Raw genomic sequence first — 115,343 nt, 5'->3', positions numbered from 1 at the left:
GCTTGTCCAGATCCGCGTTGAATATCCAAACCAGAAACTCGTCCTTGAAGCGCTTCCATTGGACTTAAAACTGGACTCAAAACAATATCTGTTGATTTTACTGTTGCTACGGCTCCTGTCAAATCTTTTTTCTTCACGGCTCCGTAACCCACAATTACCACTTCATTTAGTGCCGAATTTTGCTCGTTTAAAATCACATTCAAAGACTTGCTTTGACCAACCGTTACTTCTTTATTTTCAAATCCGATAAAAGAAAAAACGAGAACACTATTTGTTCCATTTACTCGAATGGTAAACTTTCCGTCTAAGTCGGTTTGTACTCCATTATTAGTTCCCTTTTCAATAACATTTGCTCCTGGTACTGGCATATTTTTCGAATCGGTTACAACTCCTGTAATTTCAATACCTTGCTCCATTACAACCTTTGGTACTGTACTCTTTTGCAGAAGATGTACTTGCTGTTTTTTCTTTACCAAAATAATCTGACGATCATTTATGCTATAAGAAATATCGGTTCCTTTAAATACCTCTTCCAGTATTTCGTTAATTCCTGTTTTCTTTACATTAACTGTCACTTTTCTGTTTAAGTCAATTATACTGCTTTCAAAAAGAAATCTGTATTCTGAGATAGACTCTACCTTATTAAACAGTTTCTCGACTGGAGCATTCTTTATGTTTAATGTCAACTTTGTATTTTGTGAATAGACACTTGCTTGAATTCTCATCAAAGAAAGCATCAGTAATAATGTGGTTAATTTCATTCTTAGACTAATTTTAGGCAAATAAGGACTAAGCCAATTCCTCTTAATTATTTTTTTCATAATTTTGGATTGATTTTAAATGATTTAATTTCGATACGTCGTTTGAAACACTTAAATCGGGAAATATTGGTAGTATTTTCCGATTTTACTTTTTTGTATTTCTTCAAAAAATTACATCCTCTTCATAATTTGTTTTCTTTTTGGTTGGTTAATAAATAGTTAGTTTATTTTTATTAGCTTTCCTTCTTTCTTATAAGTAAAGCCTTGAATTTTACTCATTGTCTCCAATACCTTTTCTATACTTTCGATATTCTTATTAAAACTGGCATTAAATTTTTTATCTAAAATATCCGTTCTATTATTCTCAATTGTAACGTTGTAAGTACGTTCTAACTTTACTATGATATCCTTAAAAGCTGTTTTTCTAAAAACTATTTCTCCGTTTATCCATTCTGTGTAAAAACGAGTATCGACTTTCTCTACAGCTATCTCCGTTTTTTCATTACTCCAAGATCCTTTTTCGCCAGGTACTAGTATTGTGTTACTTTTTGCATTATGAGAGTCAGCTAAATTAACCGAACCTTCAACCAATACTGTATTAATATCTTTATCTTCTTTGTATGAACTCACATTAAATTTTGTTCCTAAAACTTTTACATTAACTCCTCTTGTTTTCACAATAAATGGATGCGCTTTGTCTTTTGCAACATCAAAAAAAGCTTCTCCATCCAGAACAACTTCTCTATTATGTCCTTTTATAAACTGAACTGGATATTTCAAAGAAGAACCTGCGTTCATATTTATCGACGTTCCATCTGACAACTCTATTTTAAAGGTTTTACCATAAGGAATTTTAATTTCATTGTAAACCAATTTATTAATTGATTTAGCCGAACGATAATTGATTTCATTCTCTTTTTGAGAAGCAACCACTTCTCCATTTTTCTTAATGATCTGCTGTTCTCCATTAGGATTTAAAACCTGAATATCTCCATTTTCTAAAACCAGCTGGACGGCATCTGAAGGGATAGTGTTTTTTTGCTTATCATTTTTATATTGAAAAACATAAACTAAACCTATCAGACAAATGAAAACTGCGGCATATTGAAAAATTTTTCTCCAATTAATTACAAATATCTTTTTGTCAACATCTAATTTTTCCTTTAATTCTTCCCAACTTTTATCTGTATCTATCGATTCTGCATACATTAATGCTTCTTCTAGTAACCCATTACTTTGAAGATTTTCTATCAACTCCCGTTCTTCAGGAGATAAAGATGCTATTTTAGAAGCATCATAGTTTCCTTCAGACTTTATTTGTCTTAGGACATTAATCAATTTTGGATTTAAAGTCATTGTTTTTTATATAGTGGTTTTTATCATGTTAGAGAAAAAGATTTTTAGGGTGACAACAAATCAATATTTTTTGATTTTTTTTACATATTATTAAAAATAAATAACTTTTTATTTTACATTTGGCATTATGTAATCCATTACAAACAAATAAATGACATTTGGAGATGCTGAATTATAAAGATTTTAAAACATTTGAAGCCTTATACAAAGACCATTTTATCTTTTTTTCATTGGTTTCGTTTAACATTGTAAAGGATAAAGATGCAGCAAAAGACATTGTTCAGGATTTTTTTACCTATCTCTGGGAAAAAGAGGAGACTCTTAATTTTACTATTTCATTTAAAGCCTACGGGACAAAAGCTATAAAAAATTTAAGCCTGCAATATTTAGAAAAGAACAAAACAATTAGCCTGCAAAACACCAAAATAGCAACACCGAAATCTGAAGAGCCAACAGCATTTGAAAATATAGAAGAGGACAAGAAACCAAAAATTCAAACCCTAATCGACAAGATTCCACAATCTAGAAGAGAAATTTTCATATCACATGTTGTTGAGGGATTAAGCTATCAGGAAATTGCTGAGGACAACAACATTTCAGTAAATACTGTAAAAACACAAATGAAAAGAGCTTATGCCTCTTTAAGAGAATCCCAAAATATCTCTCAGTTAAAATTTATTCTGTATTTCATATGGCTAATAAAATAGCGTATTTTTGCTATTTAAAATTTCCATTTTGAGTTATACTTTATACAAAAACACAAAAATATCTTTTTCTGACACTGGAAAAGGAAACACAATTATCTTACTTCATGGCTTTCTGGAAAACAAAAAAATGTGGAAAGATTATGTTGATTTTTTCTCAGAAAAATATCGTGTGGTCACAATCGATCTATTGGGTCACGGTGAATCTGAACCATTAGGTTATGTTCACGAAATGGAAGATAATGCAAATGCAGTAAACGAAGTCTTAGAACAATTAAAAATTGAAAAAGCAACAATTCTTGGACATTCAATGGGTGGTTATGTTGGTTTGGCTTTCGCCGAATTGTATCCGCAGAAAATCCAGAAATTAGTTTTATTAAATTCAACTTCAAAAGAAGACAGTGCAGAGAAAAAACTAAACAGAACTCGTGCAATTAAAGCCGTAAAACAAAACTATGTGAGCTTTGTAAGCTTAGCAATAGCAAATTTATTTAGCGAAAATAATAGGACACGATTGGCTGAAGAAATCGAAGAAGTAAAAACAGAAGCCTTAAAAACTCCTTTACAAGGAATTATAGCCTCTCAAGAAGGAATGAAGATTAGAAAAGACAGAGAGTGGCTTTTAAAAGAAAACCGTTTTCCAGTTTTATTAATTTTAGGAAAAAAAGATCCTGTTTTGAACTACGAAGAAAGTCTTTTGCAAATTGAAGACACAACTGCAGAATTAGTTTCTTTTGAGGATGGACACATGAGTCAGATTGAAAACAAGACAGAATTAAAATCTGTACTACAACATTTCTTTGAATAAAAACTAAGTATTAAAATCGAAAAAGGCCATTTCTAACCTAGGGTTGAAACAGCCTTTTTCTCATTCTTGGGGGCAAAATATCGTTATAACTTTGAAGTAATATCTTTTTTGTATTTAGATAAAGTCGCTCTTGTTAAACCAAGATTTGCTTTAGTCGAATCTACCGCTAAGTAGATAAAGTATCTTCCATCTTCAGAAACATCAATAATATGAATCTGATCGGTAAGGGTAATTAAAATATCATTAATTTTTTGATTTAATCCTAAAGCTTTAATAGCATTTAATTTAGCTTTTACTACTTCTAAATTATAAGCAGAAGCCAATTCTGGATCAAAATCCGATTTTACGGTCAACGAACAGTAAGACATTCCTGTTTCTACTTCTGTAACAGAAACAGCAATAAATCCGTTAATATTCTCTTTTAAATCGTTTTGAAAATTTTGTAAAAAATCTGACATGTTTATTAAAATATTTGGTTTTTAAATTAGTTGTTAAAAATAGAATCCATTCTTCTCAGCAATAACCCCATTTTACTTAAATCTTTAGAAAGCAACGCAATACAATTATCATCTTGATTTTTGCTTGCTACGACAATTCCGTCGTTATTCTTGATCATTACTTGTTTAAGATCTCCATTGTTAACGTCTTCCGACATTTCAAGGCACATCTTTAAAATCATTCCGATCATTGCAGCAACGTTACCGTCGTATTCTAAATTAACAGACTCGTTTAAAATTCCATCAATATTAAAACTTAGCCCAGACTCTGCGCCAGTCTCTTCTACTAGTGTTTGCAAATCAATCATATTCTTTTATTGTCATGTTTTTGGAGCGTCAAAGATATTTTAATATTGGTAATTGTGCGATAAACACTTGTTAAAAAAAGTTGCTATATAACGTCTTGAGTCACTTTTATTTATCACTTAATCAAACCTATTTTTTTGCAAAAAAAATGCAAAAAAAATTAACATTAAAAGCAAATAACATCAAAAACGTAACATTTTACTTTATAAAATTCATTTCTAAAATTAACATTTGCAGATTGTTGCATTTGGCAAAAGTTTTTCTATAGCTTTGCAAAAAAATTTATAAAAATGAAAACTGTTGACGAATTACGCTTTGACTTAAATGTAAAACTAGAAAGGTTTAGAAGATTTCGTATTGAAAACGGACACATTAACACTTCGGTTTCTGGAGAAAAATCTAAAAAAGGTTTTTTCAAAAAAATATTCAGCTAAAAGAGTTTAAAGGTCAGCCGAACTTAAGAAATAACCTTCGTTTACAAGTTCGGTTTTTACATTGATTTTATGCAACTTAGCATTAATGTTTTTTTTTTAGCAAGACAATTTTTACTAAAACTAACAATTCTAATTCCCAATCGACAATTCTTTTTCTTAGGAATTCTTCTTAATCATTTAAACCGCTTTTTCAATTATTTTTAAAAACAGATTAGCCCCACTTTTACTTTAAACACAAAAAATGATTTGGCTCCAAATATCAATTTAACTTGAAAATCTTGTAAAACTTAAAAAGACAAATCTTTAATTTTTGACCTCTAAAAAGTCTTTCCTAAAATCATCTTTATAAGAAACAACATATTTTGTTTAGCATATAGAAATAAAATATTTTCAACTGAAAAACAATTCAGAATAAATTGATCTTGATGCAAATAGCAAGTTTTGTTTAATTCTAGAAGATACCCTACAAGTAATTTTATATTTTTTCTTCGAATGGAATATTGCTGTCAAAAATTTCACTCAGCAAATTAGCAATTTCTTCTAAGTAAGAATTCAGTATCTGTGGCGTTACTATCACATCCAACTCTTTTTCTTCTTTGAATCCAAAAGGTAAAAAACCAGATTTTAAGTTTTTGAATGAAATAATACCAACTTCAATTGGAAGTTCGCCTGCTTCTTTTTCAAACATATAGGCATACGCTAGAACTTGAATTATTTTATCGTTTTTAAGCTCTTGAGTTAATCCGTTCCATGTTTTCAAGACAACATTGGCTTTCTCGACTTTTCCTGTCTTATAATCAATAATTCTAATTTTTCCGTCTCGGCGTTCAATACGATCGACATTTCCTTTAATCAAAACAGGAAACGGTAGTTTAGGATGAACAAACTCACGCTCAAAAGTTTGTTCTAATGCAACAATCTGAATTGCTTCATTATTCTTTATAGACTCTAATTCCATTTTCAAAAAATTAGAAACATTTCTTTTCGCTACTTCAAAAGCCAGAAGATTTCGTCCTTTTTTGATTTCTCCTTCCTTGTAAACTAGTTTAAATTGCTTCAAAACTTCGTCATCCAATAATTTGAAACAATTAAGAAGATCTGTCTCCGAAATAAATTTCCCTATAAAAGGTTCGTAAAGCACTTTTAAGGTTTCATGAATAATCGTCCCCAAAGTATTCAAGGCTATATTTTCTTCAACCTCTTCCACTTCACGAATTCTTAATATTTTTTGAAAATAAAACTCAATCGGATTTCTAATATAACTGGTCAATGCAGACGGCGAAAAGCCATTAACGGCAATTTCTTTCAACCGTTCCATTACCATATCAGATTTAGGAACAGAGATTGGTTCGTATGCTGTATTTGGCAATTCTGGATTATAGATATCGAAAGTAAGATTATGACGTGATTTTTTTTCTACTTCTAACTGCGTAATAAAACGGCTTCTTTCACCAGCATCCAATCCGTCATTTTCTGTATTATAAATCAAATAAATATTTTTCGCTCTTTGAAGCAAATGATAAAAATGATACGTATAAATCGCATCTTTTTCTTTAAATGTTGGAAGTCCTAACTCTCTTTTGACATCATAGGGAATAAATGAATTCTGAGATTTTCCAGCAGGAAATTTTCCTTCGTTCATAGAAGTTATAATCACCGTTTCAAAATCTAAAACACGACTCTCTAAAACCCCCATAATCTGCAAACCCCTTAACGGTTCACCCTCAAAAGACACTTCTGCCAAATCTATAATTTGCTTGTAAATTGAATGCAGTGTATCAATATTATCAATATGATGATGTTTTGAATAATAATTTATTAGCTTATTAATTACCTTAAAAACGCCATAAACAAAAGTTTTGGCAATTTTTTCTTCTTCATTATCATTACTAAAATGTTCCTTGATCACAATTAGTAAAGCCGAAATATTCTTTAAAACCGCAACAGAACCACTGTCCCATTTTTCAAATAACAAACTAAAAAAACTTGAAGTTTCTGGATGAAGTTCCAGAATTTTATGATGCGTAATAAACGTATAATTATTCTCTTTAATAATTCTTACCAACCTTTGTGCATTTGCATAAGGCTCAACCAAGGGATGTGTTAAAATATCAAGTACATCTTTATAGTAAAAAACATAACTTCCGCCTTTTCTGGAAAGTGCATTGGTATGCATTTTAAACAATTTAGCAACAAAAATCTGCGAAGGATTATTCTTTCCCGAATATCCCATTGTAATATTTAGCGCTCCAACTGAAGCAGGAAGCGAATACAAAACCGGAACTAATAAGTTTTCCTCACCGAGCACAACTGCAACTTTATCTAAAGCAGCATCAGGATTTTGATCGATTAAATTTTCAATTACACTTCCTGCCAATTTGGCTTGCCCAATTGTTTTAGGAGTTCCAATAACCTGAATGTTTTTTGGTTCTGAAAAATCATCAACGATCCACTCAAAAACATTTGACTTATAATGTTTCCAGCTTTCTTTAAAACGCCTTAAAAAGAGCCCCGCATCGTGATACGGATCATTTAGAAATGACTGATCTGCATCCCAATAAATTTTGGCTTGATCTAGCGCCAATAAATGTTGCACAATTTTTTCTTCAGCAGCATTCAAAGCATTGAATCCAGCAAAAATAAAAGTGCGATTTCCGATTGTATTCGAAAAATGATTCAGGTTATTTACCGCTTCTCGATAAATCAGCCCTTGATATCCAATCGATTTAAACAGCAAATGATTATATAAAGACTCATAATAAACCGTGAGTAATTTCCAGAAATCAATATAATTCTCTAAAAGTTTTGTTTTTTGATCAACTTCAAGACCCCATCTTTTTATGTCTTCAATATCTTTTAGATAAGATAATACATGTGAAGGATCTAAAAGATATCGGTCAATTTCATTAAAATCCTGCAAAAGGGTTTTAGCCCAATTTGCAAACAACTCAAATGACTGCTGGTTATTTTTTTCTGTAATGGATAAATATACCTCATAAAATTCGAACAGAAGCTCGATCGAATCAATAGAACGAATTGACGCGACATCTTGAACAAAATCTTCTATACTAGTAATCTGCGGTGCAATTATCGTTTTTGAAGTTGCATTTTTAAGCGCTTCAATCAAGAAAACTTTTGCCCTTTTATTAGGAAGAATTATAGTTGTTTCTGAAAGTTTCCCTATATAATCCTGAATTACGATAGAGGCAATTTTTTGAAGAAAAGAATCATTTACCATAGTATAAAAATAAAAAAAGCCATTCAATTAAGAATGGCTTTTCCTTTTTATTTAGAAACTAAAATTATAGTTTTCCTTGGTATTTAGAACCAATGTGTCTAATTTCAGTTCTTCTGTTTTGTGCTTTACCTGCAGCAGTTTTGTTACTTGCAACTGGTTTAGAAGATCCAAATCCTTTAGCTTCTAAGTTTTCTGGATTAACACCTCTTTCGATTAAAGCATTTTTCACAGCGTCAGCTCTTTCTTGAGAAAGTTTGTCGTTCACTTTAGCAGAACCTGTACTATCTGTGTGTCCTTCGATAGAGAATTTCGCGTTTGGATAGTTTTTAAGGATTTCTTTAATTGCATCTAATCTAGCTGGAGTTTCTTTGTCACCAGTTTTGAAAGTAGCTTTTCCTGAGTTGAAGTAGATTGCTCTAGCTTGAACTTTAAGATCTTCTAACGCCTCAGAAGTTACTTCTGGACATCCTCTGTTACTAGCAGGACCTGCAACTGTAGGACAGTCGTCATCTTTGTCAGCAACACCATCTTTATCAGCATCTAAGAATGGGCAACCACCATTTTCTTTAGGACCAGCAACTGTAGGACATTTATCGTCTTTATCAGCGATTCCGTCACCGTCAGTATCAGGACAACCTTTTAAAGCAGCTAAACCAGCAACATCTGGACAAGCATCATCTTTATCAGCAATTCCGTCTCCGTCAGTATCAGGACATCCGTTTAATGCAGCTAAACCAAATACATCTGGACAAGCGTCAGAAGCATCAACGATTCCGTCACCATCAGTATCAGGACATCCGTTGAATTGTTTTAAACCAGCAACATCTGGACAAGCATCATCTTTATCGTAGATTCCGTCTCCGTCAGTATCTTTACCTCCGAATTTGAAAACTAAACCAGCTGTGTGTTGAAAAACAGATCTGTCATAAGTTTTATCTTCATTAGCAGCAACAGCCCATTTGTACTTTGTAGCTAACTCTAAACCAATAGCATCTGTAAACCAAAATGTAATACCAGCACCTGGGTTAACAGTTCCAAAACTGTTATCTCCAAAGAAAGTATAACCTCCACCAACAGATAACGAAGGATCAACCACTTTAGATTTGATTAATTCTTGGAAGCTGTATTTGATAGTAGCATCAATTCCATAATACATTAAATCCCCAGGATTAGTTACTACGTTACCTCTACCATCATGAGCAGGATTACTTGGATCAAAAGTAACAAATTTATCAATTTTGTTCACAGAACCTTGTAAACCAACTGAGAAACCATGACCAACATATCTATTTACTCCAATGTAAGATAGAGAAGGAAGAATATTCCAGTTGTCTTTTACAGCGAATGGTTGAGAGAAGTGCTGATCGAAAAATCCACTTCCTGAACCTGAACTTGTTCTAGTATCCACAGCATTAACCCCGAAAGAGATCGCCCATGGATTGTTACTGTCTTGCGCGTGAGAACTTAAACCCATCGCCATCAATACAGCAACTAAAAGTTTGTTAAGATGTTTCATACTTAATTTTTTTAATTACAATTTAGTTAATTACAAGCAAAAGTAACACCAAATTTTTTAAATACAAAATGAAATGTTAAAAAAAACCTACAAAAATTTAACGGAAGTGGTAATTATATAACTTTTAACATTTTACCGACAACTGTAAAGGCATTTATAGCTTTATCCAAGTGCTCTTTTTCATGGGCCGCAGATAGCTGTACACGTATTCTCGCTTTATCTTTTGGAACCACAGGAAAGAAAAACCCAATAACGTAAATTCCTTGTTTCAAAAGTTCGTTGGCCATTGTCTGAGATAATTTTGCATCATACAGCATAACAGGAACAATTGCAGAATCTCCATCAATAATATCAAAACCTGCTTTTTTCATACCTTCTTTAAAGTAGTTGGTATTCCACTCTAATTTATCACGAAGCGCTGTATCTTTTTCCAATAATTCGAATACTTTAATTGAAGCGCCAACAATTGCTGGTGCCAATGAATTTGAAAATAAATAAGGCCTTGATCTTTGGCGCAACAATTCGATTATTTCTTTTTTCGCAGTAGTATATCCACCCATAGCTCCACCTAAAGCTTTTCCAAGAGTTCCTGTAATGATATCCACTCTTCCCATTACTCCTTTTGCTTCAAGAGTTCCTTTTCCAGTCGCTCCGATAAAACCAGCCGCATGACACTCGTCTACCATTACCATCGCATCATATTTATCAGCCAAGTCGCAAATTTTATCTAATGGCGCAACTAATCCATCCATAGAGAAAACTCCATCAGTTACAATCAATTTAAAACGAGCTCCCGCTTCATTTGCTTTTATCAACTGCTGCTCTAGATCTTCCATATTATTATTTTCATAACGATATCGAGCCGCTTTACACAAACGCACCCCGTCAATAATAGAAGCGTGATTTAAACTGTCTGAAATAATTGCATCATTTTCACCTAACAAAGGCTCAAACACACCTCCATTAGCATCAAATGCAGCCGCATACAAAATAGTATCTTCTGTGCCGTAAAAATCAGCAATCTTTTTTTCTAATGTTTTATGAATATCCTGTGTTCCGCAGATAAAACGTACAGACGACATTCCAAAACCATGCGTATCCATTGCGTCTTTTGCCGCTTGGACCACTTCTGGATGCGAAGAAAGCCCTAAATAATTATTCGCACAAAAGTTCAACACTGTTTCTCCCGTCGAAATTGTAATTTCAGCACCTTGTGGAGAAGTGATAATTCTTTCCTTTTTGAAAATTCCATTTTCTTCAATTGTCTGCAATTCTTTTTGCAAATGTTCTTTTATTTTACCGTACATTTTTTTATTTGTTTAAAACGTTAAAAATTAACAACTTAACCAAAATTAAGCTTCGTTTTTTCTTTAACATCTGATTAATTTTTTCACAAATTTACTACTTCAATTTCTTCGCCAATATACACAAGAGCCTTTTTTAACACCTTGTACCCCAAATCTTCAATTGCATCCTGATAGTCTTGAATTTGCTGCTGATACTTAGCATTAGATACCCCTGTTTTATAATCCAGCAGATAAGCTTCTTTACTATCTAAAAACACAACACGATCAGGCTTTAAAATCCTTCCTTCTTTCTGAACAATCGTTTGCTCATTCAATACAGTATGATTCCCATCAAAACACACACTAAGTTCCGGATGATTTACAATTTCTTTCAAGGTCTGCAACACTTTATCAACTTGATCATAAGTTATCAAACCGTTTTCAAGTGATTTTGCAACCGCCAAATCAATATCTGATTTATCTCTAACAAAAGCCAAAATTTCATGCACTATGTTTCCATACGAAATCGCTTCTTGTTGATGCGTTCCCCACATTAGAGCTTCACGTTGGGCAATTTTAATGTTTTTAGGATTCAAAACCTCTCTTACGATCGGAATTGATTTAACAACATCGACAGTTTTAGAAGATTTCGACAGCCTAGTCTTAATTCCAAAATCGTAATCCAACTTTTCTTCATCATAAACCCCTTCATGAATCAAGAATTTAATAAAAAAGGAAGCCATATTATTTGGATACTCACCATCAGTTTTAGCTTTCAACGATTGAGAAATAACATACAACTGCTCTTCGGCGCGAGTTAGAGCAACATAAAGTACATTTACATTATCTAAAAGCTCTTCTTGCTTTTTTAAATTGAAAACTGCCGATGCACTTTCTCCAAAACTTTCAACCGCACTGCTATTATCAACCAATGCTTTCGGAATTCCTAAATCTATTTCTTCGGCATCAAGCCATAGTTTGTCTTTTGGTTTTCGATTATAATCTTCATCTGCAAAAGGCATGATTACAACCGGGAATTCTAAACCTTTTGATTTATGAATGGTCATGATTCGAACAGCATTATTCCCTTCTGGAGACGGAATACTAAATTTCTCTGCATTCTTATCCCAAAAGATTAAAAAATCTGCAACTCCGGCTTGGTTTCTAATATCTCTTTCTAAAACAATATCCAGAAAAAACTGCACATAGGCATTTCCTTCTGACGGAAGAATAAATTTAGAAATAATAATTTCAACCGCTTCATACAAAGATTTTTTGCGAACATCTTCAAAAGAAAAAGAAACATCAAACGTTAGCAGCCATTCTTCAAAATCTTTTTCAAATCGATGATTCATTCCCATCGCAATAAAATCATGGATAGGCATAGACAGATCTTTGGTTGAAGCTAAGAAATGTAAAAAGTTAGCTTTTGACTCTAAATCTGAGCTATTATTTAAATATCTAAGAAGATGAATTATAAGACGAACTTCCGACGCATTTTGAATCATCAAAGTTTCTGAAGACAGCAAAGGAACTCCCTGTTCTGTCAAATAGTTTGCAATTGCAATTCCCTGATCTCTTTTTCTGGTCAGAATTACAATATCTTTATATTCAAAACCTTGCTTCACAACTTCTTGAATTGTATTTAAAGTAGCCAGAACATACAAATCTGATTTCTCCACCACATCGTCTTCATCAGCAAAATCATTTTTATCGATAATTGGAAGAAACGAAATATTTACATAACCGCCTTTCTTCGAATTGGTATTTTGAAAACTATGATTCTCATAAAGATTCTTATAATCTTCATTTGAAAATTCACTAGAAATCAATTTAAAAAAAGCGTTATTAAACTCAATAACTTCGCTATAACTTCTGTAGTTTGTATCTAGATGCTTTACTACTTTTTCATGATGAAAAAAAGGTATCTCTTCTTTACTCAGCTCGATAAACTGCTCTGCTTTTCCTCCACGCCAGCGATAAATAGATTGTTTCGGATCTCCAACAATCATAAGAGTCCCTTTTTTTCCAAAATCATCCAAACCAGAAAGCGAATTATCAATTAGCGGAATCAAGTTCTGCCACTGCATTTCTGAAGTGTCTTGAAACTCGTCAATAAAGAAATTGCGATAACGCTCACCTAAACGTTCATAAATAAATGGCGCTGGCTGATTTTGAATCTCACGGTGAATTATCGCATTGAATTCCGAAATAGACAAAACGTTCTGTTCTGATTGAATTTTTGCAAGTTCATTACTTACTGTATTCAACAAAGAAAGTGGAGTAATATTTTTTAGAAAAGCTTTATAGAAATCTCTTTTTTCAAAGTTCTGATAAACCTCTTTTAGTATCTGAAGTAATTCTGGAATAATATTTTCGATTAAAGCTCGATCCTTTGCCGTTTTATTAATGGCAATATCTTCAAACTCATGAAAGGTTTTATTCTTTGGATTAAACTTTCCGTCTCGAATACTTTGCAAATGATTTGGAAAAGTTCCTCTCGAAAATGATTTTTGATCGATTCCGTTTTTATCGATTAACTCAATTGCTTTCGTTGCAAGACCTTCATTAGTTTCTTCAAGTTCTTTACAAAGCACCTGCATTTTCTTTTTAATTTCAACAAACTCTCCAATTGTTTTGTTTTGAAAATGCAGAATCTCATTTCGATTATTTTCATTCAAAACCAATCTTCCTGTATCGAGAATTTCTCGCGAGATATCCCAGCTTTTGTCATCATCGGTTTTTTCCATTGTAAAATCGATGAGCAATTTGGTCAATGTTTCGTCTTCACCCGCTTGTGCAATAATGGCATCAACAGCTTCAACCAATAAATTTTCGGTATCCAATGTAACCTCAAAAGTCATTGGAAGATTTAAGTCATGCGCAAAAGCACGGATAACTTTATGGGTAAATTTATCAATGGTAGAAATATCAAAAGCAGCATAATTATGAATTAAGTGCTTAATAATTTGCTGCGACTTGGTTTTAATTTTAATAATCGAAAGTCCAGTATCGCGAGAAAGATCCTCCATCAAATCAGCCGCTTTTGGCGACGGATCGTCTTTTGCAAATTCGGACAGGTTTCCAACAATACGGCTTTTCATTTCATGAACCGCTTTATTGGTAAAAGTTATGGCTAGAATATTTCTATATGCATCGTTTTTTGGAGAAGAAAGAATAATTTTTAAATATTCTTTTACCAATGTATACGTCTTTCCTGATCCCGCAGAAGCATCATAAATGGAAAAAGACGGACTTTGCATAGTTTGATTTTTTTGTATTGTAAAAATAATACAATAATATTAAATGCCAATAATGAAAAATTCCAAATTCCAATATCTATTTATTGCGAATGCCTTAAATATTGGAATTTGGAATTTTGAGAATTTTGGAATTTATGCGTGTTTTGGGAAAGCTCTCCTATTGAAAACCAAAAGTATGCCTACACCTGTAGAAATTGCAACATCAGCTACATTAAAAATAGCATTAAAGAATGCAAAATGTTTTCCTCCAAATAAAGGAAGCCATTCAGGAAGATTTCCTTCCCAAATAGGAAAATAGAACATATCTACTACCAAACCATGAAACCAAGTTCCGTATGGGGCTGGAGAAAAAATTGTTGCGAGATTATGAGTACTATCATCAAAAATAACTCCGTAGAAAACAGAATCGATAATATTTCCTGCTGCTCCAGCAAAGATTAATGCAATGGCAACAACTAAATATGTAGAGTGACGTTTTTTTATTGAATCAGAAAGCCACCAGCCAATTCCGAAAACAGCAAAAATCCTAAAAACCGTTAGAATTAACTTTCCATATTCTCCAGGTATTTTTGTTCCCCAAGCCATTCCTTCGTTTTCAATAAAATGAATTCTAAACCAATCTGCAATTACAACTTCTTCGCCCAAAACAAAATTTGTTTTGACATAAATTTTAGAAAGCTGATCAACAATTAAAACTAGAAATATAAGGAAATACGCTTTTCGTAATGACATTTTATGATTTTTTGATGGGCAAAAATAACAATTAAATCAAAAAAAACGCTCCTAATGGAGCGTTAATTCTTTTCAAACAAATCAAACAAGTTTATCTGCTAATCTAAACCTTGTAAAGTTTACTTTTTCACAGCAGCTTTTGCTGGCGTTTTCGGGCTGTCGGAGAAAAATTCTGAAATCGACTTAAAAATCCCTTTGCTTTCTTTTCCGGCAGCCAGTTTCTTAGCTTCGCCCTTTTTTACATCTGCTTTAAATTTAACACGCAGTTTTTCAAATTCTTTAATTCTGCGTTCTACATCAGAGTTTACTTCTTTGAATTTCAATACTTTAGCCATAATGTAAGTTTTTCGTCGTAAATAATTAAAATTATTACTGATTTGGTACTACAATGATACATAATTTAATTTATATTTGTTAATAAAAATTAACACTTGTTTAGGATAGCATGAATTAATTTTTAAAAACGAATACCAACACAAACTAAATTTAACATTCCTCCCAAAATCCTACAAATCATGAATGAAATCACAACTACACTAAATGACTTCCTTGTCAGCACCAAATCTACTGCAGCATTAATTTTAAACGGAAAAGGAAAACTCATTACCTCCTTAAATCTTGACTATGGCGACAGTATTGCCGCAATGAGTGCAGCAATTTTATCTATGAGTGAAAAATTCTTAATTGATTTAGAAAAAGGCTCTTTAAAACAATTGTACCTAAAAAGCGCCGAAGGCGTTATTGTTGGAAACAAAATAAGTGGTTCTAACTTTATCGTTGCTTTTTCTAAAGAGGGAAGCAATCTAGCATTATTAATGCGTTCTACAGAAGAAGTTTCTGCTGAATTAAGCAAAAATTCACTATTGAAATAACATAAAATTCTATTAACAAATAACCCAAATGAACTATGAGCAATGATTTTTTAAACGTGTTTTTAAACGAAATGAAAACTAACGTAAACGGCTTTATCGCTGTAGCAGTAACAGAAATTGAATCTGGATTAAGCTTTGGAAATTTAACTATCGATCCGGGCTTTGATCCTGAATTAGCTGCTGCCTATAACTTAGAAGTTGTAAAAGCTAAATTGAGTGCCGTAAAAGCACTAAACTTAAACCAGGACATCGAAGATATTTTGATTACGCTATCGAATCAAATTCACATTATCGATATTTCTCCGAACAAAAAATTCATGATCTATCTTGCTGCAGATGCTTCAAAAGCAAATTTAGGTATGACAAGAGCTATTCTAAGAAAACACAAAGCAGACGTTGAAAAAAATCTAGCATAATGATGTAACAATTTTACTTTTAAAAACCGCCATTCATTAAGGCGGTTTTTTTTGTGCTTACTCCTAGGTAATTCTACTTGTTTTATTCTTACAAAAAAAATCAATATTAAAATTAATTAATTTTGACTAGTTATAAATAATTTCTTTCAATAACAGCTTATAGCTTCAAAACAAAGATTCATCAAACATTAAACAAAAAAAAACGCTCCTAAAATTAGGAGCGTTTATTCTATTTGATAAGATATTTTTATAATTATCTCTGCAAATTTTTAGCTTCGATACTCATTGTTGCATGAGGAACGATTTTAAGCCTTTCTTTGCTGATTAATTTACCTGTTACTTTACAGATTCCGTAAGTTTTGTTTTCAACACGGAAAAGTGCGTTTTTTAAGTCACGAATGAATTTCTCTTGTCTGATAGCCAACTGAGAGTTCGCTTCTTTTGACATGGTCTCACTTCCTTCTTCAAAAGCTTTAAAAGTTGGAGAAGTATCGTCAGTTCCGTTATTCAAATCGTTCATATAGGCACTTTTGATCAAATCAAGATCTTCTTGTGCTTTTTTAATTTTTGCTTGGATTATTTCTTTGAACTCCGCTAAGTCAGCGTCTGAGTATCTTGTAATTTCATCTATCATGGTATTATACTTATTTTGAAATTAATATCATTGTTCTAATATCATCAAACTCAATTTCTGTGCCGTTTTCTAAAGCGTCAACAAAAACCAAATCATCTGTTAATGTCTCAGACTTAATATAGTCTTCATTTTTGGAAACTGCATCTTCTAAAATGCCATCTCTCTTTATCTGTACTTTGATCTTATCAGTAACTTCAAATCCTGAATCTTTACGGATATTCTGAATTCTGTTTACTAATTCTCTCGCGATACCTTCATTTTTCAATTCTTCAGATATTGTGATGTCAAGTGCAACGGTTATTCCGTTTGAATTTGCAACCAGCCAACCTTCAATATCTTGTGATGTTATCTCGACGTCTTCTAATGATAAAGTTACATTATTTCCAGAAATAACAATATCTAGCGTTCCCTGCTTGTCCAGCTGGTTGATCTGCTCTGGCGAAAAACCCTGTATCTCCTTAGAAATCAGACCCATATCTTTCCCAAAACGTGGCCCAAGAGCTTTAAAATTAGGTTTGATTTGTTTTACCAAAATACCTGAAGCGTCGTCTAAAAGCTCAATTTCTTTCACGTTTACTTCGGCTTTTACTAGGTCAGAAATCGCTTCAATTTCAGCTCTCTGATTCTCGTCAAGTACTGGAATCATTACCTTTTGCAAAGGTTGACGTACCTTGATCATTTCCTTTTTTCTAAGTGATAAAACCAAAGAAGAGATTGTTTGCGCCTTCTGCATTTTGCTCTCTAACGTTTTATTAACAAAGTTTTCGACAAATTTCGGGAATTCAGCCAAGTGAACACTAGCAAAATCCTCGGTTCCCGTCGAAGCAGTCAAATCTCTGTACAATTTATCCATAAAAAATGGAGCTACTGGAGCGCTTAATTTACTGATTGTTAATAAGCAAGTGTAAAGCGTTTGGTAAGCTGCAATTTTATCTTTAGCATATTCCCCTTTCCAGAAACGACGACGACACAAACGAACATACCAGTTACTTAAGTTTTCCTGTACGAATTCAGAAATAGCTCTTGTCGCTTTTGTTGGCTCGTAATCTTCATAACATTCGTCAACAAATTTCACTAACGTATTTAATTCAGAAATAATCCATTGATCGATTTCTGGTCTTTCGTTTAACGGAATCTCAGCTTCTTCATATTTAAATCCGTCGATGTTAGCATATAACGAAAAGAAAGAGTATGTGTTGTATAAAGTTCCGAAGAATTTACGGCGAACCTCAGCAATTCCTTCAAGGTCAAACTTTAAGTTATCCCACGGATTTGCATTCATAATCATGTACCAACGTGTGGCATCAGGACCGAATTCTTCAATGGTTTTAAACGGGTCTATGGTATTTCCTTTACTCTTAGACATTTTAATTCCGTTTTTATCTAAAACCAAACCGTTTGAAACTACGTTTTTATACGCTACTTTATCAAAAACCAAAGTTCCGATTGCGTGTAATGTATAAAACCATCCACGTGTTTGATCTACTCCTTCTGCAATGAAATTCGCAGGAAAATCTTTGTTTCCATCAATTTTATCTTGATTTTCAAAAGGATAATGCCATTGTGCATAAGGCATTGCTCCAGAATCGAACCACACGTCGATCAAATCGCTTTCGCGTTTCATTGGTTGGCCTGAAGCCGAAACCAACGTAATTTGATCTACAACATTTTTATGCAAATCAATTAAATCATAATTTGATTCAGACATATTTCCGATTTCAAAACCTTTAAACGGATTTTCTTTTTGAAAACCAGCTTCTATAGATTTTTCAATCGCATTGTACAATTCTTCAACAGAACCGATAATAATTTCTTCTTTTTTATCTTCTGTTCTCCAAATTGGCAACGGAATTCCCCAATATCTAGAACGAGATAAGTTCCAGTCGTTAGCATTTTTAAGCCAGTTTCCAAAACGTCCTTCACCAGTAGATTTAGGTTTCCAATTGATAGTTTCGTTCAGGTCGAACATTCTATCTTTTACATCGGTTACTTTGATGAACCATGAATCTAGGGGATAATATAACAACGGCTCGTCAGTTCTCCAGCTGTGCGGGTAACTGTGCACGTATTTTTCAACTTTAAAAGCTTTGTTTTCTTCTTTAAGACGAATAGCGATTTCAACATCTACCGATTTCTCTGGCGCTTGTCCTGCATCATAATATTCGTTTTTCACATATTTACCAGCAAGTTCACCAACATGAGAAGTAAATTTTCCTTGTAAATCAACTAATGGCACTGCATTCCCTTCTTCATCTAAAACCAACATTGGCGGCACTTCCGGTTTTGCTTCTTTTGCTACTTTAGCATCATCTGCACCAAAAGTTGGCGCTGTATGCACAATTCCTGTTCCATCTTCTGTTGTAACGAAATCTCCAGAAATTACTCTAAATGCGTTTTCAGCATTTTGATATGGCAATACGTAAGGCAATAATTGCTCGTAACGGATTTCTACTAAATCTGCTCCTTTTGCCTCAGTTAAGATTTTGTACGGAAGTTTTTTGTCACCGTTTTTAACATTGTCAAAATCAGCATCATCTTCACTTACGAAATATCCTTTTCCGAATTGTTTCCCAACTAAGTTTTTAGCCAAAACAACATTGATTGGCTCAAAAGTATATTGATTGAAAGTTTTAACTAAAACATAATCGATTTTTGGTCCAACTGTCAAAGCTGTGTTCGACGGAAGTGTCCAAGGAGTTGTCGTCCAAGCCAAAATGTGAATATCTCCAAAACCTTGTAAAAAGCTTGGAAGTGTTTCTGGTAAAGTTTTGAATTGCGCTACAATTGTAGTATCTGTAACATCTCTATAAGCCCCAGGCTGATTTACTTCGTGAGAAGACAATCCAGTTCCTGCTTTTGGAGAGTATGGCTGAATTGTGTATCCTTTGTACAACAAACCTTTATCGTAGATTTGCTTCAAAAGCCACCAAACCGATTCCATGTATTTTGGCTTATAAGTCACATACGGATCTTCCATATCAACCCAATACCCCATTTTTTCGGTCAAGTCATTCCATACGTCGGTATAACGCATAACGGTTTTTTTACACGCTTCGTTATATTCTTCAATAGAAATCGTTTTGCCAATATCTTCTTTAGTAATTCCTAATTCTTTTTCGGTACCCAATTCTACAGGCAAACCGTGAGTATCCCATCCAGCTTTTCTTTTTACTTGAAAACCTTTTTGAGTTTTATATCTGCAAAAAATATCTTTAATCGCACGTGCCATTACGTGGTGAATTCCAGGTAATCCGTTTGCTGAAGGCGGACCTTCAAAAAATACGAAAGGCTCAGCACCTTCGCGAGTTGTTACACTCTTTTCAAATATATTTTCTTTCTTCCAAAAATCAAGAACTTCAGACGCTACAGTTGGCAAGTCAAGTCCTTTGTATTCAGTAAATTTTGTACTCATTTTATCCTTTTCTTAAACGAGGTGCGAAAGTAAGAAATTTTGAACTATTGACCGCCAATTTCCTTAAATTTCACAAACTTTTGTTGAGATAATAGATACAAAAACATAAGAATTGGTTACTTTCTGACATTATTCTCATTTTTTTGAGTGTAATAAATCAAAAAATAACCAATTCTTAAAGCAGCTTCTAATAAGCTAAAATATTATTTAAATCCTCCGAAATAGACTTCTTTCATAAAAATTCGATTTCCGAAAACTGGATTTATCTCTACCTTTTCTCTGATTTCCTGATAAAAAGTTTCGCCATTAAAATCTTCAATTTCATAGTTAATCTTATGAGGAATTTTTCCAGAATTTAATGCCGTTACAGGGCGATAATCACCAAATAGCTTTTTCTCGAAGAAACTTTTGTTACCATTATCAAACTCTGTTTTTTCTGTAGAAACTATATTGAAATTTTCTTTATCGATAAAAACATGATAATCTGTTTTAGGAATTGTTCTGTTTCCAGAACTTAATGTTTTTTCAAAATAATTTAAATGATAACATAATTTCCCTTCATACATTTCCTCGCCCAAAACCTCAAAATTATTCCATAAATCAAGTCTTAAATCGGTTAAGAAGTTTACCAAGTCAACATTCTTAGACAAATTGCTGTAATCATATGCTGTTAACTTTGCCCATTTAGCATTTATACCTGTTTCACGATCATCATGACTCCATGCTTCTGCCCCATTAACTATTTCATAATAAGATTCAGGCATTTTTTTCTTAAGAAGATAATGAGATGTTGTTGCCCATTTTTCTTCTGTTTGAGGAATATTTGTTCCTTCTATCGAAATCTTAGAAAACAAATGCGCTTTTTCTACTTTTTTCAATGCTTGGCTTCCTCCTAGATTATCGACTACTTTTGCCAAAAGATTTGCATTTAACTGATACGGTATAGAATCAAGTAAATTATGTCTTTGGGTTTTAATCTTTTCTAAATAAGCTTCACGATTCGATTTTTCGATTTCCCATTCTGCATCTTGTTGCTGAATCTTTTCAAAAAAGGCCAGTCTTTTTTCTTCTTTTTCTTCTTCTATTTTAAGGCCTAACTTTTTAAGTTCGGCAAAACGATTGGTATGACTTCTGATTTTTTTATCTACAAAATTGGCGTTATTTACTCTTTCAATAATGGAAGAACCTCTTGAATCCAATTTGTCATTTTCGACTAATAAATTGGCATATAAAAGCGCTTTTTCTTTATTTTCAAGCAACAAATAGGTTTCAGCTAAGTTGTTTGTAACAATGAATCGAATGTTTACGTTTTGTGGCGAAGGCGGATATTTAACCAATAGACTTTCCAAATATTGCAAATGAGGCATCAGCAATTTCTCATCTAAGCCTTTTTCGAGTGTTATCTTTTGCATCTGAGCCGTAATCTCATTTTCGAAATCCAGCATTTGCTTGTATTCTGAATGTCCTTTAGAGGTTACAAATTCAAATCTTACTTTTGATTCACCTACAGTATATCCAAATTTATAATTTAAAAAATCCTGAATTCTGTTTGCTGTTTTATAAACAACATTATCAAATCCGAGCCCTACGTCACTGTAATCAGAATCTCTAACTGCAGCACGTATTTTTTTATCATGTTCTGAAGCAGCAACTTTTGCAACGCCCAAACTACTCCCCGCAGACATTGAGTAAGATTCTGAGCCTCCAAAATCCTTTGTTAGCAAAATTTTATCTCCAAGCTTAACATCCAGTTTTACGTTTGAAATATAATTAGAGTGCGCGCCATAAGTCCATCTATTTTCTTTCTTATCATACACACTATCTATTTGCGTGCTGGTATATCTAGGCATGGCAAAGGTTAAATAGATTTTAAGTTTACCATTTACCGGATCTTTTATATATCCATTAATATTAAAAAAACTCTTTTTCAAATTAGATTCCTCTTCTTGCAATGATTGATCCATCTGATAAAAAGCAGTCTGGGTCAATACATTGTCTAAAGCAGGATATTCTGAATATTTAATTACTGGTATGTAGAATTTCTTTTTTTTAGAGCTTATTTTTTCTTGTGCCTGAATTGAACCAATTACAAGCAAAGCTATAAGGAGTAATATTTTTTTCATAGGCAAAAAAAAAGCCATCAGAATCAGATCCTGATGGCCGTATCTTTTTTTTATTTTTCTTTCTTATTGAAGATTTGGATTGACTTATCAGAAACATAAAAAATATTCTGAGTCGCAGGATCTACTTCATAGATTGGTTTATTGTTGTTAAAAATGATTTTATCAACTTCAACTCCATCAACTTTACTCACTTTCACTAAAATTTTTTCTCCAGAATCTGCTTTTGCAAAAATATAAGAGAAGTCTCTGTTTTGTTTCATTGCATTAAAACGAGAGTTAAATTTAGCCGCTACAACACCTAAAGCCGCAGAACCAGCTGCATAAGCTTTTGCCTGATCTTGATTCGTTTTATCTTCTTTCTTCAAAACAGAAGTTCTCAAGTTTCCGCTTTCATCACGATAAGTCATTGTCACTTCAGCACCTTTGATATCACTTGCCACAGAACCAACACCTAAACCAATGCTTCCCACAATAGCAGCACTTTTTATAAGACGTCTTGTTCCTTCTCCTGGCTGTGAATAAGTAAGGTGATATTTAACAGTACCATCCATATTAACACCCATTACTTCAAGTGGTCCAGAAAGCACAACTCCCCAAGGAAATTGCTCGATACTGTTTAATTCTTTTTCTCTTTTGATATTTACTTTAGCAAACGGCTCTGGTTTATCGCTAATGCTTGGATCAAATTTGTATAATTTCTCATCATTATACACTAAGTAAGAATTTGTAGATTCGTCATAAGTTGGTAAAACTGGACGGCTTTTTTCAAACTTAATATTACGTTTCCAAAGTTTAACTCCAGTTTTATAATCTACCATGTTTCCGTAAGTTCCTGTAAGATACATTACTTTTTCGCCCACTTTTCCTAAGTAGTAGATTGGATCTTCTTTATCGTCAGAAATTTCGATAAATTTTTTCCAAAGCTTTTCTCCGTCTTTGTTGATCAACATCATTTCATTTTCTGCAACATATAAGAAATCTTGATCAATTGGAATTACTCTTTTCAAACCGCCTCCACGAGCATCTTTTTTCCAGATTTTTTCTCCAGTTTTTAAGTCAAAAAAGTTGAAACCGCTATCATGAGCAATTAATAATTTTGTCCCCCAATCTTCTAAATAAACAACATATTTAGTTTTAATAGATTCTTTCCAGATACTTTTTCCATCTTCTGTACTCAAAACATTAATATATTCTTTAGTTGAAAGTAGTCCAGCAGAATTAACTACCACAATATTTTTGTCATTTTGTGTTTCGTAAAATCTTGTATAATCTTCGTCTGCTTTCCAGTTTAATTTTCCATTTTCTTTATTAAAAGAGTACAATTTTCCGTAAAGCAAATAATAAACTGTGTTACCATTTATCTTTGCTTTATTTGTTAAACTTGAAGCTTTAGTTGAAAAACTTATTAAAGATTTTGCTTTATCAACTGTTGTATTCCATTTGATTTCTCCAGAAGCCATATCTAGCAATGCAACTGCCATTTCTCCATCTTTTTTAAGAGTAAGAAGATATTCGTTTGTTTCAGGAATAAAATCTGATTGGAAAACCCAAAATGATTCTTTTGAAGAGTTGTAAACGATTTTACCTGAATCGGTATTGATAATCAAATATTTTGAATTGATGTATGCCTCAACATACGGGCTTCCTGGAACTGTAGACAAATCTCTTTTTTCTTTAAAAAGATTTCCAAAATCAGGATCACTTAAGACATCTTTTGAAGTAAGAGTTCCAAAATCATCTTTTGTTAAAGTCCAAATAACTTTTTTTGTTTCGGGATCTAAACCCTTTACTGTTCCGCCTTCTTTAAAGACAATAACTCCTGTGATTTCATTTTGAACCAAGTCTTGTACAGCGTTTTCTGTAGTAACTATTTCATCATACTTTCTTTGGGCAATTGATGAAACTGCTACCGACAGAAGCAAAATAATCGAAAACGTAATTTTCTTCATGGTAGATTTTTTTTTAAAATTAGTTGGTATTAGATATTTATGAGAATTTGTTTTTACTAAAAAATGGGATTTTTTTAGTAAAAATTTACTGAGCAAATATATAAAAATAGAAAAGCTATTATGAAAAAATTTCTTTCAAAATATCAAGTGATTTTGGACGCTTAAAACCTTCTAAATGAGAAGAATAAAAATCAATCAAAATCTTTAACAATATTTGTCTCTCAATTACATTAAAGATTTTTTGACTGTTATCAAACTTTAGATCAATAAGCTTTTTTAACAAATTGGTTTCATGCTCAGAAAGAGCACTTGAATTGTGGAAAACCGTAAAAACCCCTTCATTCATTTCAAAAAAAGGAAGATCAATATCGGACAGATCAGGATAAAATCCGAGGTATTTTGTAATTTCTAAAAGAAGAATCAAATGAAAGTTAGAAATTTCGTCATGATGATCTAGCCAAGTCAGTGCAGTTTCTAAAAACAAGAAAAGCTGTTCGTTTTTCTCTTCTTCCTGAATAGAATAATGAAGCATTTCTGAAAGAAACATCACCATGGTACTTTTCACAATATCAGTATGAATACTCTGAAACGGAACGGCAGTTTTTATTTCTTTAAAATTTTCAAGCGTGCCTTTATTTTTATGAACAGCTTCAATTTCTAAAATCGAAAAAGGCTGAAAATAAGCAATTTTCTGACTTGCTTTTCGGCTTGAAAAAGCATCGCGCACAAAATACGATTTCAGTCCGCTTGAAAGTGTAAAGCATTTTACGATCAAGCTTTTTTCCTGAAATTTTAAAGAAGAAATTACTATGGCTTTTGTTTTGACGAGCACGAATTGATTTTAGATTCTTTTGACTTCTGACTTTTGACTTTTGACTTTCAGACTACCGTATAATCATTACTTTTTTAACCTTAGTTTCTCCTCCGTCTTCTGCAGAAATAAAAACCATATAAACGCCAGAGGCAACTTTATATTTACCAAATGCAGTTGTATCCCATTCAATTGTTCCGCCTGAAGATGTGATTTCATAAACCAAATTTCCTTCAATATCAGTAATTTTCACATTCGCTTTATCAATTAATCCAGCAACTTTTACTGTTCCGCTATAGTTAGGTCGAACTGGATTTGGATAAACATATACATTGCTCAAATCATCGTTGGCTTCTGTAGCAATTCCGTTAAACGAAACTAAGCCTTTATTGGTAGCTATAAAGACTTCGCCTGTTTTAGCATTTATTTTGATATCATTTATATAATTGCTTGGCAATGGTGAATTATTTATAGTAAAATGATATTTGGTTTCCTGACCATTTGGCGAAACCATAAAAACTCCAGAATCTGCCGTCCCAATCCATTTATTATTTGCCCCATCAACAACGATTGAAGTAATAAATTGCTCGTACATTAATTCCTGTGCCAAATTATCTTCTGTAATAATAATTGGATTTGCTTTTAACTGACTTTCCGACTGAAAACTTCCTATATTCGACAAAACTCTCAACCCTTTTGTTGTTCCTATCCAAAGCTGATTTTTTGTATCTAAAGCTAAAGTTCTAACATCGGCTATTGGCAAATTTCCAGCATCGGTTCCAAAAGTCATTTTTTTGAAAACATTCGTGGTTTCGTTAAAACCAATCACCCCATCTTTATCTGTTCCAATCCATTTTACATTGTTACGATCAATAGCTAGGCTTGAATAATTACTCTCTTCTGCATTATCCAGAATCGAAGTCATAGCATAACTTCCCCATTGTCCATTTGTTTTTAAAACTTTCAGACCATTTTTTATTCGGCTGTTTGTAACCCAAAGATTTGCAGATTTATCAAATGATGCTGCATTAATACGAACATCAATATAATTTGGACCTTCTGTAGTTATAGACTCTAAACCGCTATTTTTTTCATTGTATAAAAAACTCGGCACATCGTTTTCAACTTTTACTAAACCTGAAAAGAAAGAACTTGCATAAACTTGTTTTTCATTATTTGGATTAACAAGAACTCTAGTAATTGATTTTGCATCATACATTTCAGAGTATGGAATGTTTAACCATCCTGAGGCATTATATCTACTAATTCCATAATTATCTAAAGGATAAGGATTATATGAAACATCATAATCTCCATATACAGCCCATAAAACACTTGAGCCGGCATCTATAGCAAAAATATTGTTGCGGACTGGCCCAGCTGGAGTATTATTTTCGAAAACTCCACCGCTATTAAGAGAAGAAGCAAACAGACCTTTTTCTTTTGTTCCGATAAAAATCTGATCTCCAACCGCCGTTGCACAGCTAAAATTTAAAGTATTGTCTAAAACCTGAGTATTTGTAATTTGACGATTCAAAGTCATCTGATTATTGTATACATAAACTGTATTGGCAGTTGTAACAAATAAATAATGATTTTTTGCTCTTGTATCGACCGCTGCTTGAGGCAATTGTGAAAAACCTATAAATGTATTTGAATTGAATCTGTGAATATATCCAGAATCGTTTACCGCAATAAGCTCCGTATCCAAAGTTTCTACGCTCGACCAAATTCCCGTATTTACAACCGACCATTGATTGTAATCTATCAGATTGGCATTTGTCTTATCTGCTTTTCTAATGCCACTCGATGTTGCAGCAAAAATAAATCCATTAAATATCGTGGTTTGCTTAACATTTATTTCAGCTCCATTATCGCCAATAAAATATGTATCGCCAAACTGAGAAGTTTTCAAATTAAATTGTACAATTCCAAAATCGCAAGAAACATAAACTAGCCCATTATCTTCCATAAAATGGTTGATCTTCTTTTTGTTTGCTGGAAGCTGTTTATTAATTATGTCAACCACTTTTAAAATACTTCCATCAACTTCATTAACCAAAATCATCAAACCGTTTTCGTAGCCAATCAACGTTTTTTTGAATGTTTCACTATAATAAACTGCAGAAATTGTCTGACCTGATAGTCCGTCAACAGTAGTTGTTGTTTTAAGAATATTAGTTGTGATATTTTTAGAAAAGAATGCATTTTCGGAAGCTGCAAATACCCCCGTAGTCGACTCAGAAATATCTTTTATTTCATTAAATGAAAAATATCCCTGCCAAGACAATTTGCTTTGTGCTCCGCAAAACTGAATTAGAAGTAAAAACAAACCGCAGAAAAATATTTTTTTCATCATTTAAAGTATTCTATTAGGACAAATATACTACAAACGACATTTTATTTATTTTTTAGCACAAATAAAATACCCCCGATATCTTATAAAGATAATCGAGGGTATTTTTTATAGCAGTAAGTAAATTTTAAACAACACCTTGTGCAAGCATTGCATCAGCTACTTTTACAAATCCAGCAATGTTTGCTCCTTTTACATAGTTTACATATCCGTCTTCTTCAGCGCCATATTTTTTACATTGGTTATGAATTCCGACCATGATTTCTTTCAATCTCAAGTCTACCTCTTCACTAGTCCAGTTCAAACGGATTGAGTTTTGAGTCATTTCTAATCCAGAAGCAGCAACACCACCAGCGTTTGCAGCTTTTCCTGGAGCAAATAATACTTTATTATCTAAGAAAAGTTTAATAGCATCTAATGTAGAAGGCATGTTTGCAGCCTCAGTAACACATAAAACGCCATTATCGATTAATTTCTTAGCATCATCACCATTTAATTCGTTTTGAGTAGCACATGGAATTGCAATATCTACTTTTACTTCCCAAGGACTTTTTCCTTTATGGAATATTGCGTTTGGATATTTCTCTAAATATCTTTCTGCTCTATTATCTCCAGTAGCTCTCATTTCAACCATATGGTCAATTTTTTCTCCAGAGATTCCTTCTTCATCATAAATGTATCCGTCAGGTCCAGAGATTGTAACTACTTTACCTCCTAATTCATTTACTTTTAAAGCTACTCCCCAAGCTACGTTTCCGAATCCAGAAATAGCTACCCTTTTACCTTTAATCTCATGCCCGATAGTACGAAGCATTTGATCTGTAAAATAAACTACTCCATATCCTGTAGCCTCAGGTCTGATTAATGAACCTCCGTAAGCCAAACCTTTTCCAGTTAAAACTCCAGTAAATTCATTTCTAATTCTTTTATATTGGCCAAACAAGTAACCAATTTCTCTTGCTCCAACACCAATATCTCCAGCTGGAACGTCAAGATCCGGACCAATATGACGGCATAATTCTGTCATGAATGACTGGCAGAAACGCATAATTTCTCCGTCTGATTTTCCTTCTGGATCAAAATCAGAACCACCTTTACCTCCACCCATTGGAAGAGTTGTCAAACTGTTTTTGAAAACCTGTTCGAAAGCTAGGAATTTTAAAACTGATAAATTTACTGTGTGGTGAAATCTAATTCCTCCTTTATAAGGCCCAATTGCAGAGTTCATTTGAATTCTGAAACCTCTATTTACAATAATTTCTCCTTTATCATCTACCCACGGAACTCTGAATATTATAGATCTTTCCGGTTCAGCGATTCTTAAAAGGATATTCTTTCCATCATACTTTTTACGTTCAGATATAAACGGAATTACAGTTTCTGCAAATTCTCTAACAGCTTGAAGAAATTCTGGCTCGTTTGGATTTTTTGACTCAACAAGAGCCATAAATTCATTTATTTTTTGTTCCATCTTTGAAATAAATTTTCAGATAATTTAGATTTAATTTTCACTCTTATAAAATAAGAAACTACGTTTAAGAAAACGTTTTCGTTTTAACAGACAAAGATATAGCAAATAATGATTCGCTGTTATATTTTTCGCTTTTTTGAATCGATTTGTGTTTTTTTCAAACATTCCAAAAAAAAGACATTTTTCATGTAGGTGTTTACATGCAAATTACCCCTTAAAAATTAGTAAATTAAGTATTTTGTTACTTATTTTTCAATACAGGTATTTAATATTTTGAATCGATTAGGTTTTTTATATATTTGCCCAGATTTGTAAGCCCCCTAAAAATGCGTAAAGCCCTATTTATCACATTATTTGCCTTGTTAGGCATGTCAACTACAGTATCAGCACAAGGATTAGCCCAAGAAATCGGAATATACGGAGGACCAGTTACTTTACAGTCTGATTTTGGAGAAAGAAACAACTTCGATAATAATGTTGGAAACACAGGTTTTGGCATTGGAATTATGCACTTTATAAACTTCTCTGCAAATAACAATAGAGAGAATTATTTCACAGAACATTTCAAAGTAAGATCTGATCTTTCTTATAGCAAAACTAATTTAAAGCATCATGGCCAGTGGGTTGATTACAAGCCTAACGGATTATTTGCAAGACAATTAAGAAACATGCATGCAAGTTCTAGCATAGTAAGCCTAGGTGCACAAATGGAATTTTCTCCTTTTATGAAAATTCATGATTATGAAAACACAGTTGGTAGCTTCAGTCCGTATGGAGCTTTAGGATTTCAGGTAAGCTATTATTCAACAAAAGTTGGATCTCATTTAGGAGACATTACACTTCCAGCTAATACTCCAGGAAAATACTTAACTCCATCTGATGGCCGTGCGCATGGGTTCTCTACTGAAACTGGTGTAGCTTTATCTGCAACAGCATCAGTTGGTGTTCATTATAAATTATCAGAAATGAGCGATTTAATGTTCGAAACTCGTTTCCAAACGTATAACTCAGACTGGATTGACGGATTAAACCCAAATAAAGATATTTACAAAGAAAACAAATCTAATGATTGGCAGGTTTGGTTTAACTTTGGATACATCTACTATTTAGAATTCTAAAAAAATTAAGTCTCAAAATATAAAAATCCCAAATTCCAAAATTATAAAAATTGGAATTTGGGATTTTTTATTGGAATTTATTTATCTTAAGCTAAAGCCTGCTCTAAATCTGCGATTAAATCCTCTGCATCTTCAATACCAACACTCAATCGAACTAAATCATCAGTAATACCAACTTCTGCTCTTTTATCTGCAGGAATAGAAGCATGCGTCATTAATGCTGGATGATTGGCCAATGATTCTACTCCACCTAGAGATTCTGCTAGAGTAAATACTTTCAGTTTTTCTAAAAATGCAATCGAATCTTCTTTCTTTCCCGATTTAAAATCAAAAGAAACCATTCCGCCAAAAGCTTTCATTTGTTTCTTAGCAATTTCGTGAAACGGATGATTCTTCAAACCTGGATAATAAACTGTTTTAATCTTTGGGTGATTACTCAAGTATTCAACTACTTTTTCTCCATTTTCACAATGTCTCTGAACTCTTAAAGCCAAAGTTTTAATTCCTCTTAAAACTAAGAAACTATCCATTGGCCCAAGTGTAGCCCCAGTAGCAAACTGTTGAAAATGCAACTGATCTCCTAAAGCTGCATCTTTTACAATTAAAGCACCAGCAATAACATCAGAGTGCCCGCCTAAATATTTTGTCGCTGAGTGCATTACAATATCAGCGCCTAAATCTAATGGTTTTTGTAAATAAGGCGTTGCAAAAGTATTATCTACCGCAAGAAGAATTTTTTTCTCCTGAGTAATTTTTGCTATTTCTTGAATATCTGCCAATTTCATCAACGGGTTTGTCGGTGTTTCAACCCAGATTAGCTTCGTATTTTCGTTGATTAAACTTTTCAGTTTTTCGATATTCGTCATATCAACAAAATGAAACTTAATACCTGAATCTTTGTAAACACGAGAAAACATTCTGTATGTTCCGCCATATAAATCATCCATCGCAATAATTTCCTCTCCGGCTTTAAAAGATCTTAAAACACAGTCTGTCGCAGCAAGACCAGACGAAAATGCTAATCCGCGAGTTCCGTTTTCAATACTAGCCAAAGCGTCTTCTAGAGCAGTACGAGTAGGATTCGAAGCTCTACTGTATTCGTAATCTGCCAAAGGTTTTCCTGGACTTGTTTGTACAAATGTTGAAGTCTGATACACTGGTGGCATAACGGCTCCTGTACTTGGATCATGATGCTGTCCTCCGTGAATTACTTTTGTATTGAATTTCATATAGTTATAAATTTTAATTCCTTAATTCTTTTACAAATTTACCGCTTAATTTATTTTATCGCGACACAACTTCTTACCTTTGTAGATAATTAACACTTTTTGATATGAAAAATTACTTATTTATACTCTTTTTGTGTTTGATTTTTACAAGTTGCAAAAAAGAGCTTTCATTTGAAAATGAAACGTTTGAAGAGAAATCTACTGTACCGTGCGCAAATGACTGCCCAAAAATCACCATAGAAGTTCCAATTGCTAAAAATATTAAAGTAACATCAGACAGCATCAATAAAAAAGTCTTTGCTGTTATTAAGGAGATTGTTTTTTTTGAAGAAGATTCAGTAAAAGTCAATGATTATAAAGCGTTGTCAAAATCTTTTATTACTTCATACGAAGAAATGCATCAAAAATTTCCGAACGATACTTTTGGATGGGAAGCAAAAATAATCGGGAATGTAGAATTTCAATCAGACCAAATTCTGAATTTAAAAATTGATCATTACACTTTTACTGGTGGCGCACATGGTTATCAAGGTTACCGATCGTTACTATTCGATAAAAAAACAGGAAAAACCATTTTTAATAAACAGTTGTTTAAAAACGAAAATGAGTTTAAAAAGTTTGCTGAGAAAACATTCAGATCAAAATATAAAATTCCAGAAAAAGCCAATATTAATGCTACAGGTTTGATGTTTGAAAATGACAAATTTCAACTGCCGCAGAATATATTTTATACTTCTGAAGGTTTACTTTTATATTATAACTCATACGAAGCCGCATCTTACGCAGATGGGCCAAAAGAGCTTATATTTCCTTATGATGAAGTAAAAAAATATTTGAATTTTCAGTAGATAATTTCAGCATGAATTAGGCGCCTGCAGCGCATGTCTACAGAAAAACCTTAGAACCTTAGTATCTCAGCAACTCAAAACCTTTTTTACTGAACATCATATTTCATTTTACGCAAAACTCGTAAAGCTTCTTTAAAAGAAGAATAGATATTTTTATAAGGTTTCAAAAGCAATTTTGCATCAATTAGCTTCTGTCTGGCATCTTCGAAACCATTCAAATGACAAATCATAAAAGTAGAAGGAAGGTTTTCTAAATCTTTCATTTCACGTTCAGATAATGACATCTCTTTTTCCAATTTTCTAAGCAGCGCTATATTAGAATTATAAATATGGTGCAACATTTTTCGGTTAAACTCTGGTGGCTGAAAAAGCATTTGGCGATCAATTTTATAATAACCGTTGTCAAAAAAATAAATCGTTTGTTCTTCTAACGGATAATAACTCGTTTTGTCATTTAAGCCAAGTGGCACGTATTCTGTGATGGTAAAAGTATCATCATTATATTCGATTGTAACAACGTCTTGTGCTGAATAAAAAAGCTTAATTTGTTCGTTTATCAGTTCAATATCAACACGTGATAAATACGTTTTATCACGCAGCTTTTTTGGAACTCCAGCCCAGCAAATCACGAATAATTCTTTAAAAACACGATATTTTGGAGACATATCTTTATGTCTAAAATTCATAAAATCGATAACACCGTCTAAAGTATATTGAATACTATTTCGAGAACTGTTTTCTATTCCGATTACGGTTTCTGTATTTTGATTGCTTTTTTCGATTTCCTCGTGTTCTTCTAGAGGAATCGAATTACTGCCTCTCCTTATAAAAACACTATTAGCAAGAATGGTGTGGATTCCTTTTTTAAAGTAAGAGATTTTACTTTTGGGTTTTATAGTAACCAGGCCGATTACTTTGTCTTTTGGAAGGTTTGGAAAAGGGACATTTTCGTATTGAATTTTCGGTGGATTTTCTAAGAAAGCATTGACCAGATTCTGAATTCTGCTATCATCGAAGAAGTCATCGCCGACAATTTCGTTATCTTGATCTTCTACTCCAACTACGATATAAGAATTATTATTTGGGTTAGAATTGGACAATGCACAAATATGCTTTAAGAACTTTCCTTTTCCTTCTCTAGAATGAAGATTCAATTGCCTTTTCTTATCATAAAAACTGCTTTCGTCATTATGAGCGAGGAGATTTTTAATTAAAAGGCGCTTATTAATCATTATTCCGGATCTTTAGACTGACTTAGATTTTAGACTTCTTAGATTGGTTTTCAGTTTCCTAAGTTAAACTAAAGATCTGATTTTCTAAGAAGTCTAATCATCTAGTTTTAAATATTCTTTTTAACAATCGTCGAAGATGCTTGTGCTGTACTCATGACAACCAAATCAGCAATGTTTACATGATAAGGTCTCGAAACCACAAAATGAATAATATCGGCGATGTCTTCTGCCTGCAGCGGATCAAATCCTTTATAAACATTCGCTGCTCTTTCAACATCTCCTTTAAAACGAACTTCGCTGAATTCTGTTGCTACCATTCCTGGATGAATGCCTCCAACTCGAATTCCAAACGGATTCAAATCGATTCGCATTCCAGCAGTTATAGCATCAACCGCATGTTTAGAACCGCAGTATACATTTCCGTTCGGATAAACTTCTTTTGCCGCTGTTGAACCAATATTAATAATATGCCCCGATTGTCTTTCAACCATTTGCGGAATTATCGCTTTTGAAACATACAAAAGACCTTTCACATTAATATCAATCATAGCATCCCAATCGTCCAAATTTCCGTTCTGAATCGGATCTAAACCGTGGGCATTTCCAGCATTATTAATTAAAACGTCGATTGTAGAAAAATCGTTTGGCAAAGCTCCTATTTTTTCTAAAACTTCTTCTTTGTTTCGGACATCAAATGCTAAAGAATGAACTTCTGTAAAAGCCGAAAGTTCTTTTTGAAGTTCTTCCAAACGATCTGTACGTCTTCCGCAAAGGATCACTTTAAAATTGTTTTTTGCTAGGATCTGAGCGGTTGCTTTTCCAATTCCACTTGTTGCACCAGTAATTAAAACTGTTTTTTTCATTGTTTTTTCTTTAAAAAAGATTTTTTGCCACAGATTAAAGGATTAAAATGATTCTTTAATCTGTGGTAAAATATTTCTAATTCTTATTTTTCCACTCCTCCAAATTCAACACCATATTGAGCGCTGTCCAAGTTTCCCCATCTACTTCTCTTAAGTATTTTTTATCGGGATTTAAAGTAAACCCAACTTTTTCATAACACTTTTGAGCTCCGATATTAAAATCAAAAACATTCAATTCAATATTTTTTTCTTTTCTGTTTTCAGAAATATATTGCAGCAATAAAGTTACCATTTGTTCGCCAATTCCTTTTCCTCTTTGGTTTTTATCCATAATTAAGATTCGACCTAATTTTGCAAAACCGTCGTAAAAATAAATTTCGCAATGTCCAATAGTATTTCCATTAGAAACATCTACAACTCTAAAAGCAATTCTGTTTTCATCAGAAAGTGTTTTATCGATCTGCTGTTCTGTTAAAGGAAAAGTAAACTCTGGCCCGCCAAATTGCATCAAATCTTTGGCACTTTTGACAGAATCGATCAATTCAAAGTAATCTTTTCTCTCAAATTTTTCTAGGTATATCATTTTCAGAATAGTACAAAATTAAGGCACATCGTCACCCATACTTTCTGTCCAGATAGCAAACCAATCTTGGGTATCCATTTCCAGTTCTACTGCTTTCATTAAAGACTGAATTCTGGCAATATTTACAGTTCCCGCAATAGGAATTATTTTGGCAGGGTGTTTTAAAATCCAAGCTAATAATAAAGTATCAGACCCTAAATGGTATTTTTCTACTAATTCAGAAAACAGTTTTTTCAAACGACGTGTTTTTTTGGTATCTTCTCTAAAAACAGTTCCAAGCGGATTCCAAGATAACGGACGAATTCCATGTGTTTGCATATAATCTAAACTCCCGTCTGTCATTGCTTCGTAATGAGTTGCAGAAAACTGTACCTGATTATAACTCACTTCAGTTTTACTGCGAATTAATTCGGTTTGAGAGCTCGTAAAGTTAGAAAGTCCAAAATCGATAATTTTTCCTTCTCCTTTTAACTTTTCAATTGCTTCGGCAATTTCATCAGCCTGCATTAACGGACTTGGTCTATGAAGTAAAAAAACATCTACATAATCTGTTTTTAAATTCTTCAAAGATGTTTCTACAGACTTAATAATATAGTCTTTAGAATAATCATAATGTTTGATTTTGTTTTCAGGGCGTTTTTCAGCAATCATCTGAATTCCGCACTTGGTAATTAATTGTAATTTTTCACGATCAATTTTACTTGTGTGAAAGGCTTTTCCAAAATCGGCTTCGGTCGTATACGAACCGTAAATATCCGCGTGATCAAAAGTCGTAATTTTGTTTTCGATACTTACCTGTATCATGTTTTCCATTTCTTTGGTTGTAAGGTTTTTATCCCAAACTCCCCAATTCATAGTGCCCGAAATTATAGGCGATAAGACTGTTTTGCTCATAATAATTATGCATTATTTTTGGTAATAATTATGCTTTAATAAAACATAATCATCAAAGTTCTTAAAAATATAAAAATAGATTCACAATTAGTCCTTAAAATTAAGTCATTGGTCGAAGTTTTAACCATTCTTTAACATCTTACTTCTCAAAAAATATTCAATTTGCACTCTCAAAAATTAGGCGTAAAAATCAAGGTTTTAAAAATATTTATATGGAAGAAAATACAACGACTTTAGACATTAGAGCGATAAATGAAAAAATTGAAAGAGAAAGTGCTTTTATAGACCTTCTTACAATGGAAATGAACAAAGTTATTGTGGGTCAGAAACATATGGTCGAGCGTCTATTGATCGGATTACTTGGACAAGGGCATATTTTATTGGAAGGAGTTCCAGGTCTGGCAAAAACTTTAGCCATTAATACGCTTTCTCAAGCGGTTCAGGGTTCTTTCAGCCGTATCCAGTTTACGCCAGATTTACTGCCTGCCGATGTTATCGGAACCATGATTTACAACATTAAAGCAAACGAGTTCTCAATTAAAAAAGGACCAATTTTCGCCAATTTCGTACTTGCTGATGAGATTAACCGTGCTCCTGCTAAGGTTCAGTCAGCACTTTTGGAGGCAATGCAGGAAAAACAAGTTACTATTGGTGACACTACTTTCAAATTAGATCGTCCGTTTTTAGTATTAGCAACACAAAACCCTGTTGAACAAGAAGGAACATATGCACTTCCTGAAGCACAGGTTGACCGTTTTATGCTAAAAACTGTAATTGATTACCCAAAAATTGATGAAGAGCGTTTTGTAATTCGCCAAAACTTAAAAGGATCTTACGAAAAAGTAAATCCGGTAGTTTCTGTAGATCAGATTTTACGTGCGCAAGAAGCTGTTCGTGAAGTTTACATGGACGAAAAAATTGAGAAATATATCTTGGATATCATTTTTGCTACTCGTTATCCAGAAAAATACAAATTAGCCGATTTAAAACCGCTTATCAGTTTTGGAGCTTCTCCTCGTGGAAGTATCAACTTGGCTAATGCTGCAAAATGCTATGCTTTCATCAAACGTCGTGGTTATGTAATTCCAGAAGACGTTCGTGCAGTTGTTCACGATGTATTGCGTCACAGAGTAGGAATCACTTACGAAGCAGAAGCAGAAAACATCACTTCTGTAGACATTATCAACAAAATCGTTAACGAGATTGAGGTACCTTAAAAATTTGTTTCAAGTTTCAGGTTTCAAGTTGTTGCAAAGCAAACTTGAAACTTTTAAACTTTAAACTTTAAACAAATCAAATGGATACAAAAGAGCTTTTAAAAAAAGTACGGAAAATAGAAATCAAAACGAAAAGACTGAGTAATCACATCTTTTCGGGAGAATACCACTCTTCATTTAAAGGACGAGGAATGACGTTTAGCGAGGTGCGTCAATACCAATACGGAGATGATATTCGTAACATCGATTGGAATGTAACCGCACGCTACAACGAAGCTCACGTTAAAGTATTTGAAGAAGAACGCGAATTAACCATGGTTTTAATGGTCGATATTTCGGGTTCGGAATCTTTTGGTTCTAAAAATCAATTCAAGAAAGACATCGTAACCGAAATTGCGGCAACGATGGCTTTTTCGGCTACACAGAATAATGACAAAATTGGTTTAATATTATTTTCTGATACTGTAGAATTATATATTCCGCCAAAAAAAGGACGTTCGCACGTGCTTCGCATCATTCGAGAATTGATCGAATTTGAACCAAAAAGTCATAAAACAGACATTGCTCAAGCCTTGAAATTTTTATCTGGAACCCAGAAAAAGAAAGCTATTATTTTTATGATTTCCGATTTTATGTCTGACTCTTATGAGCATACTTTAAAAATCGCGTCTAAGAAGCATGACATCACTGGTGTTCGTGTGTACGATATCCGTGAAGAAAGAATTCCCAATTTAGGAATGGTAAACATGCTAGATGCCGAAACTGGAAAAATCCAATTGGTTGATACAAGTTCAAAAGCTGTTCGTATGAATTATGAGAAGCATTACCAGGAGAAATTAAATTACTTTAAAGATACTTTCCGTAAATCTGGAGCAGGAATTGTAAATACCAGAGTAGACGAAAATTACGTTACTAAACTATTAGGCTATTTCAAATCACGATAAAATTTTGGCAATTTTGATTAACCAATCAAAAATCGTTAATCTAAAATCAACAATCGTCAATCAAATGAAATTTAAACTTTATATATTTTTATTGCTTTTTTCTACTATGATTTTTGCGCAGCAGAAACCAGTAGAAACAAGTATTGATACTACAAAAAACAAAATTGGTGCAGAGTTCAAACTGACACTAAAAACGGTCGTAAACTCAAAATCAAAAGTTGAATTTCCAAAGCTTAAAAACATTGGGCCATTAGAAGTTATTCAATCTTATCCAGTTGATACGGTTAAGAAAGATGATACTTATGAGTTAATCAAAAAATATGGTTTAACACAGTTTGATTCTGGTCGTTATACAATTCCAAGCGTTAAGATTTTAATAGATAAAAAGCCTTTTTATAGCGATTCTATTAAGGTTGAAGTAGCCAATGTAAAAGTGGACACACTACAGCAAAAAATGTATGATATTAAAGATATTTCCACTGTTGACGAAGGCATCGGCAATTGGTGGATTTATGTTTTAATAGCTTTAGTAATTATCGGAATCGGAGCCTTTGTTTATTGGTACGTTAAAAAACGTCAGCTAAAAAAAATCGAAGAAGAAGTTTACAAAACACCTATCGAAAAAGCTACAAGCTTATTAAACAACTTAGAACAAAAAGAGCTGGTTCAAAAAGGCGAAATTAAAGAATACTATAGTGAATTAACTGATATTGCACGTAATTATATCGAAGAAGCGATTCATATTCCAGCAATGGAAAGTACTACTTCTGAGTTAATTTCCGCAATTAGAGATGCTTCTACCAAAAAGAAAATGACGCTTACGCCAGAAACAGTTGAAAATCTGGAACGCGTTTTACGTCAGGCCGATTTAGTAAAATTTGCGAAATCTAAACCGCTTGAATTTGAAATTAAAGAAGATAAAAATAAAATCCAGAAAGTAATTTTAACGCTTGATAATGCTATTCCGACAGAAGTTCCTGAGGATATAGAAGATCAATTGTTAAACGAAGCGCAAAGACAAAAACAAATTCAGGCACAGCTTAAGAAACAGCGCAATGCAAGAATCGGTTATGCTGTTGCCGCTATCATACTTTTATTGTTTGCTACAACAACTTTCTTTGTGGTTACCAAAGGATTCAATTACGTAAAAGACAATATAATTGGCCATCCTTCTAAAGAATTATTAGAAGGCGAATGGGTAAAAAGTGCTTACGGAAATCCAGCCGTTATTATTGAAACTCCAAAGGTTTTAAAAAGATTGGACGCGCAAAAAGCACTTCCAAAAGAAGCAATGGCTCTTATTAAAGAAATGCAGCTTTTTGCATACGGCAGCTTGATTGACAATTTCTATGTAACCGTTTCAACATCTAAATTTAAACAGCCAACAGATATTGATTTAAGCAAAACTCTTGAAGGAACGCTAAAAATTATTGAAGCTCAAGGCGGACAAAATATTATTGTAAAACAAGAAGATTTTCAAACAAACGAAGGTATTCAGGGAATAAAAGGTTACGGAACAATGACTGTTTTGAATCCAGCAACCAAAACAAGTACAAAGGCGTATTATGAATTGCTGCTTTTCAAACAAGATCAAGGTTTACAGCAAATTTTGATTTTACATGAAGAAGGCGATACTTATGCAAATGAAATCACTACCCGAATACTAAATTCTGTTGAACTTCAAAGAGCAAACAACTAATGAGCAAGATCACTTTTTTAAATCCAGAGTTTCTTTGGTTGTTTCTATTAATTCCGATTGCGATAATCTGGTTTTTCTGGAAACGCAACCAGCAGTCGGCTACCTTAAAAATGAGTTCGACAGCAGGATTCCAAAATAATGAATCGTTTTGGACCAAGTTCAAACCTGCTTTATACGTTTTCAGAATTCTTGCTTTATGTTCATTGATTATAGCATTGGCTCGACCAAGAACAGTAGACATTAGCAACCAGACTAAAACGACAAAAGGAATTGATATTGTAATGGCAATTGACGTTTCTGGCTCTATGCTGGCAAAAGATTTAAAGCCGAACCGTATGGAAGCTTTAAAAAGAGTGGCAGCAGATTTCGTTGAAGAAAGACCAAATGATAGAATCGGATTGGTTTTGTACGCTTCTGAAGCTTATACCAAAACTCCTGTAACTAGTGACAAAGCAATCATTCTTGAAGCTATAAAAGGTATTAAATACGATACGGTTTTACAAGACGGAACTGGAATTGGAATGGGATTGGCAACGGCTGTAAATCGTCTAAAAGACAGTAAAGCAAAAAGCCGTGTTATCATTTTGCTTACAGATGGTGTAAATAATGCTGGATTTATCGAACCAGAAACTGCCGCTGATATTGCAAAACAATACGGAATAAAAGTTTACACCATTGGTCTTGGAACAAACGGAATGGCAGAATCTCCATACGCATACGCACCAAACGGAGGTTTCTTATTCAAAATGCAAAAAGTTGAAATCGATGAAAGGCTGATGAAAAGTATTGCCCAAAAAACAGACGGAACATACTTTAGAGCTACAAGTAACGATAAATTAGCAGAAATATACAACTCAATCAATAAACTGGAAACAACAGAAATTCAAGAATTAAAATTCTATGATTATGATGAAAAGTACAGAGCTTTTGTTTTATTTGCAGGCTTTTTGCTGTTACTAGAAGTTGGATTAAGAAATACGGTTTATAGAAGCTTTATTTAATATTTTAGTCGCAGTCACAGCTTACAGTAAACAACTGAAAATTGCGACCGAAAATTGCGACTGAAAACTAGAATTAAAAAATGGAATTAGACGAAAAAAAATATTTATATCTCTTATTACTTATCCCAATTGTGGTCTGTATTTTTCTTTTCAATATGTATTGGAAGAGAAGAACACAACGAGAATTTGGTGACTTGGAAATGGTAAAAAGATTAAGCCCAGAGAAATCGGTTTTTAAACCAGTTTTAAAAATTGTAGTTATTCTTCTGGCACTTACCTGTTTGATTATGGGTTTGGTAAATCCGAAGATTGGAACCAAGATGGAGACCGTAAAACGAGAAGGTATTGACATCGTTTTTGCTGTCGACGTTTCTAAAAGTATGTTGGCAGAAGATGTCGTTCCTAGCCGTCTAGACAAAAGTAAACAGCTGGTTTCTCAGATCATTAATAATTTAGGAAGCGATAGAATTGGAATCGTAGCTTACGCAGGTAGCGCTTTCCCAGTTTTACCAATTACATCAGATTACAGCGTTGCAAAAATGTTTTTACAGAGTATGAGTCCAGGAATGGTTTCGTCTCAAGGAACATCTTTAGATGAAGCGATTAAATTGTCTTCGACTTACTTTGATGAAAAAAGCAAAACTAGCAAATTATTAATCCTGATTTCTGATGGTGAAGATCATTCTGAAGGCGCGGCTGCCGCGGCAGAAGAAGCCAATAAACTAGGAATGAAAATCATTACAATTGGAGTTGGTACAGAAAAAGGAGGAACAATTCCGCTAAAAGAAAATGGTGTTGTAAGAGGTTATCAAAAAGATCAAAACGGAGAAACCGTAATTACCAAATTAAATCAGGAAGGTTTAAAAACAATTGCAAAAGCAACAAAAGGTGGTTATGTTTACGGCGGAAGCACAAAAGAAGTGTTAGAATATGTCAAAAATGCTTTAAACAATATTCAGAAAACAGAATTTGAGGCAACACAAATGGCCGAGTTTCAATCGCAGTTTCAGTGGTTTATCGGATTTGCATTTTTATTGCTTTTCCTAGACATTTTCTTATTAGAAAGAAAAACAAGCTGGATCAAAGAGTTGGATTTATTTAATGAAAAGAAATAAAAAAGTTAGCCACTAATTACTCGAATTTACACGAAAGACAATTATTTAATTTGTTAAATTCAAAAATAATGATAAAAAAATTAGTGCCAATTAGTGAAATTCGTGGCGAAAAAAAATAAAATTAGAATGAAAAATTTACTCCTTTATATTTTACTAACCGTTTCTTTTGCAGTTTCTGCTCAAGAAAAAGACAAAACGTTGCCTACTGGTAATGAAGAATATAAGCAGAATAAATTTACTGATGCTGAGGCAAACTATAGAATTTCGGAATCAAAATTTCCTAAAAAATCAGCAGCGCCTTATAATTTAGGAAATACCATTTACAGACAAAATCAGATTTCGGAAGCTAAATTTGCTTACGCGAAAGCAATAAAAAATGCCAAAACAAGACCTGAAAAACACAAGGCTTATCATAACCTTGGAAATACTTTCATGAAAGAGAAAGATTATACTCAGGCAGTTGAAGCTTACAAACAAGCACTTCGTAACGATCCAACCGATGAGGAAACACGTTACAATTATGCTTATGCCAAACAAAAGCTAAAAGAAAATCCTCCTAAAAACGATCAGAAAGATAAAAATAAGGACAAAGACAAGGATAAGGATAAAAACAAAGACAAGGACAAGGACAAGGATAAAAATAAAGATAAAGACAAGGATAAAAAAGACGATAAAGGCGATCCAGACAAAGACAAAAAAGATGGCCAAAATGATCCTAAGAAAGACGACAAATCAGACAATCAAGGCCAGCCAAAACCACAGCCTGGAGGAATATCAAAAGAACGTGTTCAGAATTTATTAGATGCGGTTAATAATGAAGAAAAGAAAATTCAGGACAAAGTAAACGCTCAAAAAGTAAAAGGTAGTCCTAAGAAAACAGAAAAAGACTGGTAAAATAAGTTGAATCGTTTAATCGTTTATTTGTTATTACAAAACGATTAAACGGTTTAACAGTTAAACAAACAACGACTAAAACAAGTAATGAAAAGATATTTAATTCTATTTCTAATCACTTTTCAAGGACTTATGGCTCAAGTACAATTTGAAGCCAGAGTCAGCAAAAACTCGCTTGGAATAAATGAAAGACTTCGCATAGACTTCATCATGAATGTGGACGGAGATAATTTCGAGCAACCTTCTTTTGACGGATTTAAAATGGTTGCGGGACCAAGCCAACAGATTAGCCAGTCTTGGATAAACGGACGCAGTTCTTTTCAAAAAATATACTCCTATATCTTACAACCTGAAAGAAAAGGTGCCTTAACAATAAAACAGGCCGCTATAGAATTCAATGGACAGGTTTACAAAACCAATCCGATAAAGGTTACAGTAACCAATGCTGTGGCTCAGGAAAGAGATCCAAATGACAGACCTCAAGGATCTGGAAATGAATTATTGGAACTTGTTGCCGAAATCTCAAAAACAAATCCGTACTTAAACGAACCTATTACAGTCGTTTACAAACTGTATTTCAATAATATTGGTGTTACTGGTTTTAAAGAATTGGCAAAACCTAAATACAATGATTTTTGGAATCAGAACATTGATGTTAAGCAGCTTTCTGTACAGCAAGGTTCTTACCAAGGTCAGCAAGCTTATTATGTAATCTTAAAAAAGACTATTCTATATCCTCAAAAATCAGGAAGACTTACAATTGAACCTCTTTCACTAGATATTGGTGTACAGTTACCAACAAATCGTCGTGACATGTTTGGCCAAATGATTATTGCAGAAGACAATAAAGTGGTTTCTGCTGGAGCAAAAACAATCAATGTGCGACCGCTTCCAGAAACAAACAAACCAGAAGGATTTACGGGTGCTGTCGGAAGATTTAATTTTACCGTAACTCCGTCAAAAACAACGCTTAAAAATGGTGAAGGACTTGACTTAATCGTAAGCGCACAAGGTAGCGGAAATATGAAGTTATTTACACTTCCAAAACCAGTTGTACCGAATGCGTTAGAAATGTATGATCCTGTTCATGATGAAAACGTGACGACTTCTCTGACGGGTATGTCTGGAAGAATTACAGATAAATATACGATTGTACCGCAATACAGAGGAAAATATGCGATCAAACCAATGCAGTTTTCTTATTTTGATTTGAGTACTGGCACATATAAAACCATTACTTCAAAAGAAATTATGGTTGATGTTTTAGACGGACCAACGCCAGCGGAAGCAAATACAGGAGCAGCATCTAAAAATGTTGTTGCAAAAGCTGATCAATTTAAAAACATAAAACCTAAAACAATATTAATTCCTATTGCGAAAAAAGATTTTTATGATTCAAATCTATATTTAGGATTATTGTTAGCTCCATTTATCATTATTCCAATAATCATTTTAGCTAGAAAGAAAAAAGAGGCTATGGATAGTGATGTTACTGGAAACAGAATTAGAATGAACAATAAGCTGGCTAAAAAATATTTATCGCAAGCCAAGAAACATCTTAACAACAAAGAGCCTTTCTATATCGCATTAGAAAAAGCAATGCATAACTTCTTGAAAGCAAAACTGCATATTGAAACTTCAGAAATGAGTAAAGACAATATTAGAGAATTGCTATTGTCTAGAAATGCAAATGCAGAAACGGTTCAGAATTTTATTGCTTTGACTGAAAACTGCGAATTTGCACGTTATGCACCAGCATCGAGCGCTTCAATTCAGCAGGATTATGATAAAGCGGTTATGATTATTTCTGAATTAGAAAAACAGATTGTTTAAACGTAATAAAACAAACCTGACAGGTTTTGAAAACCTGTCAGGTTTAAACAAAATAAGATGAAAAACATACGATATCTCTTTTTATTCATCTCGCAGGTTTTCTTTGCGCAAGGTCGTTTTGAATCGGCCAATGCATTGTACCAAAAAGGGCAATATAAAGAAGCAGCACAGGTTTATGAGAACATTATAAAAGAAGATAAATTACAGTCTGCCGAATTGTATTTTAATCTTGGAAACTGTTATTACAAACTAAATCAGGTTGCGCCTTCGATTTATAATTATGAAAAAGCTTTGGTTCTTAAACCAAATGATCCAGAGACTTTAAATAATTTAAAGTTTGCCAAAAAACTAACCATTGACGAAATCAAAGAAGTTCCTAAAGTAGGTTTTGCAAAACTGATTCAGAACTTTACTTCCATTTTTGATTATAATACTTGGGCTAAAATTTCTGTTGTGCTTGGTTTTGTGTTTTTATTGAGTTTTATTGGGTATTATTTTTCGAGCGCTACAATTGCAAAAAGGATTTATTTCGTCGGAATGTTTATCATTTTGGTAGCCTTTGCTTTAAGCATTTCGGCTGGAATGTCTGAAAAAAGTCATTTTGAAAACGATCGTGTTGCCATTGTTTTTTCGGAATTAAGTCAAGTGAGACATGAGCCTCAAAAATCTTCAAACGGAATTATTTTATTGCACGAAGGAGCAAAAGTTTATGTCTTGGAAAGTGTTGCTGGCTGGAAAAAAATCGAATTGACAGACGGAACTCAAGGTTGGATAGAATCGGCAACAATCAAAGAAGTAAAATAGATTTTAAAAATATTCAAATAAAAAATTCCAAATTCCAATTTTAAGTTGGAGTTTGGAATTTTTCTTTTTTGAAATTTAATGATTAATTCACAGCATCCACCAATCTAACAAATTCAGATCTGTAACCATCTTCGTCATTTGACAAACCAGATTTTGCTAATCTTTTGATGTCCGAACTTGAACTGTTGGCTATATATTTTGATTCACGCAATTTTAATCCGAACCAAGAAACTGCAGTTGTAAATTTAAAATCAGGAGAACTATTTTCTAAATCTGTTTTCTGATCTGCTATAACATTTACAATTTCAATACTTTTGTTGCCATCAGGTTTTTTATATCTAAATTTTACTGTAGCCAATTCATCACTGTAATTTCCCTCAGTTTGTTTTGTTTTAGTGTATTTCAGATCTGACGGAACATAGTCACTTTCTACACCTATTGGAACGATTTCATACAAAGCTGTAACTGAATGTCCGCTTCCCAATTCGCCCGCATCAATTTTATCATTTTTAAAATCTTCTGCATTCAGTTTTCGGTTTTCATAACCAATCAATCGGTATGCTTGAACATGTTTTGGGTTAAACTCAATTTGAATTTTTACATCTTTCGCAATAGCAAACATAGATCCTTTAAATTCTTTTCCAAGAAAACGATTTGCTTCCTGAATATTATCGATATAAGCATAATTTCCATTTCCTTTGTCGGCCAAAATTTCCATTTTACTGTCTTTATAATTCCCCATTCCAAATCCTAAAACGGTTAAGAAAACTCCAGACTCTCTTTTCTGCTCTATCAATTTCAACATATCATCATCTGAAGAAGCGCCAACATTAAAATCTCCATCTGTAGCTATTACCACTCTATTATTTCCCTCTTTAATGAAATTTTGTTGTGCAAGTTTGTAAGCCAATTCAATTCCTTCTCCCCCAGCTGTACTTCCTCCAGCATGCAAATCGTCAAAAGCATCCATAATTTCGTCTTTATTATCTCCAGAAGTTGGCTCTAAAACGACTCCTGCAGATCCTGCATAAACTACAATCGAAACTTTATCAATGCTTCGAAGTTCTTTTACCAAGATTTTCATGGATTCTTTTAGCAACGGTAGTTTGTTTGGTTCATCCATAGAACCAGAAACATCTACTAAAAAAACCAGATTAGTAGCCGGCAAATTTGCCATTGGAATATTTTTTCCCTGTAAACCAATTTTTAGTAATCGGCTGTTTTTATTCCACGGACAATCACTGTATTCTGTATTAATCGCAAATGGATGCTGTCCATCTGGCTGTGGATATTTGTATTTAAAGAAGTTGATCATTTCTTCCACTCGAACAGCATCTTTTGGAACTTTTTGCCCTTCGTTTATAAATCGACGGATATTGGTGTAGGACGCATTATCAACATCGATGGAAAAAGTAGAAAGTGGTTCTTTTAGTGGAGATTCAAACGGATTTTCTTCTAATCCTGCGTAGCTTTCTGTATTCGGTTCAATGTACATTTCCTCTGGAATTGCATCGGTCACAGCCGCAGCAGAATCAACTGCCTCGTAACTTTGGTCTGGTGCATACGCTTTCTTACAGCTAAAAATAGTAAGTACGAGGAATGCCATCATAAAGAAATTAAGATTTCTCATAAAGTAAGTTTTTAAAAAAATTAATAAAAGGTTATAGGCTTCAAATAAGGACTAGCATTCCGGATTTACTAGAGGCGATTATTTGCATTTTGTCGAGTATCAAAATCGTGCCAATTTTTTTACAAATATTTTTCTTACGTGAAAATAAAATGAGAAACCCTTATTTTTAAAGGGATTTTTAGCTGAAAATATTTTTTTGTTTTTTGTAAAATGAGAAATGTGAGAAGTGAAATGTAATTCTATCTTTTGTCCATACAGAATTGTAGAGACGCACTGCAGTGCGTCTACGTCAAGCATATCGACAAACATTGTGTCGGATGCACTGGAATGAATATTTATTTTTTGCCACAGATTAAATGATTTTAAAAGATTAATCCTTTCTAATCTTGTAATCTGTGGCAGTAATTTATATTCTATATGTTAGACGCACTGCGGTGCGTCTCTACAGAATACCGGAATGTAAAATTAAAACTGATAAATTCTCTCAGGCGTAACGCAATAATCCAATTTAATATCCGATTCAAAAACATCATCAATTTGGTTTACGGCTTCAAAAAATGAAAGTCCGATTTTGATGGTTTCTGGTTTGCATTCGGCGAGGAATTTATCGTAGAAACCTTTTCCGTAACCAATTCGGTTTCCAAAAATATCAAAAGCCAAAAGCGGTACAAAAACCACTTCCACTTTAGACGAAGGAACTTCAATTCCGTCAACTGGTTCCGGAATATTGTATTCGTTCTTTTTAATTTTGGTATTATCTGTTAATAGAAAATGAGTCATTTTTCTAGATTCAAAATCGCTTTTAGAAATCAAGATTTCTTTGTCTTTTCCAGAAAGCAAATGCAAAACATATTCGGTATTGACTTCCTTATGCTCTTCAATCGGAAGAAAAACATGATAATAACTTTTATCCCAAATTGGCATTTGAATTAATTGATTGGCAATTGCCAAACTTTTTTCTTCTATTTCGTCAAAAGAAAGCGTTTTGCGGAGATTTTTATATTCTAATCGGAGTTCTTTTTTACTCGTCGGCATTGTCTGGAATTTTAGATAAATGATAGATTGCGTCGCCTTCATAAACAATTGGCGAATGATTGGCATTAATTACATAACCATCATGGGGTGCTTTGACTTTTTGCTCAAATTTACCAAACGGATCTGTAATGATGGCTAAGATAGTGCCTTTGGTTACAAATTTTCCAACCAAATTAAAATCATGAAGTAAGCCAGAACATTTTGCGCGAAGCCAAACCGATTGCTTGATATAAATGGAAGGAGTTAAAGCTGGCTCAGCAATTTGTTTCGAATCGAGCATTCCTAAATAATGAAGCAAACGTTTGGTTCCCAAAACACCTTGATTTGCAATTTCGTTATTGATGTCTAATGATTTTCCGCCTTCAAAAAGCAACATTTTCACATTGGCATTTTCAGAAGTTTTTCTAAAAGATCCATTTATGTTTTTAGAATACAATGTAAAGGGCGCATTAAAAATGTCGGCCAAAACTTTTAATTCGGGATTATTCTCGGTAATTCTAATCTGCGGAGCATTAAAACGGCTTGCACCACCTGCATGAAAATCGACGGCATAATCTAAAATCGGCAGAATTTCTTCGACAATATGATACGCAAATCGACTGGCAAGTGAACCTTTTTTGCTTCCTGGAAAAACACGATTCAAATCACGCCCGTCTGGAAACTCGCGTGATTTATTTACAAAACCGTACATATTGATTACCGGAATGCAGATAATAGTCCCTCGCGACGGTCTGTTGATTTTTTTACTGATAATCTGACGAACAATTTCGACACCATTAATTTCGTCGCCATGAATTCCTGCAGAAAATAAAACAGTCGGCCCTTCATGTTTGGAACGACGTACAATAACAGGAATATTTAGTTTTGTTGTAGTATGAAGCCGAGCAATTTCGACATTTATTGTTCTATGTTCTCCCGGCAAAATCGATTCGCCGAAAATAACCAATGGAGCACTATTTTTCATGTAGAATTATAAAATCTAAATATAGAAATTATTCTTTTGATTTTGTAAATTTGAAACTAATTCAATGTTAAGCTTCTTTTAGAAACAGGAATGTTTTTTGAAAAGCTTATCAAACATCTTCAGAAACACAATAGAATGCAAAAACCGTCCTTAGATCTTCAAATTTTAACGTTGCCTGATAATCCAGGCGTGTATCAATATTATGATAAAGACGGGAAAATCTTGTATGTCGGAAAAGCCAAAAATTTAAAAAAAAGGGTTTCATCCTATTTCAATAAAATTCACGATACTGCCAAAACGAATGTTTTGGTAAAAAAAATCGTGACCATAAAACACATTGTAGTTCCAACCGAAACCGATGCGCTTTTATTAGAAAACAATTTAATTAAAACACTTCAGCCGAGATACAATGTTTTGCTTCGTGACGACAAAACATATCCTTGGATCTGTATTAAAAAAGAACCTTTTTCGAGAATATTTTCAACTCGAAACATGGTCAAAGATGGCTCTGAATATTTTGGCCCATATACCAGTTTCAAAACAGTACATACTATTTTGGATCTTATTAAAGAATTGTATCCGCTTAGAACCTGCAATTATGACTTGAGCCAATCAAACATTAATTCAGGAAAATTTAAAGTTTGTTTGGAATATCACATTGGCAATTGTAAAGGCCCTTGCGAAGGTTTGGAACCTTTGGAAGAATACCAAAGACAAGTCAATGCTATTCGCGAAATCCTGAAAGGAAATTTCAAAGAAAGTTTAAAGGATTTCAAGAAATTGATGAATAATTATGCGCAAAATTTACAATTTGAAGAAGCGCAGAAAATAAAAGAAAAGATTGAAGTACTAGAAAACTATCAATCTAGATCTACCATTATCAATCCGAAGATTACCAACATTGATGTTTTCTCCATTGTTTCTGACGAAAGTGCGGCTTATGTCAACTTTCTACAAATTTCACATGGTTCAATTATTCGTTCGCATACTTTAGAAATGAAGAAAAAACTAGACGAAAGTGATGAAGAATTATTAGAATTGGCCATTGTAGAACTTCGTGAGCGTTTTCAATTATTATCTAAAGAAATTATTGTTCCTTTTGAAATGGATTTGGGCGAAAACATTAAAGTAACTGTTCCGCAACTTGGAGACAAAAAGCAAATTCTAGATTTATCTATTCGAAATGCGAAATTCTACAGAATCGAACAATTGAAACAGTTGCAAATTGTAGATCCCGATCGACATGTGAATAGAATTATGGCTCAGATGCAGAAAGATTTACGTCTTCCTTCTGAACCTCGACATATTGAATGTTTTGATAACTCGAATATTCAAGGAACAAATCCTGTTGCGGCTTGCGTAGTTTTTAAAGACGGAAAACCAAGTAAAAAAGATTACCGCCATTTTAATGTCAAAACGGTTGAAGGTCCGAACGATTTTGCTTCTATGACCGAAATCGTGTACCGCCGTTACAAAAGATTGTTGGATGAAAACGAACCTCTACCGCAATTGATTATTATCGATGGTGGAAAAGGACAGCTTTCGGCAGCATTAAAAAGTATTGACGATTTAGGATTAAGAGGAAAAGTTGCTATTATTGGAATTGCAAAACGTCTGGAAGAACTTTTCTATCCTGGAGATTCGATTCCGTTATATTTAGATAAAAAATCAGAAACTTTAAAAGTGATTCAGCATTTAAGAAACGAGGCGCATCGATTTGGAATCACTTTCCATAGAGACAAACGAAGTAAATCTGCACTTAATTCTTCTGTAGAAAGCATTCCGGGAATTGGAGAAAAAACCATGCTTGCATTAATACAACATTTCAAAAGTGTTAAAAGATTAAAATTAGCTACAGAAAAAGAAATTTCAGAAGTTATAGGTGCTTCCAAAGCAAAAAAAATTGTCGACTTTTACAAAACCAACTAAACATTATATGCGTCCATCCCAATTATACATTTCAAATATTTGGTCAAAAGAAATTTTAACTAAATTCGAAAAAAGAGTTTCTTGGCGCGTATTTATATTCGTTTTTTTAACGGCATTTTTCTTTTCGTCAAAATCATTTTCTCAAGAAATAAAAAAAGACAGTGTCAAAAGACCCAAAATAGGATTGGTTTTAAGTGGTGGTGGCGCCAAAGGTTTTGCGCATATTGGAGTTTTGAAAGTTTTGGAAGAAGCTGGAATCAAAATTGACTATATTGGCGGAACCAGTATGGGATCTGTAATTGGCGGGCTTTATGCTTCTGGTTACAACGCTTCTCAAATCGACTCTATTTTCAAACAAACCAATTTTGACGAATTAATAAACGACTATATTCCGCGTTCTTCTAAGAATTTTTACGGTAAGAAGAATGACGAATTGTATGCTGTTGTTTTGCCTTTCAGCAATTTTAGAGTCGGCATTCCAGAAGCACTTTCAAAAGGAATGTACAATTACAATTTATTGAGCAGTTTAACTAGAAACGTTCGTCATGTTCGCGATTTTAATCAACTGCCGACTCCTTTTTTATGTATTGGAACCAATATCGAAACAGGTGAAGAAGTTTTATTAAATAAAGGAAATCTCGTTCAAGCCATGATGGCTAGTTCGGCTTTTCCTTCCTTATTTACGCCAGTTGAAATTGACGGAAATTTGTTGGTTGATGGGGGAGTTGTAAATAATTATCCTATTCAAGAAGTTCGAAAACTTGGTGCCGATATTATTATTGGCGTTGATGTTCAGGATGATTTGCTGAAAAGAAAAAATCTGAAAAATGCGACCAGAATCTTAGTTCAGATTACCAATCTACAGTCTATTGACAAAATGAAAAGCAAAATAAAAGACACCGATATTTATATCAGACCCGATATTCGTGATTTTGGTGTTATTTCGTTTGACCGAGGAGAAGAAATTATCAGAAAAGGAGAAGAAGCTGCTTTTGCCGTTTACGAAAAAATCAAAGCATTAAGCGATGAAAATAACTTTTATAAAAAACCAAAACTGAAAGTTGCAACTGATACACTTCATATTCAAAAAATAAATACAGATAAATTAGAAAATTATACTAAAGAATATATTCGTGGTAAACTTCGTTTCAAACCTGAAAGCACCATAACTTACGATGGTCTTAAAACAGGAATAAACAACTTGAATGCGACACAAAACTTTAGCACAATCTCCTATTGTCTTCAGCCAAATGGAGATAAAGACGATCTTGATTTGGTTTTAAAGGAAAACCCAACTCAAACTTATCTAAAACTTGGGCTTCATTATGATGGTCTTTACAAAAGTGCAGTTTTATTAAATCTAACCCATAAAAAGACTTTTTTAAAAAACGATGTTACTTCTTTAGATATCATTTTGGGTGATAATTTCAGATATGATTTTAATTATTATGTCGAAAATGGTTTTAATATCAGTTTTGGATTCCGTTCTAGATTGAATCAATTTAATCGAAATGTAACTACGAGTTTAAGTGGCGTTCTAAAAGAGAATCCCAATGTCAACCTTATTAATGTTGACTTCATGGATATAACCAATCAGGCCTATTTTCAGACCATTTTTGTCCAGAAGTTTTTAATGGGCGGCGGCTTAGAATATAAATATCTAAAAATTAGCTCACCGACCCTTACCAATGAAGACAACATAATAGAAAAAAGCAATTATTTTAGTGCCTTTGCCTATTTAAAATACGATTCGCTAGACGAAAAATATTACCCAAGTTCTGGATTATATTTTTCTACAGATTTGCAAACTTATATGGCATCATCAGATTATACGAAGCAATTCAAACCTTTCTCGATTGCCAAAGCTGAAATAGCAGTTGTTAGACCACTATTTAAAAAAGCAACTATAAAATTTGGAGCCGATGCTGGATTTAATATTGGCAGCGACAGCGTTCCGTTTTTTGATTTTATATTTGGCGGTTATGGCTACAATAAAATAAACAATTTCAATTATTTCTACGGATACGATTTTCTAAGCATTGCCGGCAACAGTTATATTAAAACGGATATTAATATTGATTATGAAATCTTCAAAAAAAATCACATCAATATATCTGCTAATTTTGCCAACTTAGGAGATGATATTTTTTCATCTGTCGATTGGATTTCTATGCCAAAATATACAGGATATGCGATTGGTTATGGTTTAGAAACTATTATTGGTCCTATAGAAGTAAAACAATCTTGGTCTCCAGAAATGTCAAAAAGTTTTACCTGGTTTAGTATCGGGTTTCAATTTTAGTAGTATAACAGAGAATACTTCAATAATTTCTGCCTATTTTTTTACATCCTAAAAATTATATCAAAAAAACTAAGTTATTTTATAGTTATAAATAATATAATTTTTATTTTTACTCCGAAAAAATTACGACATTTGTTATAATGAAAACAAATTGGACAGGTTTATTAGAGTATCTTCAATTCCTCATCAAGAGAAATCCTGAGTAATGGCTCTATCGAATTGAAATAATCAGTCAATTGCAAAAATTGAACTGATTATTATCTCTGCAATTCAAATTTTCGAATTATCTAATTTACTAATTATCTAATTGAAAAAGCCATGCCACTATATCATAAACTTGGGGATTTTCCTCAAAAGCGACACACCCAATTTGAAAAACCAAATGGAGGTTTTTACTACGAACAATTGTTTGGAACTGAAGGTTTTCATGGACATTCGTCGCTATCTTATCACGTACATAGACCAACACAGGTTAAAGAGATTTTAAATTCTTATTCGGTTGAACCAAAAATTGCAATCGGTAAAAATATAAAATCACTTCTTTTTAAAGGTTTTGAATTAAAACCTGAAAATGATTTTCTAGACAGCAGAAAAGCGATGTTAGTCAACAAAGACTGTATCATTGGTTTAGCTGCGCCAAAAGAATCGCTTCGAAATTACTTCTACAAAAATGCCGATGCCGATGAAATGCTTTTCATTCACAGAGGAAAAGGAAAATTAAGAACCATGTTAGGAAATATTCCATTTGAATATGGCGATTACTTGATTATTCCACGTGGTATTATTTATCAGATCGATTTCGAAACAGAAGACAACCGACTATTTTACGTAGAATCGTATTCTCCTTTTTACACTCCAAAACGTTATAAAAATCAGTCAGGGCAGCATTTAGAACATTCTCCATTTTGCGAGCGTGATTTTATTCTGCCAAATGAATTAGAAACGTATGACGAAAAAGGCGATTTTTTAATCAAAATCAAAAAAGAAGGAATGATTCATGAAGTGGTTTATGCCACACATCCGTTTGACGTTGTAGGCTGGGACGGCTACAATTTCCCTTACGGATTTTCAATTCATAATTTCGAACCTATAACTGGACGCGTTCACCAACCGCCACCAGTCCATCAAACTTTTGAAACAGCTGCTTTTGTAGTTTGTTCATTCTGCCCAAGACTTTACGATTATCACCCAAAAGCTATTCCAGCACCATACAATCATAGCAACATAGATTCTGACGAAGTACTATATTATGTTGATGGTGATTTTATGAGCCGTAATAATATCGAGCAAGGTCATATCACTTTACACCCAAAAGGAATTCCGCACGGACCAGCGCCAGGCGCAATGGAACGCAGTATTGGCCACAAAGAAACCCAGGAATTAGCCGTGATGGTGGATACTTTCAGACCATTAATGGTTACTGAAGAAGCTATGGGCCTTGACGATGGTCAGTACTATAAATCTTGGACGGAATAGTTTTTTAATGTGGCAATGTGTCAATTCGCCAATTAGAGAATGTGACAATTAGAAAATGAGAAAACTAATTATTAATTTGTAATTTTAAACCTACAAAAAATTATCTCATTATCAAATTCTCTAATTAACTAATTCAAGAAATGACTTTTAACGAAAAATATAAAGACAACGCTCTTTTAATAAAAACCTTCAACTTTGCATTAAATATAATTGATTATACAACCGAACTTCAAGATCAAAAGAAATTCGTAATTGCAAACCAATTATTAAAAAGCGGAACATCAATTGGAGCTAATTCAAAAGAGTCACAAAACGCAGAAAGCAAGTCAGATTTTATTCATAAATTAAAAATTGCAATTAAAGGCAGATGAAACAGAGTATTGGTTGTTTTTATGTGATGCCCATAAGGAATATCCAAATTGCAAGCGTCTAATAAATGATCTTTCAGAAATTTTAAACAAAATAATATCAACATCTAAGAGGAATTAGAAAATTAGAAAATGTGTCAATTACAAAATTGATAAATTAAAGCATTTCAAAAATTATCTCATTTTCTCATTATCAAATTATCTAATTATGAGTAAAGAAGTAAAATCAGTAGAATACGGATTAGAAAAAATATTTGAAGGAGCACAAGATTTCCTTCCATTATTAGGAACAGATTATGTAGAATTTTATGTAGGTAATGCAAAACAAGCAGCACATTATTATAAATCTGCATTTGGATATCAATCTTTGGCTTATGCCGGATTGGAAACAGGAGTAAAAGACAGAGCATCTTATGTTTTAAAACAAGATAAAATTAGAATTGTTTTAACAACGCCATTAACAGCTGATTCTCCAATAAACGAACATTTGAAAAAACACGGTGACGGAGTAAAAGTTGCAGCACTTTGGGTTGAAGATGCTACAAAATCTTACGAAGAAACCATGAAACGTGGCGCTCGTTCTTTTATGGAGCCAACTGTTGAAGAAGATGAATTTGGACAGGTAGTTCGTTCTGGAATTTACACTTACGGAGAAACGGTTCACATTTTTGTAGAAAGAAAAAACTATAATGGTGTTTTCTTGCCAGGTTACAGAGAATGGAAATCTGATTTTAACCCAGAATCAACTGGTTTAAAATATATCGACCACATGGTTGGAAATGTGGGTTGGAACGAAATGAATACTTGGGTAAAATTTTACGAAGACGTTATGGGATTCGTGAATTTCTTATCTTTTGATGACAAACAAATTACTACAGAGTATTCTGCTTTGATGAGTAAAGTAATGTCTAACGGAAACGGAAGAATTAAATTCCCAATCAACGAACCAGCAGAAGGAAAGAAAAAATCTCAGATTGAAGAATATTTGGATTTCTACGGCGGACCTGGAATTCAGCATATTGCCATTGCGACAGATGACATTATTAAAACAGTATCTCAATTGAGAGCGCGCGGTGTTGAATTTTTATCTGCTCCTCCTCATACGTATTACCAAGCAATTCCAGAAAGACTAGGTGTTCACATGGACATGATGAAAGAAGATTTAAACGAAATCGAGAAACTTGCCATCATGGTAGATGCTGACGAAGATGGATACTTATTACAAATTTTTACTAAGCCAGTTCAGGATAGACCGACGCTTTTCTTCGAAATTATTCAAAGAATGGGTGCAAAAGGATTCGGTGCAGGCAACTTTAAAGCCCTTTTTGAGTCAATCGAAAGAGAGCAAGAATTGCGAGGAACACTGTAAAACATTAATTTTCATGCATAAAACAGCATAATTCTCCAAAAAACGATGATTTTTTTGCAAATGTTATGTTAAACTTGACTTTAGCTATTTGTTTTTTGAACTTTCTATCTATCTTTGCACTCGCAAATAAGGAAGGGGTGGTTTCCTTCCGAATTGATATAAATTTCATAATTTATAGTTTTTTGGTTAGTTAATAGCATAAAAACTCAGTCATCTTTGACTGAGTTTTTTTGTTTTGGTACATTTGGAATAAAATTTGCATTTGTCTACCTTTATAAATAAATGTAAAGATTGTACTATGAAAAAGCTCATCCTCATTATATTAGCACTAACACTACTTGCTTTCAGCCCTCAAAAAGAAGATGCTTTCGACACAGGAGAATATTTCAAATTTAGAATACATTACGGAATTGTAAATGCTGGATATGCAACACTTGAAGTAAAAGATGCTACCATAAACAACAAAAAGGCATATCACTCTGTTGGAAAAGGTTACACAACCGGAATGTCCAAATTTTTCTTTAAAGTAGAAGATTTGTATGAGAGTTATTTTGACAAAGAGACAGGAAAACCGTACCGCTATGTCCGAAAAATTGATGAAGGCGGCTACACCAAAAATCAAGAAGGTTTTTTTAATCAAGCGGAAAATAAAGTTTTAGTAAAAGACTATAAACGCAAAACAGAAAAAACAATCATTGTTACAGAAGGCGTACAAGATATAGTTTCAGCTTTTTATTATCTGAGAAACCACCCAAACATTGACAAACTTAAATCGGGTGAAGCCATTACAATTGACATGTTTTTTGATGATGAAATCACAAAATTTAAGTTAAAATATGTAGGTCGTCAAGATATTACGACTAAATTTGGAACCGTTTCTACGATGGTCTTCAAGCCATTGGTACAAACGGGAAGAGTATTTAAAGAAAAAGAGAGTTTAACGCTCTGGATAACAGACGATGTAAACAAAGTTCCAATTAGAATTAAAGCAGATTTGGCTGTAGGATCTCTTAAAGCCGATCTCGACGAATATAAAGGATTAAAAAGTCCACTAAAAGCAAAAAAATAATGAACCCTACAGATCATTCTGAAGCAATTTTAAAAGAAATTGACCTAAAATTTCAAGCCATAAATCAAAAAACTGATGTTCAATTAGAAGGATTGCTTTGGGCTAAACCAATCACTTATTGGGATTATATTCAAACTGATGCTCTATTAAATTTACAAATTCAGCGCACCACACTTCCTGACGAAATGGTTTTTATCATGTATCATCAGGTTAATGAATTAATCTTTAAAATGATTTTGTGGGAAATTGACCAGATTGCAGACACAGAAAACATTCAGGTTGATTTTTTTAGCGAAAGATTATCAAGAATCACTAGATATTTTGACATGCTTACCAATTCGTTCAGCATTATGGAAAACGGAATGGAAGTAGATCAATACATGAAATTTAGAAACACTCTTACTCCAGCAAGCGGATTCCAGAGTGCTCAATATAGAATGATTGAATTTGCCTCTACAGATGTTATCAATTTAACAGATCGCAGATACAAAGCAAACTTTGATGAAAACACCGATTTAGAAACCAGTTTTGAACACCTTTATTGGCAAGCTGCCGGAAAAGACTATCACACAGGCGAAAAATCGTATTTACTAAATGAATTTGAAAAAAAATACAAAGAGCAATTTTTAAGACAAATGGCTTCGTTTAAAACGAAAAACATTTGGCAAAAATTCACGCAATTACCAATTGAAGATCAGCAAAATGCAGCGTTGATAGATGCAATGCGCCATTATGACAAAACGGTAAATATTACGTGGGTAATGCAGCACTTAAATACTGCAAGAAAATACATCTTGGAAAGCGGAAAAGGCAACGGAGAAGCAACAGGAGGAAGTGACTGGCAAAAATATATGCATCCAAAATACCAAAGACGCATCTTTTTTCCTAAATTGTGGACCGAAGAAGAATTGTCCAATTGGGGAAATGAAACCGAAGTCTAATTTCACCACAAAAAAATTTATAAAGTTTGAAAAGAGCAGTCGTAATTTTAATTATCTTGTTTTCTATTTTTTCATGTAAAAAAGCAGAAGAAAAAGTAGAAGCAAAAATTACTAAACCAGCAACCAAAAAAATAGAATTCGGTTTTAATTACGCAGACTTTAATGTTGTTAATGATACTATTTCAAAAGGAGATTCTTTTGGCTCCATTCTTCAAAGCCAAAATATTGGAGACAAAAAAGTCCATGATATTGTTGAGCAAGTAAAAGATTCTTTTAATGTTAGAAGCATTCGTTACGGCAAACCTTTCACTTTACTTCGCGCCAAAAACAAAACCAATAATTTAGAGGTTTTTATTTATCAGCCAGATGCATTAAGTTATTATGTTATCGATTTAAGAGACAGTATTGCTAAAGCTTATAAAAAAGTAAAACCTGTTACTTTAAAAAGAAAAATTATTGGTGGCGTTTTAAAAAGTTCATTATCTGAAACTTTAGGAAACGAAAGTGTCGAAACCGCTTTGGCCAGCCGAATTACAAAAGTCTTTTCTTGGTCTATTGACTTCTTCAAACTAAAAAAAGGAGATCGTTACGGATTAATTTTCACAGAGCGATTCATCAACGGGAAAACTTACGATGGTGTTGAAGAACTAGAAGCAGCATTTTTTGAATATAAAGGTAAAATTGTTTATGCCTTTCCATTTGAAAGAGATACTACTTCTGGAAAGATTGAATATTATGACGACCAAGGAAGAACACTTAAAAATTTCTTCCTAAAAACCCCAATCAAATTCAGCCGAATCACATCAAGATTTACTATGAATAGATTTCATCCGGTGCAGCACACTTGGAAAGCCCACAAGGGAACCGATTATGCAGCGCCAACCGGAACACCAATTTCTACCACAGCATCTGGAGTTGTAGAAACTACAGGGTATACGGCAGGTAACGGAAACTTTGTCAAAGTAAAACATAACGGAACCTACTCTACTCAATATTTACACATGTCTAAAATCTTAGTTCGTCGCGGACAACGCGTAACACAAGGTCAGACAATTGGTTTGGTAGGAAGCACAGGTTTGGCTTCTGGCCCGCACGTTTGTTATCGTTTCTGGAAAAACGGCGTTCAAGTTGATGCGCTTCGATTAAATCTTCCAACGGGAGAATCTTTAACAGGAAATGACAGAACTCGTTTTATGACACAGATTGAACCTTTGAAAAGAGAATTGGACAGCATTGGGAATCTGTAAATAATCTATTTTGCAATCTTTTTTGAATCAAAAGTCATGAAAAATGAACGCCTCAAAACCATTTACCATGAAACTTTTTCTGGTTTAAAACTATTTTACAGAGATACGAATCTTTCCGAGAATTTGATTTCAAATTACAAAGTCGGCCAAATCATTCAAGAAAAAGGATTTACTGACATGAGTTCGATTGGCGGAGGACTTTCTGGAAATTTCAGGTATTTAATTGCAAGTGCTCATGCCAAAGATTTGTCAAAATTTAATCCCGATTCGGCAAAAAACGGTCATTTTCTTTTAGACTCTATAGCTTATTTTAAAATATTGGACATTCAGAAAATCGGGGATAAAACTCAGGTTTTCCTTTTAAATATTCCAGATAATTCCATTTCGCTTTTCAAAAATTCATCTTCGAACTTAGAAGAAGAAATTATAGAAAAAGCTCAAAAACGCTTTCGCGAAAAAATCGATGCCAATTTAATTGCAGAATTGCAGACCGAAAATTGGAAAGAAAGAACAAAATCTCCACTAGGAATGAGTGATAATGGCGAACTTTTTTTTGATGATTCTAAGATTAAAACTGAATCTCCAAAAAGAATTGATGTCGACGTTTCGAAGAAAATTATAGAAATCAATAAGAAACCTTGGAGGAAGTTTTGGTAAAAGCCAAAGTTTCATAAAAACTTTTTTAAAACGGTAAGTATTCATGCAAAAAAACTTATTGATACTTTTATCACTAATCACTGTGGGATGCTCCAATCCGAAGGTTTTTATTTTAAATGATAAAGAAGAAAGTAAATTCTTTGTCCAGAAGTTAGTCTGCAAAGCCTATGAAAAAGATTTAATTGGAAATTCACCTTTAATTGTAATTGATGGAATTCCATTTAAATACAACAAAAAAGAAGATACCATCCTATTGCCACTTAAAAAGTCCGACATTCTTACTTTAGATTTTTTAAATAAAAACAGCAGTCGTATCATTTACAATGAAAAAGAAAATGATGGCGCAATCATCATAACTTCAAAAATCCAAAACTAAAACTCATAAAACGTTTTCGTAACTAATTGTTATATAATCGCAAACCGCTCCCCTTTTAAAAGTTATTTCAGTATTTTTGTGTTTCAGAAAACAAACTCAATTATAGATAAAATGGCTTTAAACACAACAAACCCAACTGGGACTGAAGCGTGGAAAAATCTACAAAACCACTATAACGCAATTCACGAAACCACAATACAAGAATTGTTTCAACAAGATAGTGCGCGCGTTGAAAAATTCAATTTGCAATGGAATGACTTTTTAGTAGATTATTCAAAAAATAATATCAGTCAAGAAACAGTTTCTCTTTTATTAGAATTAGCAAACTCAATCGGATTGAAAGATGCAATTGCACAATATTTTGGAGGAGAATTAATCAATCAGACTGAAAATCGCGCGGTTTTACACACAGCATTGCGTGCTCCAGAATCGGCAGTTATCAAAGTAGACGGAGAAAATGTAATTCCTGAAGTTTACGAAGTAAAAAATAAAATCAAAAAATTTACTGAAGAAGTTATTTCTGGACAAAGAAAAGGCTACACTGGAAAAGCTTTTACAGATGTTGTAAATATTGGTATTGGAGGTTCTGACCTTGGTCCTGTTATGGCTGTTGAAGCTTTACAATTTTACAAAAATCACCTAAACACACATTTCGTTTCAAATGTTGACGGTGACCACGTAAATGAAGTTATCAAAAAACTAAATCCTGAAACCACACTTTTCGTGATTGTTTCTAAAACTTTTACAACTCAAGAAACGCTTTCAAATTCAGAAACTATTAAAGAATGGTTTTTAAAATCGGCTTCTCAAGAAGACATTGCAAAACACTTCGTAGCAGTTTCTACAAACATTAAAAATGTAACAGAATTCGGAATTAATCCAGACAACGTTTTCCCAATGTGGGATTGGGTTGGAGGAAGATTTTCTCTTTGGAGTGCCGTTGGTTTAAGCATTGCTTTGGCAATTGGTTTTGACAATTACAACCAATTATTAGTTGGAGCAAACGAAATGGATGAACATTTCAAATCGGCAGAATTTGATGAAAACATTCCGGTTATTTTAGCTTTGTTAAGCGTTTGGTACAATAATTTTTATGGTGCCGAAAGCGAAGCTTTAATTCCATACACGCAATATTTATCAAAACTAGCTCCTTACTTACAGCAGGCAACTATGGAAAGTAACGGAAAAAGTGTTGGCCGTGACGGAAAACCTGTTAATTACCAAACTGGAACAATTATCTGGGGAGAACCAGGAACAAATTCACAACATGCTTTCTTCCAATTAATTCACCAAGGAACAAAGAGAATTCCAACAGATTTTATCGGATTCGTAAAACCATTATACGGAAACGAAGATCACCACGATAAATTAATGTCTAACTTTTTTGCTCAGACTGAAGCTTTAATGAATGGAAAAACTCCAGCTCAGGTACAAGCAGAATTTGACAAGCAAGGATTAGCCGCTGAAAAAGCTTCTTACTTATTGCCTTTTAAAGTTTTCACAGGGAACAAACCAACGAATACCATTTTAATCGAAAAATTAACTCCAAAAAGCTTAGGTTCTCTTATTGCATTGTACGAACACAAGATTTTTGTGCAAGGTGTTATTTGGAACATTTTCAGCTTTGATCAATGGGGAGTTGAATTAGGTAAACAATTAGCAAATTCTATCTTAGATGAAATCAATTCTAAGACTGTTAAGAACCATGACAGTTCAACTTCATTTTTGTTAAATCATTTCTTAAAAAATAAATAGAAACATTTATTTAAATATTCTATAACTTTTGAAACGTCCTAATTTCTAGTAAAATTAGGACGTTTTTTACATAAATTACCGACAAAAAGCGGAATTATCCGCCAATTTGCCTGTTCTAATTTACAGCACTGTTCAAATAATTACATTTTTAACAAAAAAGCTTTACATAAATTCAACAAAACAATATTTTTATTAATGAAAAAAGAAAAATTCATTTTAATGCGCAACACAAAAGGCAAAACTGTTTTTTCTTAACATTTCGATAACATTATCTGAGTTATTTGTTATAATTTTGCCAAAAACAATAAACTCAATAACAAAATGAAGAAAATGAAAAATTGGTTACTGACTGGACTATTTTTTATGATAGTTTCGACCGTATTTTCTCAAGGAAAGGTTACTGGTAAAATTACCGATGGAACAGGTGGATTACCAGGAGCAAATGTAGTGATCAAAGGGTCTACTACAGGAACTTCAACAGACTTTGATGGTAATTTTTCCCTTACCTCAACATCAAGCACAGGAGAGATTGTTATCTCTTTTTTAGGTTATGACAACCAAACTGTAAAATTTACAGTAGCAAATGGCTCAACTGCAAACTTAGGAACTATCACTTTGGTAGCTTCAAATTCTAACGAATTAAGTGAAGTTGTAGTAACAAGCAGCATTATTGACGTTGCAAAGGACAGAAAAACTCCTGTTGCAGTTTCTACAATTAAAGCTGCTGAAATTCAAGCAAAATTAGGATCTCAGGAGTTTCCTGAAATCTTAAAAAGCACTCCATCTGTGTATGCTTCAAAAGCAGGTGGTGGATATGGAGATTCAAGAATTGCAATTCGTGGATTTGACCAAAAAAATATTGCCGTTATGATCAACGGTGTGCCTATCAATGATATGGAAAACAGCTCTGTTTACTGGAGTAACTGGGCAGGTATCTCTGATGTAACTTCTGCAATGCAGGTTCAAAGAGGTCTTGGAGCTTCTAAATTGGCTATTTCTTCTGTAGGAGGAACAATCAATATTGTTACAAAAACATCTGACATGAAAGAAGGTGGATCTGTTTCTTCAAGCTTTGGTAACAACAATTACTTGAAAACACAAGCTTCTTACAATACAGGAGTTATGAAAAACGGACTTTCAGCTTCTGTTTTATTTAGTAGAACAGCTGGAGACGGATACGTTAACGCTACTGAATTTGAAGGATACAATTATTTCATTGCTTTAGGATACAAAGCTAGCGACAAACATAACTTCCAATTTACATTTACAGGAGCACCTCAATGGCACGACCAAAGATCTAACTCTCCTCTATTAAGTGATTACTTAAAATACGGAAGTAATGGTACAGACCCAAACATTAAATACAACTCTGATTGGGGAATGAGAAATGGTGAGCAATATAATTTAAAAACAAATTATTACCACAAACCTGTAATGTCTCTTAACTGGGATTACGATATCAACTCTACAACAAAATTATCTACAGTTGGTTATGCTTCATGGGGACGTGGAGGAGGTACTACTACAAATGGTGGTATTAGAGGAAACAATCCTTACTCAACAAACAACTCTTTAAGAACAGCTGACGGTCTTGTTAACTTTGATTTAATTCAAAACTGGAATTCAGGTCAACCAACAACTTTAGGAACAAGAGTACCTGTAAATGGTAGATATGAAAACAGTTCTGACACAGGTAGTAACAGAGTTAATGGTGCAACAGTTATCAACAACATGGCAGGTATTTCTCAAATTGCTTCTGTAAACTCACACAACTGGTATGGTGCAGTAATCAATTTAGATAAAAAATTCTCTGAAAACTTTACATTCGATTTTGGAGTTGAAGGAAGAATGTACCAAGGTATCCACTTCCAAAACTTAATTGATTTACTTGGAGCTGATGTTTACAAAAATACAGCTGACGTAAATAACAACCCTGGTTATTTCAGCACTACTTATGCTCCAAGACCAAATGGAAATCCATTTATTAGTACAGACTACCAAGACAGAATTAACTACTGGAATGACAGTAAAGTTAATTACTATGGCGCTTTTACTCAATTAGAATATACTACTGGTAACTTTACTGCTTTCCTTCAAGGAGCTATTTCTCAACAAGCTTACCAAAGAATTGACCATTTCAAGTATACTTATGATAGCCCTCTTGCTAAAACAGGTTTCAAAACTATTACTGGTGGAGACATTAAAGCTGGAGCTAACTACAACATTAATGAGCACCATAATGTATTTGTAAATGGAGGTATATACTCAAAACAACCGTTTTTCAATGCAGTATACCCTAACAATGCTTCAATTGTTAACCCTAACCTTACAAATGAAAAAATCAAAGCAGTTGAAGTTGGTTACGGTTTCCGTTCTGGAATCTTTAATGCAAACTTAAATGCTTATTACACAACTTGGGATGACAGATTTACAACTGCAACAGATCAAGCAGCTACTAACCCAAGCGGATACTACACTTTCCAAGGTGTTAATGAAATACACAAAGGTTTAGAATTAGATGTTAATGCTAGAGTACTTGACAAATTAAAACTAAACGGGATGATCTCTATTGGTGATTGGAAATACAGCGGAAATGCTACAAGTAGCCGTTTTGATGTTGGCAACAACCCAATTAGCGGAGACCAGCCTTTATATTTAGATGGAGTTAAAGTTGGAAACAATGCTCAAACTACAATGGCAATTGGAGCAGCTTACGAAATCATTAACGGCCTTAATGTTGATGCAAACCTTAACTACTCTGAGAAGTTATACGGAAACATTGATGTATCTAAATTTTCGGCAGCAAACAACAAAGGTGCAATGGAATTACCAGGTTTCGCAACTACAGATGCTGGTGTATCATACAAATGGAACATCTCTCCTAAAATCGGTGCATTAAACTTCAGATTAAATGTAAACAACGTTTTTGATAAAATTTTCATCAACGAATCATTTACAAACATCTTTACAAGTGATTACAAAACAGCTCCAACTCCTACAACGCCAGGTGTAACTTATGCACAAGCTGGAGAAGTTTACAATGGAATTGCTACTGCAAACAAAGTTTACTTTGGTTACGGAAGAACTTGGAACTTTAGTTTACGTTACGATTTCTAAAATTTAGAATCTAAATAAATAATAAAAACGGCATTGACTTTTAAGTTTAATGCCGTTTTTTTATAGCCTTTTTTGTTATATTTGTTTTGAACAAAAAACACCCCTTATGTATAATTTTCTACAAAAATTTCACTCTGGCTGGGCATACTTAGCACTACTACTTTTGGTTGTTGCAATCGTTAATGCTATCATTGGAGTAACTTCTAAAAAAGAATTTACAGCTAAAGATCGTAAAATTGCTTTATTTGCTTTAATTGGAACACACACTCAATTATTGATTGGCTTAATCTTATATTTTATTTCTCCTCTTGGAAAAGCTGCTTTTGGACAAATGTCTAATGCTGAATTAAGATTAACATCTTTAGAGCACCCTCTAATTAATATTATCGCTATCATCCTAATTACTATCGGATGGTCTAAACATAAAAAATTAGTAAATAGTGAAGCTAAATTTAAAACCTTCGCTATTTTTTACGGATTAGGATTATTGCTTATTTTAAGTAGAATTCCATGGAACCTTTGGTTCTAAAAAATACCAATTAAAAGCCCTTTTTCAGGGCTTTTTTTATCTCGGCATATTATTTGTACAAACTCCCCCCAAGTCTGAAAAAGAATAACCCATGAGAAATAAAAAAAACATTTTATTCGCCACAATCGCTTTAACTTTAATTAGCGGCTTTACCTATGTGATAAGCCAAACCAAACCTACAACAGAACCTAAAATTATTCAAGATACTGTTAAGAACATAAAACCAGTTATTATTCCATTGCCGGATTCTGTTTTTACAGACAAAGGTTTAAAACTAAGACCATACAAGAAAAACGCACATGCCTCCTACTATGCAGATCGTTTTAATGGAAAAAGAACCGCTAACGGAAGCCGATTTAACAACAACAGTTATACTGCAGCTCACAAAAAACTTCCTTTTGGAACAAGAGTAAAAGTAACCAATGAAGCCAATGGCAAATTTGTTATCGTAAAAATTACAGACCGTGGTCCTTTTGTAAAAACACGCGAAATCGATTTGTCTAAAAGAGCTTTTATGGATATTAGCAAAAATAAAGGTGCCGGAGCAATGAAGGTTACCATCGAAACCATAATCGAATAAAAAAATCCCGCTTAAAAGCGGGATTTTTTTATTAAACCAATTTTCTCAGCGCCATTGCAACTCCCGTATGGAGCCCTTCATGATAATTATTAAAATCTAAGGCTCCCTGAACATTACGAAGCGTGAAACCTACGCTCGTAGTATATTCGTGATAATCTACAAACAGACCACTTTCAAAATCATTTTTTGTTTTTTCTAATGTCGTCGAAAGCAGTATTCTAATCTTATCTACCTCAGCTTGAGAAACATCCCCTTCTGGCTTCGTCCCTTTTCTATACTTGTTAATAAAATCTTCAGAAACCATTGTTGGAAGGCCAGATAATTTATAAACCAAAAGCTGTTGCGAAGAAATGCAATGGCCTATATTCCAGATAATATTGTTGCTGAAACCATCTGGAATTTTGTTTAATTGTTCTAATGAATGACCTTCTAAGAGTTTCAAAAGAATTTCTCTAATTGTTTTTTGTACATCAAAAACTGAACTCATAATTTTAATTTTTTTTCTAAAAATACTCATTTTTACGTTTCAAATGGATTTTCTTTGCATTCTAACAAATTCATAAAATAATGAACAAAATATATTACTTAGCTTCTTGCGATACCTGCAGAAAAATTATCAAAAGCTTACCTGAAAACAATTTAGTTTTTCAAGACATCAGACAAGATCCAATTACCGAAGAACAATTGGAAGAAATGCATAAACTTGCTGGAAGCTACGAAGCGTTATTTAGCAGAAAAGCACAGCTATACAAATCCATGGGGCTAAAAGATCAATCTTTGACTGAAGCCGATTTTAAAAAATACATATTGGAACATTATACTTTTTTAAGTCGTCCAGTTTTTATTATTGACGGAAAAATTTACATTGGCAACAGTCAAAAAAATGTAGCCGAAGTTATAAACGCACTATCGTAAGAATAACCGTAAATTTTGATCTACAAAACTGATTCACAATTTACAACGCAAAGCAGCAAACTTTTATTTATCTTTGCGCCTTTATACTCAATTATATGATACAATCTATGACAGGGTTTGGCAAAGCTTCTTTGCAATTGCCTACAAAGAAAATTACCGTTGAAGTAAAATCTCTAAATTCTAAAGGTTTAGATTTAAATGTAAGAATGCCATCGGTTTATCGCGAGATGGAACTTGGATTACGTACTCTTATTTCGACTAAGCTGGAAAGAGGAAAAATTGATTTTGCAATCTATGTAGAAAGTACTGCAGAACAAACTTCAACTAAAGTAAACGTCCCTGTTGTAAAAAATTATATCGCACAGTTAAAAGAGGTAAATCCAGATGCCGATGAAACTGAATTAATGAAAATGGCCGTTCGTATGCCTGACACATTAAAAACAGAACGCGAAGAAATTGACGAGAATGACTGGGAGCAGATTCAAGTTATCATTGATGAAGCGCTTCAAAATATTTTAAATTTCCGTAAAGACGAAGGAGAATCTCTTGAAAAAGAATTCAACATAAGAATTGGAAACATTCGTCAATTCATGAACGATACATTGGCTCTTGATCCAGAACGCGTACAAGCCATTAAAGATCGTCTCCAGACTGCAATTTCAGAATTACAGGTTAATGTTGATGAAAACCGCTTTGAACAAGAATTAATCTATTATTTAGAGAAATTAGATATTACCGAAGAAAAAGTTCGTTTAGGCAATCACTTAGATTACTTTATAGAAACCCTAAATGGAACCGAAGCTAACGGAAGAAAACTTGGCTTTATCACTCAAGAAATGGGGCGTGAAATCAATACAATGGGATCTAAATCAAATCACGCACAAATGCAGAAATTGGTCGTAATGATGAAGGATGAATTGGAGAAGATTAAAGAACAAGTTTTAAACGTTTTATAAAAACGCCATAAGCTTTAAGCTATAGGCAATAAGCTAAAAACGAAATCAAATTAAAGCCTAAGGCATGCCGCCTAAAGCTTAGAGCATAAAAAAAGCTTAGAGCATACTGCTTAAAGCCTAAAGCACACAATAATGAACAAAGGAAAATTAATTGTTTTTTCGGCACCCTCAGGCTCGGGAAAAACAACTATCGTAAAACATTTATTAGGTCAAGAAGATTTAAATCTTGAATTTTCGATTTCGGCAGCATCACGTGCACCACGTGGAGAAGAAGTACACGGAAAGGATTATTATTTCATTTCGTTGGAAGAATTCAAAAAACACATTAAGGCAGAGGATTTCTTGGAATGGGAAGAAGTGTATCGAGATAACTTCTACGGTACTTTAAAATCTGAAATTGAAAGAATCTGGGCTATGGGCAAAAATGTAATTTTTGATATTGATGTCGCTGGAGGATTACGTATTAAACATAAATTTCCAGAACAAACTTTAGCCGTTTTCGTAAAACCACCAAGTGTTGACGAACTAAAGCGCAGATTGAAGCAGCGTTCTACAGAAAGCGATGACAAAATCAATATGCGTATCGCAAAAGCATCTGTTGAATTGGCAACTGCTCCCCAATTTGATGTAATTATCAAAAATTATGATTTACCTGTAGCTTTGGAAGAAGCTCATCAATTGGTTAAGGACTTCATAAGTAAATAATTTTATTCCGCAGAGATACACAAAGAAAAACGCAAAGATTCGCCAAGTTGAAATAAAACTTTGCGAATCTTTGTGCTATCTTAGCAACTCCCTATGAAACTCTAGAAAATGAAAATAGGTTTATATTTCGGAACTTACAATCCCATTCATGTTGGTCATTTGATCATTGCCAATCATATGGCAGAGTTTGCAGATTTAGATCAGATTTGGATGGTTGTGACACCACATAATCCGTTAAAAAAGAAATCGACATTATTAGACGATCAGCAGCGTTTGCAAATGGTTTATCTGGCAACAGAAGATTACACAAAGATAAAACCATCAGATATCGAGTTTAAGCTACCTCAGCCTAGTTACACCATAATTACACTTGCTCATCTTAAAGAAAAATACCCAACCCATGAATTCTCTTTAATTATGGGAGAAGATAATTTGAAAACGCTTCATAAATGGAGAAACTACGAAGTGATTCTAGAAAATCATGATATTTATGTGTATCCAAGAATATCTGATGAACCCGAAAATGTCGAATTAAAATCGCATCCAAAAATTCATGTAATTGATGCGCCTATTGTTGAGATTTCTTCGACTTTTATTCGAAACAGCATTAAAGAAGGTAAAAACATTCAGCCTTTATTGCCACCAAAGGTTTGGGAATATATTGATCATAATAATTTTTATAAAAAATAAATAATTTGAATTGCCTCCAGTTTTAACTGGAGGTTTTTTGTTTCACACAATCTTGTCATTTCGACGAAGGAGACTCGAGCGATAGCGAACAGGCGAAGCAAATCTTCGTTAGAAACTCTACAAAGATTGGCGATTAACTATATAGAATTACTTGCGAAGATTTCTCCTTCGTCGAAATGACAAACAGAACGTAAAAAACTCAAATCACAAAAAAAGCCTGAACTTACATTCAGGCTTTCGTTTTATAATTAAGCTTCGATACTTACTTCATTTTTTACTCTCGTTCTGATTTCACTCAACGATTGATCAATCAAAAGTTTTCCATCTCTGAAAACTTCTTTCAATTCGCCTTGTTTTTCTTCTTCCCAAGAAACATTATCAGTTAAATGATACTTGCCATCGATTAAATCAATTTTCATTAATCCTTTAGCCGATTTTTTCGTTCCGTCATCTGTAATCGGGTCTTTGAAAATGGCTCTTCCTTCTCCGTTTACTTCTCCATAAGTTGCTTTCATTGCAAATCCGAAAGTATCCCTAGTGTTATATTGATAAGTGAAAGATCCAATTCCTAAAACAACATTCGTAGAAGCAAATCCTTTTTCTTTTAATCTTTCGCAAATTTGAGTCGCTCTTGCTACAGTAATACTATCTCCATAAATAGCACCGATTTGCGGAACCAATTCTTTGAATCCTTTCGCATTTGTTGCTCCGCCAAAAACATCCCAAAGCAATTCGATAACTCCTTTTTTCTCCTGCTCTGTTTTTCCGTTTGGATTTCCGCAAATAATATCAACTGGATCACCACTGTCAGGACGAATTACGACTTTACCTTCTCTTGATACAATATCTTCTCTCAATCTTGGAAGATAATCCGTTAAAACTTTCCATAAATCCCAAGTGTCAGAAACGATAGAAACAATTCCTTTTGGGTAAACTTCTGTAATTAATCTTTTGAAGGTTTCATACTCGCCTTCTGTAGTTCCCATACACATAACAGAATGTTCTGTTGCGGCAACTGAACCTGCAACCAATTCCTGATCTGAATTGGCTTTGTAATATTCTTCTAAGAAATCAATCGCCGGAATAGTATCAGAACCTGTGAAACTCAATAAGTGTCCTGATGCAGAAGTTAAAGCCGCTTCAATTCCACCCATTCCTCTCATTGAGAAATCATGCGCTTGCCAGTCTACAAATTCCGGAACAGATGAAGTCTGATCTGCATATTTATCTAAAACTTTTCTATACTCTTTTGCAATTGTTGCTGAGTTGCAAGGAAGCCAGATTACAGCAGATAGTAAAGTTTCGAAATAATTGGTCAGCCAGAAAAACTCTGGAATGGTATTATACATCGTAAACATTGGCACTCTCAAAGGAACGCTTGCTCCTTCTGGCAAAGCTTTAAAGACCATCGGAATGTAACCTAAATCATGCAAATCTTCAATATGCTTAGTTCCAACTTGGTTTTCGCCTAAATAATTATTGATTCTGCGAGCGTACTTTGCTACAACTTCTTCTTTTGATTTTTTAAAGAAATATTCTTCAAAGTCATGAATAATATATTTTTTGATGAAATACTGTAATCCGAAGAACACAACTTCATCAACTTCTTCTAATCTAGATTTACGAGGAGTCCAATTAGAATATACTAATGTTGTTCCGTCTGGATATTGTCTTCTGTGGTCAACTTTGTAACCGTCGGTTAATAATAGTGGGTTCATATATTTTTATTTAATAAATTTTGAATCAACTCATCTAATGTTTTAAATTGTTGTACCGAATATCTTTCGCAAACAATATCAATATTGCCTTTTCGCCAGAAATTCTCTTCAACAACTACTTTCATTTTATTCGATTGCGCATAAAGTCCAAACTCTAGCAACGATATTGGCGACATTGTATTTTCTGCAAAATACATAATAATAATATCTGCTTTTTCAAGTGCCTCAAGTTCCCAATTTACCTGTTCCTTAAAATGAATATTTTCTATGGTTTGTGACCAGCTGCTATCCCATTCATTTCTTCTTGGATTAAAAACAACAAATTGATCTTGCAGCAATTCTTCACATTTTTTCTGCCAATCAACCGCTTTATCCATCTCTATAGAACCTGCTAAGAAAATGGTTTTTAAATCAATTTGCAAGGGAATTGCTTCTGGTGCTTTATAAATTTTCTTCATGACTATTTATTTCTTCCTTTTTCATTTGGAAAAAATGTCTGTACGACATCACTCTGCCAAAATTCTTTTGTTTGAATATCTATACAACTTAATTTTCCATAAAAACATGCTCCAGTATCAATATTCCAGACATTGCATCCTTGCATCGGGATTTCGATATCATAATGAAGTGTTGGCGTGTGGCCGATATAAATTTCATTAAAAAGCAATAATCGTTTTGGGTATGAAAGTGAATCTTTTTGAATTCTTTTATCCATCGTTAAAGCCACTTCCCAAAGTGTTCTATCCCAAGAATAATTGGTTTTATAATGCTCTTTTTCTGGGCCATGCATAGATGAAAACCCAGCATGAATAAACAAATTATTGTTTTCGTCTACAAAGTAATCTTTCATTCCGCTGAAGAATTCGAGATGCTTTTCTTTATCTGAAGAATCAATTACCTTATAACTTTCTATAGTCGATTTTCCTCCGTGCAAAAACCAAATGTCGTTTACAACATCATTCTCTAACCATTCCTGACACCAGGCATCGTGGTTTCCTTTTATAAAAATACAATCCTGTTTTTGAGATAAATCAATAAGAAAATCGATCACTTGTTTAGATTCGCTCCAGCCGTCAACATAATCTCCGAGAAAAATAAACCGGTCATTTTCGGAATAATTAATTCTTTCTAATAACTGAATTAAAGCTTTTAATCCGCCATGAATGTCTCCAAAAACTAAGGTTCTTTTCATGATTAACTAAACTTGTTATTTAGAGCTACATCCAGTTTCATGAGAAAATCTTTTCCGAATTTATCATTTTCCAACTCTTCATATAAAAACAAAGGTAATGTCTTCTCACAATTCTGTTTCTGACTTAAAATTGCCATAGACAATGCTGCAACTGTATCGGTATCTCCACCATAACCAATTCCTGTTTTTAGGCACTCTTTCATAGAAACAGCTTCAGAAACCATTTTAATTACAGCTTGCGTGGTTGGATATCCATGCATATCAATTGGAGAAGTAATCCGATAATTTTCATTCTCACTTAATGTCTCGTTCAAAAAATCTATCAAAGTAGATCCATCACCAAGATTATATTTAAAATAATGAACTGCCAAAGCAATGCGTTTCGCACAGCTTATTCCTTCAACTGTATTATGCGAAGTTTTTGCCTGAATCTCACAGAACTCGAGTATTTGTTTGATATCTTTCAAATGTCCAATTGAATATGCTCTCATGGCAGAACCATTTCCGCTGCTTCCATTATCGATTATTTTGATAAAATCGGAGCCATTTTTACTAGCATCTAAAGCATTGTATACACGGTCTGAATAACCGCGTCTTTTATCTCTATGAAATACCTCAACAAACTTATCTGCAACTTTAATCTCGTTCCAATTATCATCTTCTAAAAGCAATTCTGAAATCGCAATTGCCATTTGAGTATCATCAGTATATTTTTTATAAATCTCTGTATACATTCCGTGTTTATCATACTGAGTCAGATTGTTGTTTTTAGAAATAAAATCTAAATCTCTAAACTCAAAACCCGCACCGTATGCATCGCCTATTGCTGCTTCTAAAATCATAATTGTTGTTTTTGATTATTTAAGATTTAAATTCGATATACTTTGATGGAACTTCATCTGTCAACCAAACATTGTTTTCAGACAAATAAAATTTAAATCCGTCTCTGTACATAGCACCGCTTCTAACGGTTAAAATTTGTGGAACTCCTCTTCTGCTTCCTACTTTTGTTGCGGTTTCTTTGTCTTTGGAAAGATGTACATGCTGACGGCTCATTTTTTTCAAACCTTCTTTCTGAATACTTTCCATGAATTTTCCAACAGTTCCGTGATACAGATATTCTAGAGGTTCTGTTTCGGCTAAATTCAATTCAACCGAAATCGAATGTCCCTGACTTGCACGGATTCTAGTTTTATCTTCGTTATAAGCAAAACGCTTTTTATCGTTATTCTCTACTACGTAATCTAAAAGTTCGGCATCGAGACGATTCCCTTTTTTAGTACATTTTTCTATTAATTCTTTGACATCTGCCCAACCGTTTTCGTCTAATTTTAATCCGATTTTTTCTGGCGAATGTCTGAGCACCAAACTTAGAAATTTGCTGACGCTCTTTGCTATATTTTCATTCATTACCTATGAAATGTTCCGATGGAACATCATTATTTTTTATAATTTCTAATTATTTTAATTCATCCCGAGCTTCCATCAAAGCAAAACCTAAAAGATTCAAACCTTTCCACTTCTCAGGATTTAGCGCCTCTGTATGATCACTTGCCATTCCGATTCCCCAAATTGGATCAACAGGACTTGCTTCTACAATTACTCTGTCGTTTGTGCTTAACAGAAAGGTTTTCAAGTCGAGATTTTGGCTGAACTTATGAAAGTTCCCTTCTTTCACAATTTCAAATCGGTTTTCTAACCAGATTTTATCATCGTAGTTTCTCACTTTACGGCCTAATTTTTTGGCTTCAGCAGGCGAATTACATTTTATAATCTTTTCTAAAATTTCTTGATCATTAAATAATTTCGCTTTTTTTGCCATCATCCAATGTTCAGCTGTTTTGTAAGTCACACCATTAACTTCAAAAGAACTTAACCACCATTGGCTGAAACAGGTTTTAGTAACCGTTCCGTCTTTACTTGGCTGATGTCCCCAGAAAAACAAAAATTTACTTTCTGGAGCTATATTGTCTATATTGTATTTCATTTTGTTAGTGTTTTTGTTTCAAGTTTAAAGTTTCAGGTTTTTTACTGAACTTGAAAACTGTTTTTAACTTGAAACAGTTTGTAGTTTTTTTTCGTTTCAGGTTTACTTTACATATAGAACTTGAAACATTTAAACTAATTGATCCAATCCAATTACCTGAACACTTTCTCCTTCAAAATCTTTAAAAGAATTTGTGGTAAAAATTCCGTCGAAGCAGTTTAAAACTTCAAAACCTTTATTAAAAATTCCGTGACTTACCGCTAAGTATAATTTTCCTGCATTTTTCTTTTTTAATTCTTCTGCTAATCCTACGAAAGTTCCTCCTCCATCGCAGATATCATCCACGATTAAACAATCCATTCCGTTTAAATCATCCTCGTAAACTTTAAATCCAGATAATTTTCCTGTTTTTACATCGCGGCTTTTACTGCATTCTACCACTTCAACTCCGCCTAAAAACTCAGAAACTTTGTAGATTTTTTTTAAAGCGCCACCATCTGGAGAAATCAATTTTACGTTTTGACCAATTCTATTCAACACTTCTTTGATGAAAGTATAGTTTGGAATCACTGTGCTATTATTCAACAAAGCTGGAGTAACCTCAGAGTGCGCATCAAAAACCAAAACTTTGTTCAGTTGCATTGCATTTATAATATCAGCATATACTTTTACAGATAACGGTTCGCCAGGAATCATAACTCGGTCTTGTCTTGCAGCTGGAAAATACGGAATAAAAAGATCTATGATTTTAACATCCATTCTGCGCAAAGCATCAACCGTAACGCATAACAAGCCTAAATCGTTGAATGAATTTAATCGATGTGTAATGGTTACTTTTCTATTGACATCAAAATCTGGAGCAATTTTAATGTGTGGTTCTCCACCAGAAAATGTAAAACTTTGAAATTTGATTTCTTCCTGATTTTGAAATGGAGCGAATTTTGGGTCGAGATTTAGTATCATAGTGTTGCAGTTTGCGTTAATTATACGCAAATGTAGAATTAAATTTTAAATAAACAATTTATTTTGTGTAAAAATTACGCAAACTTTATTTCGAAGTGAAAGCCTTTATTGATTAACTCATTATATTTCAATTTATTAAACTTAAAAAGCTTTGCCGGACGGCCCGTTTTTATTGGTGAAAATTTTTCTGTTTCTTCTAAAATACCATAGCTGAGTATTTTTTTTCTGAAGTTTCTGCGGTCTATTTCTTTTTCTAAAATCGTGCAGTAAAGATTTTCAAGATCTGAGAACAAGAATTCTTCGGGAAGTAAATCGAAACCAATTGGTTCGTATGTCAATTTGGCTTTAAGCCTTTCAATACCTTTTTCTAAAATCAAATTATGGTCGAATGCCAAAGGCGGAATCTCATCTATTTTAAACCATTGTACCCGTTCGGCGTCTGTATCGGCTTTAATCTCTAAGTTTGAAGCGTCTACCAAAGCATAATAAGCAACCGAAATCACACGGTTTCTGGAATCTCTATGAATGTCATCGCCAAAAGTGTACAATTGTTCCATAAAAGTCAATTGCACATTGGTTTCTTCATGCAATTCGCGAATAACAGCATCACTCAAAGATTCATCATTCTGAACTAAACCTCCTGGCAATGCCCAATATTTATCTGCTGAGCCAAATTTCTGCTCAATCAAAAGTGCGTATAGTCCATTATTTTTATATCCAAAAACAATCGCATCTACAGCAATTCTAATATTTTGTAATTTTTCCATAATCCTCAATCCTATCAAACAAATATAACGAATGAGAGCCAACTTTATAATTCAATACAAAAGCTTAAATTATAAAATTGACTCTCATCAATATCTTTTAACTTTTCCTAGTTAACCGTAACAGTTCTTTTGGGAACAGAAGTACATTCTGCACCATCTTTTTTAATTGTAACTTCAGCTTTGGCTTCATATGTGCCAGCCGCTGCGTAAGTATGTGTTACTGCAGTGCCAGTTCCTGTAGATCCGTCACCAAATGTCCATTTTACTCCAACCAAAGTTCCCGTTCCTGTATACTCAACCGAGTAGTTCATTAACTTCGGATTAGTAGCATCGGTTGAATTGTGTAATTTAACAAAAATCGATTCTGCCAAACAATCTACTATCACTTCGTCGTCATGTTTACTGCACGAATTACTTATAAGTACAGCTGTAATTAGGATTAACAATGTTGCAATCTTTTTCATTTTTGAAAATTTTAGTGGTTTCTTTATCAAAATTACTCTTTTATGCTACGTGAACAAATGATTGAAATCATAATCTATTTCCGAAAAATAATTTCAGTTCTTTCTCAATGATATCAAAAATTGATTTTATGTTATTATTTTTTGGAGCCAACAAATACACAAATTCTTCGGGAACATGAAAACTGTTCCAAACTAACTGCAGTTTATTTTCTTTAATATAATGTCTTGCATTGCAATTCCAGGTTGCTGCAATTCCTTCATTTTTAGCTAAAAGTCTCAGCATTTCAGCTTCTGACGGAATAATATAATTTGGAACCATCGACGGTCTTTTTTTATTAAAAGCATGAAGCCAAAATAGTTTTATATGTGGAATGCGAGCGTCGTGGCTGTACCATTTTTGAGCATTAAGCCATTGTTCTATTTCATTATAATTATCTGCCTTTAATTTCTGGCGGAATTCTGTTATGTCCAAAGAAGTTGGAGCAACTAGAATCAATTTAATCTTACCTACTATTTCATAAGTAGTATCAAAAGTGTCAAATCTTTTTGTGGTAATAGCAAAATCTAATTTTTTAGCATCCACTAAAGCAAAAAGTTCATCATTTTCTGCAAAAGTAAAATCGATTAAATCAAACTTTGAAATTAAAAGATTTCCAATACAGTCGAAAAGATGTTTTGAAACTCCAACAGAAATTAACCGGGTAGCATCTTCTGCCTTTGCACGAAAGCCAGTTTCGACACTTTCCAGACGATCAAGCGCATCTATTATCAAATTATTCAGTAACTTAGCGTATTCGGTTGGCTCTACCCCTTTTGACTTCCGATTAAATAATTTATTTCCAACGTGCGCTTCAAGCATTGAAATCTGCTGACTTACGGCAGGCTGACTCATAAACAACTCTTTTGCAGCGATCGAAAAATTACCATTTTTATAAACCGCTTTAAATGTTCTGTACCATTCTAGATTTACCATGATATAATTTTATTTATAACAAACATAGTTTATTTTATTTTTACTGATATCACTTTCGACGTAAATTTGTTCAAAATTTAATATTTATGAAGAAAATAGCATTACTCGCAATAGTTGCATTTACAGCTTTAGGCACATCTGCTGAAGCTCAAAAATCAAATAAAAAAGGGATGAAAAAAGTATTATTTGTTGTAACCAGCAATGATAAACTGGGCAACACAGGAGAAAAAACAGGATTCTGGTCAGAAGAATTTGCTGCACCATATTATGAATTATTAGATCAAGGAGTTGATATTACCATTGCTTCTCCGCTTGGAGGCCAGCCGCCAATTGATCCAAAAAGTGCTGATCCAGCATCGGCAACTGAAGACACAAAACGTTTTGACGCCGATAAAGTTTTACAGGAAAAATTAAAAAATACTTTAAAACTTTCGACAGTAAACCAAAAAGATTACGATGCTGTTTTTTATCCAGGAGGTCACGGCCCGCTTTGGGACTTGGTCGAAGATAGAAACTCTATCGCATTAATCGAATCTTTTTATACTCACAATAAACCGGTAGCTTTTGTTTGTCACGCTCCTGCTGTTCTGAAAAACGTAAAAGTAAACGGCCAATATTTAGTAAAAGGTAAAAAAGTTACCGGATTTACAAATGCCGAAGAAGAAGCGGTTGGTTTAACGAAAGTAGTTCCGTTTTTATTAGAAGATGCTTTAGCTTCAAATGGAGCCATTTTTTCGAAAGGAGAAAATTGGCAACCTTACGCTGTTGCTGATGGACTTTTGATTACAGGCCAAAACCCTGCATCGTCTAAATTGGTAGCTGCAAAATTATTACAGGAGTTGAAATAAAAGGGACTAAGAGACTGAGATGCTAAGGTTCTAAGGTTTTTCTTAGTTGCTTAAAAGCTTAATCTCTTATTTCATTACTATTAAAAAATTAAACAAATAACAATTGCTAGGTTGCGGATAAGTTCAAAGAAAAAAACTCAGAACCTCAAAACCTTAGCATCTTAGAACCTAAAAAAATGCTAAACTTTGAATTATACAATCCGACAAACTTAGTTTTCGGAAAAGGACAAATTGAAAAACTTTCGACTTTAGTACCAAAAGGGGCAAAAATTCTTTTGGCTTATGGTGGCGGAAGTATATTTAAAAATGGTATTTACGATCAGGTAATTGCGAATCTAAAAGGTTTTGAAATCGTGGAATTTGGCGGAATCGAACCAAACCCAAGATTTGAAACTTTAATGAAAGCGGTTGATGTGATTAAAGCAGAAAAAATCGACTTTATTTTGGCTGTTGGTGGAGGATCTGTAATTGACGGTGTGAAATTTATTTCGGGCGCTGTTCATTTTGAAGGAAATCCGATTGACATTTTACAAAAACGTATTTTGATTAAAGAAAATGCAATGCCTTTTGGAACTGTTTTAACGCTTCCGGCAACGGGAAGTGAAATGAATTCTGGATACGTGGTAACAATTGAAGCTACTCAAGAAAAATTATCTTCTGGCGGAAGTGCTTTATTTCCACAATTTTCTATCTGTGATCCGACTGTAATTTCTTCTTTACCAAAAAGACAGATCGAAAACGGAGTTGTAGATGCTTACACACACGTAATGGAACAATATTTAACGTATCCAACTGATGCTTTTCTTCAGGATAGAATTGCCGAAGGAATTTTGCAAACCTTAATCGAAGTTGGACCTGGAGTGGTAAAAAACCCAACCGATTATACATTGGCTTCTAATTTTATGTGGAGCTGTACAATGGCTTTAAACGGATTAATCCAAAAGGGTGTTCCAAGCGATTGGGCAACACACATGATTGGTCACGAATTAACAGCTCTTTACGAAATAGACCACGCCAGAACATTGGCTGTTATTGGTCCGAATTTGTATAAAGTGATGTTTGAAACTAAAAAAGCAAAACTGGCGCAATACGGAAGAAGAATTTTCAACTTAACAGGTTCTGACGAAGAAGTAGCAAAAGAAGCCATCAACAAAACTGTGGAGTTTTTCCATACAATGGGAATGGATACCAAACTTTCGCAATACACCAATGACTATTCTAAAACAGCAGATTTTATTGTAAATCGTTTCGACGAAAGAGGCTGGAAAGGTCTTGGCGAAAACCAACTGATAACTTTAGATAAGGTAAGATCTATTGTAGAGCTTAGTTACTAAAGTATAAATTCCAAATTTTAAAAAATCCAAATTCCAATCTTAGACTTATTGGAATTTGGATTTTTTTTATTGGAATTTCATTAAAAAAGGCGTTCTTAACAAGTTTAGGAACGCCTTTTCAAAATACTAAAACAAAACTAACTAACTCAATTTTTTTTAAATTCATTAAAATTCTAATTTATAAAGTCTTATAACGCACGCGAAATGCTTTTTATTGTTCGGCAATTAAAAAAATATTTTAGTCTTAAACTTCTTGAAAGTCATTGCAATTAAAGAGGTTTGCCAAATTTCTTAAAGCAGATTTTGCTTTATTAGCACATTATTAAGTACTTTTGTTTCAAATTAATAAAATAATGAGCGAAAAGTTAAAGTTTGCAGTAATTGGAGGAGGAAGTTGGGCAACGGCAATTGCCAAAATGCTATGTGTGAATCTTTCAGAAATTGCGTGGTATATGCGTAATGAATCTGCAATTGAACATCTCCAGAAATATAAACACAATCCTAATTATTTAAGTTCTGTTGAATTTGACACCAACAAACTTAAACTAACAAGCAATATAAACGAAGCAATAGAATATGCAGATTATATCATTTTTGCAATTCCGTCAGCTTTCTTAGATGCCGAATTAAAAAATATGACGGTTTCTCTAGCCGATAAAATTATTTTTTCTGCTATTAAAGGAATTGTTCCTGAAACGAGTTTAATTGTTGGCGAACATTTCCACATTCAATATGATATTCCATATTACAATATTGGAGTTATAACAGGTCCTTGTCACGCTGAAGAAGTGGCTTTAGAAAGACTTTCTTACCTAACAATTGCGTGTGGTGATCCTGATAAAGCTAAAATGGTAGCAAAATCACTTTCTGGAAATTACATCAAAGCCAAAATTTCAGACGATATTATCGGAACTGAATATGCTGCGATGCTGAAAAACATTTACTCTATTGCTGCCGGAATTGCTCACGGTTTAGGATATGGCGACAACTTTCAGTCGGTTTTAATGAGTAATGCAATTCGCGAAATGAAGAAATTCATCAGAAAAGTGCATAAAATGAAACGTAACATCAACGATTCTGCTTATTTGGGCGATTTATTGGTGACAGGATATTCTGTTTTCTCTAGAAATAGAATGTTCGGAAACATGATTGGAAAAGGATATACTGTAAAAAGTGCCATGATGGAAATGAGCATGGTTGCCGAAGGTTACTACGCAACAAAAAGTGCTTATAAACTAAATCAAGGCTACGGAGCAAAAACACCAATTATAGATGCGGTTTATGCGGTTTTATACGAAGGAAAAGATGCCAAAACGGTTTTCAAGAAATTGACTGAGTCTTTAGATTAGTTTTACTTAAAAGATGCAAGAAGCAAGAAAAAAGACTATATATTAGACTTAAATAGAATAAAGAAGAAAGAGCCAAGACTGAAATTCAGTTTGGCTCTTTTTTTATCTACATTAGAAACTCTTGTCTCTTGCTTCTTGTCTCTTTTTACTATTTCACCATCACCCCTTCAACAAACAAAATCGGCACTTCTTCCGTATTGTTTTCGTCAAGCGAATTAGCCTTAAAAATAAACTTCTTATCGTACAAAGTATTTCCGATGAAGAAAGTTACCATAAACTCGTTATTAAGCGCTAAAAGGCTTTTTTCTACCAATTCTATCTTCACAACAGAAACCGAAGGAACTTCAACAAAAGCATGACGCAGAATTGACGTTTTTTTCATTTCACCATCAATAGTTCCAAACGCTTTTGAAACCACCATTACGCTGTCTAAATTAAAATCACTGTCATTAACCAAGTAAGCGTACCATACTTTTTCCATAAAATCGTCGCTCCATTCCTGCACCGCTGCAAGAAATACATTTTCAACTTCTGGAATTATTATATCTTTTTTCATATGAGTCAAAAGTTTTAAAGTCGAAAGTCGAAAGTCAAAAGCCATCACTCTGAGACTTTTGACTTTCGACTTTACAACTTTATGACTTAAATTAAATATTTGCTTTAAACTGCTCTAAGAAACGAACATCATTTTCGTAGAACATACGGATATCGCCAATTTGGTATAAAAGCATTGCAATACGCTCTACTCCCATTCCGAAAGCAAATCCGTTGTATTCATCTGGATTGATATCACAGTTTTTCAAGACGTTTGGATCTACCATTCCGCAACCTCCAATTTCCAGCCAGCCTGTTCCTTTTGTGATACGGTAATCAGTTTCTGTTTTTAGTCCCCAATAAATATCAATTTCGGCGCTTGGCTCTGTAAATGGGAAATAAGATGGACGAAGACGAATCTTAGATTTTCCGAACATTTCTTTTGTGAAATAAAGCAAAGTCTGCTTCAAATCGGCAAAAGACACATCTTTGTCAATGTATAATCCTTCTACTTGATGGAAAATACAGTGCGAACGAGATGAAATAGCTTCGTTACGGAAAACACGTCCCGGAGAAATCGTACGAATTGGTGGTTTATGATTTTCCATATAGCGCACCTGAACAGATGATGTATGCGTACGCAACAAGACATCTGGATTGGTCTGAATGAAAAACGTATCTTGCATATCACGCGCTGGGTGATACTCTGGTAAGTTCAATGCTGTAAAGTTATGCCAGTCGTCTTCGATTTCTGGTCCTTCAGAAACGTTGAATCCTATATTAGCAAAAATATCTATAATCTGATTTTTAACGATAGAAATTGGGTGGCGCGAACCAATAATTACGGGTTCTGCAGCACGTGTTAAATCTCCAAAAATTCCTTTGGATTCTTCTTTACTTTCAAGCTCTTCCTGAATAACTCTAACTTTTTCTTCAGCAACTGCTTTTAAAGTATTGATTACTTGTCCAAAGTCCTTTTTCTGGTCATTTGGAATATTTTTAAATTCAGTAAAAAGTTCTTTCAGCAAACCTTTACTTCCTAAATATTTAATACGGAATTGTTCTAACGATTCTTTATTCTTCTCATTAAAGGCTTTAGCTTCCTCTATGTGCTGTTTTATCTTATCTATCATTTTCCTTCGATAATTGAGAGTACAAATTTAGTGTTTTTAGTTGAAAGTGTGCGGTCTCAGTCGCAGTTTTAGGTTTTCTGTAAATTATTTTATCAGATTTAACTTTTCTTCAACTTGTTTAATCTTTACATGCCAATAATCTAAACCTTCCTGATTGGTTACGATCTCCTTTTTGTAATTAGGAGAAATACTGCTTAGTTTATGCCAGTTTTTATTTAAATCCCGTTCTTTTTCTTGTTTTGTCGTGGGTTCAATTCTGCTGCGCCAAAAGTTCATATTTTCCAGATATCTTTTTTTTATATCTTCAAAATACTCCACTAATTTTTCTTTTGAATTTGGGATATAACCAGGTCCGCTGCATCCGCAAGAGTGAAATGTAATGCCTACAGAAAACAAACTTTTAATATGTTCCCACTTTTTGACATCGTCTTTTTTAGGCGATTCGAAATCTAGTCCCATATTGGCCATAAATTCTCCGCATTGTGGACATTTGGCTTCAAAAACCGATACTTCTCCTTTTTTTATATCAATCATCAATCTTCTTTTAAAAGTCTTTCGACAATTAAAACAAGCATAATGAGGCTTATAAGATGTCATTGCGTATCTGCACATTTTTTTAATTTTAGTCTCAGTTTTCAGTGACAGTTTACAGTCTCAAACAGTGTAAACTGAGACTGCGACTGTAAACTAAAAAAACTACTCAATAAGTTTTCTTTCTAAAAAATAACTCACAATAGCTTCTTTCATTAAAACCGATTGTTCACCGGCTTTTAACGGCGGTAAATTTTCTTTTACTTTGTAATGAGGCCAACCTTCGTCGTCGAAATATTCGAATTCATAAAATCCGTATGGTTCTAACAATCGGCAGATTGCAATGTGCATTAAGTTTAACTTTTCGTCTTTTTTGTATTCACGGTGCACTTTTCCGTATTCCTGAACTCCGATTAGGTAAATTATGGCATCCAAATCTAAATCTTCGCCTTGCGAAAATTGATTAGAAAGTATATCAACGAGCTTTTCCCAGCGCTCTTTTAATTGTGTATCTCTAGACATTTAATTTATGATTTTAGATTGTAGATTTTAGATTGCTGATTTAAAAATCAATTCTGAAGGGGGCAGAATGCAATCTGAACTCTAAATTTGATTTGCAAAGATACAGAGTTCAATACATTGCACCTAAAAAAATAAACATATACAAAAATTGTATTACAAAAACCTCTGAACCTTTCCTTCTTTGAACCTTTGAACCTTAAAAAAAACATATATTTGCGCCTCATTAAACACAAAACCAAACATGAGTTTTTTTGATATTATTGTAGCCGCACTTTTAGGATACAGTTTGTACAAGGGCATTAAAAATGGACTTTTTGTAGAAGTTGCGTCGTTTATTTCTTTGCTATTAGGAATTTATCTTGCCATTAAATTTTCTTCGTTAATGACTGGATGGATTTCAAAACACGTTTCTTGGAATCCAACTAATATTCAGATTACGGCTTTTATCCTGACGTTTATTTTAGTTGTAATTGGAGTTTATTTCTTAGCGAAAATATTAACGGGAATCGCCGATTTTGCCATGCTAGGCTGGATGAATAAACTTGGTGGTGGATTTTTCAGAATTTTAAAAACGATTCTTATTCTAAGTATTTTTATTGCTTTGTTTGAGAAAATCAATTTCAATAATACATTCGCTAAAAAGGAAACTTTAGATAATTATATCTTTTATAATCCAGTAAAAAAAGTCGCTGCTTTTGTATATCCTTCAATTGAGAAATGGTACGAAACATTTAAAAAAGATCATTCTGAGAAACCAGAAAATCAAGAGCAAGCCACAAACAAGGAATAATTCATTTTGTCAGGTTGAGCGAAGTCGAAGCCTTTCGTTTACAAATAATAAACCCGACAGGTTTTTGAAACCTGTCGGGTTTATTTATTAGAAAGCCTCAGCGAGGCGATATATTTATAGAAATTAAACCCTCCGAATGTAAAGAGCTCCAACGGAGCAAAATATTTGAATTGTAAATAATTTATATGTCGCTCCGCTGGAGCTCTATATTGTAAATATCTATTTTATTCTATAAATATTTCGCTTCTCCGAAGCTTACTTGTCGCGTTTAAATAATTTACTTTTTCTCTTTAATCCAAAGCTGCAGAATCTTTTTTTCTCCCTTTTTCAATTCAACTTCTCGCTTATTGTCACCATAAATCAAAGTTGTCTTCCCTCCAATTTTAGAAGAAATTGTTATTTCCTGAACTATTTTATTGTTCCAATTCATTTCAATTTCAAATCCTCCCCTGGCACAAATACCACTTACAGAACCTTCTGACCAAGCATCTGGCAAAGCAGGAAGTAATCGAATTTCATTTTCATCTGACTGAACCAACATTTCTGCAACTGCGGCCGTACCTCCAAAATTACCATCAATTTGAAATGGCGGATGCGCATCAAATAAATTCGGATATGTTCCTCCTCCTCTCCTTGGTTTTTCTGTTTTCTTTCCGTCCGGATCTACGTAGCGAAGCAATTCACGATACATTTTATAAGCACGATTTCCGTCCCAAAGTCTTGCCCAAAGATTGATTCTCCAACCTTTTGACCAACCTGTGGTTTCGTCGCCTTTAATTTCTAATGTTTTCTTTGAAGCTTCAGCTAAATCTGGAGTTTTCAAAGGTGTGATATGATCTCCAGGGAAAAGTCCGAATAAGTGTGATTGATGGCGGTGTTTCGGTTCGTTATCGTCCCAATCAAAATACCATTCCTGAAGATTTCCTTTTTTACCAATTTGATACGGATACAATTTTGAAAGCGCTGTTTCTAGTTTTTTTCTGAAGTCAACATCAGTATTAAGCACTTTTGAAGCTTTTATCGTTTTCTCAAAACATTCGCGAATCATAGCTAAATCAGCAGTTCCGCCATAAAACGTGGCTCCAACAAAGCCATCTGCCAGTTTATATTGATTTTCTGGCGAAGTAGAAGGTGATGTAATCAAGTTTCCATTTTTGTCGGTAACCAACCAGCCTAAACAAAATTCGGCCGCGCCTTTCATCAACGGATATCCTTCTTTTTTCAAATAGCCTAAATCTTGTGTAAAAGTGTAATGTTCCCAAATATGAGTGCTCAACCATGCTTGTGCCATTGGCCAGCACGCCCACATTGGATCTTCTTTTCCAAATTGTCCGACCGGATTGGTCATTGCCCAGATATCTGAATTATGAGCTGCCGCCCAGCCTTTATCTACTCCGTAAAAAGTTTTGGCAGTGACTTTTCCTGTTACCGAAAGGTTTTTAATGAAACTCAAAAGTGATAAATGCATTTCGGAAAGATTGGTATTTTCTGCCAGCCAGTAATTTTCTTCCAGATTGATATTCATCGTATAATTACTGCTCCAAGGCGGATTCACATACGGGTTCCAAAGTCCTTGCAAATTGGCTGGAACGCCCAAAGTTCTTGATGAACTTATTAATAAATAACGGCCAAAATTGAAATATAGAATTTCCAGATTTTTATCTTCTTTTCCGTCAGCATAACGCAATAAACGTTCGTCTGTCGGTAAATCTGGAGCGGTTGTTTTTCCTAAATCTAAATTGACACGATTGAAGAATTTTTGATAATCGGTAATGTGAGATTCTTTTAATTTATCGAATGCTTTTGTGTAGGCATTATTCAGATTTTGTAAAGCAATTGAAACATCATCTAAACCTTCTGACGCTGGATTTTTGTCAAAACCATTAAAACTTGTTGCGACAGAAACGAAAATAATCGCCTCTGTTGCGTCTTTTAAGCTCAACGTTTCTCGAGAACTTGTAACCGTTCCGTCTGTTTTTTTGATTTGAACTAAACCTGTAAATCTTGTTCCTCTTTCTTTTAAGCTCAAATATTTTGGGGAAACATTATATCCTGTATTTTCATGAATTGGCGCAGAACCTCTTAATACCAAAATATTATTTCGCACTTCGACATTGGATTGTAAAAGACTTTTTAGATTAATATCGAAATTTAAAGCTCCTTTTTGATCGGCTGTCAATTTGATAATCATAACTTTATCTGGAGCCGATACGAAATATTCGCGTGTATATTTTATACCTGCCATTTCATAACTTACTTTTGAAATAGCGTTCGAAAGATCCAGTTCTCTATGATAATTTACTGCTTTTCCTTTTTCGGAATTATTGATTTCTAAAGTTCCTAAAGGCGCATACGATTCGGAGTTTTTTCCCTGAACTTTTTTGTTGAGTTCTTCTGCCAGTTTGTAGTTTTCGTTTTTTAATGCTTCACGAATTGCCGGAATATTTTTGTACGCTTCTGGGCTCATATTCGCATTTACGGGTTCGCCCGACCAAAGTGTAACATCATTCAAATAAATTTTATCTGAATTGGCTCCTCCAAAAACGGTTGCTCCCATTTTTCCGTTTCCTAAAACCAAGCTTTCTTCAAAGAATTCTGCAGGCTGTTTGTACCACAAAACATTTTTGGATTGCGCAGAAATGTTTGTATAATAAGATGTTAGAAGTAAAATGAGAAATGTTTTTATAAGGCTTGAATTCATTTTGCTACGTTTTAAATATTACCGATCAGATGTTCCTATAGAACATTTTTTATTATATCCATTTTGATCAACGGATTTCATCCGTTGCTACCGATGAAATGTTCCTAACGGAACATCATTCAATGTGTTTTCTTTACTTTTCATTACGAACTACTTGCTCACTTTATATTTCTCATTCGCCGTTAGCATTTCCCAACTATCCGTTCTGAAAGGCGATGCAGGAAATTTTTCTTTATTGAAAAGATTAATTGCCGTATCGTCATCTGCCCAACCGTAATGAACTGCCACGGGATTTTGAACTTTATCGCTAGAAACGATTATTTTGTTGTCTTTTATTATCGCTTTTGCGGAATGAAAAACCTTGTCTGAACCTGCAATTTCGAAACCTTTTAATTCATCGTTATTTGGCGTTGACAATCCGCTGCCGATATTATCGAAAGTAAGAATAATTTCGTTTCCTTTTATTGTTTGAGATTTATAAGTTGGCCCGCTGTGAACTTGTTTTTTGCCGTAAATGTTATTCATCGCAATCGCTGCCAGACGCAAACCAATGTCTTGTTTGTTTGTTGGATGAATGTCTTTTGCATTTCCAATATCAGTTGTAACAGCCATTCCTGTTTTTGGCAATTTTAAAGTTTCAGATTGTGCTTCGCGAAGTTCTGCCCAACGGCTTCCTTTTTGGCTGTTGCCTCCAAATTCATCAAAAGTGGATAATTGAACAAAATAGAATGGAAAATCTCCTTGTTTGAATTTACTTCTCCAATCGTTTATCATCAATGGAAATGACTTTTTGTATTCTGCCGCTCTCCAAACATTGGCTTCTCCCTGATACCATAAAACACCTTGCATCGCATAAGGCACTAACGGATTTACCATTGCATTGTACAATAATGAAGGATAACTATTTGGCGAAACTTCGATTCTTACTTTTACAACGTTGAATTTCCAAAGTCCTTCAAGCAGTACATTTGAATCTTTAAAATCGATTTTTAAATCTGCTGGATCGCCATAGATTCCGCCACCGCCACTGTAATCTGTAATTCTTACTGCGATTATATTTGTTCCTTCTTTTAAGACATTTGCCGGAATTTTGTAAATTCTTTTAGCATCCCAAAGATTGTTTGTTCCAACTTCAACTCCGTTTACATACGTTTTGTCTTCGTCATCGACTTTTGCTAAATGTAAAACAGCTTCCTTTTTGGCTTGTTCTGCGGTTAAAACAATCGTTTTTCGCATCCAGACAATTCCGTCGATATTGCCAATCTGCTGGTTTTCCCAAAGTGATGGCACTTTTATTTCTGGCCAGTTTTTATCCTGAAAGTTTAGATTTTTAAACTGATCTTCGTTTTCCATTGAAACATCAAAACCTTGCACTTTTTTAAGATTGTCTAAAACCGATTTTTTATAAGTTTCAAAAATGGCATTGATATCTACGGTCGGAACATCGGCAATCATCGCTTTAAAATCGGGACTATTTTCGAAAGCTTCACGGCTTGTCCAGGTTTCAACATTGGTTCCGCCCCAAGAAGTATTGATAATTCCGATTGGAATTTTTAATTCTGAATATAGTTTTCTGGCGAAATAATAACCAACTGCAGTAAAGTTGCCTACATTTTCTTTGTTGGCTACTTCCCATTTTCCTTGCTTTAAATCGTCTTTTGGAGTTCCGCTTAAATCTTGTGCAACACCAAAATGACGAATCATTGGATAATCTGCACTGCTGATTTCTTTTTCAGAATTCATGGTTTTGAAAACCTGAAATTCCATATTCGATTGTCCACTGCAAATCCAAACTTCTCCAACCAAAACATTTTTGATTGTGATTGTATTTTTTCCGATAATAATTAATTCGAATGGTCCGCCGGCTTTTTCAGCAGCCAAATTTACCGACCATTTTCCGTTTTTATCAGTTATTGTTTTCTTGATTTGTTTGTTGAAATGAACTTCTACACTTTCATTTGCCTCCGCAAAACCCCAAATCTGAATTTGCTTGTCTCTTTGGAGTACCATTCCGTCAGAGAATATTAAAGGCATTCTCACATTAGCATTAGCTAAAACACTAATTAACAGAAAAATAAATATTACACTCTTTTTCATTTTTTCATTTTAAATATTTTTTTAACCATATAAGTGATATAAGTTATTTTAAGTATTTACCTATAATTGCGCTTAAGTTTATTTATATCACTTATAGAGTTTAACCACATTTTTTTATTTTAATCCGTCTATTAAAGCGTTTAAAGCTTGTGTATCGAAGACGGTATTATTGCTTCTATTCATGATTCCGAAACCGTTGTCTCCTAAACTTCCTTCGTCCCAATAAAAAGGCAATAATCCGTTTGCTATTGCTGTTTTTACCACCGTTTTTAAATAATACGCTCTTGAATTTAAATGTAAAGTCAAAGCATCTCCAGTTAAAGTTGTTCTGCGAATTGCACCAAATTCTCCCAATAGAACTGGAATTCCTTTGTCTACAAATTGGGTTTTCATCAATTTGAAATTCTTTTCTAAATCGGCTTCTTCTCCCCAAGTTGCATTTCGTTCTGTATCGGTTGTAGAATGAAATCCTGATCCCCAATAATAGAACATTTTACCCCAAGTTTCGTCTTTGGTTAAACCAGCAAAATTCCATGGAGAATAGTAATGCACTTCAACCATCATTCTGCCTGTAACTTTATCTACTGGCAATGTAGTCATTAATTTGTTTGTTTTTTCGATGTCTGTTGTTGGACCTTGCACGACTAAAACACGAGTGGCGTTTTTTCCTCCTGTAGAACGAACCGCATCAATAAAAGTCTGATGATAAGAAGTTAAAACTGCCATTTGCGTAGCATCTTCAACCGCCGGTTCATTGGCACTTGCAAAAAGTAAATGTTCGTCGAAACCTCTTAAATGTGTTGCGATTTGTTCCCAAAACGCTTTCTGTTTGGCATTGTTTTCTACTTTTTTAGCTTCTGTAATATTATTTTCCAACCAGCCACCATCCCAGTGAATGTTTACTACAACATACATATCGTTATCAACACAATATTGCACGACTTCTTTCACTCGGTTTAACCAATCAGTTTTGATTTTTGCTGTTGCAGCATTTTCTAAATTCTGATTCCAAGAACACGGAATTCTTACCGCATTGAAACCATTTGCTTTTACGGCATCAATTAAGGCTTTAGTCACTTTTGGATTTCCCCAAGCGGTTTCGCCTCCAGTTGCTTCTAACGTATTTCCGATATTCCAGCCTAATTTAATTTTTGCTGCCAATTCAACCGCAGAACTTCCCATTCCTGACGCATCTGCTGCAATTGGGTTAGTATTGTAACTTGGATATAAACCTGTCGCAACTGTTGCAGCAGTCTGCGAAACTGCTATTGTAACTGTTTTTGCCTCATTTGAACTTAAAGTGACTGAAGCTGTTCTAGCGGCATTTTCTGTATTTGCTGAAGCTGTTATTCTAACAATAACACTTCCTTTTACTCCTGTTGTCTGACTCACTTTTACCCAGTTTGCAGAACTGGCCAAAGTCCAGCTTGAAGCTTCTGAATTAATACTGATATCCGAAGTGTTTTCTTTGCTGTCAAAATCAATTTTGGCTGTGCTTGCTGTTAATGATTTTATCGTATTTTCTGGAGTAGTTTCTTTATCTGAGCTGCAAGCTAAAACGCCTAAAAATGCAAAACATAAAATAAAGCTCAAGCAGTAATCTTTAATTGTTTTTTTCATTTGGTTTGGTTTAAGTTAAGTGTAAGTTTTTAAAATCAACGCCAGCTTTTAATGGGCTGGCGTTGATAGTTTGGTTATTTTATAGCAATAACAAGTTTTATTTAATTGTTACATCAATTTTGAATTTTAAATCTCTTGAAGAGTTTCCTATATTCAAAATATATTTTCCTGGTTCAACTGTCCATTTTTTTGCAGTAACATCATAATATGCCAATTCTTTTACTGGAACTTTAATGGTTACATTTTCTGAACCTCCAGCTTTAACAGCAACTTTTTTGAAACCTTTTAATTCTTGTGCTGCACGCGTAATTTTAGAATCAGATTTTGAAGCATATAATTGTACTACTTCTTTACCATCAACATTCCCGACATTTTTAACCTCTAAAGAAACTTCAATCACATCTGTTAAAGCATAATCTGTTTTATTAGTTTTTGGATTTCCAAAAGCGAAATTAGTATATGATAATCCGTAACCAAAAGGATATAATGGCGCTACGTTTTTAGTGTCAAACCAACGATATCCAATTAAGATTCCTTCCGCATAATTAACCGTTTTGTCTCCAGGAAAACTGTTTGTAGCATGTGCAGGAGAATCTTTTAAAGCTACTGGCATTGTCCAAGGTAATTTTCCTGACGGATTTACTTTTCCTAAAATAACATCAGCCAAAGCATTTCCGCCTTCAGAACCGTTGAACCAGCTCCAAACTAAAGCAGAAGATTTTTTGCTCACTTCATTAATATCAAAAGGAGCACCAGCAACCATTACAACGATTGTTTTTGGGTTAGCTTCTATTACTTTTTTGATTAATTCTTCTTGTCCGAAAGGCAAATGTAAATCTCTTCTGTCCGAAGCTTCTGTTTCGTAATCACGATTTGAACCCGCAAAAACAATTGCTACATCTGAGTTTTTAGCTGCATCAACTGCTTCCTGAACTTTTGCTGGATCTAATTGGTTAATTGTAACAGGACCATTAGCCGTAATATTTCCTAAGTTTCCTCTGTTCTTTTTATCGTAACGCTCTAAATATCCTTCCGCATAATTAATTTTAATTGATGAAGGCAATCTGTTTTTAAGACCTTCAAGAGGCGTAACTTCTCTTTTCGTTTTCACTCCAGCTCCAAATCCGCCAAGAGCGTTTTTCTTAGTTGCATTGTTTCCAATTACAGCGATAGATTTTACCCCATCAAGTTTTAAAGGCAATGCATTGTTTTCGTTTTTCAACAATACAATCGCTTCAGCTGCAATTTTGTAAGCGTCTTGATAATGTGCTTCGGTTGCGATGCTTCCTTTTGCACGCTCGCCTCCACCCATTGCTTTCACTTGGAATAAAACTCTTAAAATACGTTTTACATGTAGATCAATTTCTTTTTCTGAAACTTCTCCAGATTTAACTGCGGCGATTAATTTATCGGCTAAGAAAAATTCATTGAAAGGTTTTGGAGTTCCCATTTCAATATCTAAACCATTTTTCAAAGATTTTGCTGTAGAATGAACCGCAGCCCAATCTGAAACTACAATTCCTTTAAATCCCCACTCGTCACGAAGGATTTTATTCAGCATATAATCATTCTCACATAAATATTCGCCTCTAAATTTATTGTAAGCACCCATTATACTGTAGGCTTTTGCTTCTTTTACCGAAGCTTCAAAAGCTGGAAGATAAATTTCGCGAAGTGTACGCTCGTCAATTTGTACATCTACAAAATCGCGATTTGTTTCCTGATTGTTTGCTGCAAAGTGTTTTACACACGCCATTACATCTTTTTCTTGTAAACCAACAATCAAAGGCACGGCAATTTTTTTGTTTAAGAACGGATCTTCAGACATGTATTCGTATGTTCTTCCTCCAAGCGGTGTTCTCACCATATTGATCGCTGGCGAAAGCAACATGTCTTTGTCTCTTGCACGTAATTCTTCTCCTAAACTGGTTCCGAAAGTATGCGCCATTTCTGCATTCCAAGTTGCTGCCAAAGCGCCTCCTGCTGGGTAGTAAGTAGCAAAATCGTTTGTCCATCCTGCTGGAGCCCAATTGTCTCTTGAAATTTCTTCACGAACTCCCAACGGACCATCGGCCATTTTTAATTCTGGAATTCCAAGACGTTTTACGCCTGCATTGGCAAACATACTGTTCCCGTGAAGCATTCCGATTTTTTCTTCTAATGTCATTTGCGAAATCAGTTTATCGATTTCTGCATCATGATCTGTACTTATTTCTTTTCCAACATATTCTTCGGTCTGCTCCGAATTTGAAGCTGTAGTCTGTGCATCATTTTTACATGAAGTAAAAAATGCAAAAACTAGAGCTGATGAAAGGAATATCATTTTGTTTTTCATAGATAGTTAGGTGTTTTTTGATTTAAAGATTTCTGATTCCTCACGCATCATCTTCAAATACCGTTAATACTATTTTTATGTTTGTGGTTTTCTCTCTATTATTGTTTAATTAAATTCAGCATTACAACATCATTTTCGTTGATTTTAAATTCTCTGCTGAAAGTTCCTTTTCCGTCAATTGTAATTTTTTCTGTGGAAATCGGAGCGCCATTATTTTTTTCTTTTATGGAATTGACTTGCTCACGTGTTAACTGACTTGGTTTATTCATTGCTAAATAGTCCGCGTAAGCGTCATTTACTTTGTAACCCACTTTATAAATTTCTAAAAGATATTTTCCTTTCTGCATTCCATCCACTTCGATTCTCACTTTCCCTTTTTCTTTTGATGGAAGATCTTTTATGTAATACGTTTGATTCAATTCTTTATCACCGGGATGCGTATTGGTAAAATCCCACAATAAAACCTGAACATCACCTTTTGCATTTTTGGAAGTCCAAGAAGCTTTATCGGAGTTTTGAAGTTCTGTTTCTCCTAGTTTATTCAATAAATAATAAGAGAAATAAGCTGGTTTTTTAATTCCCTGCGTATTCAATAATCCGAAACCGCCATGAAAAGGCGTAAATCTTGGTCCCGCTTCTTCAAAAATATCCGTAAAAACCCAATATGACATGGAATTTGCCGCGTTTCCAACTTGTTTTAATTTCTGCAAAATATAAGCTGCAGAATGATAACTGTCGTGAATTGGATCTGCCGGCGTATAAGACGTACTCCACTCCGTATAATGCAATTCCAGATTTGGTTTAGCCGATTCTGCAATCAATTTTCTTGAATTGATAATTTCACCGCTAACACTCCATTCATCTTGATTTAAAATCGTTCCCGAAGTTCCAAATTCATCCAAATAGCCATGTTTCACTCCATAAGTATGCGTCGAAACAAAATCCATCGGAACATTATTCTTCGCGCAAAAATCAATAGTTTCAGCAACCCAAGCAGAACCTGCTGTTGCTGGTCCACCAACTTTATAAGCTGCATTTACCGCTTTTACACCGCGGGCTGCATAATCGTATAATTTATAATATTCTTGCTGTGTGCTGCTCCAAAAACCTGGTGATAAATTCGGTTCGTTCCAAACTTCAAAATACCAAGTTTTTACTTCTTCGTCTCCGTAACGGTCTTTAAAATGCTGCGTTAAATTTCGAACTAAATCTTCCCATTTTTTATAGTCTTTTGGAGGAGTAACATTTCCTTTCCACCAAAAAATAGTTTCTTTTCCGCTTGCTAATGCATTCGGCATAAAACCTAGTTCTACAAACGGTTTCATTTTCAGACTTACAATATAATCAAACAAAACATCTACATATTGGTAATTATATTCTGGATTCCCTTTTTCATCTTCACGATAAACGGCCATATCATCAGACAATAAACCATGAAAACGGATGTATTTAAAATCGCATTCTTTTTTTACCAATGCCAATTGCTGCTGCCAATCTGCACGAAGACCTTCATTTGCTCTTCCGGCTCCGATGCATTCTTTAAACATGGTGTTTAATTTTCCAGCAGTTTTATTGAAATCTACTTTTATGATTCGGTTTTCATTTTGCCCAAACGAATAGATTGAACTAAATAAAACTCCTGCTAATATTAAAAGTTTTTTCATCTGAAAATGGTTTTGTCTATTTTTTGCCAGAGATTAAAAAGATTCAAAAAGGATTTTTTTTCTCTCGCAGATTTAAATCATTTTAATCTGTGGCTAAATATTTTATTTTCTAACTATATGTTAGACGCACTGCAGTGCGTCTCTACAGATTTCGTTGTGTATAATCATTGTGTTGAGTAAACCCGACAGGTTTTAAAAACCTGTCGGGTTTAACATCTAATAAAGACGCACTGCAGTGCGTCTCTACAGAGAATCTTTGTGGATTATAATTTCTTAAATCTAACTGCTCCACCTCCAGCTCCGCCTAATTTCAATTGTAATTTGTCTGAAGCTTTTACAGTTTTCTTAGAGATTGCTACCGCTTCTGGATTGTGTGTTTGATCTGTTCCTTCTGCATCTACATAAATCTGTGCTTCATAAGTTGTATTTGGATCTAAGAATGATAATGAAACTTCTACATTTCTTGGTTTCTCATTTGTCAAAGTTCCTAGATACCAGTCGGCGCTGTTTCTGTCTTTTCTTGCTGTTGTAATGTATTCACCAATTTTTCCTTCTAAGATTTTAGTGTCTTCCCAATCTGTTGGAACATCTTTTAAGAATTGTAAAGCTGGTTTTCCTTCGTAATTTTCTGGAAGATCTGCCAACATTTGAATTGGTGCATAAATCGTTACATACAATGCCAATTGCTGCCCAACTGTTCCCTGAATTCTTTTTCCTGGATAACCTTGTTTTACCTCAACATCAAAAATTCCAGGCGTGAAATCCATTGGTCCAGAAAGTAATCTTGTAAACGGAATAATCGTTAAGTGATTTGGCGGATTTCCTTCGCTCCAAGCGTTATATTCTTGACCACGCGCTGCTTCTCTCGAAACCATGTTTGGATAAGTTCTGCGTTCTCCTGTATCTTTAATTGATTCGTGGTATAAAACAGCTAAATCGTATTGTGCTGCTTTTTCTAAAATGTATCTGAAATAATTTACTCCAAATTGTCCGAAGTGCATCTGTTTCATATTCAATTTAGAACCTACATGACCAATTTTCACCGTATGAATTCCTAGTTTTTTGTATAAAGCAAAAGCTTCGTCAACTTGTTTTAAATAGTTAATTAAGTTCGAACCAGTTTCATGATAACCAATTAACTCTACATTATGTTTCTTTCCATATTCAACTACTTTTTCTAAATCGAAATTGTCTGCGTTTTTTGTGAAGCTAAACATGTGCATACGGTTTTCGTACCAACCTGGCGTCCAACCTTTATTCCATCCTTCAATCAATAAATGATGGAACCCTTCTTTTGCTGTAAAATCAATATATTCTTCAGCGTGTTTGGTTGTTGCACCTTGTTTGTCGCTTTCCCAGAAAGTATATTTCCCAATGTGCATTCCCCACCAAATTCCTAAATATTTGTATGGTTTAAAATAAGAATTTGTGTTCTTTAATTTGTTTGGTTCGTTTAGGTTTAAAACCAAATAAGAAGTAATCAACTCACCCGGATTTTCTCCAATCTGAAGCGTTCTCCAAGAAGACGTAAATGAATCTTTTACACGAACTTTTACTCCATCGGCCCACGGCACTAAATCTGATTTTAACTCTGTCCCTTTAGTGTTTACCAAAGTCATACTCGCAAAATCAACCAAATTTGCTTCATGAAAACTTAAAGCTAAACCGCTTTTGCTTTCAATTGTTAACGGAGTCAAAACCGTATCCAAAGTACTTACCGGCGCATCTTTAAAAAGATATTCGTCGCGGTTTTCTCTGTTTGCCGGAATCCACCATGCTTTTCCATCTTCTTTTAAGTTGAAAGTTGTTTTTTCATCCATGATGAAAATACTGTCTTTTACATTTTGTTTCGGATACACATATCTAAAAGCCACTCCGTCATCAAACGCGCGAAACTGAATTTGTAATTTTCTTTTATTGCCTGTTTTTTGCTGTAAATCAACAACTAATTGATTGTAGTGATTTCTGATGTTTTTCTTTTCTCCCCAAACTTGTTCCCAAGTTTCATCAAACGTAGAAGTTTTGGCTCCTTTTATTTCAAAGTTTGTGCTTAAGTCTTCATTTCCTTTTAATACAAATCCCATATCTGACGGAGAAATCACTTCGGTATTTCCGTGAGAAACGGCATATTTTGGAGCATTTTTTACCAGCTCAAATTTGATTGTATTCTTTCCGTTTGGCGATGCCAATTCGTAAGCGTTTTTCGTTTTTTGACTGTAGCCTATTGCTATCGAAAACAATACGGCTGGGAGAACTAGATAGTTTTTCATGTTTTTTGGTATTATATTTTTTTTGCCACTGATTAAAAGGATTAGAAAGGATTTTTTCTTTGTGATTTTTTCACGCAGATTCTGCAGATTTTTGCAGATTTTATTTTGATTTTTTTAATCCTTTAATCTGTGGCTTAAACTTTTTTAAACACATAGAATCATAGCTCATTGGAAACTTAAAAAAGGCGTTTCACTTGTTTTAAACAAACATAGTTTCTATGTGTGAGAAACTAGTTTCTTTCCATTTACCTTTTATTTACAAACAAAAACCTATGTTTCTATGTGTTTAAATATTTTTCACGCAGATTCTGCAGATCTAGCAGATTTTTAATTTTCAATTTTTAATCCTTTTAATCTATGCAATCTGTGGCTAACTTTTTTATTTTGCCCACTCGGTTTTAAAAGTGGTTTTTCCGTTTAAAGGATTTGCTGCAACATCGAAATTGTTTCCGTTTTTGTTCACTTTTATTTCTTGTACCGCATCTCCTTCTGGTAAAAACACTTTAGCTGTAGCCGAAGTGGTTTTGTCGCTAGCATAAACTTTTAATGTCAATTTGCTCCAATCCATATCTTTTGTAGACTGCGCTAAACCGATATGCGGAATTGCAGTTCCATCTTTTACCAAAACTATGATTGGCACTTCGCCAGCTTTGATTTTATGCCAGCCCGATTGGTACACTTTTTTAGTTTGGTAATCGATCCAAGTTCCTTCTGGAAGATAAACATCTCTTTCTTCAACCTCTTCAAAAAGCGGTGCAACCAACATACTTGAACCAAATAGATATTGATTATCTACTAACCAAGCTCCTGGATCGTTTGGATATTCGACAAAAAGAGCACGCATCATTGGCAATCCTTTTTGAGAACTTTCTTTTGCTTGAGCATAGATATATGGCATTAATTCGTAACGCATATTATCTGCTTTTCTAAATCCTTCTAAGAATTCTTTGCTGTACAACCAAGGCTCGCGAGGTGGTTCTCCGTGGCTTCTTACGTGCGAAGTGAACATTCCGAACGGTGTCCATCTTCTGTAAATATTCTCAGGAGATTTTGTTGCAAAACCTCCAACGTCATGACTCCAAAAACTGAATCCGCTTAATCCTAATGAAAGTCCGCCACGTAATTCTGCTGACATTGCTCCGTTGCTGGTTTCAGAATCTCCTCCCCAATGCAAAGGATAACGCTGAGATCCTGCCCAAGTACTTCTTGCCCAAATTAAAGTATATCCTTTTTCTTTCTGAGTAATTTCTGCAACTGCTTTGTTGTAGCGTAATGGATATAAATTGTGCTCATAAAAGCCAGTTCTTCCAGAATGGTAAATTCCATCTGGTGGTGCTGCTTCTCCAAAATCTACTTTGAAAACTGCAACACCTTCATCAAATAACTTTTTCAATTTTCCTTGATACCATGTTACTGTTTCCGGATTTGAAAAATCTAAAACAGCATCTTCGTACGGAAGATTTCCTTTTCTGTCTCTTACTGCCAAGTTTTTATCCATAATTTCTGGAAACAACGTATTCTTTGGCGTGAAATAAGGCAACTGCCAAAGACAAACCTGGAAACCGTCTTTCTTTAAATCAGACATCATTTTTGTGGCGTCTGGGAAACGAGATTTTGCAAACTCATAATTGTTTCTCCAATCTACATCAAACCAACCGGTATCAAAGTGAATTACGTCTGTTGGGATTTTATATTTACGCAAATCTCTTGCTACTTCTCTTCCTTCTTTTTCAGAGAAATAAGTGATTCTACTCATCCAGAAACCGAATGACCAAAGTGGTGGCATTGCTGCTTTTCCAGTCAGATTCGTGTATTGGTCTAAGATGTCTTTTGGTTCTCCAATGAAGAAAAACAAATCGGCTTCGTCATCGCCAATGTACATTTCGTTGGCACTTGAGAAGTATTTTCCAAAGTCCACTGTAATTGGTGTAGAATGGTGCATGAAAACTCCATAACCACGGCTGCTCATGTAAAACGGAATTGGTTTGTACATTGTTTCATTTTGGATTCCGTTAGCATCATCCGTCCATAAAACTACTTTTTGTCCGCGTTTATTGAATTGTGTAAATGATTCACCGCAACCAAATATTTTTTCGTCAGGTTCTAAACTGAAAGCCGCGCCCATACTTCTTGAATAATCGCTGTTTCTGCGAACGTAAGAAAATGGAAGTGTTGGTGTATACGTATTTTTAAAATCAGTATCGTGAAGTGTGCTTGTCAGCAGTTTTCCTTTTTCGTCGTAGATTTTTACATGCCACGGTTTTGTTAAGATTTCAACTCTTCCTTGTTTGCTTGTATAACTGTGACCGCCTTCAATTTTAGCATATTTCCATAATTCAGGATGATTTGGCGCAACACCGTCAACCAACATTAAAGATTCCTTTTGCGGGTGAAATTGCGGTCCAGAAGTTGTTTTAATTCTAACTGTTCTATCTGAAACAAACTGAATTTCGAATGGCAAAACAGGAGATTCTGCATATTCTGTTGTTGGAAATTCGTTTGCTTTTTCAACATCTGGCTTCATCATCATATTGTTGAAAGCCTGACGTGTTTTATAATTGTATCTCAAATATTTGATGGTTCCTTTTCCCGTTGCAGGATCAAAAGAAGCCAATTCGTCTGCGAAATAAAAAGTGTTCAGATAATTCTGAAAATCTTTACTGATATCTATTGGTGCGTTTAATACATCTGCATTTTGGATTTGGGCATTAGCATTTGGAATAGCTAAAAATCCAAACATGACAGCAGAAAATAATGCGGTTAATTTTGAGTTTTTCATTGGTTACTTTTTATTTTTTTTGCCACAGATTAAAAAGATTTAAAAGGATTTTTTCTTTTCTCTTTTCTCTCGCAGATTTAGCAGATCATGCAGATTTAAATCTTTTTAATCCTTTTATCCCGATAGCTATCGGGAGTGGCTATATTTAAAATTTCAAAAATTATTCTGTTGTAATTACAATTGTGGACTGTTTTAATCCATTTGCTTTTGCTGTTAATTCTAATCTTCCCGATTGATCTCCAGATTGAACAATAACCAAACATTTTCCAGCCAAAGCGGTATGTTTATTTCCTTTGTACGATTCGTGGCTAACCGGATCTCCGCTGCAAACGCCTACAATTTTTCCATTTCCTTTTAAAGAGAAATTAATTTCGTTATTCGCATTTGGAGCTAAAGTTCCTTTATCATCTAAAATATCAACTGTGATAAATGACAAATCGTTTTTGTCTGCTTTGATGGTACTTCTGTCTGCAGTCAGTTTTAATTGAGTAGGATTTCCAGCTGTTTTAATTTCTTTTTCTAAAACTACTTTTCCGTCTTTACGGGAAACTGCTTTTAGAGTTCCGGCTTCAAAAGGAATTCTCCACATGACATGTAAATCGTCTCCTTTTTTGCTTCTTTTTCCAACTGATTTTCCGTTTACGAAAAGTTCAACCTCATCGGCTTTATTGTAGTATGCCCAAACATCAACAGTTTGTCTAGCCTTCCAGTTCCAATGCGGAAAAATATGAAGAACCGTTTTATCTGTCCATTCACTTTGGTACATATAATAAACGTCTTTTGGGAAACCTGCTAAATCTACAATTCCGAAATACGAACTTACCGAAGGCCATTCGTATGGAGTTGGTTCTCCGATATAATCAAAACCTGTCCAAACGTACATTCCAGAAAGGAAATCGTGTTTTTTAATTACTTTCCAAGTTGCTTCGTGCGTAGACCCCCAAGGTGTCTGCACCTGATCGTAAGCCGAAACGGTATTTCCTGGATTTCCTTCTGTAAATTTAAGATCCCATCTTACTGGCCATTTTTTGATAGTATCTGAAACGGCATCGTAATATCCTCGTGTTTGTAAACCTGAAGTGGTTTCGGTCGCGATAAAAGGCGTATTTGGAAAGTTTTTTAGATGATGTTCGTACGTTTGATGCGCGTAATTGTATCCTATTAAATCTAAAACTCCTGATCCAGCAAGCGGATTAATCGATACATCTTTTTTCTCAAACTGTAAAGTCACGGCATCAATATTCATGTTTACCGGCGGATTCATCGCTGCGGTTAACGGACGCGTTTTATCGTACTCGCGTGTAATCGTAGCCAATTCTTTAGCAATTTCAACACCTTTTTCATTCCATTGTTCTGGAATTTCGTTTCCGATGCTCCAAACAAAAATACTTGGGTGATTTCTGTCGCGAAGCAATTGATCGATTAGATCTTTTTTATGCCATTTGTCCCAATCATTTCCGTAATCGTATTTGGTTTTGGTTTGCTTCCACATATCAAAAGCTTCATCCATAACAATGAAACCCATTTTATCGCAAAGATCCAAAAGTTCTGGAGCGGGCGGATTATGAGAAGTTCTGATTCCGTTTACCCCCATTTCTTTCATGATTTCCAATTGGCGTTCGATGGCGCGAGTATTAATCGCAGAACCCAACGGACCTAAATCATGATGCAGACAAACACCTTTTATTTTTACTTGTTTTCCATTCAAAATAAAACCTTTATTCAAATCGAATTTAAAATCTCTGATTCCGAAATTGGTTTTGTATTGATCGATGATTTTATCGTCAAGCGAAATTTCAGTAACCGCGGTGTACAATTCTGGATTTTCAACTGACCATAAAATCGGATTTTCAACTTCTGCCGATTGATTCAGAATTTGATTTTCGTTGCCATTGATGGTTATATCTTGTGTAACCGATGTTACTTTTTTGTCTTCTTTAAAAATGGTGGTCGTTACTGTGGTTTTTTTTCCTTCTTTGTATTGATTTTTAATTGTTGTTTCAAAACTTATAGAAGCTTTTTCGGTCGTAACTTTTGGAGTTGTAATATAGGTTCCCCATTGTCCCACATGAAGTTTATCTGTAGTTTCGATCCAGACATTTCTAAAAATTCCTGATCCTGAATACCAGCGTGAATTGGGTTGTTTTGAATTGTCAACCTTAACAATTATTTCGTTGTTTTTGTCTCCGTAATTTAAATATGATGACATATCATATTGAAAACCTATATATCCGTTTGGGCGTTTTCCTAAATAATGTCCATTTACCCAAACTTCACTGTTTCTATATACTCCGTCAAAAGTTATAGAAGTTATTTTTGTGCTGTCTTCTGCAGCGACTTTGAATGTTTTTTTGTACCAGCCTAAACCTCCGTTTAGAGATCCTCCGCCATAACCTGCAGGACTTTTTTCATCAAATTTACCTTCGATGCTCCAATCATGCGGAACATCTAAAGTTCTCCATTTGGTTGAAGTCCCAATAGTATCTTTATCAACAATACTATCGTTTAGATGGAAACTCCAATCTGCATTAAAAGAAACTTTTCGGTTACTAAATTTTTGATCTGTTGACGATTTGCATGCTGACAATAAAAGAAAGCCTGCAAATAGTAATCCTAGTTTTTTATATGAAGTTAACTGCAACATAGTACGTAAATTTTAATAACCCGGAAGCAGTTATGACTCTGCTTCCGAGTTATTTATAAAGTGAAATATATGAATTTTTAAGGAATTATATAATGGAACACAAACCACTCATCTTTTCCTGAATCATAAGATGTTCCAAACCAAATACCTTTTTGTAGGTAGTCATTATTATAAGCCTTTACAACTTTAATAACATTTGTTGTTGGATTCATCCAGCTATCTGGATTTTGAATCAATGTATTTGTTCCTAAGTTAATTTCATTTTTCGCTTCATCAATTGTAAATAATCCAGAAGTTACTACACCATTCTGGCTTCTAGTATAATTTAGTTTTCCACCAAATTGATCAAAACGAATCCAAGAATTACCTGCTATAGCAGCCCAATCATCATTCCATCCCCAGTTATACGAGCTTGAAGCACCTGTAGTCCATCCTTTTCCTTTTCCTAACCAGTCTACTGGATTTCCATTTCCGTCTAAACTCCATACTCTACCTGATCCTACTCCACCAGTAATCATTTTTAATAATTCGCCAGAAGCAAAAGTTGGATTAAAACCTTCATCATAACTTGGTCCAGTAACAGGTGGTACGTAGTTTTCTGCATATTCTTTAGAAACGAAATTCCAGATATACCACCATGGCCCTTCGCTATTAGTTCTCATAATAGCAATTCTTAATTGGTTTTCAGTAAGTTTTAAGATCTTGATATTGTTAGTCCAGTTACTTGCGTTTGCAATATAGTTGTCTGGTCTCAGAATTGTTGCTCCAGTTGTTGTTAAAGTATGTGTATTTATATCTAAGAAATAAGTGCCACTTTCTTTAAGAGTTCCATCGGCTTCATGAATTTTCATAAATGGACCACCTTCTAGACTGAAAGTCATTGTTCTGCCCCAATGCATATCTGCATCTGTACTTGAATTAGCATTCCCTTCTGGTTCCCAGTTTGGTGTAAAATTACCCCACTCTACTGTAGTGCTAGGATCTGCATAAGACATTGCTCCAAGAGCCATTCCGTATTTACCATTATCAGCAATCCAAACTTTTTGTTTTCCTACACCTCCAGACAAAGCTGTCCAAAGTGCATCATTAACATAATTTAAATTATCCTGATTTACGGTTACCGTTACTGGATCAAGTTCTACAATTCCGCCGCCGGTAACTGCCGAAATTTTTATCGTATAATTTCCTTTAAAAGCGTACTTTACAGTTTCTATCGCTTTGTCTGATTTTCCTGTTTCATAATCCCAGTTTAATATAACACCAGGTGTCGTATTTTTCAGAATTACAGTATTTCCTCCTGGATCTGCTGCTAAATCCTGAGTAATTTCAAAATGTATATCCGATTTATCCATCGCGCCATCTAGTGAATAGCTATCAGGCGAACAAGATGACACCAGCATGGCCAGCATCAAAAGTGTTGTAATTAATACTTTTATATTTTTCATTTTTTTGATTTTTTAATTAAAACTACCAGCCTGCATTTTGTTTTAAAACTCCATTAGATAATGTTATCTGTGTATTTGGAATTTGCTGTAATCCTTTTGTATTTTGGATGTTTACTGAAGAAATTGTTTTTGTAGTCTGTACTCCTCCGTTAAGTAAAGTTGTAGTTTCTGCGATAGTTGAAGATGCTTTGCCAATTCCTTGACGAAGTAAATCCCAATATCTAACTCCTTCTAGAGCGAATTCTAAATGTCTTTCGTTCATGATATTATCATAATTAACAGGAATAGAAGTGAATGCAGTTTTGTAAGCTCTTCTTCTTACGTCATCAAAATAAGATTGTGCATTACCACTTCCTAATTCTGCTGCCATTAAAAGTACATCAGAATATCTCAAAACCACATAATCTTGAAATTGGCTGATGTCCCAAAATTGGCTTCCCATTGTTAATGGAAGGTCTTTTCCATCTTTATCAACCATCGGTGTATACTTTTTGTTATAGTAACCTGTATATTCACGCTGATTATTTATTTTATCAAATGGAATTTTTTCTTCATTAATTCCTATTACAGTTGAAACACGTCTTGTATCATTTGCTGTGTATGCGTTCCATAATTTAGAATTTACAGTTACGCCCCAACCACGTCCATAAGGATAAGACGAGAATTCTCTCATTCCAAACATTACCAGCCAGTGATTACCATCTGTGTTTCCGTTATAATCACTTGTGTAAGTATATTTTATAGAAAATACAAATTCTTTATTGCTTTCACCTGCATATTTATCAACTGAAGCTGCAGGCCAAAGTGTAGAAAAGTCATCAACCAAACCATGTCCGCTTCCTGCTATAACATCTTCCAAATGTGCTAGCGCTTGTGCTTTAGTTACTACTCCAACCAAATCGGTTTTACCATAATATCCTGTGTAGTATAGGTAGACACGTCCAAGCAAAGATTTGGCCGCCCATTTTGTAATACGGCCGCTAACAGTTGCACTATAAGCTGCTGATGGTAAATGATCTGATGCAAAAACTAAATCTTCTGCAATTACTTTATATACATCATCTGGATTTGCCTGTGGAATATTTTCTGTTGAAGGTTTAGTCAATAATGGAATATTTCCCCATAGACGAACCATTTCAAAATATAAATAGGCTCTAATAAATCTTGTTTCAGATTCGTAAGTATTTCTTAAAGTAGTATCCCCTTTCCAGTCAATTTGATCCATTTTTGACAAAAGGACATTACAACGATAAAGTGCTTTATAGTAAGCTATCCAGTTATTGTTTAACATATCAATATCCGATGGTGAACGTTGAATGTTGAACTCATCAATCGCAGCATAATTGTAACCATCTGAGTTTCCTGTTCCTCCAAAACAATCATCAGACATTACTTCGCTAATTACTGGAACTCCTAAACCAGCAGCTCCTGTAGCCACCTGCATTCCGTCATAACAACCTACTAATGCTGTATAAGCATCATCTGTGGTTTTATAAAAATTCCCATCTGTCTGTTGTGTAAGTGGTTCTGTTTCTAAACTGCAAGATGCAAGAGAAAGTAAACCCAAACAGAAAATATATAAATAAGTCTTTTTCATTTTTTTATGTATTAAAGTTTAACATTTAGACCTAACATATATGTTCTTGGTCTTGGATAGTAACCTACATCAACCCCTGATGAAAACTTTTGATCATCATTAGAAGAACCAAATCCTATTTCAGGATCCATTCCATCATACTTCGTAAAAGTATAAAGGTTCAATACTGAGAAATAAACTCTAAACTGGCTTGCAAAAAATGATTTTGACTGTTTCATTTTTGCTAAATCAAATCCAAGTGTAACTGTGTTGATTCTTAAGAAATCCCCATTCTGAACGTATAAATCTGAAAATTGTGTAAAGTTTCGGTTATCTTCAGTTACTCTAGGCATTGTGTTTGAAGATCCTTCTCCATGCCAGCGGCTTAATATTGCTGAAGTATAATTACCGTAAGTATTTGCTTGGTTTCTATACGATTGTACAATTTGATTTCCTGCTACTCCATTTCCATTAAGCGAAAAATCGAAGGCTTTATAACTAGCCGAAATAGAGAAACCGTAAGTGAAATCAGGATTTGGATTTCCGATGCTTGTTTTATCAGAAGCATCAATTTTATCATCTCCATTTGTATTCACATAAATCAAATCTCCAGGAGCTGCATTTGGTTGTAAAACCACTCCGTTTGCCGATTTGTAATTGTTAATTTGTTCCTGATTCTGAAATACTCCCCCTGTTTTGTATCCCCAGAAATATCCTAACGGATGTCCGTTTTCTGCTCTATAAAATTCACCCGAGTTATCATAAAGTTCACCGCTCAGACCATGAATAATTCCGTCTGCATTTGGAATTTGTCCAACAGTGTTTTTATTGTAAGCACCATTTGCACTCACACTGTAGTTAAAATCTCCAATTTTATTTTGATAGCTCAAACTTAACTCTACTCCTTTATTAACTACATCTCCTCCGTTAATAAATGGCGCGTTCGCACCAGCCGTTGCTAAGATTGGCGCTAAAATTAACCAGTCTTTGTTTGTCTTTTTATAAACATCAAAGTTTACACTCAATGCATTGTCTAAAAATCTGGCATCAAAACCAAGGTCAATCTGTTCTGAAGTTTCCCATTTAAGGCTTGGATTTGCAATATTCTCAGGGTATGCTCCAGGTGTTAAGGCACCTTCTTTATCACCAAAAGTGTAGTTAGTATAATTTGATTTTATTAAAGATAAATATTGAAATGATCTAATACTTTGGTTTCCTACCTGACCCCAGCTTGCTCTTAATTTTAAAAAATTAAATACTTTTGAATCCTTCAAAAAATCTTCGTTTGAAGCTACCCAACCTCCAGAAACTGATGGAAAATATCCCCATTGATTTCCTGGCGCAAATTTAGAAGAACCATCAGCCCTAAGAGTTGCATTTAATAAATACTTCTCTTTGTAATTATAGTTTAATCTTCCAAAATAAGACATTAGGATATTCTCAAACTTACTTCCTTTCATTGACATTCTTGCTCCGTCTTTATTTGTTGTATTGTCAATCCAGGCGTGCTCTAAATCGTTAAAAACAGAATCAGCATTTGCCGCTTCTACAGAAGTTGTATTATAATTGATATAAGATGTACCAGCCAAAGCTTCAAAATGATGATTATCTGATACATTAAACTTATATGTTAATAAATTGTCCCAGTTTATACTTGTACTTTTATTCATGTTCTGATTTACCCTATCAAAAGCACTATTAGCATAAATTGACAATCTGTAAATTGGAGAATAAGAGTGTCCTTCATTTACGTTATAATCCAAACCTAAAGTTGTTTTAAAAGTTAGGTTTTTAATTGGCTGAATCTGTAGGTAAACATTTCCTAATAATTTTTGGCTATCGCTTTCGTTTTGATTATTATAAACCATTAAAGCATAAGGATTTGCCATTCCTGTCAACCATGGTTCTGTACTGTTTGAAGTATCAAAATAGTTGCCGTTTGCATCGTACATTGGCAGCAAAGGTGTTGCTTGAAAAGCTCCTCTAAGAGAGTTATTATATTGATTACCAACACCAATTCCATTTTTATTAATGTAAGCAAAACTCAAATTCTCTCCAAATGTCACAACATCTTTGTATAATTTATGCTCAGAATTGAATCTGAAATTATAACGTTCGTAGTTTGACAAATCTTTACCTCCAACTACACCTTCTTGCCCCAAATAAGATAATGAAGCCGAATAAACCGAAGTGTCAGAACCTCCAGACGCTCCAAAAGAGAAATTCTTAGTTGCAGCATTATCTGTAAGCATTTTATCCATCCAATTTGTTCCTGAGCCCATTCCAGCAATTTGAGCATTAGTAAAATATGGAGTATTGCCAGAGTTAACCCTTGCTTCATTTAATATTGTTGCATATTCTTTAGCATCAAGCAAATCTACTTTTCTCGCTACTGACTGAACGCCATAATACTGATCAAATGTTATTTGTCCTGTTGTGCCACGTTTCCCTTTTTTTGTTGTTACTAATACAACTCCATTCGAAGCTTGCGAACCATAGATTGCCGCCGAAGCAGCATCTTTTAAAACAGAAATAGATTCGATATCAGAGTTATTCAAGTAAGAAATATCTCCAGTAAGAACTCCATCTACAACATAAAGCGGATTACTTCCTGCTGTTGACCCCACTCCTCTAATTACCACATTCAGACTTTCTCCCGGTTGTCCAGATGTAGAAGTAATTTGAAGACCCGCTGCCTGACCTTGAAGTGCCTGAAGCGCATTTGTAGTATTTGTTTTTGTCAGGCTCTCACCACTTACCTGAGTTACAGCATTAGTGACTAATGTTTTCTTCTGTGATCCATATCCAATTACTACAACCTCTTTAAGTTCTGCAGTTTCTGGCTGTAAAACAGCGTCGACTACTTTTTGAGCACCGACTGTAATATTCTTTGTTTTAAATCCCACGAAGGTAATTACTAAAACATCGCCTGTTTTGGCTTCAATTTTATATTTTCCGTCAAAATCGGTAACAGCACTCGATTTTGTTCCCTGTACAAGTACAGTTGCTCCTGGAACTCCAAATCCGTCTTCGGAAGAGGTAATTGTCCCACTTACAGTTTTAGATTCTTGAGCAAATCCAAACTGCATCATAAATACGCTAAGCAGCACCGCCATAAAATATGGAAGCTTTGTTGTTTTAATACAATTTTTGCTTTTCATAATAAGAATTGATTAAGTTTAAGTTATAGTTAGTTTTTCTTACCCTAAGAGAAATCTGGAAAACTTCCCAAGTAGGTCACGCCAAAAATGAGGGCCTGAATCTCATTTCCAACATTTAGTACTTGCTGACTATAAACAGGCGTTTTAAAAACAAGCATTTCTAAAACATCAAAATCGATTCTTTTGGTAGAATTTGATGATGGTAATCTCATCAAAAAGCTATTTAAATCAATTTTTAGAAAAAACATTTGTGGTAAGTTTAAGTTAAGTGTATGTTTGTCCTATTTTTGCTTATGGTCAATTTGAATTTATCTTATGGTAAATTTGACTACAAGTGTAAAACAAATTTTCTATATTAACAAAATATTAGGGTTATTTTTTTTCGATTCTGATTAATCCTAATCCATTTTTATTAATGTTGTAAAATCTGAAGTAGAATTGAAATAAAAAATATAGAAAAATCAACGATTTATAAAATTGACAATCAGTCGTTTAAGAAATCCTCTGAATTTAAGAGCTTTTCACACTTATTTTTAAAAGCTTGATTATCAATTTTTTGTTTCGTTAAAAAAAATATAAGGCTTTCAAAAAGGCTAATAATCATTTTATTTATTTAATTTGTCAAAATTTATCTCATATATGGTTGAAAATGTAGACGACAAAACTGCTCAAAAAAATGAAAACAGTGCGATGAATGCCATCACGATTGACTGTGTCATTTTTGGTTTCGACAAAGGCAGTCTTGAAGTGCTTTTGGTGCAGCATGCCGAAGGTATCAGTAAAGGAAAATGGGGACTTCCGGGTGGATGGATTTATAAAAAGGAAAGCACAGATAATGCGGCTCACCGCTTATTGAATGAACTTACCGGTCTTGATAACATTTATTTGGAACAGCTGAAAGCATTTGGAGATCCGGATCGTTTTCCGCTGCGACGCGTTATTACGATTGGGTATTATGCTCTTGTAAAAAGAGAAGATTATAATATTAAAGCAGGTTTTACAGCTTCGGATGCGCAATGGTATAAAATTGATAACATTCCGAATTTAATTTATGACCATAACGAGATCTTAGATTACAGTATAAAACATCTTAGAAGTAAAGTGCGCCAAACGCCAATCGGATTTAATCTGCTTCCCGAAAAATTTACCTTATTGCAATTAATGCAACTTTATGAAGAAATTTTAGGAATTGAAATGGATAAACCCAACTTTAGAAGAAAAATTCTTCACATGAAACTGTTGGTTGCTTTAGACGAAAAACAACAAGATGTTTCGCACAGAGCGGCTCAGTTATATAAGTTTGATCCCGAAATCTATGAGAAATTAACTGAAAAAGGATTCAATTTTGAGTTCTAATTTTCAATACACAATATTAACACGACAACAACAAATTGACTGAAATAACTAATAACCACCACAAACCAGCCGTAGACGGAATCACGATTGACTGTGTTTTCTTCGGATTTAACAAAGAGAGTCTCGAAGTGCTATTGGTACAGCATGCCGAGGGTGAAAGTAAAGGCAAATGGGGACTTCTTGGCGGATGGCTTCAAATAGACGAAAGCGCAGATAATGCTGCTCAACGAATTTTACAGGAACTTACGGGTCTTGAAAATATCTATTTGGAACAGTTAAAAGCATTTACAAATCCGCAACGTGTACTAGAAAGACGCGTGGTTACTATTGGCTATTATACTTTGGTCAATAGAGAAGATTATAATATTAAAGCCAGTTTAAGAGTTTTTGAAGCAAAGTGGTTCAAGATAAATGAAATTCCTGAGCTGATTTTTGACCATAACGAAATTCTTGATTTCAGTTTATTGCAGTTGCGAAACCGAGTGCGTCAGGCTCCAATTGGTTTTAACCTTCTTCCAGAAAAATTCACTCTATTGCAGCTAATGCATTTGTATGAAGAAATTTTAGGAATCGAATTGGATAAATCTAATTTTAGACGAAAAATTTTGCACATGAAATTATTAGTAGCTCTCGACGAAAAACAGCAGGACGTATCACACAGAGCAGCAAAACTCTACAAATTTGATCCTGATATTTATAAAAAACTGACTGAAAAAGGATTTAATTTTGAGTTCTAAAACACAAAGAGACATCAATAATTGATGTCTCTTTTTTATTTGAATTCAATTTGGCTATAAACAAGTCAACACACAAGTATAACCATCAAGCATAGGATAAGAAGTTCCCTGACAACCCGTTGCCACCAAACCATATCCCGAGGCACAAATACTTGTAGGAACTGTAAATCGGCCAACGGGTGTTACGCCGCCAGTTATATTTTTCATTTCTTCGTTAGAAAGCCTGCCAAATTTAGCGGCAAGCTGCATAGTTTGTTTTTTCATAATTTGTTGGGGTTAAATTAGTAAATAGTAAAATTCATTCTATCATTTTCGAAGATGTATCTAGTGCACAGATAAATTTTAAGAAAACAATACAAAAACCAAAGCTGATCAATCTTATAGTTACAATGACTACAAGTATACTCATATTTAATTAAACCGACAATTATTCGCACAAATTTTACAAATTACTCGGCTAAAATTCATTTTTAACATTTTTTCAATAAACAATAATTGAAATAAATCTATAAAAGCAAACATTCTTCAAGTTTTTGATTGAATGCGAAACAGTAATTTAAATAGAATAGATACGTTTAGACACTGAAAAACAGCTTTTTGACTTCAAATTTCAAAATCGTGCAACTAAATTCCAGAATCCAAAACTTTGCGCTATCTTTGCCACTTGATAAGATACGTTAAAACGATTGCTACAGCGCATTTTACAGCAAAAAAATACTTAAAACTCGATAGAGAACTGATATACTAAAATGAAGAAGATTCGTAACTTTTGCATTATTGCACACATTGACCACGGTAAAAGTACATTGGCGGACAGATTACTAGGCGCAACACAAACCGTTACAGCTCGTGAAGAAAAAGCACAATTGCTTGACAACATGGATCTGGAGCGTGAGCGTGGAATCACCATTAAGAGTCATGCTATTCAGATGGAATACACCTACAAAGGTGAAGAATACATTCTGAATTTGATTGATACTCCAGGCCACGTAGATTTTTCATACGAAGTTTCAAGATCTATCGCTGCTTGCGAAGGAGCGTTATTAATTGTTGATGCGGCTCAGAGTATTCAGGCACAGACAATTTCAAATTTATATTTAGCGCTTGAGAACGACTTAGAAATCATTCCGGTTTTGAATAAAGTCGATTTACCTAGTGCAAACCCTGAAGAAGTTAGCGATGATATTATCGATTTATTAGGATGTAAATTAGAAGATATTATTCATGCTTCAGGAAAAACTGGTTTTGGTGTTGAGAACATTCTTGCTGCCATTATCGAAAAAATTCCTGCTCCAAAAGGAAATCCAGAAGAACCATTACAAGCGTTAATTTTCGACTCGGTTTACAATCCGTTCCGCGGAATTGAGGTAATCTTTAGAGTTGTAAATGGTGAAATCAAAAAAGGCCAGAAAATTAAATTTATGGCTACCGACAACGAATATTTTGCGGACGAAATTGGAACTTTAAAACTAAATCAGGTTCCTAAAAATGTAGTTTCAGCAGGAGATGTTGGTTATTTGATTTCTGGAATCAAAGAAGCGCGCGAAGTAAAAGTTGGTGATACGATTACAGATGCAAAAGTTCCTACAACAAATATGGTTGCTGGTTTTGAGGATGTAAAACCAATGGTATTCGCGGGTATTTATCCTGTAGACACAGAAGATTATGAAGATTTGCGCTCTTCAATGGAAAAATTACAATTGAATGATGCTTCGTTAGTTTTTACTCCTGAAAGTTCTGCGGCATTAGGATTTGGTTTCCGTTGCGGATTCTTAGGAATGCTTCACATGGAAATTATCCAAGAGCGTTTAGAGCGTGAGTTCGATATGACTGTAATTACTACGGTTCCTAACGTTTCGTATTTGGCTTACACCAAAAAAGAGCCAGAAAAAGCTATTGTTGTAAACAACCCTTCAGATTTACCAGAGCCTTCAAAACTTGACAGAGTTGAAGAGCCTTTTATTAAAGCTACGATTATTACAAAATCTGACTTTGTTGGAAACGTAATGAGTTTATGTATCGAAAAACGTGGTTTAATTACAAACCAAACGTATTTAACTACAGAAAGAGTTGAATTGAATTTCGACATGCCTTTGGCAGAAATTGTATTCGATTTCTACGATCGTTTAAAAACAGTTTCTAAAGGTTACGCTTCTTTTGATTACTCTCCAATTGGAATGAGAACTTCTAAATTAGTTAAATTGGACGTTCTTTTAAACGCACAAACAGTTGATGCGCTTTCTGCATTGATCCACGAAGATAACGCTTACAATATCGGTAAGAAAATGACTGAGAAATTGCGTGAATTAATTCCAAGACAGCAATTTGATATTCCAATTCAAGCTGCAATTGGAGCTAAGATTATTGCTCGTGAAACAATTAAAGCACTTCGTAAAGACGTTACCGCAAAATGTTACGGTGGAGATATTTCGCGTAAGCGTAAACTTCTTGAAAAACAGAAAAAAGGTAAAAAACGTATGCGTCAAGTAGGAAACGTTGAGATTCCTCAAGAAGCATTTATGGCTGTTTTGAAATTGAATGACTAAGTCTTTTCTTTTAAATAGAAGAAAGAAACAAGAATATAGATTAAACCCGATAACTTTCGTTATCGGGTTTTTTGTTCGAATATAATCCGTTTCTGATCTTTTAAAAAAATGTAGGTTAAAACCTATTTTTTATAAAAATATTAACTTAATCGATTGTTTTTTAACGCTTTTACAAAAACTTAAAGTTAATTTTAAGATAAAATTGTATTTTTAATCTTACAACTTTAAAACTGTAAGATTATGAAAACCAAATTTTCAATTATTTTAGCTTTATTTAGTTTTTACTTTGCAAATGCGCAACAAGAAGATCAGGTTAATTCTGAAATGAATTCTGCAAAAGGAATCACCTTTGCACATGGCGATATGTTTATAGAAGGTGCAATACAAATTAGTACGGGAGGCGATCAAGACTATTATGCTTTTAATCCCAAATTTGGATATTTTCTTAATGATAAATTTGCCGTTGGAGGACAAGTGAGCTATTCTAGCAATAAAGTTGAAGCAACCGATGAAAAAACTAATATTTTTGGAATCGGTGGTTTCGCAAGATACTATGTATTGGAACTCGATAAAAAACGATTCAAAGCTTATGGAGAAGTAGGTTTAGGATACGGCAGAAATAAATACGAAAGTCCAATTACTGGTACAGATGATAGCAATAGTCTAACAGCCAATATCAATGTTGGTTTAAATTACTTCGTGACTAAAAACATTGCGGTTACTTTTACTCTTGCTAATTTATTATCATACAACAGTGTTTCTCCAGAAAATGGTCCATCTTCAGATACTTTCCAATTAAACATCAATTTATTTGAAAACATCTTCGATCAACCAAAATTCGGATTATTGTTTAGATTTTAATCCACTTATAATAATATACTTTAAGACCCTCAATAATTTAGTTTATTGAGGGTTTTTCTTAAGACATAAGTGTTCCGCATATTCCTAATCCAATAATTAAATATAACGCTCCAATAATAAAGCAAATCTTTGCTCCATTCGGACTGTTTTTCCTGATTGCAAAACCAATGATTGCCATCAAAATTGGTGGCCCAACCATAATCGCTATAAAAAATGCGACTAAACCACCTAAATTACCAACTTCTAATCTTATCATATGCTTTATACATTAGTTCTTAATTCTTCTAGCCTTTTTACTTTATCATCTCTGTAAAACAAATTCATTGTTTCGAACGGGATTATTTTATTGTCTTTATTGACAATATGAACACACGATTTTTTTATTGCTCTCACGTCAAAATTGTAGGCATCAATAAACTGCATTATGATAATTCGAAACAAATTGTCATAACCAAGTTCTGGCGCATCAATATTAGGAAGACAACATAATATCGATTTCAAATTTTCCTGCGCTACTTCTACAGAATTTCCTGTACTAAACAAATCTATCATTTTACCACGAAGTACTTCATCTTGCTCGTAAATAATAGTGTTTTTACTATTGTCTAATAAATCGT

Annotated in this window: 96 protein-coding genes (2 of these 96 only partly in view); 41 read left to right on the top strand and 55 right to left on the bottom strand. The window is 33.9% G+C overall.

Features of this window, described 5'->3' with window-relative positions; translation table 11 throughout:
* Positions 1-761 carry the start of a TonB-dependent receptor gene (locus AAYQ05_RS03175; protein ID WP_343541088.1) on the bottom strand. It extends 2,566 nt beyond the left edge of the window, so the window shows 761 of its 3,327 coding nt (coding positions 1-761); its start codon is at positions 759-761; its stop codon lies off the left edge, out of view.
* Positions 762-980: 219 nt separating this feature from the next.
* The gene (locus AAYQ05_RS03170; protein WP_343541087.1) at positions 981-2,117 is read right to left on the bottom strand and encodes a FecR family protein; all 1,137 of its coding nucleotides are present in this window, start codon (positions 2,115-2,117) and stop codon (positions 981-983) included.
* Between the two features lie 164 nt (positions 2,118-2,281).
* Between AAYQ05_RS03170 and AAYQ05_RS03165 the strand changes: the two genes are divergently transcribed.
* Together AAYQ05_RS03165 and AAYQ05_RS03160 are read left to right on the top strand one after the other, a co-directional pair.
* Positions 2,282-2,824 (top strand): sigma-70 family RNA polymerase sigma factor, encoded by a 543-nt coding sequence (locus AAYQ05_RS03165; RefSeq protein WP_343541086.1) that lies wholly within the window; start codon positions 2,282-2,284, stop codon positions 2,822-2,824.
* Between the two features lie 28 nt (positions 2,825-2,852).
* Complete coding sequence (locus AAYQ05_RS03160) at positions 2,853-3,629, top strand: alpha/beta fold hydrolase (RefSeq protein WP_343541084.1); 777 nt, start codon at positions 2,853-2,855, stop codon at positions 3,627-3,629.
* A gap of 83 nt (positions 3,630-3,712) precedes the next feature.
* On the opposite strand, the gene AAYQ05_RS03155 is transcribed toward AAYQ05_RS03160, so the two are convergent.
* Entirely contained in the window at positions 3,713-4,087 is a 375-nt protein-coding gene (locus AAYQ05_RS03155) for a hypothetical protein (RefSeq protein ID WP_111377493.1), read from the bottom strand.
* A 26-nt stretch (positions 4,088-4,113) separates the two neighbouring features.
* Positions 4,114-4,434 (bottom strand): roadblock/LC7 domain-containing protein, encoded by a 321-nt coding sequence (locus AAYQ05_RS03150; protein ID WP_008465282.1) that lies wholly within the window; start codon positions 4,432-4,434, stop codon positions 4,114-4,116.
* Between the two features lie 288 nt (positions 4,435-4,722).
* Between AAYQ05_RS03150 and AAYQ05_RS03145 the strand changes: the two genes are divergently transcribed.
* On the top strand, positions 4,723-4,866 hold the full coding sequence (locus tag AAYQ05_RS03145) for a hypothetical protein (RefSeq protein ID WP_343541082.1): 144 nt from the start codon (positions 4,723-4,725) through the stop codon (positions 4,864-4,866).
* A 475-nt stretch (positions 4,867-5,341) separates the two neighbouring features.
* On the opposite strand, the gene AAYQ05_RS03140 is transcribed toward AAYQ05_RS03145, so the two are convergent.
* From AAYQ05_RS03140 to AAYQ05_RS03115, 6 genes are all read right to left on the bottom strand, one after another.
* The gene (locus AAYQ05_RS03140; protein WP_343541081.1) at positions 5,342-8,104 is read right to left on the bottom strand and encodes a PD-(D/E)XK nuclease family protein; all 2,763 of its coding nucleotides are present in this window, start codon (positions 8,102-8,104) and stop codon (positions 5,342-5,344) included.
* 64 nt (positions 8,105-8,168) lie between these two features.
* On the bottom strand, positions 8,169-9,620 hold the full coding sequence (locus AAYQ05_RS03135; RefSeq protein WP_343541080.1) for an OmpA family protein: 1,452 nt from the start codon (positions 9,618-9,620) through the stop codon (positions 8,169-8,171).
* Positions 9,621-9,733: 113 nt separating this feature from the next.
* A complete protein-coding gene (gene kbl, locus AAYQ05_RS03130) occupies positions 9,734-10,927 on the bottom strand; it encodes a glycine C-acetyltransferase (protein ID WP_095928393.1) in 1,194 nt (397 codons plus the stop codon).
* A gap of 83 nt (positions 10,928-11,010) precedes the next feature.
* Complete coding sequence (locus AAYQ05_RS03125; RefSeq protein WP_343541079.1) at positions 11,011-14,169, bottom strand: UvrD-helicase domain-containing protein; 3,159 nt, start codon at positions 14,167-14,169, stop codon at positions 11,011-11,013.
* Positions 14,170-14,301: 132 nt separating this feature from the next.
* Entirely contained in the window at positions 14,302-14,901 is a 600-nt protein-coding gene (locus AAYQ05_RS03120) for a lipoprotein signal peptidase (RefSeq protein WP_343541078.1), read from the bottom strand.
* A 119-nt stretch (positions 14,902-15,020) separates the two neighbouring features.
* Positions 15,021-15,236 carry a hypothetical protein gene (locus AAYQ05_RS03115; protein ID WP_343541077.1) on the bottom strand — a complete coding sequence of 72 codons (216 nt, stop codon included), beginning with the start codon at positions 15,234-15,236 and terminating at the stop codon, positions 15,021-15,023.
* A gap of 180 nt (positions 15,237-15,416) precedes the next feature.
* Here AAYQ05_RS03115 and AAYQ05_RS03110 point away from each other — a divergent pair, with 180 nt between their 5' ends.
* Both AAYQ05_RS03110 and AAYQ05_RS03105 read left to right on the top strand, forming a co-directional pair.
* On the top strand, positions 15,417-15,773 hold the full coding sequence (locus AAYQ05_RS03110) for a roadblock/LC7 domain-containing protein (protein WP_091494460.1): 357 nt from the start codon (positions 15,417-15,419) through the stop codon (positions 15,771-15,773).
* 35 nt (positions 15,774-15,808) lie between these two features.
* Positions 15,809-16,189 carry a hypothetical protein gene (locus AAYQ05_RS03105; RefSeq protein ID WP_281634131.1) on the top strand — a complete coding sequence of 127 codons (381 nt, stop codon included), beginning with the start codon at positions 15,809-15,811 and terminating at the stop codon, positions 16,187-16,189.
* A gap of 253 nt (positions 16,190-16,442) precedes the next feature.
* Here AAYQ05_RS03105 and AAYQ05_RS03100 read toward each other — a convergent pair whose 3' ends face one another.
* The 7 genes from AAYQ05_RS03100 to gdhA all read right to left on the bottom strand — a co-directional run bounded on the left by AAYQ05_RS03100 (position 16,443) and on the right by gdhA (position 28,945).
* On the bottom strand, positions 16,443-16,823 hold the full coding sequence (locus AAYQ05_RS03100) for a TraR/DksA family transcriptional regulator (protein ID WP_012022792.1): 381 nt from the start codon (positions 16,821-16,823) through the stop codon (positions 16,443-16,445).
* Between the two features lie 10 nt (positions 16,824-16,833).
* Positions 16,834-20,235, bottom strand: a complete 3,402-nt coding sequence (gene ileS, locus AAYQ05_RS03095) for an isoleucine--tRNA ligase (protein ID WP_343541076.1) — start codon at positions 20,233-20,235, stop codon at positions 16,834-16,836.
* 203 nt (positions 20,236-20,438) lie between these two features.
* Positions 20,439-22,358: a hypothetical protein gene (locus AAYQ05_RS03090; protein ID WP_343541074.1), complete on the bottom strand. Its 1,920-nt coding sequence runs from the start codon at positions 22,356-22,358 to the stop codon at positions 20,439-20,441.
* Positions 22,359-22,408: 50 nt separating this feature from the next.
* A complete protein-coding gene (locus AAYQ05_RS03085) occupies positions 22,409-24,307 on the bottom strand; it encodes an outer membrane protein assembly factor BamB family protein (protein WP_343541073.1) in 1,899 nt (632 codons plus the stop codon).
* Between the two features lie 118 nt (positions 24,308-24,425).
* On the bottom strand, positions 24,426-25,139 hold the full coding sequence (recO, locus tag AAYQ05_RS03080; protein WP_343541072.1) for a DNA repair protein RecO: 714 nt from the start codon (positions 25,137-25,139) through the stop codon (positions 24,426-24,428).
* Positions 25,140-25,191: 52 nt separating this feature from the next.
* The gene (gene porZ / locus AAYQ05_RS03075) at positions 25,192-27,477 is read right to left on the bottom strand and encodes a type IX secretion system anionic LPS delivery protein PorZ (protein WP_445709708.1); all 2,286 of its coding nucleotides are present in this window, start codon (positions 27,475-27,477) and stop codon (positions 25,192-25,194) included.
* Positions 27,478-27,601: 124 nt separating this feature from the next.
* On the bottom strand, positions 27,602-28,945 hold the full coding sequence (gene gdhA / locus AAYQ05_RS03070) for an NADP-specific glutamate dehydrogenase (RefSeq protein ID WP_281634136.1): 1,344 nt from the start codon (positions 28,943-28,945) through the stop codon (positions 27,602-27,604).
* Positions 28,946-29,271: 326 nt separating this feature from the next.
* On the opposite strand from gdhA, the gene AAYQ05_RS03065 reads away from it, so the two are divergent.
* Positions 29,272-30,063: a THC0290_0291 family protein gene (locus tag AAYQ05_RS03065; RefSeq protein WP_343541069.1), complete on the top strand. Its 792-nt coding sequence runs from the start codon at positions 29,272-29,274 to the stop codon at positions 30,061-30,063.
* Between the two features lie 86 nt (positions 30,064-30,149).
* On the opposite strand, the gene AAYQ05_RS03060 is transcribed toward AAYQ05_RS03065, so the two are convergent.
* On the bottom strand, positions 30,150-31,292 hold the full coding sequence (locus AAYQ05_RS03060; RefSeq protein ID WP_343541068.1) for a cystathionine gamma-synthase: 1,143 nt from the start codon (positions 31,290-31,292) through the stop codon (positions 30,150-30,152).
* A 104-nt stretch (positions 31,293-31,396) separates the two neighbouring features.
* Here AAYQ05_RS03060 and AAYQ05_RS03055 point away from each other — a divergent pair, with 104 nt between their 5' ends.
* Positions 31,397-32,140 (top strand): PdaC/RsiV family protein, encoded by a 744-nt coding sequence (locus AAYQ05_RS03055; protein ID WP_343541067.1) that lies wholly within the window; start codon positions 31,397-31,399, stop codon positions 32,138-32,140.
* A gap of 86 nt (positions 32,141-32,226) precedes the next feature.
* Here the strand turns inward: AAYQ05_RS03055 and AAYQ05_RS03050 are convergent, their stop codons facing one another.
* From AAYQ05_RS03050 to AAYQ05_RS03035, 4 genes are all read right to left on the bottom strand, one after another.
* A complete protein-coding gene (locus AAYQ05_RS03050) occupies positions 32,227-33,372 on the bottom strand; it encodes an ATP-binding protein (protein ID WP_281634140.1) in 1,146 nt (381 codons plus the stop codon).
* Between the two features lie 107 nt (positions 33,373-33,479).
* On the bottom strand, positions 33,480-34,235 hold the full coding sequence (locus AAYQ05_RS03045; RefSeq protein WP_343541066.1) for an SDR family NAD(P)-dependent oxidoreductase: 756 nt from the start codon (positions 34,233-34,235) through the stop codon (positions 33,480-33,482).
* A 76-nt stretch (positions 34,236-34,311) separates the two neighbouring features.
* Positions 34,312-34,818, bottom strand: a complete 507-nt coding sequence (locus tag AAYQ05_RS03040; protein ID WP_343541064.1) for a GNAT family N-acetyltransferase — start codon at positions 34,816-34,818, stop codon at positions 34,312-34,314.
* A gap of 18 nt (positions 34,819-34,836) precedes the next feature.
* On the bottom strand, positions 34,837-35,712 hold the full coding sequence (locus AAYQ05_RS03035; RefSeq protein ID WP_343541063.1) for an aldo/keto reductase: 876 nt from the start codon (positions 35,710-35,712) through the stop codon (positions 34,837-34,839).
* A 212-nt stretch (positions 35,713-35,924) separates the two neighbouring features.
* On the opposite strand from AAYQ05_RS03035, the gene AAYQ05_RS03030 reads away from it, so the two are divergent.
* From AAYQ05_RS03030 to AAYQ05_RS02995, 8 genes are all read left to right on the top strand, one after another.
* Positions 35,925-36,929: an AAA family ATPase gene (locus AAYQ05_RS03030; protein WP_177211766.1), complete on the top strand. Its 1,005-nt coding sequence runs from the start codon at positions 35,925-35,927 to the stop codon at positions 36,927-36,929.
* An 80-nt stretch (positions 36,930-37,009) separates the two neighbouring features.
* Entirely contained in the window at positions 37,010-37,873 is an 864-nt protein-coding gene (locus AAYQ05_RS03025) for a DUF58 domain-containing protein (RefSeq protein WP_095928411.1), read from the top strand.
* Positions 37,874-37,937: 64 nt separating this feature from the next.
* Positions 37,938-39,572, top strand: coding sequence for a hypothetical protein (locus tag AAYQ05_RS03020; protein ID WP_343541062.1), 1,635 nt, complete (start codon positions 37,938-37,940; stop codon positions 39,570-39,572).
* Entirely contained in the window at positions 39,572-40,573 is a 1,002-nt protein-coding gene (locus tag AAYQ05_RS03015) for a vWA domain-containing protein (RefSeq protein WP_177211764.1), read from the top strand. Before AAYQ05_RS03020 ends, AAYQ05_RS03015 begins: the two co-directional genes overlap by 1 nt.
* Positions 40,574-40,653: 80 nt before the next feature.
* Entirely contained in the window at positions 40,654-41,688 is a 1,035-nt protein-coding gene (locus AAYQ05_RS03010) for a vWA domain-containing protein (protein ID WP_343541060.1), read from the top strand.
* 126 nt (positions 41,689-41,814) lie between these two features.
* Positions 41,815-42,582 (top strand): tetratricopeptide repeat protein, encoded by a 768-nt coding sequence (locus AAYQ05_RS03005; protein WP_343541059.1) that lies wholly within the window; start codon positions 41,815-41,817, stop codon positions 42,580-42,582.
* Positions 42,583-42,669: 87 nt separating this feature from the next.
* Positions 42,670-44,415 carry a BatD family protein gene (locus AAYQ05_RS03000; RefSeq protein WP_343541057.1) on the top strand — a complete coding sequence of 582 codons (1,746 nt, stop codon included), beginning with the start codon at positions 42,670-42,672 and terminating at the stop codon, positions 44,413-44,415.
* A 57-nt stretch (positions 44,416-44,472) separates the two neighbouring features.
* Positions 44,473-45,219, top strand: coding sequence for a tetratricopeptide repeat protein (locus tag AAYQ05_RS02995; protein WP_343541056.1), 747 nt, complete (start codon positions 44,473-44,475; stop codon positions 45,217-45,219).
* A gap of 82 nt (positions 45,220-45,301) precedes the next feature.
* Here AAYQ05_RS02995 and AAYQ05_RS02990 read toward each other — a convergent pair whose 3' ends face one another.
* The 3 genes from AAYQ05_RS02990 to AAYQ05_RS02980 all read right to left on the bottom strand — a co-directional run bounded on the left by AAYQ05_RS02990 (position 45,302) and on the right by AAYQ05_RS02980 (position 48,848).
* Complete coding sequence (locus tag AAYQ05_RS02990) at positions 45,302-46,849, bottom strand: vWA domain-containing protein (RefSeq protein ID WP_343541054.1); 1,548 nt, start codon at positions 46,847-46,849, stop codon at positions 45,302-45,304.
* 465 nt (positions 46,850-47,314) lie between these two features.
* Positions 47,315-47,884 carry a 5-formyltetrahydrofolate cyclo-ligase gene (locus AAYQ05_RS02985; RefSeq protein ID WP_343541052.1) on the bottom strand — a complete coding sequence of 190 codons (570 nt, stop codon included), beginning with the start codon at positions 47,882-47,884 and terminating at the stop codon, positions 47,315-47,317.
* Positions 47,871-48,848: a succinylglutamate desuccinylase/aspartoacylase family protein gene (locus tag AAYQ05_RS02980; RefSeq protein ID WP_281634149.1), complete on the bottom strand. Its 978-nt coding sequence runs from the start codon at positions 48,846-48,848 to the stop codon at positions 47,871-47,873. The genes AAYQ05_RS02985 and AAYQ05_RS02980 overlap by 14 nt, the downstream gene beginning before the upstream one ends.
* Before the next feature lie 135 nt (positions 48,849-48,983).
* On the opposite strand from AAYQ05_RS02980, the gene uvrC reads away from it, so the two are divergent.
* The 14 genes from uvrC to AAYQ05_RS02910 all read left to right on the top strand — a co-directional run bounded on the left by uvrC (position 48,984) and on the right by AAYQ05_RS02910 (position 66,563).
* On the top strand, positions 48,984-50,777 hold the full coding sequence (gene uvrC / locus AAYQ05_RS02975; RefSeq protein ID WP_343541049.1) for an excinuclease ABC subunit UvrC: 1,794 nt from the start codon (positions 48,984-48,986) through the stop codon (positions 50,775-50,777).
* Between the two features lie 7 nt (positions 50,778-50,784).
* Positions 50,785-53,079 carry a patatin-like phospholipase family protein gene (locus tag AAYQ05_RS02970; RefSeq protein ID WP_343541048.1) on the top strand — a complete coding sequence of 765 codons (2,295 nt, stop codon included), beginning with the start codon at positions 50,785-50,787 and terminating at the stop codon, positions 53,077-53,079.
* A 318-nt stretch (positions 53,080-53,397) separates the two neighbouring features.
* On the top strand, positions 53,398-54,555 hold the full coding sequence (locus tag AAYQ05_RS02965; protein WP_343541046.1) for a homogentisate 1,2-dioxygenase: 1,158 nt from the start codon (positions 53,398-53,400) through the stop codon (positions 54,553-54,555).
* Between the two features lie 140 nt (positions 54,556-54,695).
* Positions 54,696-54,926, top strand: coding sequence for a four helix bundle protein (locus tag AAYQ05_RS02960; RefSeq protein ID WP_343541045.1), 231 nt, complete (start codon positions 54,696-54,698; stop codon positions 54,924-54,926).
* 205 nt (positions 54,927-55,131) lie between these two features.
* Positions 55,132-56,292, top strand: coding sequence for a 4-hydroxyphenylpyruvate dioxygenase (gene hppD, locus AAYQ05_RS02955; protein ID WP_073410348.1), 1,161 nt, complete (start codon positions 55,132-55,134; stop codon positions 56,290-56,292).
* Between the two features lie 298 nt (positions 56,293-56,590).
* The gene (locus AAYQ05_RS02950; protein ID WP_343541042.1) at positions 56,591-57,361 is read left to right on the top strand and encodes a DUF3108 domain-containing protein; all 771 of its coding nucleotides are present in this window, start codon (positions 56,591-56,593) and stop codon (positions 57,359-57,361) included.
* On the top strand, positions 57,361-58,302 hold the full coding sequence (locus AAYQ05_RS02945) for a tryptophan 2,3-dioxygenase family protein (protein WP_343541041.1): 942 nt from the start codon (positions 57,361-57,363) through the stop codon (positions 58,300-58,302). The genes AAYQ05_RS02950 and AAYQ05_RS02945 overlap by 1 nt, the downstream gene beginning before the upstream one ends.
* A 26-nt stretch (positions 58,303-58,328) precedes the next feature.
* Complete coding sequence (locus tag AAYQ05_RS02940) at positions 58,329-59,549, top strand: peptidoglycan DD-metalloendopeptidase family protein (protein ID WP_343541039.1); 1,221 nt, start codon at positions 58,329-58,331, stop codon at positions 59,547-59,549.
* A 36-nt stretch (positions 59,550-59,585) separates the two neighbouring features.
* On the top strand, positions 59,586-60,206 hold the full coding sequence (locus tag AAYQ05_RS02935) for a hypothetical protein (RefSeq protein WP_343541037.1): 621 nt from the start codon (positions 59,586-59,588) through the stop codon (positions 60,204-60,206).
* 43 nt (positions 60,207-60,249) lie between these two features.
* Positions 60,250-60,582 carry a hypothetical protein gene (locus AAYQ05_RS02930; RefSeq protein ID WP_343541035.1) on the top strand — a complete coding sequence of 111 codons (333 nt, stop codon included), beginning with the start codon at positions 60,250-60,252 and terminating at the stop codon, positions 60,580-60,582.
* A gap of 111 nt (positions 60,583-60,693) precedes the next feature.
* On the top strand, positions 60,694-62,337 hold the full coding sequence (gene pgi, locus AAYQ05_RS02925; protein WP_343541033.1) for a glucose-6-phosphate isomerase: 1,644 nt from the start codon (positions 60,694-60,696) through the stop codon (positions 62,335-62,337).
* 330 nt (positions 62,338-62,667) lie between these two features.
* Positions 62,668-65,454, top strand: a complete 2,787-nt coding sequence (locus AAYQ05_RS02920; protein ID WP_343541032.1) for a TonB-dependent receptor — start codon at positions 62,668-62,670, stop codon at positions 65,452-65,454.
* Positions 65,455-65,560: 106 nt separating this feature from the next.
* Positions 65,561-65,983 carry a hypothetical protein gene (locus AAYQ05_RS02915; protein WP_343541031.1) on the top strand — a complete coding sequence of 141 codons (423 nt, stop codon included), beginning with the start codon at positions 65,561-65,563 and terminating at the stop codon, positions 65,981-65,983.
* 91 nt (positions 65,984-66,074) lie between these two features.
* Positions 66,075-66,563, top strand: coding sequence for a septal ring lytic transglycosylase RlpA family protein (locus AAYQ05_RS02910; RefSeq protein WP_177211742.1), 489 nt, complete (start codon positions 66,075-66,077; stop codon positions 66,561-66,563).
* Between the two features lie 31 nt (positions 66,564-66,594).
* Here the strand turns inward: AAYQ05_RS02910 and AAYQ05_RS02905 are convergent, their stop codons facing one another.
* A complete protein-coding gene (locus AAYQ05_RS02905) occupies positions 66,595-67,050 on the bottom strand; it encodes a DinB family protein (protein ID WP_343541029.1) in 456 nt (151 codons plus the stop codon).
* 80 nt (positions 67,051-67,130) lie between these two features.
* Between AAYQ05_RS02905 and AAYQ05_RS02900 the strand changes: the two genes are divergently transcribed.
* The 4 genes from AAYQ05_RS02900 to nadD all read left to right on the top strand — a co-directional run bounded on the left by AAYQ05_RS02900 (position 67,131) and on the right by nadD (position 69,829).
* Complete coding sequence (locus tag AAYQ05_RS02900; RefSeq protein WP_281634164.1) at positions 67,131-67,478, top strand: arsenate reductase family protein; 348 nt, start codon at positions 67,131-67,133, stop codon at positions 67,476-67,478.
* 95 nt (positions 67,479-67,573) lie between these two features.
* Entirely contained in the window at positions 67,574-68,434 is an 861-nt protein-coding gene (locus AAYQ05_RS02895; protein WP_343541027.1) for a YicC/YloC family endoribonuclease, read from the top strand.
* A 132-nt stretch (positions 68,435-68,566) separates the two neighbouring features.
* The gene (gmk, locus tag AAYQ05_RS02890; RefSeq protein WP_274254654.1) at positions 68,567-69,139 is read left to right on the top strand and encodes a guanylate kinase; all 573 of its coding nucleotides are present in this window, start codon (positions 68,567-68,569) and stop codon (positions 69,137-69,139) included.
* A 108-nt stretch (positions 69,140-69,247) separates the two neighbouring features.
* Positions 69,248-69,829: a nicotinate (nicotinamide) nucleotide adenylyltransferase gene (gene nadD, locus AAYQ05_RS02885; protein ID WP_111425237.1), complete on the top strand. Its 582-nt coding sequence runs from the start codon at positions 69,248-69,250 to the stop codon at positions 69,827-69,829.
* Positions 69,830-70,077: 248 nt separating this feature from the next.
* Here nadD and AAYQ05_RS02880 read toward each other — a convergent pair whose 3' ends face one another.
* The 10 genes from AAYQ05_RS02880 to AAYQ05_RS02835 all read right to left on the bottom strand — a co-directional run bounded on the left by AAYQ05_RS02880 (position 70,078) and on the right by AAYQ05_RS02835 (position 77,893).
* Complete coding sequence (locus AAYQ05_RS02880) at positions 70,078-71,547, bottom strand: nicotinate phosphoribosyltransferase (RefSeq protein WP_343541025.1); 1,470 nt, start codon at positions 71,545-71,547, stop codon at positions 70,078-70,080.
* Positions 71,544-72,005: a nucleoside 2-deoxyribosyltransferase domain-containing protein gene (locus AAYQ05_RS02875; protein ID WP_343541023.1), complete on the bottom strand. Its 462-nt coding sequence runs from the start codon at positions 72,003-72,005 to the stop codon at positions 71,544-71,546. The genes AAYQ05_RS02880 and AAYQ05_RS02875 overlap by 4 nt, the downstream gene beginning before the upstream one ends.
* Positions 72,006-72,007: 2 nt before the next feature.
* Positions 72,008-72,739, bottom strand: a complete 732-nt coding sequence (locus AAYQ05_RS02870; protein WP_343541022.1) for a metallophosphoesterase family protein — start codon at positions 72,737-72,739, stop codon at positions 72,008-72,010.
* 2 nt (positions 72,740-72,741) lie between these two features.
* A complete protein-coding gene (locus tag AAYQ05_RS02865) occupies positions 72,742-73,581 on the bottom strand; it encodes an ADP-ribosylglycohydrolase family protein (RefSeq protein WP_343541020.1) in 840 nt (279 codons plus the stop codon).
* 19 nt (positions 73,582-73,600) lie between these two features.
* A complete protein-coding gene (locus AAYQ05_RS02860; protein ID WP_343541018.1) occupies positions 73,601-74,149 on the bottom strand; it encodes an RNA 2'-phosphotransferase in 549 nt (182 codons plus the stop codon).
* A gap of 49 nt (positions 74,150-74,198) precedes the next feature.
* Complete coding sequence (ybiA, locus tag AAYQ05_RS02855; RefSeq protein WP_343541016.1) at positions 74,199-74,726, bottom strand: riboflavin biosynthesis intermediates N-glycosidase; 528 nt, start codon at positions 74,724-74,726, stop codon at positions 74,199-74,201.
* A gap of 129 nt (positions 74,727-74,855) precedes the next feature.
* On the bottom strand, positions 74,856-75,689 hold the full coding sequence (gene prs / locus AAYQ05_RS02850; protein WP_343541014.1) for a ribose-phosphate diphosphokinase: 834 nt from the start codon (positions 75,687-75,689) through the stop codon (positions 74,856-74,858).
* Between the two features lie 74 nt (positions 75,690-75,763).
* The gene (locus AAYQ05_RS02845) at positions 75,764-76,456 is read right to left on the bottom strand and encodes an NUDIX hydrolase (protein WP_177211730.1); all 693 of its coding nucleotides are present in this window, start codon (positions 76,454-76,456) and stop codon (positions 75,764-75,766) included.
* Between the two features lie 107 nt (positions 76,457-76,563).
* Positions 76,564-76,920 carry a PKD domain-containing protein gene (locus tag AAYQ05_RS02840; protein ID WP_343541012.1) on the bottom strand — a complete coding sequence of 119 codons (357 nt, stop codon included), beginning with the start codon at positions 76,918-76,920 and terminating at the stop codon, positions 76,564-76,566.
* A gap of 67 nt (positions 76,921-76,987) precedes the next feature.
* Entirely contained in the window at positions 76,988-77,893 is a 906-nt protein-coding gene (locus AAYQ05_RS02835; RefSeq protein ID WP_343541010.1) for a LysR family transcriptional regulator, read from the bottom strand.
* A gap of 86 nt (positions 77,894-77,979) precedes the next feature.
* Between AAYQ05_RS02835 and AAYQ05_RS02830 the strand changes: the two genes are divergently transcribed.
* The 3 genes from AAYQ05_RS02830 (at position 77,980) to AAYQ05_RS02820 (ending at position 81,424) form a co-directional block, all read left to right on the top strand.
* Complete coding sequence (locus AAYQ05_RS02830) at positions 77,980-78,741, top strand: type 1 glutamine amidotransferase domain-containing protein (protein WP_343541008.1); 762 nt, start codon at positions 77,980-77,982, stop codon at positions 78,739-78,741.
* A gap of 176 nt (positions 78,742-78,917) precedes the next feature.
* Positions 78,918-80,075 carry an iron-containing alcohol dehydrogenase gene (locus tag AAYQ05_RS02825; protein WP_343541006.1) on the top strand — a complete coding sequence of 386 codons (1,158 nt, stop codon included), beginning with the start codon at positions 78,918-78,920 and terminating at the stop codon, positions 80,073-80,075.
* A gap of 353 nt (positions 80,076-80,428) precedes the next feature.
* Complete coding sequence (locus AAYQ05_RS02820; RefSeq protein ID WP_281634176.1) at positions 80,429-81,424, top strand: NAD(P)H-dependent glycerol-3-phosphate dehydrogenase; 996 nt, start codon at positions 80,429-80,431, stop codon at positions 81,422-81,424.
* 148 nt (positions 81,425-81,572) lie between these two features.
* On the opposite strand, the gene AAYQ05_RS02815 is transcribed toward AAYQ05_RS02820, so the two are convergent.
* From AAYQ05_RS02815 to AAYQ05_RS02800, 4 genes are all read right to left on the bottom strand, one after another.
* Positions 81,573-81,980 carry a hypothetical protein gene (locus AAYQ05_RS02815; protein WP_008465394.1) on the bottom strand — a complete coding sequence of 136 codons (408 nt, stop codon included), beginning with the start codon at positions 81,978-81,980 and terminating at the stop codon, positions 81,573-81,575.
* Positions 81,981-82,071: 91 nt separating this feature from the next.
* A complete protein-coding gene (locus AAYQ05_RS02810; protein WP_198855280.1) occupies positions 82,072-83,091 on the bottom strand; it encodes a phenylalanine--tRNA ligase subunit alpha in 1,020 nt (339 codons plus the stop codon).
* A gap of 84 nt (positions 83,092-83,175) precedes the next feature.
* A complete protein-coding gene (locus AAYQ05_RS02805) occupies positions 83,176-83,625 on the bottom strand; it encodes a hypothetical protein (RefSeq protein WP_343541002.1) in 450 nt (149 codons plus the stop codon).
* 162 nt (positions 83,626-83,787) lie between these two features.
* Positions 83,788-84,144, bottom strand: a complete 357-nt coding sequence (locus tag AAYQ05_RS02800) for a hypothetical protein (protein WP_111377556.1) — start codon at positions 84,142-84,144, stop codon at positions 83,788-83,790.
* Positions 84,145-84,385: 241 nt separating this feature from the next.
* Here AAYQ05_RS02800 and AAYQ05_RS02795 point away from each other — a divergent pair, with 241 nt between their 5' ends.
* Positions 84,386-84,934: a CvpA family protein gene (locus AAYQ05_RS02795; protein WP_177211721.1), complete on the top strand. Its 549-nt coding sequence runs from the start codon at positions 84,386-84,388 to the stop codon at positions 84,932-84,934.
* 277 nt (positions 84,935-85,211) lie between these two features.
* On the opposite strand, the gene AAYQ05_RS02790 is transcribed toward AAYQ05_RS02795, so the two are convergent.
* The 12 genes from AAYQ05_RS02790 to AAYQ05_RS02735 all read right to left on the bottom strand — a co-directional run bounded on the left by AAYQ05_RS02790 (position 85,212) and on the right by AAYQ05_RS02735 (position 109,438).
* Positions 85,212-87,635 (bottom strand): glycoside hydrolase family 95 protein, encoded by a 2,424-nt coding sequence (locus tag AAYQ05_RS02790; protein WP_343540997.1) that lies wholly within the window; start codon positions 87,633-87,635, stop codon positions 85,212-85,214.
* A 150-nt stretch (positions 87,636-87,785) separates the two neighbouring features.
* Positions 87,786-89,732 carry a sialate O-acetylesterase gene (locus AAYQ05_RS02785; RefSeq protein WP_343540996.1) on the bottom strand — a complete coding sequence of 649 codons (1,947 nt, stop codon included), beginning with the start codon at positions 89,730-89,732 and terminating at the stop codon, positions 87,786-87,788.
* A 114-nt stretch (positions 89,733-89,846) separates the two neighbouring features.
* Positions 89,847-91,352 (bottom strand): cellulase family glycosylhydrolase, encoded by a 1,506-nt coding sequence (locus AAYQ05_RS02780; RefSeq protein ID WP_343540995.1) that lies wholly within the window; start codon positions 91,350-91,352, stop codon positions 89,847-89,849.
* Between the two features lie 97 nt (positions 91,353-91,449).
* Positions 91,450-93,687, bottom strand: a complete 2,238-nt coding sequence (locus AAYQ05_RS02775; protein WP_343540994.1) for a glycoside hydrolase family 3 C-terminal domain-containing protein — start codon at positions 93,685-93,687, stop codon at positions 91,450-91,452.
* A 98-nt stretch (positions 93,688-93,785) separates the two neighbouring features.
* Positions 93,786-95,351 (bottom strand): GH39 family glycosyl hydrolase, encoded by a 1,566-nt coding sequence (locus AAYQ05_RS02770; RefSeq protein ID WP_343540993.1) that lies wholly within the window; start codon positions 95,349-95,351, stop codon positions 93,786-93,788.
* A 263-nt stretch (positions 95,352-95,614) separates the two neighbouring features.
* A complete protein-coding gene (locus AAYQ05_RS02765; protein WP_343540992.1) occupies positions 95,615-97,621 on the bottom strand; it encodes a glycoside hydrolase family 97 protein in 2,007 nt (668 codons plus the stop codon).
* A gap of 379 nt (positions 97,622-98,000) precedes the next feature.
* Positions 98,001-100,400, bottom strand: a complete 2,400-nt coding sequence (locus tag AAYQ05_RS02760) for a glycoside hydrolase family 31 protein (protein WP_343540991.1) — start codon at positions 100,398-100,400, stop codon at positions 98,001-98,003.
* A 160-nt stretch (positions 100,401-100,560) separates the two neighbouring features.
* A complete protein-coding gene (locus tag AAYQ05_RS02755; protein WP_343540990.1) occupies positions 100,561-103,044 on the bottom strand; it encodes a glycoside hydrolase family 2 TIM barrel-domain containing protein in 2,484 nt (827 codons plus the stop codon).
* Positions 103,045-103,121: 77 nt separating this feature from the next.
* On the bottom strand, positions 103,122-104,489 hold the full coding sequence (locus AAYQ05_RS02750; RefSeq protein WP_343540989.1) for a hypothetical protein: 1,368 nt from the start codon (positions 104,487-104,489) through the stop codon (positions 103,122-103,124).
* 22 nt (positions 104,490-104,511) lie between these two features.
* Positions 104,512-106,086: a RagB/SusD family nutrient uptake outer membrane protein gene (locus tag AAYQ05_RS02745; protein ID WP_343540987.1), complete on the bottom strand. Its 1,575-nt coding sequence runs from the start codon at positions 106,084-106,086 to the stop codon at positions 104,512-104,514.
* A gap of 11 nt (positions 106,087-106,097) precedes the next feature.
* Entirely contained in the window at positions 106,098-109,226 is a 3,129-nt protein-coding gene (locus AAYQ05_RS02740; RefSeq protein WP_343540985.1) for a SusC/RagA family TonB-linked outer membrane protein, read from the bottom strand.
* 44 nt (positions 109,227-109,270) lie between these two features.
* Positions 109,271-109,438 (bottom strand): hypothetical protein, encoded by a 168-nt coding sequence (locus tag AAYQ05_RS02735; protein WP_343540984.1) that lies wholly within the window; start codon positions 109,436-109,438, stop codon positions 109,271-109,273.
* A 427-nt stretch (positions 109,439-109,865) separates the two neighbouring features.
* Here AAYQ05_RS02735 and AAYQ05_RS02730 point away from each other — a divergent pair, with 427 nt between their 5' ends.
* Both AAYQ05_RS02730 and AAYQ05_RS02725 read left to right on the top strand, forming a co-directional pair.
* The gene (locus AAYQ05_RS02730; protein WP_177211709.1) at positions 109,866-110,582 is read left to right on the top strand and encodes an NUDIX hydrolase; all 717 of its coding nucleotides are present in this window, start codon (positions 109,866-109,868) and stop codon (positions 110,580-110,582) included.
* 35 nt (positions 110,583-110,617) lie between these two features.
* Entirely contained in the window at positions 110,618-111,319 is a 702-nt protein-coding gene (locus tag AAYQ05_RS02725; protein WP_343540983.1) for an NUDIX hydrolase, read from the top strand.
* Between the two features lie 54 nt (positions 111,320-111,373).
* Here the strand turns inward: AAYQ05_RS02725 and AAYQ05_RS02720 are convergent, their stop codons facing one another.
* Complete coding sequence (locus tag AAYQ05_RS02720) at positions 111,374-111,568, bottom strand: hypothetical protein (RefSeq protein ID WP_343540982.1); 195 nt, start codon at positions 111,566-111,568, stop codon at positions 111,374-111,376.
* Positions 111,569-112,068: 500 nt separating this feature from the next.
* Between AAYQ05_RS02720 and lepA the strand changes: the two genes are divergently transcribed.
* Positions 112,069-113,865, top strand: coding sequence for a translation elongation factor 4 (lepA, locus tag AAYQ05_RS02715; RefSeq protein ID WP_343540980.1), 1,797 nt, complete (start codon positions 112,069-112,071; stop codon positions 113,863-113,865).
* Between the two features lie 240 nt (positions 113,866-114,105).
* Positions 114,106-114,726 carry an outer membrane beta-barrel protein gene (locus AAYQ05_RS02710; protein WP_281634198.1) on the top strand — a complete coding sequence of 207 codons (621 nt, stop codon included), beginning with the start codon at positions 114,106-114,108 and terminating at the stop codon, positions 114,724-114,726.
* A 58-nt stretch (positions 114,727-114,784) separates the two neighbouring features.
* Here the strand turns inward: AAYQ05_RS02710 and AAYQ05_RS02705 are convergent, their stop codons facing one another.
* Together AAYQ05_RS02705 and AAYQ05_RS02700 are read right to left on the bottom strand one after the other, a co-directional pair.
* Complete coding sequence (locus AAYQ05_RS02705; protein ID WP_281634199.1) at positions 114,785-114,982, bottom strand: hypothetical protein; 198 nt, start codon at positions 114,980-114,982, stop codon at positions 114,785-114,787.
* Positions 114,983-114,987: 5 nt separating this feature from the next.
* A protein-coding gene (locus AAYQ05_RS02700) for a radical SAM protein (protein ID WP_343540977.1) crosses the window boundary here: on the bottom strand, positions 114,988-115,343 show its end. It continues 1,036 nt past the right edge of the window; the window shows 356 of its 1,392 coding nt (coding positions 1,037-1,392); its start codon lies beyond the right edge, outside the window — the gene reads right to left on this strand; its stop codon occupies positions 114,988-114,990.

Source organism: Flavobacterium movens, assembly GCF_039581425.1.
Taxonomy (GTDB): Bacteria; Bacteroidota; Bacteroidia; order Flavobacteriales; family Flavobacteriaceae; genus Flavobacterium; species Flavobacterium luteolum.
This window is presented reverse-complemented; position numbering and strand designations above follow the sequence as displayed.

What these genes read in the sequence shown, in the direction of transcription:
- AAYQ05_RS03170 (WP_343541087.1), bottom strand. Translation starts at nt 2,117, where the DNA reads ATGACTTTAAATCCAAAATTGATTAATGTCCTAAGACAAATAAAGTCT.
- AAYQ05_RS03165 (WP_343541086.1), top strand. Translation starts at nt 2,282, where the DNA reads ATGCTGAATTATAAAGATTTTAAAACATTTGAAGCCTTATACAAAGAC.
- AAYQ05_RS03155 (WP_111377493.1), bottom strand. Translation starts at nt 4,087, where the DNA reads ATGTCAGATTTTTTACAAAATTTTCAAAACGATTTAAAAGAGAATATT.
- AAYQ05_RS03150 (WP_008465282.1), bottom strand. Translation starts at nt 4,434, where the DNA reads ATGATTGATTTGCAAACACTAGTAGAAGAGACTGGCGCAGAGTCTGGG.
- AAYQ05_RS03145 (WP_343541082.1), top strand. Translation starts at nt 4,723, where the DNA reads ATGAAAACTGTTGACGAATTACGCTTTGACTTAAATGTAAAACTAGAA.
- AAYQ05_RS03140 (WP_343541081.1), bottom strand. Translation starts at nt 8,104, where the DNA reads ATGGTAAATGATTCTTTTCTTCAAAAAATTGCCTCTATCGTAATTCAG.
- AAYQ05_RS03135 (WP_343541080.1), bottom strand. Translation starts at nt 9,620, where the DNA reads ATGAAACATCTTAACAAACTTTTAGTTGCTGTATTGATGGCGATGGGT.
- kbl (WP_095928393.1), bottom strand. Translation starts at nt 10,927, where the DNA reads ATGTACGGTAAAATAAAAGAACATTTGCAAAAAGAATTGCAGACAATT.
- AAYQ05_RS03125 (WP_343541079.1), bottom strand. Translation starts at nt 14,169, where the DNA reads ATGCAAAGTCCGTCTTTTTCCATTTATGATGCTTCTGCGGGATCAGGA.
- AAYQ05_RS03120 (WP_343541078.1), bottom strand. Translation starts at nt 14,901, where the DNA reads ATGTCATTACGAAAAGCGTATTTCCTTATATTTCTAGTTTTAATTGTT.
- AAYQ05_RS03115 (WP_343541077.1), bottom strand. Translation starts at nt 15,236, where the DNA reads ATGGCTAAAGTATTGAAATTCAAAGAAGTAAACTCTGATGTAGAACGC.
- AAYQ05_RS03110 (WP_091494460.1), top strand. Translation starts at nt 15,417, where the DNA reads ATGAATGAAATCACAACTACACTAAATGACTTCCTTGTCAGCACCAAA.
- AAYQ05_RS03105 (WP_281634131.1), top strand. Translation starts at nt 15,809, where the DNA reads ATGAGCAATGATTTTTTAAACGTGTTTTTAAACGAAATGAAAACTAAC.
- AAYQ05_RS03100 (WP_012022792.1), bottom strand. Translation starts at nt 16,823, where the DNA reads ATGATAGATGAAATTACAAGATACTCAGACGCTGACTTAGCGGAGTTC.
- ileS (WP_343541076.1), bottom strand. Translation starts at nt 20,235, where the DNA reads ATGAGTACAAAATTTACTGAATACAAAGGACTTGACTTGCCAACTGTA.
- AAYQ05_RS03090 (WP_343541074.1), bottom strand. Translation starts at nt 22,358, where the DNA reads ATGAAAAAAATATTACTCCTTATAGCTTTGCTTGTAATTGGTTCAATT.
- AAYQ05_RS03085 (WP_343541073.1), bottom strand. Translation starts at nt 24,307, where the DNA reads ATGAAGAAAATTACGTTTTCGATTATTTTGCTTCTGTCGGTAGCAGTT.
- porZ (WP_445709708.1), bottom strand. Translation starts at nt 27,477, where the DNA reads ATGATGAAAAAAATATTTTTCTGCGGTTTGTTTTTACTTCTAATTCAG.
- gdhA (WP_281634136.1), bottom strand. Translation starts at nt 28,945, where the DNA reads ATGGAACAAAAAATAAATGAATTTATGGCTCTTGTTGAGTCAAAAAAT.
- AAYQ05_RS03065 (WP_343541069.1), top strand. Translation starts at nt 29,272, where the DNA reads ATGCGTAAAGCCCTATTTATCACATTATTTGCCTTGTTAGGCATGTCA.
- AAYQ05_RS03060 (WP_343541068.1), bottom strand. Translation starts at nt 31,292, where the DNA reads ATGAAATTCAATACAAAAGTAATTCACGGAGGACAGCATCATGATCCA.
- AAYQ05_RS03055 (WP_343541067.1), top strand. Translation starts at nt 31,397, where the DNA reads ATGAAAAATTACTTATTTATACTCTTTTTGTGTTTGATTTTTACAAGT.
- AAYQ05_RS03050 (WP_281634140.1), bottom strand. Translation starts at nt 33,372, where the DNA reads ATGATTAATAAGCGCCTTTTAATTAAAAATCTCCTCGCTCATAATGAC.
- AAYQ05_RS03045 (WP_343541066.1), bottom strand. Translation starts at nt 34,235, where the DNA reads ATGAAAAAAACAGTTTTAATTACTGGTGCAACAAGTGGAATTGGAAAA.
- AAYQ05_RS03040 (WP_343541064.1), bottom strand. Translation starts at nt 34,818, where the DNA reads ATGATATACCTAGAAAAATTTGAGAGAAAAGATTACTTTGAATTGATC.
- AAYQ05_RS03035 (WP_343541063.1), bottom strand. Translation starts at nt 35,712, where the DNA reads ATGAGCAAAACAGTCTTATCGCCTATAATTTCGGGCACTATGAATTGG.
- AAYQ05_RS03030 (WP_177211766.1), top strand. Translation starts at nt 35,925, where the DNA reads ATGGAAGAAAATACAACGACTTTAGACATTAGAGCGATAAATGAAAAA.
- AAYQ05_RS03025 (WP_095928411.1), top strand. Translation starts at nt 37,010, where the DNA reads ATGGATACAAAAGAGCTTTTAAAAAAAGTACGGAAAATAGAAATCAAA.
- AAYQ05_RS03020 (WP_343541062.1), top strand. Translation starts at nt 37,938, where the DNA reads ATGAAATTTAAACTTTATATATTTTTATTGCTTTTTTCTACTATGATT.
- AAYQ05_RS03015 (WP_177211764.1), top strand. Translation starts at nt 39,572, where the DNA reads ATGAGCAAGATCACTTTTTTAAATCCAGAGTTTCTTTGGTTGTTTCTA.
- AAYQ05_RS03010 (WP_343541060.1), top strand. Translation starts at nt 40,654, where the DNA reads ATGGAATTAGACGAAAAAAAATATTTATATCTCTTATTACTTATCCCA.
- AAYQ05_RS03005 (WP_343541059.1), top strand. Translation starts at nt 41,815, where the DNA reads ATGAAAAATTTACTCCTTTATATTTTACTAACCGTTTCTTTTGCAGTT.
- AAYQ05_RS03000 (WP_343541057.1), top strand. Translation starts at nt 42,670, where the DNA reads ATGAAAAGATATTTAATTCTATTTCTAATCACTTTTCAAGGACTTATG.
- AAYQ05_RS02995 (WP_343541056.1), top strand. Translation starts at nt 44,473, where the DNA reads ATGAAAAACATACGATATCTCTTTTTATTCATCTCGCAGGTTTTCTTT.
- AAYQ05_RS02990 (WP_343541054.1), bottom strand. Translation starts at nt 46,849, where the DNA reads ATGAGAAATCTTAATTTCTTTATGATGGCATTCCTCGTACTTACTATT.
- AAYQ05_RS02985 (WP_343541052.1), bottom strand. Translation starts at nt 47,884, where the DNA reads ATGCCGACGAGTAAAAAAGAACTCCGATTAGAATATAAAAATCTCCGC.
- AAYQ05_RS02980 (WP_281634149.1), bottom strand. Translation starts at nt 48,848, where the DNA reads ATGAAAAATAGTGCTCCATTGGTTATTTTCGGCGAATCGATTTTGCCG.
- uvrC (WP_343541049.1), top strand. Translation starts at nt 48,984, where the DNA reads ATGCAAAAACCGTCCTTAGATCTTCAAATTTTAACGTTGCCTGATAAT.
- AAYQ05_RS02970 (WP_343541048.1), top strand. Translation starts at nt 50,785, where the DNA reads ATGCGTCCATCCCAATTATACATTTCAAATATTTGGTCAAAAGAAATT.
- AAYQ05_RS02965 (WP_343541046.1), top strand. Translation starts at nt 53,398, where the DNA reads ATGCCACTATATCATAAACTTGGGGATTTTCCTCAAAAGCGACACACC.
- AAYQ05_RS02960 (WP_343541045.1), top strand. Translation starts at nt 54,696, where the DNA reads ATGACTTTTAACGAAAAATATAAAGACAACGCTCTTTTAATAAAAACC.
- hppD (WP_073410348.1), top strand. Translation starts at nt 55,132, where the DNA reads ATGAGTAAAGAAGTAAAATCAGTAGAATACGGATTAGAAAAAATATTT.
- AAYQ05_RS02950 (WP_343541042.1), top strand. Translation starts at nt 56,591, where the DNA reads ATGAAAAAGCTCATCCTCATTATATTAGCACTAACACTACTTGCTTTC.
- AAYQ05_RS02945 (WP_343541041.1), top strand. Translation starts at nt 57,361, where the DNA reads ATGAACCCTACAGATCATTCTGAAGCAATTTTAAAAGAAATTGACCTA.
- AAYQ05_RS02935 (WP_343541037.1), top strand. Translation starts at nt 59,586, where the DNA reads ATGAAAAATGAACGCCTCAAAACCATTTACCATGAAACTTTTTCTGGT.
- AAYQ05_RS02930 (WP_343541035.1), top strand. Translation starts at nt 60,250, where the DNA reads ATGCAAAAAAACTTATTGATACTTTTATCACTAATCACTGTGGGATGC.
- pgi (WP_343541033.1), top strand. Translation starts at nt 60,694, where the DNA reads ATGGCTTTAAACACAACAAACCCAACTGGGACTGAAGCGTGGAAAAAT.
- AAYQ05_RS02920 (WP_343541032.1), top strand. Translation starts at nt 62,668, where the DNA reads ATGAAAAATTGGTTACTGACTGGACTATTTTTTATGATAGTTTCGACC.
- AAYQ05_RS02915 (WP_343541031.1), top strand. Translation starts at nt 65,561, where the DNA reads ATGTATAATTTTCTACAAAAATTTCACTCTGGCTGGGCATACTTAGCA.
- AAYQ05_RS02910 (WP_177211742.1), top strand. Translation starts at nt 66,075, where the DNA reads ATGAGAAATAAAAAAAACATTTTATTCGCCACAATCGCTTTAACTTTA.
- AAYQ05_RS02905 (WP_343541029.1), bottom strand. Translation starts at nt 67,050, where the DNA reads ATGAGTTCAGTTTTTGATGTACAAAAAACAATTAGAGAAATTCTTTTG.
- AAYQ05_RS02900 (WP_281634164.1), top strand. Translation starts at nt 67,131, where the DNA reads ATGAACAAAATATATTACTTAGCTTCTTGCGATACCTGCAGAAAAATT.
- AAYQ05_RS02895 (WP_343541027.1), top strand. Translation starts at nt 67,574, where the DNA reads ATGATACAATCTATGACAGGGTTTGGCAAAGCTTCTTTGCAATTGCCT.
- gmk (WP_274254654.1), top strand. Translation starts at nt 68,567, where the DNA reads ATGAACAAAGGAAAATTAATTGTTTTTTCGGCACCCTCAGGCTCGGGA.
- nadD (WP_111425237.1), top strand. Translation starts at nt 69,248, where the DNA reads ATGAAAATAGGTTTATATTTCGGAACTTACAATCCCATTCATGTTGGT.
- AAYQ05_RS02880 (WP_343541025.1), bottom strand. Translation starts at nt 71,547, where the DNA reads ATGAACCCACTATTATTAACCGACGGTTACAAAGTTGACCACAGAAGA.
- AAYQ05_RS02875 (WP_343541023.1), bottom strand. Translation starts at nt 72,005, where the DNA reads ATGAAGAAAATTTATAAAGCACCAGAAGCAATTCCCTTGCAAATTGAT.
- AAYQ05_RS02870 (WP_343541022.1), bottom strand. Translation starts at nt 72,739, where the DNA reads ATGAAAAGAACCTTAGTTTTTGGAGACATTCATGGCGGATTAAAAGCT.
- AAYQ05_RS02865 (WP_343541020.1), bottom strand. Translation starts at nt 73,581, where the DNA reads ATGATTTTAGAAGCAGCAATAGGCGATGCATACGGTGCGGGTTTTGAG.
- AAYQ05_RS02860 (WP_343541018.1), bottom strand. Translation starts at nt 74,149, where the DNA reads ATGAATGAAAATATAGCAAAGAGCGTCAGCAAATTTCTAAGTTTGGTG.
- ybiA (WP_343541016.1), bottom strand. Translation starts at nt 74,726, where the DNA reads ATGAAATACAATATAGACAATATAGCTCCAGAAAGTAAATTTTTGTTT.
- prs (WP_343541014.1), bottom strand. Translation starts at nt 75,689, where the DNA reads ATGATACTAAATCTCGACCCAAAATTCGCTCCATTTCAAAATCAGGAA.
- AAYQ05_RS02845 (WP_177211730.1), bottom strand. Translation starts at nt 76,456, where the DNA reads ATGGAAAAATTACAAAATATTAGAATTGCTGTAGATGCGATTGTTTTT.
- AAYQ05_RS02840 (WP_343541012.1), bottom strand. Translation starts at nt 76,920, where the DNA reads ATGAAAAAGATTGCAACATTGTTAATCCTAATTACAGCTGTACTTATA.
- AAYQ05_RS02835 (WP_343541010.1), bottom strand. Translation starts at nt 77,893, where the DNA reads ATGGTAAATCTAGAATGGTACAGAACATTTAAAGCGGTTTATAAAAAT.
- AAYQ05_RS02830 (WP_343541008.1), top strand. Translation starts at nt 77,980, where the DNA reads ATGAAGAAAATAGCATTACTCGCAATAGTTGCATTTACAGCTTTAGGC.
- AAYQ05_RS02825 (WP_343541006.1), top strand. Translation starts at nt 78,918, where the DNA reads ATGCTAAACTTTGAATTATACAATCCGACAAACTTAGTTTTCGGAAAA.
- AAYQ05_RS02820 (WP_281634176.1), top strand. Translation starts at nt 80,429, where the DNA reads ATGAGCGAAAAGTTAAAGTTTGCAGTAATTGGAGGAGGAAGTTGGGCA.
- AAYQ05_RS02815 (WP_008465394.1), bottom strand. Translation starts at nt 81,980, where the DNA reads ATGAAAAAAGATATAATAATTCCAGAAGTTGAAAATGTATTTCTTGCA.
- AAYQ05_RS02810 (WP_198855280.1), bottom strand. Translation starts at nt 83,091, where the DNA reads ATGATAGATAAGATAAAACAGCACATAGAGGAAGCTAAAGCCTTTAAT.
- AAYQ05_RS02805 (WP_343541002.1), bottom strand. Translation starts at nt 83,625, where the DNA reads ATGATTGATATAAAAAAAGGAGAAGTATCGGTTTTTGAAGCCAAATGT.
- AAYQ05_RS02800 (WP_111377556.1), bottom strand. Translation starts at nt 84,144, where the DNA reads ATGTCTAGAGATACACAATTAAAAGAGCGCTGGGAAAAGCTCGTTGAT.
- AAYQ05_RS02795 (WP_177211721.1), top strand. Translation starts at nt 84,386, where the DNA reads ATGAGTTTTTTTGATATTATTGTAGCCGCACTTTTAGGATACAGTTTG.
- AAYQ05_RS02790 (WP_343540997.1), bottom strand. Translation starts at nt 87,635, where the DNA reads ATGAATTCAAGCCTTATAAAAACATTTCTCATTTTACTTCTAACATCT.
- AAYQ05_RS02785 (WP_343540996.1), bottom strand. Translation starts at nt 89,732, where the DNA reads ATGAAAAAGAGTGTAATATTTATTTTTCTGTTAATTAGTGTTTTAGCT.
- AAYQ05_RS02780 (WP_343540995.1), bottom strand. Translation starts at nt 91,352, where the DNA reads ATGAAAAAAACAATTAAAGATTACTGCTTGAGCTTTATTTTATGTTTT.
- AAYQ05_RS02775 (WP_343540994.1), bottom strand. Translation starts at nt 93,687, where the DNA reads ATGAAAAACAAAATGATATTCCTTTCATCAGCTCTAGTTTTTGCATTT.
- AAYQ05_RS02770 (WP_343540993.1), bottom strand. Translation starts at nt 95,351, where the DNA reads ATGAAAAAACTTTTAATATTAGCAGGAGTTTTATTTAGTTCAATCTAT.
- AAYQ05_RS02765 (WP_343540992.1), bottom strand. Translation starts at nt 97,621, where the DNA reads ATGAAAAACTATCTAGTTCTCCCAGCCGTATTGTTTTCGATAGCAATA.
- AAYQ05_RS02760 (WP_343540991.1), bottom strand. Translation starts at nt 100,400, where the DNA reads ATGAAAAACTCAAAATTAACCGCATTATTTTCTGCTGTCATGTTTGGA.
- AAYQ05_RS02755 (WP_343540990.1), bottom strand. Translation starts at nt 103,044, where the DNA reads ATGTTGCAGTTAACTTCATATAAAAAACTAGGATTACTATTTGCAGGC.
- AAYQ05_RS02750 (WP_343540989.1), bottom strand. Translation starts at nt 104,489, where the DNA reads ATGAAAAATATAAAAGTATTAATTACAACACTTTTGATGCTGGCCATG.
- AAYQ05_RS02745 (WP_343540987.1), bottom strand. Translation starts at nt 106,086, where the DNA reads ATGAAAAAGACTTATTTATATATTTTCTGTTTGGGTTTACTTTCTCTT.
- AAYQ05_RS02740 (WP_343540985.1), bottom strand. Translation starts at nt 109,226, where the DNA reads ATGAAAAGCAAAAATTGTATTAAAACAACAAAGCTTCCATATTTTATG.
- AAYQ05_RS02735 (WP_343540984.1), bottom strand. Translation starts at nt 109,438, where the DNA reads ATGAGATTACCATCATCAAATTCTACCAAAAGAATCGATTTTGATGTT.
- AAYQ05_RS02730 (WP_177211709.1), top strand. Translation starts at nt 109,866, where the DNA reads ATGGTTGAAAATGTAGACGACAAAACTGCTCAAAAAAATGAAAACAGT.
- AAYQ05_RS02720 (WP_343540982.1), bottom strand. Translation starts at nt 111,568, where the DNA reads ATGCAGCTTGCCGCTAAATTTGGCAGGCTTTCTAACGAAGAAATGAAA.
- lepA (WP_343540980.1), top strand. Translation starts at nt 112,069, where the DNA reads ATGAAGAAGATTCGTAACTTTTGCATTATTGCACACATTGACCACGGT.
- AAYQ05_RS02710 (WP_281634198.1), top strand. Translation starts at nt 114,106, where the DNA reads ATGAAAACCAAATTTTCAATTATTTTAGCTTTATTTAGTTTTTACTTT.
- AAYQ05_RS02705 (WP_281634199.1), bottom strand. Translation starts at nt 114,982, where the DNA reads ATGATAAGATTAGAAGTTGGTAATTTAGGTGGTTTAGTCGCATTTTTT.